Source organism: Kribbella sp. NPDC050241 (assembly GCF_044459685.1).
Taxonomy (GTDB): Bacteria; Actinomycetota; Actinomycetes; order Propionibacteriales; family Kribbellaceae; genus Kribbella.
This window is the reverse complement of sequence record NZ_JBITJE010000009.1, coordinates 55,413-166,610: the sequence shown is the minus strand read 5'-3', so window position 1 is coordinate 166,610 and position 111,198 is coordinate 55,413. Positions and strand designations below refer to the sequence as shown.

Below are 111,198 nucleotides of genomic sequence, written 5' to 3'. Positions count from 1 at the left end.
TGTCGACCCGCTCCGTATGGCGGGACCGTACGACCTGCCGGCCGGCGCGCGTCAGTGACAGCAGCATCGCGCGGCCGTCATTCGGGTCGGGGCGGCGCTGCAGGAGGCCATCCTGCTCGAGCTTCGTGACCAGGCTGGTGAGCGCGGGCTGCTTGAGCTGCTCGGTCGCCAGCAGGTCGGTCAGCCGGAGCGGCCCGTTGCGCGCCAGCGTGTGCAGGACCGACAAGGTCGAGAAGTTGAACCTGCGCACCGAGGGTAACCGGATGAAGATCGGATTGAAGTCCTCGATGACCGTGGTCAGCCGCTCGACGTCCATCTCTGCCGCCATGCCGGAACCGTATCAATAATCGATGTAAGTGCGCACGCGGATTTCTTTGAGTTGCCTGGGGCAACAGTTTGCTCCGCTGTCAGTTGCTGAGGGCAATACCGACGGCGACGGGGGAGTCACCGGACTTGAGGGTGAGGGTCGCGGTCGTCAGGTTGTCCGGCAGGTGGCCCGTGAACGTGATCGTGCCGTGCTCGGTGCCGCCGGACGGGAACTTGCCCGGCCACTGGCTCCGCGAGTCGTCGGCGCGGATCGCGTTGCCCTCCGGGCCGGTGAGGGCGACGTTGCCGTCGAGCGGCAGGGCGACCGACTGATCACCGGCGTTCTTGACCGCGAGTTGCACACGGGTGAAGTGGCTCGTGTACGTCACGTTCTCGACGGTGACGGTCAGGCCGTCGAATGCCTTCCCGACCGGCTTGACCAGGCGGGCCTCGCCGGACTCCTTGCCGGTGAAGTAGCCGGCGGCGTACTGGGCTGCCGCGGTGAGCGCGAACCCGCCGACACCGACGCCGAGCAGTACGACGACGATCGCGACGATCACGGAGACGTTGAAGCGGCCGGGGGAGCGTTCCTGCCCGCTGAGCGCGTCCATCAGGGCGACGACCATGGCGGTGATGAGCGCGATGACCGGCGGTACCAGCCAGCGGAGCGGATCGCCGGGCCCGGTTGAGAAGAAGGTGACGACGAGGTTGATCAGGAGGCCGAGTGCGAGGAGGGCGCCTGCGATCGCGAGTACACGACCAAGCCTTACCTGGCCGACCTCATCGGGGTCCGCGGGCCGTCGCGTCTTGGCCTGCGCGGCGCGTGCGTCCGTCGTACGTGACGCCTGCGCCGTACGTGAGGTCTGCCGGGCGCCCGCTGCTCCACGAGATGTCTGCGCCCCGCCGGCTGGTGGGGCGACGCCTGCTTGCTCCTCGGCCCGACCGGTGTCGGGCCAACTGGCCGACTCGTTCCGGCTGGCCTGCGACCGATCGAACTGAACCGGCACGGTCATCCCACCAGCCCACGGCGACCGAGCCGGCTCCGGATTGTCCGCCGACGGATAGGCCCCCCAATCCCCAGGCCCAACCGCAACCCCACCAAGACCCTCATCGACCCGCTCCCCACCCGACGGCTCATACTCACCGTCGGCGCGAGCGAACTGGCTCACACCCTGCTCAGCCTCACCAGGCGCGAAGGGGTTCCCCCCATGCTCACCCTCGCCCGGCGCGAATCCGCCCAGCTCACCCTCAACCGCAGCGAACGGGCTCCCGCCCTGCGCGCCCTCGGGTGATGCGAATCCGCCGGGCTCGCCCTCGGCGAACGGACTCCCGCCCTGCGCGCTCTCGGGTGGTGTGAATCCGCCGGGGGCACCCTCAGCCGCGGCGAACGGGTTCCCGCGCTGCGCGCTCTCGGGTGGTGCGAAGCCGCTCGGCTCAGGCTCGGCCGGCGCGAATGGGCTCGCGCCTTGCCCGCCTTCGCGTGGTGTGAGGCCGCCGGGCTCACCCTCGGCCCGCGCGAATCCGCCGGGCTCGCCCTCGGCCCGCGCGAAGCCGCCGGGCTCGCCCTCTGCTGGGGCGACGGGGTTTGCGGCTTGCTCGGGCTCGGGTGGGGCGAAGGGGTTCTTGCCCCGGTCGGCCTCGGCCGGCTTGTACGCGCTCGGGTCCGGGCCGGGGTCAGGCGTGACGGTGCTTGGCTGCTGGTTGCGGTTGGCCGGAGTGGCTGGGCTCGGGCCGCGGTCGGCGAGGCTGGGGCCTCGGTCGGCGGGGTCGGGTGGGTTGAACGGGCGCGCGTTCTGGTTTGGCTCGGGTGGTGCGGGTGGGCTCGGCTGCTCGTTGTTGGCTATTGGTGCGTACGGGCTCGGCCCGGGTTCAGCCTCGGTTGGGGCGAAGGGGTTCTCACCTCGGTCCGCGCGGCTGGAGGGAGGAGTCACCGGGGCGTACGCGGCTGGGTCGCCGAGCGCGACTGGCTCGGCAAGAGAGAACCGGTCCACAACCTGCGGCCGCTCGGCGGGCCCGGAAGGTGCCGCCGCAGGAGCTTCCCGTGAGTCGCGGTGGTACGCCGAGGCGTCCTCCTCCCGGTACGACGCCTCGTCGGGCGCGGCGTACGCACCGTCTGCCTGCCCTGAGAACGCGTCCTCCGCAGGTGCGCGAGACGAGTCCTCTGCCGGCGCGGAGTACTGCTCCGCAGGCGCGACATACCGATCGTCCGCAGGCGCGACGTACCGATCGTCCGCGGGCGCGGCGTACCGATCGTCCGCGGGCCGGCGGTACTGCTCGTTCGAGGGCGCGTCCTGCTGGTCCGCGGGCGCGGCGTACTGCTCGTCCGCGGGTGCTGCGTACTGCTCGTTCGCCGGGGCCGGGTAGGCGTCGCCTGCTGGGTAAGGAGCGTCTGCAGGTGGGGGATACGCGGCCGCTGGAGGGGGCTCAGGCGGGGAGAACGACGCGGGTGGAGCTTCCGCGGGTGGGGTGAAGGAGGCGGGTGGGGCTTCCGCGGGTTGGGCAGGCGCCTGGGAGGGGGTTTCGTGGAAGGTCAGGGCCGAGCGGCCGATCTGGATTTGGTCGTTGTCGGTGAGGGGCGTGGGGGCGGCGAGGCGCCGGCCGTTGAGGGCGGTGCCGTTGCGGGACTCGTCGATGAGAGTCCAGGTGCTGCCCGAGCGGGCGAGGCGGGCGTGGATGCGGGAGATCTGGTCGTCCGCCGTCAACCGGATGTCGGCGTTGGAGGCGCGCCCGATGGTGATCGAGTCGCTACCGTCCGACAGATCCCAGCGCTGGTCGCCCAGCGACAGCGCATGTTCCATTTCCACTACGCCCTAACACCCCACGAAGCAGCCGACTCGTCTGCGCGATTCTGCCTGTACCACCCTCATCTGGTCCAGAGCACCCACAACGCACCGAGCCTAATCAACCGCTGGTACGGCGACCCCGCGGGGCCGCCGTACCAGGTGACCCACGGCACTAACCAAGCGTCATCCGGGGCTCACCATTGAGCAGGCCGGTGCCGGAAATGGTGCAAGTGCCGCCGCGGTTCTGTGTGTAGGACTGGCGGACGCAGGAACGGAGCGCGAGCTGGGCCCAATAGTTCGGGTGCAGGCTCTCCTGGATGAAGTAGTTGGACCCGACCGTGGTGACCGTGCGGATCTGGTTGATCCACTCGGTCTTGTCGACCGCCGTCGGCTGGGTCCACGAGCTCAGCCCGACCTCCTCGTAGAGACCGACCGAGCTCTCGCACAACCGCCGGCCGTTGAAGGCTGACTGGAGCTCGAGCAGGCGGACGTTGCCGAGCCCGGACTGCCCGATCGCCGCCCGGACGGTGTTGTTGATGGTGACGAGCGCGGTGTTGTTCGCCCAGTCGGCGTCCGCGTTCCAGAACCCGCAGCCGCCCACGCTCTGCCGCGTGTAGCCGCTCTGCCCGTACCGGAACCCGCTCCCGCCCGGAAGCGGCGACGGGTAGGTCTGCACCAGCAGCGTCCACGCGTTGTCGCCGTACCCGGCGTTCCGCATCGCCGTGCGCACGTTCTGGAAGGCGGTCGCGATCTTCCCGCGTACGGCGGTGACGTTGGCCGAGGTGAAGTTGGCGACGACCGAGGAGTCGTCCTTGCAGTAGTCCGGGAACCAGGACGGCGACAGCAGGAAGTCGGTCACGCACTGGGTGACGATCGACGCGAACTTGAAGTCGTTGCCGCCGATCGAGACGACCACCTGCCGCACGTTGTGGCCGGCCGCGAACTGCTGCAGCATCTTCGCCTGCCCGAGATGGCCGGAGCCGTCGTCGTAGAAGTCGATGCCTGGCTTGAACTCGTCACCAGTGCTGGTCGCGGTGCTGGCTCCGGAGCAGGCCAGGTTCAGTCCGCCGACACCACCACCGATGAACGCCTCGGCGGAGCTGCTGCGGTGGCACCGCGGGATCTGCTCGGCGGTCCCACTCGCGTTGTCGTGGTAGGCGTGCGCACCGAGCGCGTCGGCCGGTGCTTCGGAGTTGTTGGAGCTGCCGGCCCAGCGGCCGGCCTCGCCCGAGATGTAGGAGTCGCCGAGGGTGACGACGTACGGCGTCCCGGAGCCGGGACCGTCGGCCCGGGCGGGGGTGGCGACCAGGCAGAGCCCGGTCATGGAGAGAACGAGGAACGTGGACACTCGACGCACGAGTGAGCGGGACGGAATGTTCACCGGAAGACCTCTCTCGCCGGAGGGCGGCCGCGGGGCGGCGACCGCCGTGGCAAGAAAGGTACTCAGAAGTAACCGCTAGAGACAGACCGAGAGTGCTGGCACGTTTGCGCCCTGTCACCGCCGTGTCAGGGACGTATCGACAGGAGGTGTCGCCATTTCTGGCCGGTTCCCGCCGTCGGCCACGCCTGGCGACCCAGCGACGGCCGGGACACCTCCTGTCGTTACGTACCGGGCAGACTGGCCGGCACGTAGTGCGTCTCCCACCAGTTCTTCCAGCGCGCGTCCAGCGCATCCCGGTCGACGTCGCCGTACAGGCTGAGGATCGCCATCGCGGAGCCGTCCGGCTTGAGCTCGCCCGGCGGGATGTAGCTGAGCACGAGCAGGCCGTTGCCCCAGGCATCGACTGTCAGGCCGACCTGGTGCTCCGAGGTGTACAGGACCTCGCCCTTCACCGCTTCGCCGATCAGATCGAGCTCGTACGACGTACCGGCCGGCCGGATGTCGACACCCAGTTCGCCGGTCAGCGAGGCAGCGCCTGTGCCGACGTAGAACAGCGTCCGCCGCTCGTCGTCCGGGTGCTGCTCCAGCGCGAACTTGAGCTGGTTGAGGAACGTCGTCCAGCCCTCGGTGATGTCGTCGTAGTACGCCTCCCAGTCGGGATTCGCGCCGCGCGGTGAGCGAGTCAGCGTGATCCGCGACCCGCCCTCCACCGGCTCGACCACGAACCGGTCGCCGTCCCCGAGGATCAGCGTCCCGACCTGGCTGTCGTCGACCTTGGTGAAGTAGATCAGGTCGATCTCCTCCTCCAGCCCGCCCTGAGTCCCTTCGTACTCCCAGCCGTGCCAGTGCCGGATCTTGTCCTTGTTCCGCAGCGCGTCCCAGACCGCCTCGGCCGGTGCGGCCACGGTCACCACGATCCGCGGTGTCTCCTCGCTCATCCTTCTTCTCCTTCGGTACGTCGTGATGCCGGGTGGCCGCCGGCGATCAGGCGATAGGGCCGCCCGCTCTCAGTGTCGAACTGTTCGATGGTCCGCCGCACCGCTTCGGTCAGGGCATCGGTGAAGCGATGTACGTCGCCTGGTTCGGCGAACCGCACCTCGGCCTCCAGCGTGAACGTGAGCAGCCGCTTGCCGTCGGCGTCGGCGGCACTCTGCATCCGGGCCACGTCCCGGACCGTGCCGGCGGCGACGTCCACCAGGTGCTCGGCGGCGAACTGGTCCTGGATGTCGGTGAATGCGTGGCCCATCACGGCCGGATCGACCACGAGCGTCGCGGCCTTCGCCCGCAGGATCCGCTCGGTGAAGCCGCGCCGCCGGCGCTCCTCGACGAGCTCGATCAGTCCGGACTTCTCCAGCTCGCGCAGGTGGTAGTTCATCCGCTGCCGGGGGAGCCCCAGGGTGGCGGCGAGCTGGGTCGCCGACGACGGCTCGCGGAGCAGCTCGAGCAGCCGCCGCCGGATCGGCGACAGTGCCACGCGCAGCTTCTCCGGCTCCTCGACGTATCCCAGCATGCGCCCAATCTCTCCTTGACAGAAAAATTTGTCAATAAGGGCTGGTGGCCTGGGCGTTCGGGTGATCTGGTGGTGGGAGAGCATGGGCGCCATGTCAGTCCAGGGGCCGCAGTTGCCGGTGGGGACGCAGGTGGTGATCCGGGTCGCGGCGCCGGACGACCACGGCGGTACGGCGCAACGTGGGGCGACCGGCCGCGTCGCCGGCAGCACCCCGGACGACCGCTACACCGTGCGCCTCGTCGACGGCCGGGAGACAGTCGCTCGCCGCGACCAGTTGAGCCTGCGTACGGCGTACCAGGACGAGGCGATCGAGTTGGATCAGCCGGACGGCGACCGCCTCGTCAGCGAGCACACGATCTACGCCGCGGTCGTCGGTTCGAGGGCGTTCGGGTTGCACACCGAGACGTCGGACACTGATACCCGCGGGGTCTATGTCGCGCCGACCGAGTCGTTCTGGTCGCTGGCCAAGCCGCCGACGCACGTCGACGGACCCGAGGACGAGTGGTTCTCCTGGGAGGTCGAGCGGTTCTGTGAGCTCGCGCTGAAGGCCAACCCGAATCTCCTCGAGGTGCTCCATTCCCCGCTGGTTGTCCGGCAGACGCCGCTCGGGGAGGAGTTGATCGACCTCCGCCGAGCCTTCCTGTCGCAGCTCGTGTACCAGACGTACTCCGGCTACGTGCTCAGTCAGTTCAAGAAGCTGGAAGCGGACTTCCGTCGCGACGGTGCGCCGAAGTGGAAGCACGTCATGCACCTGATCCGCTTGTTGCTCGCGGCCCGCACTCTGTTGCTCGAAGCAAGACTCGTCGTTGATGTCGGCCCGGATCGAGACCGGCTGCTCGCGGTCAAGCAGGGTCAGCTGTCCTGGGACGAGGTCGAGCGGTGGCGCCTCGCCCTGCATGAGGAGCTCGACACAGCCTTGCAGCGTACGGTTCTGCCGGCCACGCCCGATGTAGCCCGCGTCGACGCTTGGCTCCGGTCAGTTCGGAAGAGGAGCCTCGGTGACGCGTGACATGCGACAGCTCGACTACGCCGAGCTGCGGACCATCATGGGAGAACAGCCGTACCGCTTGCTCTTCGCAACGGTCTCCGGCGCACACCTGTACGGCTTCCCGTCCCGCGACTCCGACGTCGACCTCCGCGGCGTCCACGTCCGGCCGGCCACCGAGGTGGTCGGCCTCCGGACCGGTATCAACCTGATGCGGACCGGAATCGTCCAGGCCGATCTCCGAGCCGGGACTGCATGACTTGCTGGTCCGGGCGCGCCTCAACCTCTGACCCGCGCCACCGTCTCGTGGGTGGACCCACGAGACGGTGGGTTGGCTACCCGCCTGCCGCTGGCCAACCCACCCTCTGGTTGGTCAACCCACCAGAGGCGGTGTGATCGCGCCCTCCGGTGGGTCAACCCACCAGAGGTGGTGTGATCGTGCCGTCTGGTGGGTCGGCGGTCTTCCTTCGTTGTAAAGAATCCGGGCTGAGCCCTAGGGTATTTACTTAACTTCGTGAAGCATTGACATCTGGGCTGACGGGGTAAATAGTTCCGTCCTGAAATCAATCAGAAAGCAGAGTGAATCAACAGTGTCGAACATCGAGGTGCTGCAGCTTCGTGCTGCCGGAGTCAGCTTGGTGCTGGACTGCTCGGGTCCCACTCTTCCGTCCGTGCTGCACTGGGGCGCGGATCTGGGTGAGCTGAACGAGCGGGCTCTGCTGGAACTGAGGCGTGGGGCCGGGGCCGTACAGGACGGCAACGGTCTCGACGACAACCTTCCGGTCGCGATCGTCCCGGAGTACTCCGCGGGCTGGTTCGGGCTGCCGGGCCTGAGCGGCCACCGCGACGGGCAGAACTTCTCCGCGAGCTTCAGGCTGGTCAGCGTCGCGCAGACCGACAACACCGTGCAGGTCGATGCCGAGGACGCCGATGCGGCCCTCAAGCTCCGCCTCATCATCGAACTGACCGACTCCGGCCTCGTGCGGGCCAAGGCGGACCTCAGCAACACCGGCGGGACGCCGTACACGGTCGACGGGCTGGTGCTCGCGCTGCCGGTTCCGACCGAGGCGACCGAGTTGCTCGACCTGACCGGCCGGCACATCGGTGAGCGCCACCCCCAGCGGCACGCATTCACGCAGGGCGCGCACATCCGCGACAACCGCCGCGGCCGCACCGGCGCTGACGCGACTCTGCTGCTGATGACCGGCACCAAAGGCTTCGGCTTCCGCGACGGCGAGGTCTGGGCCGTGCACACCGCCTGGAGCGGCAACCACCGTTCGTACGCCGAGCGCGGCATGAGCGGGTACGCCGTGATCGGCGGAGGTGAACTGCTGCTCCCCGGCGAGGGACGCGTGCAACCGCAGGGCACCTACAGCACGCCATGGCTCTACGGCTCGTACGGCGTCGGCCTCGACCAGGTATCGACCCGCTTCCACGAGCACCTGCGGTTCCGGTCGATCCACCCACGGACCGAGCGTCCCGTCGTATTGAACACCTGGGAGGCCGTCTACTTCGACCTCGACCTGGACAAGCTGAAGGCGCTCGCCGACGCCGCCGCCGAGGTCGGGGCGGAGCGGTTCGTGCTGGACGACGGGTGGTTCCGCGGCCGCCGCGACGACCACGCCGGTCTCGGCGACTGGTACGTCGACGAAGGGATCTGGCCGAAGGGACTGCACCCGCTGGTCGACCACGTGAAGGGTCTCGGCCTGCAGTTCGGCCTCTGGGTCGAGCCGGAGATGGTGAACCCGGACTCGGACCTGGCCCGCGAGCACCCGGACTGGATCCTTGCCACCGGCCACCGGATGCCGCCGACCGCGCGTCATCAGCAGGGCCTGAACCTCGGCGTGCCGGCGGCGTACGACTACATCCTCGAGCGGCTCGACTCGCTGCTCACCGAGTACGACATCGCCTATCTGAAGTGGGACCACAACCGCGACTTCGTTGACGGAGGCAACCAGCTGACCGGGACGGCCGGCATCCACGAGCAGACGCTCGCGCTGTACCGGCTGATCGACGAGCTGAAGCGCCGGCACCCGGGCCTCGAGATCGAGTCCTGCTCGTCCGGTGGTGCCCGCGTCGACCTCGGCATCCTGGAGCGCACCGACCGCGTCTGGGGCAGCGACAGCAACGACGCGCTGGAGCGGCAGACGATCCAGCGGTACACGGAACTGCTGCTGCCGCCGGAGCTGATCGGCTGCCACGTCGGCCCGCCGCGGGCGCACACCACCGGCCGCACGCAGACGTTGTCGTTCCGGGCGATCACCGCACTGTTCGGCCACTTCGGCATCGAGTGGGACATCGCGTCCGCCTCGCCGGAGGAGCGTCAGGAACTGTCCGGCTGGGTCGCCTTGCACAAGGAGCTGCGGCCGCTGCTGCACACCGGCAAGGTGGTCCGTGCCGACCGCGGTCCGGACGACTTCCTGCTGCACGGCGTGGTCGCGCAGGACGGTTCGCGCGCCGTGTACGCCGCCGTACAGCTGACGCAATCGGTCACCTCGGCCGTCGGCCGGGTCCGGCTGCCCGGCCTCGACCCGCAGCGGACCTACCGGGTGCGCAAGACCGTGACACCCGGGCCCGAGTCGCGCGCGGCGGCCTGGTCGGCCGACGGTGGACAGGTAGAGCTGAACGGCGCAGCGCTGGCGGCGGTCGGCGTACACCTCCCAGCGCAGTGGCCCGAGAACGCGATCTTGCTGGATGTGACTGCGATCGACTGACCCCCCGGTCGATCGCCGACTGAAAAGGAGATCCCCGTGACCGTGACAACCAAGGCTCCACCTGACAGACAGCACAGTCGCGGGGATACCCAGGCGCCGCCTGCCCGGCGGCGAAGCCTGGGGGACCTGAAGGTCGCGATGATCTTCCTGGCCCCGGCCACCCTGGGCTTCGTCGTGTTCTACATCTGGCCGACCCTGCGCGGTGCGTACCTGAGCTTCACCGAGTACAGCCTGCTGTCCGCGCCGCAGTTCAACGGGCTGGACAACTACCGGCGGATGATCCACGACAGCTTCTTCTGGAACGCGCTCGTGGTCACCGTCGAGTACGTCGTGATCAACATCGGCGTCCAAACCGTCCTGGCGGTCGGCATCGCGATGCTGATGTACCGGCTGACGAAGTCGATCACGGTCCGTGCGGCGATTCTGCTGCCGTACCTGGTCGCGAACGTGGTCGTCGCACTGGTCTGGTACTGGATGCTCGACTTCCAGGTCGGCATCGTGAACCAGGGTCTGACCTGGATCGGGATCGACCCGGTCGCGTTCTTCGGCGACTCGCACTGGGCGATCCCGACCGTCGCCGGCATCAACGTCTGGCGGCACATGGGCTACACCGCGCTGCTGGTGTTCGCCGGGCTGCAGACGATCCCGTCGTACGTCTACGAGGCGGCCGAGGTGGACGGCGCGGGCGAGTGGAAGACGTTCTGGCGGATCACGCTGCCGCTGCTGCGGCCCGTTCTGGTGATGGTCCTGGTGGTCACCATGATCGGGTCGTTCCAGATCTTCGACACCGTCGCGGTGACCACGCAGGGCGGTCCGATCAACGCGACCCGGGTCATCTACTACTACATCTACGAGCGGGCGTTCACCCGGTTCGACTTCGGGTACGCCTCGGCGATGGCGCTGGTGCTGTTCGCCATCCTCGCGGTGGTCTCGTTGCTGCAGCTTCGGTTGCTCCGGGCAAGGGAGAGTGACCTCGCATGAGAAAGCCACTGAATCCGGGCCGGATCGTCGCGTGGGTCTGCCTGGCCGTGCTGCTGATCCTGACGATCTTCCCGTTCTACTGGATGTTGCGTACGGCGTTGTCCAACAACACCCAGCTCGCCGGTCACCCGAACTCGCTGCTCCCGGTGGAGACCACCCTGGGTGCGTTCAAGCGGGTGCTCGGGCTCTCGACCATCGAGGAAGCCCAGGCGCAGGGCGGTTCGGGTGCCTCGGTCAACTTCTGGCTGTACCTGCGCAACTCGTTGGTCGTGGCAACGGTCACGACCACGTGCCAGGTGTTCTTCAGCGCGATGGCGGCGTACGCGTTCGCCCGGCTGCGCTGGCCCGGGCGGGACAAGGTGTTCGCGCTGTTCCTGGCCGCGCTGATGGTGCCGCCGATCTTCACCACGCTGCCGAACTTCGTGCTGATCAAGAACCTCGGGCTGCTGAACAGCTTCGCCGGCATCATCCTGCCGGGGGCGTTCATGACGCCGTTCGCGATCTTCTTCCTGCGCCAGTTCTTCCTCGGAATCAGCCGCGAACTGGAGGAGGCGGCGATGATCGACGGCGCCGGGCACCGCAAGATCTTCTTCGGGATGATCATCCCGATGAGTGCGGCGCCGATCGCGACGCTGGCGATCCTGACCTACATCAACTCCTGGAACGACTACTTCTGGCCGTTGCTGGTGGGTCAGCAGGAGAACGTCCGCGTACTCACGGTCGCGCTCGGCGTGTTCCGGTCGCAGACTCCGCAGGGTGGACCGGACTGGGCCGGGCTGATGGCGGCGACGCTGGTCGCGGCGCTGCCGATGATCGTGCTGTTCCTGGCATTCGCCAAACGGATCACCAACTCCATCGGTTTCTCCGGGATCAAGTGAGGAGGCGGCCATGACATTCTCCAGACGCACCCTGCTGAAGGCAGGGCTGGCCGGGCTCGCCGCGTCGGCGGTGGCCGGCTGCAACAACGGTGCCGCGTCGCGCGGCGAGGGCGAAGTCATCTACTGGCTCTGGGACTCCGCCCAGCTGCCGATGTACACCGAGTGCGCCAAGGTGTTCCACGAGCAGAACCCGCAGTACAGCGTGAAGATCGAGCAGTACGGCTGGAACGACTACTGGTCGAAGCTGGTCACCGGGTTCATCTCAGACACCGCGCCCGACGTGTTCACCGGACACTCGTCGAAATACCCGCTGTTCGCGGACAAGGGCCAGGTGTTGCCGATCGACGATTATGTTGCGAAGGACAACATTGATCTGAGCATCTACCAGAAGGGTCTGGCCGATCGCTGGATCGGTGCCGACGGCAAGCGGTACGGACTGCCGAAGGACTTCGACACCGAGGTCTACTTCTACAACAGTGCCTTCACCGAGGCGGCCGGGATCAGCACCGAGCAGCTGAACTCGATGACCTGGAACCCACAGGACGGCGGCACCTTCGAGCAGATCGTCCGGCGGCTCACCGTGGACTCCAAGGGCCGCCGCGGCGACCAGCCGGGGTTCGACAAGGACAACGTCAAGGTCTACGGCCTCGGGTACGGCGATGCCGGCGGCGCCGACGGGCAGACCAGTTGGAGCTGGTACACCGCGATCAACGGCTGGAAGTACTCCGAGGGCGAACCGTGGGGGACGAAGTTCTTCTACGGCGACCCGAAGTTCACCGAGACGATCGGCTGGTGGCGTGGGCTCATCACGAAGGGGTACATGCCGACGTACGCGCAGGCGAAGTCCGGGGTCGACGTGACCACGAGCTTCGGTGCGGGAAAGTACGGGATGACCCCGAACGGGTCATGGATGCTGGCGACGTACGCCGGGCTCAAGCAGGTGAAGACCAAGCTGGCCCGGCTGCCGATCGGCCCGATCGGGAAGCGGATGTCGATGATGAACGGGCTGGCGGACACCATCTGGGCCGGGACGACCCGGCGGGAGGCGTCCTGGGCCTGGGTGAAGTTCCTCGGCTCGCAAACCGCACAGGACATCGTCGCCAAGGCCGGCGTGGTGTTCCCCGCGGTATCGGCCAGCCTGCCCGCGGCCAAGGCGGCGTACGCCGCCGACGGCTGGGACGTGACACCGTTCCTCGAGACAGTGGAGGCCGGGGACGTCTTCCCCTACCCCGCCAACCCGAACGCCGCGGACGTCACCGCGGTCATGACCCCGGCGATGGACGCGGTGATGTCGTTCGAGGCCGAACCATCGTCCCTGGCGAAGGCGAACGACGACGTCAACCAGATCCTGTCCACCACCACCTGAGTGGTACCGAAGAACGGGTAGTAGCGGCCGCCACCAGGCCGCCTGAGCGTGGATCGGGGCGCAACCCTGGTTCCACCCCGAACTACTACCCGTTCTTCGGTACGCCCGGGGGAGTACGTCGTACTGCGTCGGTGGGCGCAGTGTGCTCCCCCGGGGGTAGGTGAGGTGCCGCCGCTGAGGCGACGCGGTGACAGGGGATTGAAAGACACGCTTGGTGCAATCGCAGAAGTCGAGCACCGAGGAGTGTCATGAACGACGAGAGGCCGGGCGGACCGATCCGTATCGGCGACACCGAACGCGAGGACGCGGTCAGGCGTCTGGGCGAGCACTACGAAGCCGGCCGGCTCAGCGCGGAGGAGCACGCCGAGCGCGTCGGCCAGGCACTGGAAGCGAAGACCGACCGGGAGTTGGCCGCGCTGTTCGCGGATCTGCCGGATGACCACCGGGCCGGCGAGAGCGCGAACGAGGGCTGGACCGGCCCGTGGGGCTGGCAGCGGCCGCCGTGGACCTCGCCGGAGAACGCCGCTGGCGCGACCGGGCCGGGTGGACGCGGGGCTGGCGGTCAAGGCAAGGGACAAGGCAAGGGCGGACGGGGCAAGGGCGGACGCGGGCGGCCGGAGTGGGCTGCTCGGGGACCGCTGGGCAAGATCCCGTTGCCGGTGCTGATCGTGCTCGGCGTTCTCGGGCTGATCGCGTCGATCGGGTGCACCGTGGGCGGCGGCCATCCGCCGATCCTGCTGTTCGGGCTGATCGTGGCCGCGGTGATCGTGATCCGTAAGCGCCGGCAGGAGCGTCGCGCATGAGGGCGACGTACCGGACCTTCGCTCTGCTGATCGCGATCGCGGTGGTGCTGCAGGTGGCAGCGATCGCACTGGCCGGGTTCACTCTCGCCAAGGACGCCGACGATGGAACGACGATCGGGGCGGACTACAGCAACTTCGGGCAGAGCTACCACAGCATCGCCGGCACGGCGATCGGTCTGCTCGCGCTGATCTTCCTGATCGTGTCGTTCCTGACCGACGTCCCGCGCGGCCGGACCCTGGCCGGGATCGTGGTCGGCATGGTCGCATTGCAGTTCGTCCTCGCGGTGGTGTCCTTCGGGCTGCCGGCGCTCGGCGTCCTGCACGGCATCAACGGTCTGGCGATCGCCGGTGTGGCGGGTGCTGCCGCGCGACGGGCCGCCGTACCCAGGCAGACTGTGACCAGTGGCTGAGCCGAAACCGCGCCGCTTGCGGGGCCGGCTGATCGCTCTGGGGATCGCCCTGGCGGTACTCGTACCGCTGGGGTATCTCTGGGCGACCAGCCTGGTCCCCGGCGACTATTCTCCGACCGAGATGGGGTACGCCGACTTCGGCGGCGGCCCGGAGTCCGGCGGGCACGAGCACCACCACGGCATGAACGTCGCCGACCTCACCGGCCCGCAGACCGGTACGCCGGATGTCGCGGTCACGCTGACGGCGCGGAAGCAAACGTTCCAGCTCGCGAGCGGTGAGACGGTCGACGGGTACACCCTCAACGGGACTTCGCCGGGTCCACTGATCCGGGCGAAGGTCGGCGACCTGGTCCAGGTCACCCTGGTCAACGAATCCGTCAAGGACGGCGCCACCCTGCACTGGCACGGGATCGACGTACCCAACGCCGAAGACGGTGTCGCCGGGGTGACGCAGGACGCCGTACCGGTCGGTGGGAAGTACGTGTACCGCTTCCGCGCCGAGCAGGCCGGGATGTATTGGTACCACTCGCACCAGGTCTCTGCCGACGAGGTGAAGGGCGGCCTCTTCGGCACGATCGTGATCGCGCCCAAGGAACCCGGTGAGGTCCTGGCCGCGATCCACACGTACGACGGGAAGCGGACGATCAACGGGCGGACGGGTTCGCAGCACGTCGACCTGCCCGCCGGTACGATGGCCCGGGTGCGGGTGGTGAACACGGACAACTCGATCCTGCGCGTCGGTCTGATCGGTACGCCGTACAAAGTGGTCGCCGTGGACGGTCGTGACGTCCACGGGCCGACGGCGGTGACCGCGGCGTACCCGCTGGCGGCCGGAGCTCGCGTCGACCTCGAGGCCGTGGTGCCGGCGGGTGGGATGCGGCTGGTAGCGGGCGCCGCAATCGTGTCGGTCGGGATCGGTCCGGCAGGCGCCGAGCCGCCGTCGGCCGAGCTGCCGGGGGAGACGGTCGATCTGCTGAAGTACGGCACGCCGGCCGCGCTCGGGTTCGACCCGGGGAAGGCCGACCGGAACTTCGAGTACCGGATCGGGCGGCGGCCCGGGTTCCTCGACGGGGTGCCGGGGCTGTGGTGGACGATCAACGGGCACAAGTACCCCGACGTACCGATGTACATGGTTGCCGAGGGCGACGTTGTACGAATGAAGATCTCCAACAGCAGCGGCCAGGCGCATCCGATGCACCTGCACGGTCATCACGCGGTCGTGCTGTCTCGCAACGGTGTCGCGGCCACGGGCTCACCGTGGTGGATCGACACCCTCGAGGTCGGGAACGACGAGACCTACGAGATCGCCTTCGTCGCCGACAATCCCGGTGTCTGGATGGACCACTGCCACAACCTCCCGCATGCCTCCCAGGGCTTGATGACGCACCTCATGTACGAGGGCGTCACCACGCCGTACCGCATCGGCGGGAAGTCAGCCAACAAGCCCGAGTGACTGCTCGGAGTGCTGAGCCAGATGCATCGCCGCGATCCGCGCACAGGCTGCGTCGATCGCGGCGCGCTGGGAGTCGTAGGAGCCGTACCAGAGCGGGTTGTCCGGCTGTGGGTCCAGTTCGTCCTCGATATCGGCGTACCACTCGCTCGCAGTGCGAAACACCCGCGCGTGCAAGTGGATCTCCGTGCCCAGCTCGTTCACCGCACCACTCCCTGGAGTGAACCGTGTACGTCTCCAGCATGGAACGGGCGAACCGCGGAATCGGCCAGCGACACGCGGAGTGGTCAGGTCACCAGAACGCTGATCCGCTGGGCGGAGTTGTTGGCGAAACCACCGCGGTTCCACGGGGCTTCGATCGGTTGCTCGCGGCCGCTGGCGTCGTACGCGCGGACAGTGAGGACATGCTCGCCGGGTGTGGCCTCCCAGTCATGGGTGAAGGTCCGCCACGCGTACTCGTCGTTGCCGGGGGCATCGAGTTTGGCGGTCTGCCAGGTGACGCCGGCGTCGGTGCTGATCTCGACCCGCTCGATCGGCGCCCAGCCGGACCAGGCCCGGCCCTCCAACGTGACGGTGCCTGCGGCAACGAAGCGGTGCCGGCTCATGAAGTCCGGGAACCCGGGCGGGACCAGCAGCGCGCGCGGCTCGATCCGGGTCACCGGTTGGCCCGCATCGTCCTGTTCGGTGCGGAGCCGGTATGCGACCGCGTTCTGGAATCCCTCGAACGCGTGGTCGATCAGCTCGATCGACCGCAGCCACTTGACGCTCGCCATCCCGTACCACCCGGGTACGACGAGGCGCAGCGGATAACCGTGTTGCGGCAGCAACGGCTGTCCGTTCATCTCCCAGGCGATGATCGCACCGGAGTCGATCGCCTCGGTGACGGTCAGCCCACGCTGGTAGTCCTGTTCGATCCCGCGCTCGACACCATGGTCCGCACCGGTGGAGACCACGTCCACGGCATCGGACCGAATCCCCGCAGCCCGCAACAGATCGGACAGCAGCACCCCGGTCCACTCCGCCGTACCGACGGCTTCGGTCAGCCACGGCTGGCTGATCGGCCGCGGCTGCAACGCCGCCCGTCCGTTGCCCGCGCACTCCAACGTCACCCGGACGGTACGACGACCCATCGCGCGCAACTCGGTCAGGCCGAACGACAACGGCTGCTCGACACAGCCGCCGACGGTGAGCCGCCAGTTGGACGCGTTCGTCATCGGGATGTCGTAGTGCACCAGCACGTAGTGCAGTCCGGCCGGCGTCACGTCGTACCGCAACGCCTCCATGGGCATCCCGTGATTACGTGCCGCGAGCTGCAGCTCGTCACCGGTGATCCCCTCGCCGGTGTCCGCCAACCGCCCCCGCACACTGAATTGCTCGACTGACATGCAGATCCCTCCCCTGGCCCAACCCTAGAGGTCTCGACCTGTTACAACCAGCCGTTGTCCAGGGCGATGCGGGCGGCCTCGGCCCGGGTCCGTGCGCCGGTCTTGCCGATCGCGGCCGAGAGGTGGTTGCGGACGGTGCCCTCGGACAGGTGCAGTTCCCTGGCGATGTCCGCGACTGTGCCTCCCTCGCGGGCGGCCCGCAGTACGTCGGACTCGCGGCCGGTGAGCGGGCTCGTCCCGGCGACGAGCGTCTCGGCGGCGAGTGACGGATCGACGACGCGCAGCCCCTGGTGCACCCGTCGTACGGCGTCCGCGAGTTGCGCGGCGGGCGTGTCCTTGACGACGAAACCGGCCGCACCCGCCTCCATCGCGCGGCGCAGGTACCCCGGCCGGCCGAACGTGGTCACCATGAGCACCCGCACGCCCGGTACGGCGGTCCGCAGCGCGGCGGCGGCCTCGATACCGTCCAGCCCGGGCATCTCGACATCGAGCAGGGCGACGTCCGGCGTGGTCGCCTTCGCGGCCGCGATCACCTCGTCGCCGCGACCGACCTCAGACACCACATCCAGGTCGGGTTCGAGGTCGAGCAGCGCGGCCAGGGCTCCACGGACCAGCGCCTGGTCGTCCGCGATCAGCAGTCGGATACTCACGGGCCAACTCTGACAGCCAGCCGGAATCCGCTTCCAGGCGCCTGGCCGACCTGCACACTCGCACCGGCCTCGTCCGCTCGTTCCCGCAGCCCGACCAGGCCGTGCCCGGACGCACCACCGCCGGGCGTCGGCCCCTTCCCGTCGTCCAGTACTTCGATCTGGTTGGCGCTGATCCGGATCGTGCAACGCTTCGCGCCGGAGTGCCGTACGACGTTCGTCACGCCCTCCCGGACCACCCAGGCGAACAGTTCGCGGTTGTCCTCGGGCACCTCGTCGACGGTGGTCGGCAGGTCCGCCTTGATCTCGGCGGCCTGCAACGCGGCCCGCGCCGACACCAACTCACCGGCGAGGCTGAGCTCCCGATACCCCGCGACGGCCGCTCGTACGTCGGCCAGCGCCGCCCGGGCCAGGCTCTCCACGTCGGCCACCTCGGCCGCGGCCCGGTCCGGGTTCGCTGCGATCAACCGGCCGGCCAGCTCAGCTTTGACCGTGATCACGGTCAGCGAGTGGCCGAGGATGTCGTGCAGGTCCCGGGCGAACCGGTTCCGCTCCTCCTGGACGGCCAGCTTGGCCATGTCCTGGCGGGTCGCGGTCAGCTCGATGCTGCGCTGGATCGCCCGTCGCATCCCGAACACGGCCAGCGCGCCGAGGAAGATCGCGAACCCGTAGCTCCCGTCGTCGGTCCAGCCCGGGACCAGTCGCATCGACAGCTCCGCGCCGCCGAGCAGCACGGCCACGAGCGGCACCGCGACCTTGACGTCGAGCGCCATCATCGCGATCGCCGCGATGTAGACCAGGCAGGTGAGGGCCTTCTGGCCGGCCGTCGGGAGCATCAGGAAGGTCAGCGCCAGCATCGCGGCCAGGTACGCGAGCCGCTGCCACATCGGGATGGCGCCGGTCCCGAGGCCGACTCGGCGCAGCCAGCCGAAGAACCCGAGGTACGCGATCGCGAAGAGGATCACCGTGGCCAGGCCGAACACCCGCATCGCGCCCTGCTGGGTGGACGCGATCTCCTGGAACGGCTGAGCCAGGTAGAACAGCCAGATTCCGGCCGCCAGCCAACCCCACCGGCCGGGGCCGGAGCGGTCTCCGCGCTCGGCCAGCGATTCCAGCAGGGTTGGCGTCCGCGTCATGGTGGTCACGGTATGCCCTGGATCCGGCTCGCGCCGCTCAGGCCCGTGCGGTGTCGGCGCGGTACCGGCGCAGGCCGATGAAGCCCAGGACGACGGTCCAGCCCAGCACCACCAGCAGTGCCTGCATGTCCAGGCCGCTGTCCGTCAACGCGCTCCGGGAGCTCAGACCGGTCCAGTACGCCGGAGTCAACTGGGCGATGTGCTTCATCAGCGACGGCATCGAGTCCACCGGCAGCCACAGTCCGCCGAAGGCCGCGATCAGCATCGTGGCCAGACCGGTGATCGGCTGCACGCTGTCCGGCTTGGCGACGTACCCGATGACCAGGCCGATCGCGGCGAACGGCAGGGCACCCAGCCACGACACCAGCGCGACCGTCACCCACTGCCCGGCGTCCAGGTGCACGTGCCCGACGATCAGGCCGAACAGGAACACGACCAGCAGCGGCGGGATCGCCAGCAGCAGCGACAGGATCACCTTCGTGGTCACGTACGCCTGCGGCTTCAGCGGGGTGAGCCGCAGGGTGCGGTTCCAGCCACCGTCGCGCTCGGCCGCGATCACGCCGCCGCTGCTCATCGCGGCCGACATCGAGCCGAACATCGCCATACTCACCATCACGTAGGCGATCGCAGAGATCCCGCCCTCGTTCGCGTCGTCCGGCAGCGTCAGGCCGAAGATCATGAACAGCACCAACGGCATCAGGATCGAGAAGATCAGCACCCGCCGGTTCCGCAGGGTGCGGCGGATGTCGAACATCAGGTAGTCGCGGTTCATGCCAGGGTCTCCTGCTCTGCGCTGATGGCGAGGACGGCGTCCTCCAGGTCGGCGGAAGTCACTTCGATGTCGTGGGCGGGAGTGTTGTTCAGCAGGTAGCGCAGGGTGTCGTCGGAGTCCGCGCACTGCAGCAGGACGACTTCGCCGCGGGTCTCGACGTTGCGGACACCCGGCAGCGACGCGAGCGCCGCGAGATCGGCGCCCGGGACGGTCGCGCGGATGGTCCGGCCGGAGACGCTCGCCTTGATCTGCGCCGAGGTGCCGTCGGCAACGACCTTGCCGTTGCGCATCAGCACCACGCGGTCGGCGTACGAGTCGGCCTCCTCCAGGTAGTGGGTCGCGAACAGCACGGTCCGGCCGCGTGCGGTCTCGGCGTGCATCGAGGCCCAGAAGTCGCGCCGCGACTCGACGTCCATCCCGGTCGTCGGCTCGTCCAGAACGATCAGCTCCGGCTGCGGCAGGATCGCCATCGCGAACCGCACCCGCTGCTTCTGGCCGCCTGACAGGCCTTTCATCTTCCGGTCGGTCAGGTCCGCGATGCCGGCACTCTCGAGTGCTTCCTGCACCGGCATCGGGTTCGTGTGCAGGCCCGCGACCAGGTTCAGGAGTTCGCCGACCTTGGCGTCCTCGATGATGCCGCCGCTCTGCAGCATCACCCCGACCTGGCCCTTCGTGATCGCGTCGGTCGGTGTGCCGCCGTACACCTGCACGGTGCCCTGGTCCGGCCGTACCAGCCCGAGCAGTATCTCGATCGTCGTGGACTTTCCGGCCCCGTTCGGCCCCAGCAGCGCGACCACTTCGCCGGCCCGGATGCTCAGATCCACCCCGGCGACCGCCTGCACCGCCCCGTACCTTTTGGTCACACCCGTCAGGCTGACCGCAGTCGTTGTCGTCATACCTGAAAGCTTCCGCGAGTACGCCGCTCCGCCCCTGGATCGCTCGTCACGACCCACCCATGACATCCGTCAGCCGGGCCTCAGGGTCTTTCCTCAGGGCCCTCCCTCCCCCCACCCAGATACGCGCTGAGGCGACGTACGTAGGGCTGCCGGTCCTCGGAGGTGGCGGGGTTGGGGAGGTGGCGGGTGTTGTAGAGGTTGTCGCCGGGGTATCGCGGGAAGACATGGACGTGGTAGTGCCAGGCGTCCTGGTAGCCGGCCGGCTCGTTGTGTTGCCTGGTGGAAACGCCTTCGCAGTCGTAGGTGTGGCGGATCGCGATGGCTGTTTCGCGGACGGCGTCGTGTACGGCGTGGCCGTCGGGCGCCGGGAGGTCGTACAGGTTCTCGTGGTGCGCGGTCGGGACGACGAGGACGTGTCCGCGGTTGTTCGGCCACCAGCGGGAGGCTACGAAGGCGAGCGCGCGGTCCGTTCGCAGTACGACGTCGTCCTGGGTGGTGAGGCTGTCTCCGCCTCCGGACGCCAGCCGGCAGAACGGGCAGTCGTAGTCGGTGGGCTCGTGGTTGAACATCCTTCGACTCCAATCGAATGAGTTGACCTGGGGGCGGGGGACTGTGAGGCTCCCGTGCCGTGTCCAAGGTTCGCAAGTTGCACGACGACGAGGTGGATATCGACGCGTCGTTGGTGGCGCGCCTATTGGCAGAGCAGTTCCCGAGCTGGGCCGGCCTTCCGATCCGGGTGGTCGAATCGTCGGGCACGGACAACGTGACGTTCCGCGTCGGTGATGATCTGGCTGTCCGCCTGCCCCGCACCGCGGGGAATCAGGGCCAGGTGGAGAAGGATCTGACCTGGATGCCGCGCCTGGCGCCCCACCTTCCACTCGCCGTACCCGAGCCGCTGGCCATCGGCGTGCCGGCCGCGGACTATCCCTTCACCTGGGGCGTGTACCGGTGGCTGGAGGGCGAGCCATTCCGATTGGATCAGCTCGACCCCGCGGCCGCGGCGAGGGACATGGCCAACTTCATTCACCGCCTGCAGACCGTCGACACGACCGGAGCACCCGTCCCACCGGACGATCCGTTCAGCCGGGGTACGCCGCTGGCGCCGCGGGACGAACTCTTCCGTACGGCGCTGGACGAGTTGCGGGACGAATTCGACACCGGACTCGTGCTCGCGGCGTGGGAGGCGTCGCTGGCGGCGACCTGGGACGGTACGCCGACGTGGATCCATGGAGATCTGATGCCGGGCAACGTATTGGTGGCCGATGGCAAGCTTTCGGCGGTCATCGACTTCGGGACCGCCTGGGTCGCCGACCCGGCCGGCGATCTGCTGGCCGCCTGGTATCTGTTCGACGCCGGATCACGGCAGGCCTTCCGCGACGCGATGGGGGTCGACCAGGACACCTGGGTGCGCGCCCGCGGTTGGGTCCTGTCCCTGGAGCTGATCGCGATCCCGTACTACCGAACCCGCAACCCCGATGCGGTGCGCGACGGGCAGGAGTTCATCGCGGGGCTTCTCGAGGACTTCGCCGCCGATCGCTGATCAGGCCAGGACGAGTGGGAGCCTCTCGGCCAGCTCGCCGGCAGCGTCTCGCTCGACATCGGTCTGGGTACGCCGACCGGGGGCGATCAGGTCGAGGTGGTGCAACGTCCACTCGAGCACGTACGCCGACAGGTAGTCGCCAACGGTCAGCACCTGCTCCTTGGTGCTCACGCGCGCAGCCCGATCAGCGAGTACGGCGGCCCGTCCTGCGGCGGACCCGAGGTCGTCCAGGTGAAACTTCAGCAGCCCTGGATCGCCGTACGCAGCAGCCAGTCGAGGGATCAACGCGTCCAGCGGATCGTCACCGGTCGGCGGTGTGCGCGAGACATCCCAGTACGTCGCAGCGTTGCGCGTCGGCTCGGACTCGGCGGGAGTCACCAGGGCGATCAGCACATCCTGTGCATCGATGACCAGGTGACACACGAGGTCCCGGACCAACCATCCTGCACAACCAGAGGGGAGTCCGGAGTCTCCGCGACCGCCGTACGCAATGCTGCCCATGACTCCGAGAACAGATCCACCGCGGCACGGTACCGCTGGTCAGGTGGTGCTGAGTGTTCGGAGGCCTTGCCAGAGGAGGTCCTGGAGAGTTCGCGCGACCTTCTCCGGAGTGGGTGGGGCGGGGACCCGGCTGCGCCAGATGGCCAGGCGTTCGGTGGCGCCGGAGATGCTTTGGGCAATGATCTCGATCTCGTCGTTGTCGGCAGTGCGGCCGGGTGGGAGGTTCATCCGGACCATCGCGGAGATCAGTTCGATGAAGGCGGCGCGGACCTCGTCGGTGGCGGCCGCTGCGGGTCCGGCGGCGGGGTTGGTGCTGAGCATGCCTTCGTCGATCAGGACGGACCAGGCGTGCGGGTGGTCGTCGAGGAACTGGAACCAGGCGACGAAGCCGGCGTACAGCGCGTCCTCGGCGTCGGTGGCGGCCAGCACCGCGTCGGACACGGTCTCCAGGAGCTGGGCACGAAGGCGGGCGAGACAAGCGAGGAACAGGCCGTCCTTCGAGCCGTAGTACTGGTAGATCAGCGGCTTCGAGACCCCGACCTCGGCCGCGACGTCGTCCATCGACGTGCCCTGGTAGCCGCGCTCGCCGAAGATCCGCTCGGCCGCCTCGAGCATCTCGCGTTCCCGAGCCGCCCGATTCCGCCGCCGCTTCGGCGGCTCGATCCCCTCAACCACCCCGCTCTCCACGCCGGATTCTGCGGCGGTGCTGGGTGGCACTGGGGGTGTTTTGGGCGTGGTGGACATCACTTGCACACTCTAACTGACTCCGAGTAACTTACTGGGAGTAAGTTGTTGTCCGGAGGCTGGAGGGCTCGATGGCGGACGAGGTCGCGCGGGAGACCAGGCATCACCGGATCGTGGTGATCGGGACCGGGTTCGCCGGGATCGGGATGGCCGTCCGGCTCAAGCAGGCCGGGTACGACGACTTCGTCGTTCTGGAGCGTGCGGACGATGTCGGAGGCACCTGGCGGGACAACACGTATCCGGGCTGCCGGTGTGACGTGCCCTCGCATCTGTACTCGTTCTCGTTCGCGCCGAACCCGGACTGGTCGTCGACGTTCTCTCCGCAGCCCGAGATCGAGGACTACCTGCGCAAGGTCACCGACCGGTTCGACGTCCGCCGGCACATCCGCTTCGGTCATGCCGTTGAGGCGGCGTACTGGGAGGACGGGCACTGGCGGATCCGGACCGGCCGGGGTGAATTCACCGCACAGTTGCTGCTGTCCGGGATGGGACCGCTGGCCGAGCCGTCGGTGCCGAAGCTGCCGGGGATCGAGTCGTTCGAGGGGGAGGTCTTCCACTCGGCGCAGTGGGACCACGACCTCGACCTCAGCGGCCGCAAGGTCGCGGTGATCGGGACCGGCGCGTCCGCCATCCAGTTCGTGCCGGCGATCCAGCCGGAGGTCGAGGAACTGCACCTGTTCCAGCGAACGCCGCCGTGGGTACTGCCGCGGCCGGACCGCAGGATCACCGAGGTCGAGAAGGCTGTGTTCCGCCGGTTTCCGCTGGTGCAGAAGGCGGTCCGGGCCGGGATCTACTGGGGCCGCGAGTCGATGGTGCTCGGGTTCGCGAAGCTGCCGTCGATCATGAAGCAGGTGCAGAAGGTCGCCGAGAAGCACCTCGAACGCCAGGTCCGCGACCCGCTCCTCCGCGCGAAGCTGATGCCCGACTTCATCCTCGGCTGCAAGCGTGTGCTGATCTCCGACGACTACTACCCGGCGATCACGAAGCCCAACGTCGACGTCGTCACCGACGGAGTCGTCGAGGTCACCCCGACCGGGATCGTCACCGCGGACGGCGTGAAGCACGAGGTCGACACGATCATCTACGGCACCGGTTTCCGGGTGACGGATCTGCCGGTGATGGACATGGTGCACGGCCGCGACGGCCTGTCGCTGCGCGATGCGTGGTCGGGCGGCATGGCGGCACACCTCGGCACGGCGGTCTTCGGCTTCCCGAACTTCTTCCTGCTGATCGGACCGAACACCGGCCTCGGCCACAGCTCGATGGTGTTCATGATCGAGTCGCAGATCGCCTACATCCTGGACGCGCTGAAGACAATGGACAGCGAAGGGCTGCAGCGGGTCGAGGTGCGGCCGGAGGTGCAGCGCGCCTTCGTCGACGGCGTCCGGTCCTCGATGCGCAACACGGTCTGGACCCGCGGCGGCTGCACCAGTTGGTACCTGGACTCCGAAGGGCGCAACACCACGCTCTGGCCGTCGTTCACCTTCCGGTTCCGCCAGTTGACCCGCCACTTCGACCCCGCCGAGTATCAGACTCTCGCTATGTGACATCGAGCGTGTTACATTCGATCAGTCAGATAGCTGAGGTGATCGGAGGGCGATCCCGTGCTGGTGCTCTTGCTGCCGCTGCACGGGATCGGCGGGCGAGGGGACCTGCCGGTGCCGCTGTGGCTGGCGATCTACTCCGCCGGCGCCGCGGTGGCGGTCTCGTTCTTCGCCCTCGCCGCGTTCTGGTCGCGGCCGCGCTTCGAAGTTACTGCCGGTAAGTCGCTCGAACGCCTGACCCGGCTGGTCGATGCGAGGCCGACGCGACGGCTGCTCAAGCTCGCCGGGCCGGCAGCACTCGCGCTACTGCTCGGCTCCGCCTGGTTCGGCAGCAGCGAGCCGGCTCTGAACCCGGCGCCGACCTGGCTGTACGTGTGGATCTGGGTCGGCATCATCCCGCTCTCGCTGGTCTTCGGCCCGATCTGGCGCCTGGCCAATCCGCTCCGCACGATCGCGGGCCTCGCGCGCAGGACGTCGTACCGGAGGCTGCCCGAAGGGATTGCCTACTGGCCGGCGGTCGCAGGGCTGGCTGGATTCCTCTGGCTCGAGCTTGCGTATCCGGACGGCTCCGAGCCGATCGTCGTCGCGATCTTCGCGACGATGTACGCCGTCGTGAATGTTGCCGCAGGCATCGTCTACGGACCGGCCTGGTTCGGCATCGGCGACAGCTTCGAGGTGTACGCCGAAGTCCTGGCACGACTGAGTCCGCTCGGCCGTGGTGCGGACCGTCGCCTGGAACTGCGGAACCCGCTGGCCGGTCTGGCCACGATGCCCCAACAGCCGGGGATCGTCGGCCTGCTGTGCCTGTTGCTCGGGTCAACCGCCTTCGACGGGATCTCGCGCTGGTCTGCGTGGATGCGGTTGACCGGTGACCTGAGCCGCACGCAGCACATCGTCGTACACACGCTGGGCCTGATGGTCGCGGTGGCGATCGTCACCGGGTTGTTCCTGCTGGCGTCGCGGACGACCGGCGCGGCGCGGATCCGGCCGGGCGTGGTCGGGCGAGCCGGACTGCCGGGAGCATTCGTGCATTCGCTGGTGCCGATCGCGATCGGGTACGCCGTTGCGCACTACTTCTCGTTCGCGATGTTCCAGGGCCAAGAGGGTCTGCTGCTCGCGACGGATCCGTTCGGGCGGGGATGGGACCTGCTCGGGACGAGTGGGATGCGGATCGACTACGCGTTCCTCGGCACCGGGCTGATCGCTGCGGTCCAGATCGGTGCGATCGTGCTCGGACACGTACTTGGGGTCGTGTCCGCGCACGATCGCGCTGCCGAACTGTTCCGCCGCCGGCAGCTACGACGGGCGCAGTACCCGATGCTGGCGGCGATGGTCGCGTTCACCGCGGGCGGGATCGCGCTGGTGACGGCGTCATGATCGCGCTGCATATGGGCGGCATCCCGGAGACCGCGATGGTGCTCGGTCCGGTGCTACTGATCGCCGCGTTCATCCGGATCGCCCGTCGCCACGAGGCCGAGACCCCGGACGACGAGTACGACGACTGGGATCCCGATCTCGGTGATCTTCCAGCAGGACCAGGAGAGCCGGCGGAACCCGCAGAGGTCAGCGAGGGATCGGAGCCGGCTCGAGCTGAAGGCCGCCCAGGGTGACCGAGCGGGTCATCGGCAGGTTCAGGAACGCGTGCGGGAAGCCCAGCTCGATCGCGCTCACAGCCTCCAGCTCCGCCACGTCCTGATCGCTGAACTCGACGTCCAGCGCGCCCAGGTTCTGCTCCAGCTGCGCCGCCGTCCGCGCGCCGATGATCGGCGACGTGACCCCAGGGTTCCGCAGGGTCCAGGCGATCGCGACCTGCGCCGGCAGATAGCCGTTGCGCTCGGCAACCGCCTTGACGACGTCTGCGATCCGCAACCCCCGCTCGGTGAGCGAATTGTTGGCCGCGGCAACGTTCTTCCGTGTCCCCGCTGCGCCCGCCAGACCCCCGCCGTGGTCCAGATCCGCGGTCGTGTACTTGCCGGTGAGTACGCCGCTGGCCAGCGGCGACCACGGTAGGACGCCGAGTCCCATCTCCCGCGCCATCGGGATCAGGTCCCGTTCGACGGTCCGCTCGACCAGGCTGTACTCGATCTGCAGCGCGACCAGCGGAGCCCAACCGCGCAGGTCGGCGATCGCCTGCATCCGCGACACCTGCCACGCCGGCGCGTCCGAGATGCCGGCGTACAGGACCTTGCCCTGGCTGACCAGGTCGTCCATCGCGCGGAGGATCTCCTCGACCGGCGTGGTGAAGTCCCAGGAGTGCAGGTAGAGCAGGTCGATGTAGTCGGTCTGCAGGTTGCGCAGACTGCGCTCGACCGAACGCATCATGCTCTTGCGCTGGTTGCCGCCCGAGTTCGGATCTCCCGGCCGGGTGGACATGGTGTATTTGGTGGCGATGACCAGTTGGTCCCGGCGGTCCTGGGTGAGCTGGCCGAGCAGCTGTTCGGACGTCCCGTTGGTGTACATGTTCGCCGTGTCGACGAAGTTGCCGCCGCGGTCGACGTACGTGTCCAGGATCCGCTGCGCCTCGTCCTTGTCCGCGCCCCAGCCCCAGTCCGGTCCGAACGTCATCGTGCCCAGCGCCAGCGGCGAGACCCGCAGCCCGGAGCGTCCGAGCAGCCGGTAGGTGTCAAGTGTGGTGACCACTGAAGGTGTCCTCTCTCCCTCGTTCGCCACCACTGTCACGCGGCCCACCACACTGCGTAAGGGAAGGCTCTTCCTGGGACTGGCCTTCCTACCCTTGCCGACAGATCTGTCGTCGCCGGCTGATGTCAGGCGGCGAGGGTGAGAGCGCTCAGGCGGGACGGGTTCGGGTGGGCGGCGAGCTCGGCGAGGCGGGTGCAGCCGGCGGCCAGCGCCTCTTGCAGGGTCGGCCACTGGTCGACGCACCAGAACGGGTCGTCGGGCTGACGGTCGAGGTCGTCGTCGATGTCTGCGCACCAACCGCCGGTGAAGGCGTGGTGGACATGCAGTCTGAGCTTCATGATCGTGGACATTTCCGGGCGGGACAGGTGGATCAGAACGGTAGCGGGCGGCCGGACGGCGTACGGAGGTCCAGCGTCGTCGTGGTGGTACGGCGGGTGGTCGTCCGCCGGCTCGGCTTCCGGCGGATCTGGATCTGGATCTGGCGCATCATGCACTCCTGAGGACTGAGGACGTCTGGTAGATACACAGTCCCAACCCAGACGTTCCCGCACATGCGGAGAACTACCGATATCGCCACCCAGACAGCCCTTAGACCGGGCCCGGGGCCGTCTAAGGGAGCGCGCTGGGGTGGAACACCTACTTAGGTGCCGTCGTGGCGGTGGTAGACGTCCGACATCCGGCCCTCAGGGTCCAGGCGAGTAAGGATCGCGTCGGCGATCGCCGTCAGCTGAGTGACCTGCTCGGGGGTGAGCGCGTCGATCACGTGCTCGCGGACGGTGGCGACGTGGCCGGGGGCGGCCTCGCGGATCTTGTCCCAGCCGGCGTTGGTCAGCCGAGCGTTCGTGGCTCGGGCATCGGTCGGACAGGGGAAGCGCTCGATCAGTCCACGGTCCTCGAGCCGCCGTACGACGTGGGACAGGCGGGGGAGGGTGGCACTGGTGTGCTGGGCGAGGGCGGTCATCCGCAGCGTGCGGTCCGGCGCCTCGGACAGCATCGCCAGCACGAAGTACTCGAAGTGGGTGAGTCCGTTGTCGCGGCGCAGTTGGGAGTCGAGGGCGCCCGGCAGCAGCTCGAGCACCGAGGCGAGCCGGATCCAGGCCGCGAGCTCCGGCTGATCGAGCCATTTCGTCGTCACGCAAACATTCTCCCAGCCAATGGTTGTAGGAACAACTGTCATCGGTCTATGGTTGTAGCAACAACTATTGAACACTCATCCAGGAGAAGGTCATGGCACACGTCAGCATCATCGGCACCGGCACCATGGGTCAGGCGATCGCCGGACTGGCGGGCAAGGGCGGGCATGCGGTCCAGCTGCTCGGCCGCAACGACCCGGACAAGGTCGCGGGCGACATCGTCGTCCTCGCGGTTCCGTACCCGGAGGTCCAGCAGGTGCTCGCCGAGCGCGGCGACCAGCTGGCCGGGAAGACGGTCGTCGACATCACCAACCCACTGAACTTCGAGACGTTCGACTCCCTCGTCGTACCGGCGGACTCCTCCGCGGCTGCCGGGATCGCGGCCGCGCTGCCCGAGTCGAAGGTGCTGAAGGCCTTCAACACGAACTTCGCCGCCACCCTCGCATCCGGCAAGGTCGGCGACGGCGCCACCACGGTCCTGATCGCCGGTGACGACGCCGATGCGAAGGCCGAGCTGGCGGGCGTGATCACCGGCGGCGGTCTGCGCGCGGTCGACGCCGGCGCGCTGTCCCGGGCCCGTGAGCTCGAGGCGATCGGCTTCGTCCAGCTCACCCTCGCCGTCGGCGAGAAGGTCGACTGGACCGGCGGATTCACCCTGAACTGAGGTTTCTGCACCCGCGCCCGGGCTGACCGCCGGCTTCGTAGAGTGGGCATATGAGCGTTGACGTTGCCCAGGAGCTGGCGGTCTTCCTGCGCGGGTGCCGGGAGCGGTTGACACCTGGCGAGGTGGGCCTGGCGGAGCGGGGGCGGGCTCGGCGCACGCCCGGGTTGCGGCGAGAAGAGGTGGCCGAGCTCGCCAAGGTCAGCGTGGACTACGTGATCCGGCTGGAGCAGGGGCGAGGGCTGCGGCCTTCGCCGGAGGTCCTGGAGGCGCTCGCGGGGGCGTTGCGGTTGTCGGACGACGAGCATGCGTACGTGTTCGACCTGACGAGGCAATGGACCTCGGTACGACGCCAGCCGGAGTCGAGTTCGCTGGCCGCGCTGGTGCAGGCGATGTCGCCGCTGCCGGCGATGTTGCTCAATCACCGCTTCGACATCTGTGCGTGGAACGCGGAGATGTGCCTGCTGATGCTCAACTTCGCCGACGTCGCGCCCGAGCGGCGGAACGTGATGTGGTTGTGCGCGCTGGAGCCGGCGTTCGAGACGTTCTACACCGACCGCGAACGGGTGATCCGCGAAGGGATCGCGGACCTGCGGGCTGCGTGGGCGGCGCATGCGGACGACCAGGACCTGGGTGAGCTCGTCCGTGCCCTGAGCGAGGAGAGCGAGGAGTTCGCCGAGCTGTGGTCGCGGCGCGACGTGAAGGTGCAGAACAACGGCCGCAAGCTGCTCAACCATCCGGACGTGGGTTCGCTGACCATCGAGTACGACGTACTCACGCCGCTTGGTGACACCGGTCAACGGCTCATCGTCTACCGGGCTGCGGATGCGGCGTCCCAGCGTGGTTTCGACCGTCTCGCGGCGTTGGCCGGCCAGGACAGCAGAGCGCTAGCCGGTTGAGGGGAGGGCCTTCGGGTCGAGGCCGAGCTCCTCGTAGGCGACGATCTCGATCTCGCGCGCCATCGCTTCCCGGAACGCCGCGACCAGGGCCTGCCCTGCCAGTGGGATGATGTTCTCCAGCGTGCGCTGGATCTCCGGCCATCCCTCCGCGGGCAAACCGGCGTCGCTGAACTCGCGCCACACCGTGCCGCGGAACAGCTCGACGTACGTCTTCGCCACCGCGTCGGCCTGGGCGAACAGCTTGGGCAGCATCTCGAAGATCGCCTGCATCGGGACGCCGAGCTTGATCACCTCGAGCCCGGTGCGGAGCAGATCCGGGTTCGGGATCCGGAGCCGGCCGTCGTCCTGCCGCTCGGCGATCCCCAGCTCGACCAGTCGCGTGATCACCGCCGGATCGTGCGGTACGCCGGCCCGCTCGGCCAGCTGGAACTCGTCCAGGATCTCCGGCTCGGACGGGGTCCACGGGTTCACCAGGGTCTCGAAGACGCCGAGCGCCATCGCGCCGTCCGGCAGTTCGCCCATCATCCGCTCGACCGCGGCCAGCGTGTAGCCCTTGCTGAGAAGCTCCTGGACCAGCTTCAGGCGGGCGACGTGGTCGTGACCGTAGTACCCGGTCCGGCCGACCAGTCGTGGCGGCGGGATCAGGCCGCGGCCGGCGTACGCGCGCACGTTGCGGACCGTCATCCCCACCTCGGCGGCGAGTTGATCGACGGTGAGCTCCTCGTCGTGTGCTTCCACGGTTGACAGTCTTCCAGATCCGACGTTACATAGAAGATGTAACATCAGCCATGGCGCATGAGCGATGAAGGAGTCCGTCGAATGGCGATCCCGCTGGCCACCACCGGAACCGCGACGTTCGACCAGATCGCGATCGTCACCGGCCTGGTCGGACTGATGTACGTCGCACTCGCCGTACTCCTGTGGCGGGAACGGACCGGACGCGTCACGCTGGTGGGACGGCTTGCGGACACCATCGGGAGACTGGACGGAGTCCCCCGATGGGCCGCGCTGACGCCGTACCTGCATGCTGTCTCGCTGCTTGCCTGCGCCTTCGGCGTCTGGTGGGACATCGCGGTGCACATCGACCGCGGTCGCGACACCGGCCCGTTCGGTACGCCGGCGCACTACCCGATCTTCTTCGGCATCCTCGGCGTGATCATCTCCGGCGTACTGCCGATCGCCCTCGCCCGCAAGCCGCTGCCGGCTCGCACGATCAAGCTCACCAAGGGCTGGCGAATCCCGTGCAGTGCCGCGCTCGTCACGGTGTGCGGGACGTTCGCGCTGGTCGGCTTCCCGCTGGACGACCTGTGGCACCGCCTGTTCGGTGAGGACGTCACGCTCTGGGGCCCGACCCACCTGCTGATGATCGGCGGCGTGGTGTTCTCGATCTTCGCGCGGCTGCTGGCGCTCGCTGAGGTGGAGCAGTTGCTCGGCATCAACAAGCGCCGCCTGTTCCAGGAGATCGTGTCGGTCGGCGCTCTGTTGATCGCGTGGGATCTGTTCAGCACCGAGTTCAACTACGGCGTCCCGCAGTTTCCCTTGATCCTGCAGCCGATCCTGATCGTCTTCGGTGCTGCGCTCGCGTTCACGGTGCTGCGGGCGCGACGCGGTCCAGGAACGGCGTTCGCCGCGCTGGCTGTGTACCTGGTGATCCGCGGCGGCATCGCCTGGGCGGTCGACCGACCGCTCGGCGAGATCCTCGGTCACTTCCCGCTGCTGATCGTCGAGGCGGTCCTGGTCGAGCTCGTGGCATTTGCCCTCGGCAACAAGAATCGCTTCCGCCTCGGTGCCGTCGCCGGTGCGCTGATCGGGACCGTCGGCGTGGTCGCGGAGTACACCTGGAGCCGCCTCTGGATGCCGATCGCGTGGCCGTCGTCGATGCTCCCGTCGGCCCTCGGGTACGGCGTCGTGACCGGGATCGGAGCCGGACTCGTCGGGGCCTGGCTGGCGACCCGGTACGCCGAGGTCGCGGGAGAGCAGCGCGCGATCGGCATCCGCAATGCGCGGTCGCAGGCGGTCCGCCGTACCCATCAACTGGGCGCGGTCGGACTGGTCGCAGTCACCGCGACGGTGTTCTTCTGCGTGCCACGGTCGGCGGAGGCGGGCGTGACCGGGACGGTGTCGTTGGAGCGGGTGGCCACGGGGGCCGAGCCGACGGCGTACGTCACGGTCAAGTTGCAGCCTGGAGACGCGGCGGACGGTGCGCGGTGGTTCGAGGCGATGGCCTGGCAGGGCGGAGGGCTGGTGACGCACCCGATGGTCAAGGTGGCCGATGGCACCTACCGGTCGGCGGACGCGCTGCCGATGTTCGGCAAGTGGAAGTCGATGATCCGCCTGCACCAGGGTCAGCGCGACCTGGTGGCGATGTGGGTGTACGCGCCGGAGGACCTGGCGATCGAGAAGGCGGCCGTGCAGGTGTCGAACGGGCAGACGGTCGAGTTCGTCAACGAGCAGCAGGTGCTGCGGCGGGAGGAGCGGACCGACGTGCCACGATGGATGTGGAACGGCGGCTACGCCCTGCTCGGCGTGGTCGGTTTGCTCGAGATCGCCGGCATCGCCTGGCTGGTCGGGCGCGGTGCCCGCGGTGGACGCCTGCGCGCCGCCCATCTGGCCGCCGGTGAACGGGAACGGGAGACTGCGTGACGATCCAGGCGGAACGGTCCGGTGTGACCACGACCGACGGCGTACGGCTGAACGTCGAGACGACCGGATCCCCGGATGCGCCGGTGACCGTCCTGCTCGTGCACGGCTGGACCTGTTCGACACGGTCGTGGCACAACCAGGTCGAGGAGCTGCCGAGGATCCTCGGGCAGAACGGCGTCCGCGTAGTCACGTACGACCATCGCGGCCACGGCCGGTCGGACGCCGCGCCGGCAGGGTCGATGCGAATCGAGCAGTTGGCCGACGACCTCGAGACCGTGCTGGACACGGTCGTCGGCGACGAACCTGTTGTGTACGCCGGTCACTCGATGGGCGGGATGACGCTGATGGCGCTCGCGGACCAGCGGCCGGAGCTGTTCGGCTCGCGGATTGCGGCGGCGGCGCTGGTCAGTACGTCGTCCGGTCACATCGCGGAGGGCGCCTTCGGCATCCCCAGGCGGTTCGACTCGACGGCAGCGGCGTTCGCTCCGCGCGCTATGAACATGCTCAGCACTCGGCTCGAACGACGTGCGCACCGGGGACCGCGGCCGCTGGACATGTCGGTCCGAGTACGCCGGCCCGCCCTGCGGCAACTGGTGTTCGGGAAGAAGACCGACCCGGCCGAGGTGGACCTGTTCCTCGCGGACCTCGCGAGCCTGCCGGGTCCGTCGTACGGCGGGTTCTTCGAGGCGATCCTCAAGCACGAGCGCCATCACGCCCTGAAGGTCCTCGAGCAACTCCCGGTCGAGATCATGCACGGCACCCGCGACCGGCTGCTGCCGCCCCGCCACGCCAACCGGATGGCCGCCGAGCTTCCGACTGCGCGGCTGTGGATGTATCCCGGTGCCGGCCACATGCTCATGCAGGAACGTCCCCGCGACGTCACCCACCGCCTGGCGTCGCTGGCCCGGAGAGTCACCGCCTAGGGTGACGGGGTGCAGAACCTTCTGTCTGATGTTGTTGTCGTCGATCTCACCAGGGCGTTGGCCGGGCCGCATGCGGCGATGATGCTGGGAGATCTCGGCGCCCGCGTGATCAAGGTCGAGGCGCCCGGCGGCGGGGACGACAGCCGGGGCTGGGGACCGCCGTTCGTCGAGGGCGAATCGACGTACTTCCTGTCCGCGAACCGGAACAAGGAATCGGTGACGGCGGACCTCAAGTCCGAGGACGGTCGCGACTTCCTGACCAAGCTGGTCCGGCGGGCCGACGTACTGATCGAGAACTTCCGGCCGGGAGTGCTGGACCGGCTCGGGTTCTCGGTCGAGCGGCTGCACGAGCTCAACCCGGGCCTGGTGATCCTGTCGATCACCGGCTTCGGGCACGACGGGCCTGACGGCGGACGGGCCGGGTACGACCAGATCGCGCAGGGCGAGGGCGGCCTGATGAGCATCACCGGTGCGGTCGAGCCGACGAAGACCGGCGTACCGATCGCGGACCTGCTGGCCGGGATGTACGGCGCCTATGGTGCGGTGGCGGCTCTGCACGAGCGATCGATCACCGGCAAGGGGCGCGTGGTGCGGACGAGCCTGCTGGCATCGGTGATCGGCGTGCACGCGTTCCACGGGACGAAGTGGACGGTCGCCGGCGAACTGCCCGAGCGTGTCGGCAACCACCATGCGCAGATCGCGCCGTACGGGATGTACTCGACCGCGGACGACATCGTCCAGGTCGCCGTCGGTAGTCAGGGGCAGTGGCGGACGTTCGCACCGATCGTCGGGCTGGATCCGGACGACGAGCGGTTCGCGGTCAACGCGCAACGGGTTGCCCACCGCAACGAACTGACCGCGGCGATCGAGGCGGCGTTCGCGCACGAGTCGGCGGACGTGTGGCTGGAACGCCTTGCGGAGAAGGGGATTCCGGCCGGCAAGGTCCGCGACTTCCAGCAGGTGTACGAGTGGGAGCAGACGCTGTCACAGGGCCTGCTGATCGATGTCGAGCACCCGACGCTCGGCCGGATCCAGCTCCCCGGGCCGCCGCTGCGGTTCGACGACCAGCCCTACGCCGGCGCCCGCGAAACCAACCTCCCGCCGCCACGACTCGGCGAGCACAACGAGTCGGTCAGAGCTTGGCTGGAGTCGCAGTAGAAGCGCGTACGACGAGCTCGGGACGGATCAGTGTCTTCCTCGGGCGCTCGCTCCCGCCGCTCTTGAGCCGCTGCATGAGCAGGTCGACAGCCGTCGTACCGACTTCGGCGGCGGGGAGGCGGACTGTGGTGAGGGGCGTCTGCAAGTACGCCGCGTAGGGGTGGTCGCCGTACCCGGTGATCGCGACGTCGTCGGGAACTGCCAGACCCAGCTCGGCAAGCACGCGCAGCAGACCCAGGGCGAAGTAGTCGTTCCCGGTCACGATGGCATCCGGATGACGGTCGCTCAGGAGCGTCTGCGCGAACCGATAGGCCTCCTCCGGCTGCCACGGCAGGGCGAGGGAGTCGTAGCGCTTGGTCGGTACGGCGCGGATCGTGTCGTCCTTGACCTTCAGGCCGGCGTCGGACATCGCCCGGCGGAAGCCGGCGACACGGTCGGCGGTCGTCGTGATCGGCAGGTCCTCTTCCAGCACCAGCAGGCGGCGTGCACCGCCGGCGATCAGGTGGCTGGTCGCTTCGTAGGTGCCGCGCTCGTTGTCGACCCCGACCATGTCGCAGTCGAGCTCGGGCACATCACGGTTGACGAACACCAACGGGATGCCTGCGTCACGGACGCGGCGCCAGTGGTCCCACTCGGCCTGGACCGGCACGACCACGGCGCCGTCGACCGCGGACCGTAGCAGCGCCTCGGTGGCGCGCTGCTCGTTCTCCGCGCTCTCGTCGGTGACCAGCAGCAGCAACGAGTACCCCTGGGCGCGGACGCGGAGCTCGATGCTGCTGATCAACTGAGCGTAGAAGGGGTTGGACGGGTTGGTGATGACGAGGCCCAGCGTCATCGCCGAGCCGAGCACGAGCGACCGCGCCAGCGTGTTGGGCACGTAGCCGATCCGGGCCGCCTCGGCCTGCACGGCCGCGCGCGTCTTCGGGCTGACGCTGTCCTTGTCGCCGAGCGCACGCGACACGGTGTTCACCGACAGCCCGAGAGCTGCCGCGATGTCCCGCAACGTCGGGCGCCGTGCCTCCGTCATCTTCACCCCCTGGGGCAGCTTAAGCCTTCACAGCCAGGTGGATCCGCACCTGGACCGAACCGTCGACCTTGGCGCGCAGCCGCAGCCAGTGGCCGAACCCGCTGACCGGCCAGCTGATCAGCTGCCCCGGCCGGACGCGGTGCTCTCCTGCGTCGAGATCGCACCAGGTGATGCCGTCGGGCGAGACCTGCGTGAGGTACGTCGCGGTGCCGTCGCCGCCGACGTGGTGGACGAACCAGCGCGCCTCACCCGCCCAGGCGACCTCGTACGGCTCGGTGGCGAAGCGGGTGTCGAACGTGGTGTCGCGTTCCAGCACCGCCGTCATGGACTGTCGCATGGGCCTACCAATCAACCGAGATGAGGACAGAGTCGAGGAAAAGAAAGTTCCTGACGCTGCTGTGAGTGCGGACCGAGAAGTAGAAGTTCAGCAGGTTCTCCAGCGTCTCGTAGCGTTCCTCGTACGGCGGGACCGGTACGTCGCTCATGTCCATCACCCGGTCGTTGACCTGGAGCTCGACGTTGCGGCGCTTGTCGGTGTCGATCAGCCAGCGCAGATAGTGCCAGTTCACCTTGGTCGGCACCTCGTTGTAGCAGAGCTCCTGCGGTTCGCCGAACTGCTGCCAGTCCTCCGGGTTGGGCGCGGTGAAATCGGCGGCGTACTCCAGCTTCACCTTGCCCTCGAAGTGCTCGCGCGGCGTCGGCTCGGGGACCGTCGGGGCCATCCAGCGCCGGGTGAAGTGGTTGTCCAGATCGGTGTTCTGGTAGCGCGCGACCGTGTGGTAGCGCAGTCCGCCGTCACCGCACAGATCCGTGGCGACCGTGAACGCACCGAACTGCGCCTCGGACGGGTGAGTGTTGCCGTCCCACTGCACGTCGCCGAAGGTGTCGAGCTCCGAGCCTCCGCCGAGGGTCGCCTCGGACTTGAAGGCGAAGTACGTCTCCAGTTGCACCAGCCCGCGGCCGCTCATGGTGAGCCGGCGGATCGCGACCGCGGTGTGGCCCTTGTGCGGCCGGGTGGCGAGCTTGAGCGCGTAGGTCCCGCTGAGCGCACCGTGGGTGCCGATGTCGAAGAAGTTGCAGGCCGACAACTGCGGCGGCCGGAAGTCCCGCATGTGGTCGTCGACCGTGCTCAGGTCGCCGCGGCCGTTGTAGTTGCCGAGCAGCTCGCACCAGCCGTGCGTCCCGCTGTCGAACTCGTCGAAGGCCAGGATGCGCGGCAACGGCGAGAACTTGGACAGGCGGGGATCGGCGGCCAGCAGCGCGCTCCGGACATCGGATGTCGTCACGCAGTGCCTCCCAAAGCATGAATCAGGTGGATGGTCAGTGAAGTTAACGTTCACGGGAATCGACCGTCAACGGGCCGTTCCGCCCTGAGCAACGGTGGTCTATTGACACGTAAATACCACGCTTCTACGGTGCATTAACGCTACCGTTAACGTTCACGGAATCGAGACACCATGCAGTCGCTGAGCCGCGCCCTGACCGTGCTGGCGGAGCTGAACCGCGAGGACCGGCCGTACGGCGTGACCGAACTGGCCGGCACCGTCGGCCTGCACAAGAGCACCGTGCACCGGATTCTGGTCACGTTCTGCGAGCACGGTCTGGCGAGCCGGGTCGACGACCACCGGTACACCGCTCGGGACGGGTTGGCGGCGCTCCGTTGTGCGACGCAAGGGCAGGCGGGACCGGAGCGGGCGCTGGCCGACCTCGGTGACCGTCTCGGCCGGCTGGTCGTGCTGGCGAAACCGCTGCCGAAGATGGCCGGCCGGGTGTTGCAGGTGTCCGCGGTGGCGGGCAGTGCGAGTGCCGCGCCGGTCGAGCCGGGACATGCGGTGTCGCTGCACCGGAGTGCGCTCGGCCGCGCGTATCTGTCCGCGCTTCCCGCCGATCAGGTGACGGGTACGCCGGATCTGCTCGTCACGCTGCAGCGCATCCGGGTGTCCGGGTTCGCGCACAACTCCCGGCCGGTCGCCTCGCTTCCGCGGATGGTCGCCGTACCGGTGCGGGACAACGACGGGCAGTGCGCGGGGGCGCTGGGTGCCGAACTGATCCAGGCCGGCTCGATCGAGGAGGTACGGCGCGTGGTGTCGGTACTGCGGAGCGGCGTCTGATGGGGGCGTACGTCGTCCGGCGGGTGGCGTTCTCGCTGTTCGTGCTGTGGGGCGCGGTGACCATCATCTTCGTCGTCCTGCGGCTCGTTCCCGGCGATCCGGCGTACCTGATTCTCGGACCTGACGCGACCCAGGCGCAGGTGAACGCGATGCACCAGCAGCTCGGCCTCGACCAGCCAATGATCCAGCAGTACGCGACGTACCTGGCGAACGTCGTACATCTGGACTTCGGGCAGTCGTTCCGGCTGAACGCGGACTCTATGAGCCTCGTGCTGCAACGGCTTCCGGCGACGATCCAACTGGCCACAACAGCCTTGTTGCTGTCGTTGCTGATCGGGTTGCCGCTCGGGGTGATCGCGGCGTTGCGGGCGCACAGCTGGGTGGATCGGGCGATCTCGGTCTTCTCGCTGATGGGGCAGTCGACGCCGTCGTTCTGGCTCGGGATCGTCCTGATCCTGGTGTTCGCGCGCGGTCTGAAGGTGTTGCCGAGCGCGGGTTCGGGGACGTGGTCGCATCTTGTGCTGCCGACGATCACGCTCGCGCTGCCTTTCCTGGCGATCCTGGTGCGGTTGACGCGCAGTGGTCTGCTCGAGGTGGTGCACGAAGGCTACGTGCAGACGGCGCGGGCGAAGGGGCTCGGCGAGGGGATCGTGATCCTCGTGCACGCGCTTCGGAACGCGCTGATCCCGATCGTGACCGTGGTCGGCCTGCAGTTCGGCGCTTTGCTCGGCGGCACCGTGATCGTCGAGACCGTGTTCGCCTGGCCCGGCGTCGGCCGGCTGCTGATCGACTCGATCGGGCGCCGCGACTACGGCGTCGTCCAGGCCTCGATCTTGATCGTGGCAACGATCTTCGTGGTGATCAATCTGCTTGTCGACCTCCTCTACGGCTTCCTGGACCCGCGGGTCCGTCTGGCTGGTGACTGACGTGACCTCGACCGAACTCGACCTCACCACCGCGACCGTGCCGCTGGTGACCAGCAAGCGGCGCGGGCGGGCCGGATCGGCCCGGATCCGCTTCGGCCTCATCGTGATCGCGATCTATGTGGTGGCCGCGATCTTCGGGCCGTGGCTGGTCCGGTACAACCCGGTCGACACGCGGACCGCGGACCGGCTGCGGCCGCCGTTCAGCCGGTTGTCCGACGGGTCGTACGCGATCTTCGGCACGGACCAGGTCGGGCAGGATCTGTTCGCGCAGATGTTGCAGGGGGCAAGGATCTCGATCGCGGTCGGGTTGGCGACGCTGGTTCTCGCGGGGACGATCGGGGTGACGATCGGGCTGTCCGCCGGGTACTTCGGTGGCTGGCTGGACGGCGTACTGATGCGGTTGGCCGACATTCAACTCGCGTTTCCCTCGATCTTGCTGGCGATCTTCATCGCGGCGCTGCTCGGGCCGTCGGTGGTGAACGTCGTCATCGTGCTGGCGGTGTCGAACTGGGTGACGTTCGCTCGCGTGGCCCGTGGGCAGGCGCTGGCGACGCGGCGGCGCGAGTTCGTCGATGCGTCGCGGACGCTGGGTGCCGGGACGTGGCGGCTGGTTTCGCGGTCGGTGTTGCCGGCCTGCGTTGCGCCTGTGCTGGTGGTGGCGACGGTTGAGATCGGGCACGTGATTCTGGCGGAGGCGTCGCTCAGCTTCCTCGGTCTCGGTACGCCGGCCAGTACGCCGAGTTGGGGTGTGACGATCGCGAACGGGCGCAACTATCTGGCCGATGCGTGGTGGATCTCGACGATTCCGGGGATCGCGCTGGCCTTCCTGGTGGTCTCGCTCGGCGTACTCGGCGATGCGCTGCGGGACCGGTACGACCCGCGGCTGAGGAGTCTGTGATGAAGGCCTTGTTGAGTGTGCGTGAGTTGCGCGTCGAGTTCGGCACCTCTGGTGGTGTGGTGACTGCTGTCGACGGTGCGTCGTTCGAGGTCGCTGCTGGGGAGACGGTTGCACTGCTGGGTGAATCCGGCAGCGGGAAGAGCGTTACCGCGCAAGCCGTGATGGGGATCGTGCCGAAGCCGGCCGGGCGGATCACCAGTGGGTCGATCACGTACGACGGTCGCGATCTGCTGACGCCTGGTGCTGCGAAGGGCTTGCGCGGGCGTGAGATCGCGATGGTGTTCCAGGATCCGTTGAGCTCGCTGAACCCGGTCTTCCGGGTGGGTGCCCAGATCGGGGAGATGTTCCGGCGGCATCGCGGTGCCTCGCGTCGTGAGGCCCGCGCGGCCGCGTTGGACCTGATGAAGCGGGTCGGGATCCCGGCGGCGTCGAAGCGGCTGGACGACTATCCGCATCAGTTCTCGGGCGGGATGCGGCAGCGCGTGATGATCGCGATGGCGCTCGCGTTGTCGCCGCGGCTGCTGATCGCCGACGAACCGACCACCGCGCTCGACGTCACTGTGCAGGCGCAGATCATGGACCTGCTCGCCCGGCTGCAGTCCGAGGAGGGCATGTCGCTCGTCCTCATCACCCACGACCTCGGAGTCGTCGCCGACGTCGCCGACCGCGTCGTGCTGATGTACGCCGGCCGTGTCGTGGAGACGGGTCCGATCCGCGAGGTCTACGAACACAGCGGACACCCGTACACCGCCGGCCTGATGGGCTCGGTCCCCGTCCTCGACGGGCCCCGAGACCGCCTCACCCCCATCCAAGGCTCCCCGCCAGACCTCCTGTCCCTCCCCACCGGCTGCTCCTTCCACCCCCGCTGCCACTACGCCGACCACCTCTGCACCACTGACCAACCCGACCTCCGCCCCCTCCCCACCCGCCCAGCCCTGCACCAAGCCGCCTGCCACCACCCGGAAGGAGTCCTCAGCAATGCCCACTAACCCGACTCCCACCCCGGCCCCCACCACCCCGGGTCCTTCGAGCACCCCGGGCTCGTCCACTTCCTCATACATCCCGCCGGCCGGCGCCGCGCCCTTGTTGTCTGTGCGGGAGTTGCATACTTCCTTCCCGCTGCGGTCGGCTTTGTTGCGGCGGGTGGTGGGGGAGATTCAGGCGGTGGCGGGGGTGTCGTTCGACATTCCGGCTGGGGGGACGCTGGGGCTGGTGGGGGAGTCCGGGTCGGGGAAGTCGACGGTGGCGCGGACGATCACCGGGCTGGAGAAGGCGCGGTCCGGCAGCATCGTGTTCGAGGGCGAGGAGCTCACCTCGTTGCCCAAGGCATCCATGCGCCGGGTTCGCCGGCAGCTGCAGATGATCTTCCAGGACCCGTACGCCTCCCTCAACCCGCGCGCCACCGTCGAACAGATCATCAGCGAGGCCTGGGAGATCCACCCCGACGTCGTACCCCGCAACCGTCACCGCGCCGAGGTCCGCGACCTGCTCGAACGCGTCGGCCTCAACCCGGATCACGCCAAGCGCTACCCGCACCAGTTCTCCGGAGGTCAGCGGCAGCGGATCGGCATCGCTCGCGCGCTCGCGTTACGTCCGAAGCTGGTCATCTGCGACGAGGCGGTCTCGGCACTGGACGTTTCCGTGCAAGCCCAGGTGCTCAACCTGCTGGCCGACCTCCGCCGGGACCTCGGGCTCGCGTACCTGTTCATCGCCCACGACTTGTCCGTCGTACGTCATATCTCTGATCAAGTCGCGGTGATGTACCTCGGGCGAGTGGTGGAGACCGCGACGCAGGACGAGTTGTTCCAGCGGCCGCTGCATCCGTACACCCAGGCGTTGCTGTCCGCGGTCCCGGATCCGAAACCGTGGACCAAGCCGGAACGCGAACCGATCATCATCGGCGGCGACGTACCCTCACCCGCCGATCCACCGTCCGGCTGCCGCTTCCGCACCCGCTGCTGGAAAGCCGAGGACATCTGCGCCCAGGAAGAGCCCGCGCTCGAGACCCGACTCGACCGCCACCCCACCGCCTGCCACTTCGCCACCGAACTAGCCGGAGCCACCAGATGAGCCGTACTGAACTTGTCCTGCTTCGCCATGGCGAGTCGCTCTGGAACGCCGAGGACCGCTACCAGGGCCAGCAAGGCACCGGCCTCAGCGCGCTCGGTCACCAGCAGGCGAAGCTGGCCGCCGAGTACCTGCGATCAGATGTCTTTGATCAAATCGTCGCCAGCGATCTCCAGCGCGTGACCGAGACCCTCCAGCCCTACCTCGACAGCCTGCCCCTGGCGGACACGGTAGGCACGGTGGACGCCGTGGACGCGGCGGGTGGGCGGGGGGCGGGTTGCTCGGAGTGGGGCGGTCGGTCTGTGGTGCGGGTCGATCGGCGGTGGCGGGAGATTGATGTGGGGAGTTGGGGTGGGCGGACGTTTGCGGACGTGTACGCCGACGAACCCACGGTGGTCGAGGCGTTTCGTCGGGGGGAGGACGTTGCGCGGGGTGGTGGGGAGACGTTCGCTCAGTTGAGGGAACGGGTTTGGGACGCGATCCGGGAGATCGCCGGCTCGGGTGCGCGTCGGGTTCTTGTGGTGACGCATGGCGGGCCGATCAGAGTCGCGACGGCGTCGACGTTGCGGCTGCCACCGGGCGGCGAGGTTTTGCTGGATCCGCCGGTGAACTGCTCGCTGACCACGATCCAGGTCGACGACTTACTCGCAGTAACAACGCTGACGGCGTACAACGTCCCGACCTCGGGAATCGCCTCCACCGAGGAGCAGCCGGCATGACGCTTGCCTTGAGCAACTTCAGTTTCGTGACCATGACCTACAACCTGTGGGCGGACTTCCACCTCGAGCAGCGGCAGGACGCGTTGACCGCGCTGTTCACGACCCGTCCGCCGGACCTGCTCGCCGTACAAGAGCTCCGCCCGTCCACCCGCAAGCTCGTAGACGACGTGCTGCCCGGACATGAACGCGTCGACGGCGGAGCCGGCTGGGAGACCCAGAGCAACCTCTGGTGGCGCCGCGACCTCTTCACCGCCGTTGAGCACGGGGCCGAGGACGTCGGCATCCTGTCGCCGGACGCGCGCCTGTTCTGGGTTCGGCTGCGCCCGGCAGACGGTTCCGAGTTGGTCTTCAGTACGGCGCACCTGACCTGGCCCGGGCACCCGGACGAGCGGACCGACCACCGCAACCGCCGCGTCACCCAGGCCCGAGCGATCGCGGAAGCACTGGAGCGGCTGGCCGGCGACGGCGCCTGCCTGTTCACCGTAGACATCAACGACATCGGCCCACCGCAGTGGGAACTCGGGAACGCCGGGTTCCTGGACAGCTTCACCGCACTCGGCCGGCACTCACCGGTGACCCACCCGGTCGTGCCGACGGTGGCCACCGGTCCGATCGGGACCCGGCTGTCACCGCTCGCCTCACCACCCAAGGCGATCGACTGGATCTTCGCCCGCGGCCCGCTCGCGGCCCGCACCAGCGAGGTCGTCGACTTCTTCCACGACGGCCGCGCGCCCTCCGACCACTACCCGGTCGTCGCCACCTACACCTTCACGCGGCCTCCCAGCGACACCGCCTCGTGACCCCTGCCCTGCAAAGGAGAACCCCGTGTTGAGGAAGCGAATCGTGGCGGCGGTCGCCGTCGCCGCCCTGGCCGCGCTGAGTGCGTGTTCGCCGGCCAGCGAGCCGAGCGCCGACGGCGGCGGCGAGCAGATCCTGCGCTACGCGCCGGCCATGTTCCCGGTATCGCTGGACACCCACAAGTTCGCCGGTGAGGAGGCCGTACAGACCGCGATCCAGCAGATCATGGAGCCGCTGGTCCGGGTCGAGGACGGCAAGATCGTCCCGGTACTGGCGACCTCCTGGGAGAACCCGGACCCGGACACCTGGGTGTTCAAGCTCCGGTCCGGCGTGAAGTTCTCCGACGGTACGCCGTTCACGGCCAAGGACGTGGTGGCGTCGTACGAGCGGCACAAGAAGCTCGACGGCCCACTGGTTCCGCTGTACGAGACGGTGACGTCGTTCGCGGCGACCGACGAGCAGACGGTGACCGTGAAGACGAGCAAGCCGCTGGGCACATTGCTGAGTTCGCTCACGCTGCTGTTCATCGGGCCGGCGGACAAGATCAACACCGACGGGTTCTTCAACAAGCCGATCGGGACCGGGCCGTTCTCGGTCACCGCGTTCCAGCCCGACGAGAAGCTCGAGCTGGCAGCCAACCCGACGTACTGGGACGGCGTGCCGAAGCTGAGCAAGCTGGAGTTCGTCAACATCCCGGAGGTCGCCGGCCGGATCACCGCGTTGGAGAACGGCGAGGCCGACGTACTGACGCAGATCCCGCCGGACCAGGTCGGTTCTCTCAAGGGCAGTGACGGGATCAGCTACGAGACGACGCCCAGCTGGACGTACTACTTCGACTGGTTCAACTCGAACCGGAAGCCGTTCAACGACAAGCGGGTCCGGCAGGCGATGTGGTACGGGCTGAACCTCGAGGGCACGGTCAAGGACCTGTTCGGTGATCTGGCGTCGGTGGCGCAGGCGCCGCTGGCGCAAGGCGTCATCGGTGCGCCGAAGCTGGCGCCGTACAAGTACGACCCGGCGAAGGCGAAGCAGTTGCTGGCCGAGGCGGGCTACCCGAACGGGTTCAGTACGTCGATGCAGTGGCCGCTGGAAGGTGGTCCGAACATCCGGGCGCTGGCGCAGGCGATGATCTCGGACTGGGCCAAGATCGGCGTCACGGTGAAGCCCCTGGAGAAGGAACGCGCCCAGTGGCTGGAGGACTTCGGCAAGCTCAACTGGGACATGAACCTGCAGACGAACGTCACCGGCACCGGCGACGCGGACTACACCCTGGCCCGGCTCTACGTCTGCTCCGCGAAGCGCAACGGCTACTGCAACCCCGCGGTCGACAAGCTGCTGCTCGACGCCCGCTCGTCCGTTGACCAGGCGGAACGCCCGAAGCTCTACGAGCAGGCCGGCCAGATGCTGTGGACCGACGCGGTCGGCATCTTCCCCGCCGACCTCGCCTCCAATTCGGCCCACCGCTCCCGGGTCCAGAACTTCGTGATGCCCCCGAGCGGCCGGCCGCTCTTCACGAAGGTGTCTGTGTCGGGGAGCTGAGGTCCGGACCGCCAGGCCATCACAACTGCCGCCGCCCGCGCGAGTTCACGCTCGCGCGGGCGGTCTCGCGCCCGCGCGCTGCGAATGTGATGGCGTGGCGGTCCGCGCCCACCTTTCGACTCTGGTGGAAAGGGTGCCGTGCGGGATGAAGCTGGGTTACGGATTGGTGCGGAGAGTTGGTGAGGGGTTGACGGGCTGGGAGGGCGCGGTCTAGCGTCCGGGAAATCGATTACTCACCGGGTCGCGGAGGTGTCATGGCCGACGGCGCTGCCCTGGTCCGGATGGTCCGGATCGGGAAGCGGTACGGCGGTGTGCAGGCCTGCCGCGAGGTCGACTTCACCCTGGGCGCGGGCGAGGTGCACGCGCTGCTCGGTGAGAACGGCGCCGGCAAGAGCACGTTGATGAAGATCCTGTCCGGCGACGTCACCGACTACGACGGCACGATCGAGATCAAGGGCCAGCAGGTCAGTTTCGGCGGACCCACCGACGCTCAGTCGGCCGGGATCGCGATGATCCACCAGGAGCTCGATCTCGTCCCCGGCCTGTCCGTCGCCGACAACATCTTCCTCGGCCGCGAACTCCGCACCGCGCTGAAGACGGTCGACCGCCGACGGATGGAGCGCGAAGCCCGCGCCCTGCTGGAACGCAGCGGCGTCAGGCTCGACCCGCGTCGCCCGGTCGGCGAGTTGCGCGTCGGTGAGCAGCAACTCGTCACGATCGCGAAGGCGATCTCGCTCGACGCCCGCGTCCTGATCATGGACGAGCCGACCTCGGCTCTGACCACCGCCGAGGTCGAGCGCCTCTTCGAGGTCATCCGCGAACTCCGCAGGTCCGGCGTCGGCATCGTCTACATCTCGCACCGGATGGAGGAGATCGCCCAGGTCGCCGACCGCGCAACCATCCTCCGCAACGGCCAGATCGTCAGCAGCTTCGACCCCCGCAAGCTGAGCACCGCCGAGGTCGTCGAGGCGATGGTTGGCCGCCCGGTGCAGACCATGTTCACCACTCCCGACACCGACACCGGTGACGAACTCCTCCGCGTCGACAACCTCGCTCTGAAAGCCCGCCGGCCGAGACCCGGCCGCCGGGACCCCGACGGCATCTCCCTGACCGTTCGCTCCGGCGAGATCGTCGGCCTGGCCGGCCTGCTCGGCGCCGGCCGCACCGAACTGCTCGAGACCCTGTACGGCGTCGCCCCGGCGGGCACGCGGACCGGCCGGATCCTCCTGCACGGCCAGGAGATCCATCCCCGCCGACCACGCCAGGCACTTGCCCAGGGCATCGGGTTCGTCCCCGAGGACCGGCGTGCGTCCGGGCTTGTCCTTTTCCACTCGATCCTCGCGAACACGGTCGTCTCGAGCCTCCCGTCGTACGGCCGGCTGGGGGTGATCGCGCGGCGGATGGAGCGGGCTGCGTCGGTGCGGATGGCGGACCGGCTGCGGCTGAAGTTCGGCCGCCTGCAGGACGAGGTCGGCACGCTGTCCGGCGGCAATCAGCAGAAGGTCGTGTTCGGCCGGATGCTGCTGACCGAGCCGAAGTTGCTGCTGCTCGACGAACCCACCCGCGGCGTCGACGTCGGCGCGAAGTCCGAGATCTACCGCCTGCTCGGTGAGCTCGCCGGCCAGGGCATCGGCGTCCTGCTGGCCTCGTCCGAGCTGCCGGAGTTGGTCGGCGTCTGCGATCGGGTCGTCGTACTGCGGGATGGGCGCGACGTCGCGTCCTTCAGTACGGCGGACTCCGGCGAAGGCGACCTGCTCGCCGCAGCCATGGGAGAGGGCGAAGTGTTCGAAGAGGTGGGAGGAGCCCAGTGACCGTACAGGACGAGAGAGCCGCGGCGACGCCGGTGGAGCAGTCCGCCGGCGGAGTGGTCGCCACGCTGTTCCGGTTCCAGAGTGTCTTCGGGCTACTGGCCGTGTTCATCGCGGCGATCATCTTCTCGCCCCGCAAGGACGGCGAGATCCTGTTCATCAGCGCGGACAACCTGGCGAACGTGGTCCGCGCGGTGTCCGAGATCGGCATCATCGCGATCGGGATGACGTTCGTGATCCTGATCGGCGGCATCGATCTGTCCGTCGGCGCGGTGCTCGGGCTGGCCACGGTCGGGTCCGCGGTCCTGATGGTCGAGAACGACTGGGGCTTCCTGCCGTCCGTCGTACTCGTGCTCGCGATCGGCCTGGTCTTCGGTGCGTTGCAGGGCGTCGCGACCGCGATGATCGGGATCCAGTCCTTCATCGTCACACTCGCCGGGCTGCAGATAGCCCGCGGCCTGGCCCGGATCTGGTCCGGCGGGCAGGGCGTCGCGATCGCGTACGGCGATGGTCCGCACGAGGCGCCGGACTCGTTCGCGATCCTCGGCGAGCGGACGTTCGGCGGCCTGGTGCCGATCCCGGTGCTGATCTTCGCGGTGGTCGCGATCGCCGCCGTCGTGTTCCTGCGGGTCAGCGCGTTCTCCCGCCATCTGTACGCCGTCGGCGGCAACGAGAAGGCCGCGCGGCTGTCCGGCGTACCGGTCGTGCGGGTGAAGATCGCGGTGTTCGCGATCTGCGGACTGCTCGCCTCGCTGGCCGGCATCGTGCACGCGGTCCAGCTGAACCAGGGCAGCCCGAACGACGGGATCGGCTACGAGCTGGACGCGATCGCCGCGGTGGTGATCGGCGGGACCAGTCTGGCCGGTGGCCGTGGTTCGGTCGCCGGAACGGTCGCCGGCGCGCTGCTGCTCGGCGTACTGAACAACATCCTTGCCCTGAACAACATCGACTCCAACATCCAGCTCCTGATCAAGGGACTCGTCATCGTGGCCGCCGCCGCGCTGCAACGACTCCGCCCCACCTCGTGAGGAAGGTTCCCATGCGCTCTGTGAAGATTCCGCTGGCCGCCGCGGCGATCGCCGCCCTGGTACTGGCCGGCTGTGGCACGACCAACGAACGGACGTCGGACAGCCCGCAGGCGGGTGCGTCGAAGTCCTGCAAGGGGGCCGACGGCAAGTACACGATCGGGATGAGCCAGGCGAACGTGGCCGAGCCGTACCGGCAGCGGATGGACGACGACATCAAGGCGGCCGCGGCGACGGTGCCGCAGTTCGAGGTGAAGTTCGCCGACGCGGCGCAGGACAACGCCAAGCAGGTCGCCGACGTGGAGAACTACATCACCCAGCAGATCGACCTGCTGATCATCAGCCCGAACGAGGCCAAGCCGCTGACCGCGGTCGTGAAGAAGGCCTACGACAAGGGCATCCCGGTGGTCGTGCTGGACCGCAAGGTCGAGGGTGATGCGTACACCGGCTTCATCGGTGGCGACAACGTGCAGATCGGTACCGAGGCCGGCAAGTACATCGCCGAGAAGCTGCTGCCGGATGGTGGCAATGTGGTCGAGCTGAAAGGGCTGGCCGGCGCCACCCCGCAGGCCGAGCGGCACGAGGGCTTCCTGGCCGGCATCAAGGGCAACCCGAAGGTCAAGGTGATCGCCGCCGCGAGTGGCGACTGGCTGCGGGAGAAGGGCCAGGCCCAGATGGACGCGCTGTTGAAGGCGAACCCGAAGATCGACGTGGTCTACTCCCACAACGACCCGATGGCCGAGGGTGCGTACCTGGCCGCGAAGGCGGTCGGCCGGGAGAAGGAGATGAAGTTCACCGGCATCGACGCGCTGCCGATCCCGTCCGGTGGGATCAAGGCGGTCCAGCAGGGCCGGCTGAGCGCCACCTTCACGTACCCGACCAACGGCAAGGAAGCGATCGCCGCGGCGAAGAAGATCCTGGTCGACTGCGGCACCATCGAGAAGTCCCAGACGCTGCCCACCCGCCTGATCGACGCCTCCAACGCAGCCAAGATCTACGCCGAGGAGAACCCCACCGGCTGACGTGTGCAGCTCGACAGGAGGTGTCCGGCTCCAGCGAGCCGATCGACGACCGCCCACGCGGGGAACGGTCGGCGCGGCCGGCCTACCTCCTGTCGAGCTGTACGCTGCTCGCCCGCTCGATCAGCCGGGCGCCGAGCGTGGTGGTCGTGGGTGGCCGGCTGCTGTCGGCGATCCGGGCGAGTAGCAGGCGGGCTGCCACGGCGCCGATCTCATACGCCGGTTGGGCTACGACCGACAGTGGTGGATCGACGAGCTCCGCCCAGGGGGCGTCGTCGAAGGAGACGATGCCGACGTCGCGGCCGGGGCGGATGCCGCGTTCCTGCAGGGCTTGCAGTACGCCCACGGCCATCGCGCTGTTGGCGACCAGCAGCGCATCGGGTGGTTCGGGCTGGGACATCACGTCGAGGGCGGCGCGATGGGCGCCTGCCGCCTTGTACTCGGTGCGGCGAACGAGTTTGGGAGTACTGCGGCGCTTCGCGGACCTGAGGGCGTCGCGGTAGCCGGCCAGGCGGTCGTCGGCGGTGCGGACGCCTGCGGGTCCGGTGATGCAGCCGATCAGTTCGTAGCCTTGGGCAACCAAATGCGCGGTCGCCTGCTTCGCTGCCTGCCGGGTGTCCACGAGCACCGCGTCGCTGTCCTGCTCGGGCAGCGGGCGGTCCACAGCGACGTACGCCGTACCCCGGCTTGCCAGCTTCGCGACGCTGGTCGCCGTACCGCTGGGGGACAGGATGACGCCTGCGACCCGCTCCTGGATCGCGATGTCGATGTAGCGGTTCTCCTTGTCGGCGTTCTCGTCGGAGTTGCACAGCACGACCGAGTAGCCGACCTGGTGCGCGACGTCCTCGACGCCGCGAGCGAGCGCGGTGAAGAACGGGTTCTCGACGTCGGAGATGATCAGCGCGACGACGGCCGCCTCCTGGCGGCGCAGCGCCCGGGCCGGGCCGTTCGGCTGGTACCCGAGCTCGGTGGCGGCCGTCCGGACCCGCGCGGCCAGGTCCGGGTCGACCGTGGCCTTGCCGTTCAGCGCCCGGGACACGGTGGCCGTGGACACCCCGGCCCGAGCCGCCACATCACTGATCGTCGGCACCGATCCTCCCTTCGCTGAGGGGAAGACTAGCCGCCCGAGTAAAGGATTACCCAGCGTCCTGCCGTGCACGTAAAGTACGGAACCTCGGAGCCTTACCAGTGACGTGAGAGGATCACCGGCGTGACTGCCTTGCCGAGTGTTTCGTATTCCATCACCGTTCGCCTCGAGGTGCCCGCGGGTGGCTCGACGGTGAGCAAGCTGACGACCGCGGTCGAGCAGGCCGGCGGTCTGGTCACCGCGCTCGACGTGACGGCCTCCGGGCACGAGCGGCTGCGGATCGACGTCACCTGTGCCGCCGCTGATACCGAGCACGCCGGCCGTCTGGTCGAGGCGATGCGCGCCGTACCCGGCGTCGAGATCGCCCGGGTGTCGGACCGGACGTTCCTGATGCACCTCGGCGGCAAGATCTCGATGGAGGCCAAGCACCCGATCCGCAACCGTGACGACTTGTCGATGATCTACACGCCGGGTGTTGCGCGGGTCTGCCTGGCGATCGCGGCCAACCCCGAGGACGCGCGCCGGCTGACGATCAAGCGCAACAGCGTCGCGGTCGTCACCGACGGATCGGCCGTCCTCGGCCTGGGCAACATCGGGCCAAAGGCCGCCCTGCCGGTGATGGAGGGCAAGGCGGCGTTGTTCAAGCGGTTCGCCGGGATCGACGCCTGGCCGCTGTGCCTGGACACCCAGGACCCGGACGAGATCGTGTCGATCGTGAAGGCGATCGCGCCGGGCTTCGCCGGGATCAACCTGGAGGACATCTCCGCGCCGCGCTGCTTCGAGATCGAGGCCCGGCTGCGCGAGGAGCTCGACATCCCGGTCTTCCACGACGACCAGCACGGTACGGCGGTCGTCGTACTGGGCGCGCTGTACAACGCGCTGCGGGTGGTGAGCAAGGACATCAGCAACGTGCGCGTGGTGCTGTCCGGGGCGGGCGCGGCCGGTACGGCGATCCTGAAGCTGCTGCTCGCGGCCGGGGTGAAGGACACGATCGTCGCCGACGTCGGTGGCGTGATCCACCCGGAGCGCGACGGCCTGTCACCGGAGCTGCGCTGGATCGCGGAGAACACCAACGCGGCCAAGTACAGCGGCGACCTGAAGGGCGCGCTGGCCGGGGCCGATGTGTTCATCGGGGTGTCGGCGCCGAACATCATCACCGGCGCGGACATCGCCACGATGAACAACGACGCGATCGTGTTCGCGCTGGCGAACCCGGTGCCGGAGGTCGACCCTGCGGACGCGGGTGAGCACGCGGCGGTGGTGGCCACCGGACGAAGCGACTTCCCGAACCAGATCAACAACGTGCTGGTGTTCCCGGGCGTCTTCCGCGGCCTGCTCGACGCGCAGTCGTCGAAGGTCTCGATCGAGATGGAACTGGCCGCCGCGAAGGCGCTGGCCGGTGTCGTCACCGACGAGGAGCTGAACGCGACGTACATCGTGCCGAGCGTCTTCCACCCGGAGGTGCACAACAGGGTGGCGCACGCCGTCCGCGACGCGGCCGGCGGCAAGGCCCCGGCGCACGAGAACTTCCCGGACGACTCCCCGGTTCTGTAAATGACGGCAACGGTGACCGGGGACACCAGTTCGCGAGTGGCGGTGTGGGCGTGGCGGGTCGCGTTCGTGGCGGCCTGCCTGCTGCAGCTGTACGGCGTCTATGCGCCGCGGGAGGCGGGTCCGCACGTCGGGATCCCGATGGCGGACAAGTTCGCGCACATGTTCCTGTTCGGGTCGGTCGCGTTCCTCGGGCTCAAGCTGCGGATCTCGGCGCGCTGGTTGCTGGGGGCATTGGTGGCGAACGCGATCGTCAGCGAACTGGCGCAGTACTTCCTGCTGCCCCAGCGTGACGGCGATCCGTTCGACGTACTCGCGGATCTGATCGGCGTGGCGCTCGGCGCCTGGCTCGGGTTCCGGGTGTTCCGTGGTCCACGGGCGTCGCGCACGACATGATGGGGGTATGACGGCCTCGACTCTGACCGGTTCGCTGCTCGTGGCGACCCCGTTGCTCGACGAGCCGCCCTTCCGCCGGTCGGTGATCCTGCTGCTGGATCACGACGACGACGGCGCACTCGGGGTGGTGGTGAACCGTGCCGCCGACCTGGCCGTGGACCGGGTGCTGCCGGACTGGTCCACCACGGTGAACGAACCCGGGGTGCTGTTCATGGGCGGCCCGGTCGGCACCGACAGCGCGCTGGCCGTCGCCGAGGTGATCGAGACGGCCGACCCGCCCGGGTGGCGTGAGTGCTTCGGCCGGATCGGGTTGATCGACCTCGACGTACCGCCGGCGCTGCTGGAGGGGGCGATCCAGCGGATGCGCATCTTCGCCGGGTACGCCGGCTGGTCCAGCGGGCAACTCGAGGGCGAGATCACCGAGGGCGCCTGGTACGTCGTCGATTCCGAACCCGACGACGTGTTCAGCCTGCACCCGGACACGCTGTGGCGCCGGGTCCTGCGCCGCCAGAACGATCAGATGGCGTACCTGGCGACGTACCCGGACGACCCCACCCAGAACTGACGCCCGCGCACCTCGGGTCGAGGCCGCGCGGCTCGGCGCGGCCTCTCGCCTGGGCGGGCTCTACTCGCCGCCCTCGTCGTCACCTGGGTTCAGCGAGTCCCAGATCTCCTTGCACTCCGGGCAGACCGGGAAGCGCTGCGGGTCCCGGCTCGGCACCCACACCTTGCCGCACAGGGCGACGACCGGCGTCCCCATCACCATCGCCTCGGTCAGCTTGTCCTTCGGCACGTAGTGCGAGAACCGCTCGTGATCGCCGGGCTCTGCCGGCGCCGGCTGCGTCCGCTCGTCGACGACCGTCTCGGCCCCCGGGCTCAGCTGAGTACTCATGCCCCCGAGTGTAGGCCGACACACCAGTCGACCCGGGAACTTTCTCCACAGACCGCTCGTACTGCGACACGCGGGTCGGGGTTTGTCGGCGAAGTCAGGTAACGTTCCTGCACGGCCGACAGTCGACTAACGGGGGAGTATGCCGTCCGTGGATTCGAGCGTGCCAGCTGGACCAGCCGTGCTTCCGCCGGCGTATCCGGATCGCGCCGCGTGGGGTACCGCCAGCAAGCTGCGGGCCTGGCAGGCGGAGGCACTCAAGCTGTACTTCGACAGCCAGCCGCGGGACTTCCTCGCCGTGGCGACACCCGGAGCGGGTAAGACCACCTTCGCTCTCACCGTGGCCGCCGAGCTGTTGCACCGGCGGCTGATCGAGCGGGTGACGGTGGTGACGCCGACCGAGCACCTCAAGGTCCAGTGGGCCGAGGCCGCCGACAAGGCCGGGATCGCGATCGACCCGGCGTTCGCCGGCCGGCGTGGCAAGACCAACAAGGACTTCCAGGGCGTCGCGGTCACGTACGCCGGGGTCGCGGTGAACCCGCTGGCCTTCCGGGTCCGGACCGAACGGTTCAAGACGCTGGTGATCCTGGACGAGGTGCACCACGGCGGCGACGCGCTCAGCTGGGGCGAGGGCGTGCGGGAGGCGTTCGAGCCCGCGGCCCGCCGGCTCTGCCTGACCGGTACGCCGTTCCGCAGCGACGACAACCCGATCCCGTTCGTGACCTACGAGACCGCCCACGACGGGGTCGCCCGGAGCAAGGCGGACTACACCTACGGCTACGGGCACGCGCTGCAGGATCACGTCGTACGCCCGGTGATCTTCATGTCGTACTCCGGTGAGATGCGGTGGCGCACGAAGGCCGGTGACGAGGTCGCGGCGCGACTGGGTGAGCCGCTCACGAAGGACCTGACCGCCCAGGCTCTGCGTACGGCGCTCGACCCGGCCGGCGAGTGGATGCCGGCGGTGCTGGCGGCCGCGGACAAGCGGCTGACCGAGGTCCGCCGGCACATGCCGGACGCGGGTGGTCTGGTCATCTCCGGCGATCAGAACACGGCCCGTGCGTACGCGAAAACGCTGCGCGAGATCACTGGCCAGGCGCCGACCGTGGTGCTGTCGGACGAGAAGTCGGCGAGCAAGAAGATCGCGAAGTTCTCCGCCGACGAGTCGCGGTGGATGGTCGCGGTCCGGATGGTGTCGGAGGGTGTCGACGTACCGCGGCTGGCAGTCGGGGTGTACGCGACGCCGACGTCGACGCCGCTGTTCTTCGCGCAGGCGGTCGGACGGTTCGTCCGGGCCCGCAAGCGGGGTGAGACGGCGTCGGTGTTCGTGCCGTCGGTGACGCGGCTGCTCAGCTTCGCCGCCGAGATGGAGGTCGAGCGGGACCACGTACTCGGCCGGAAGAACACGAACGAGGATGGCGACATCTTCGCGCTCGAGGACGATCTGCTGGCGAAGGCGAACCAGGCTGAGGGTGCCAGCGACGACCTGGAGGCGAAGTTCGAGGCGCTCGGGTCGGATGCGAGCTTCGACCGGGTGGTGTTCGACGGCGGTGACTACGGGACCGGTGGGGACCAGGCCTCCGACGAGGAGCTGGACTTCCTCGGGTTGCCTGGGTTGCTCGAGCCGGATCAGGTGCGGGAGTTGCTGCGCAAGCGCCAGGCGAAGTCGATCGCTGCGCAGAAGCGGTCGCAGCGGCCGGGGTCGTCCGAGCGTGAGGACCCGACCCCGACCGAGCTGGCGACGCACGAGCAGGTTGCGCTGCTGCGCCGCGAGCTGAACGGTTTGGTCGCCGCGTGGCACCACCGGACCGGTCAACCGCACGGCGTCATTCACAACGACCTGCGCCGCAAGCTCGGCGGCCCAGCCGCGGCCCACGCCTCCTCCATCCAGCTGAAGGAGCGCATCGAGTTGATCCGCGACTGGGCCACCCAGCGCCGGGCTTAGGGGGCGGAGCAGGCGGACCAGAGGATTGCGCGGCTGAAGCCGTAGTCGCGGTCGCCGGCTGCGTCGTAGATCTGGCCACGGTCGAACAGGTAGCGAACCGAGTTGTACCCCTCGGCGTCGATCGCGTACTTCGTCCCGTCCGGGCGAGCCACCTCCGCCTTGCCGTCGTCGGTGGCGTACGCGACGGGGCTCAGCCGTGGGACAGTGTCTGGGTGCCGATCACGTCGAGCAGGCGTAGCGCGTGGTCCGACGGTGAGCCGGGCTCAGCGGTGTAGATGACCACCCGCTGGTCGCGTTCGGGGATGACCAGGACCTCGCAGATCACGTCGATCCGGCCGACCTCGGGGTGGAGGATCGTCTGGCACAGGCTCTGCTGCCGGGCGACCTCGTGCCGGGCCCAGATCTCGGCGAACTCAGAGCTCCCGGCGAGCAGATCGGACACCAGTTGTGCGATCGCCGGGTCGTCAGGGTAGGTCCCGGTCGCCGCCCGCAGATCCGCCGCCGCCTCGCGCGCGAACGCCTGGGTCGCGTCCATCCCGTACCGCTCCGCCTGCCGATCGCCGTGCAGGAACCGCAGCCGCAGCAGGTTCCGCTCCTTCACGGGCAGGGCGGAGAAGTCCGTCATCAGGGCCGCCGCCTGCCGGTTCCACGCGAGTACGTCGTACTTCGCGTCCAGCACGATCCCCGGTACGTCGAGCCGCCCGAGCATCCGCAGTACGCCGTCCCGCACGTCCGAAGGCGGACCTGGGGGAGGACCCGGCTGCTCACCGGCCAGCCGGAACAGGTGGTCGCGCTCGTCGTCGTTCAACCGCAGGGCCCGCGCCAGACCGGTCAGCACCGGACGCGACGGTCGCGGCCCGCGCCCCTGCTCGAGCCGGGTGTAGTAGTCGGTCGACATGGTCGCGAGGCTGGCGACCTCCTCGCGCCGGAGTCCGGGCGTACGTCGACGGAGTCCGGCCGGAAGCCCGACGTCGGCAGGTGTCAGCCGCTCCCGCCGTACTCGCAGGAACTCCGCCAGCTGACCCCGATCCACCAGTCCAGCATCGCAGCAGGCCGGTGGCGCCAACCAGGGACTGCCGATCCCAGGCTGAGCTCGCTCTGCCTCGCGACGCCGCCGTTCATCAGGCTGGAGGACATGACGGAGAAGAAGATCGCGCTCGTCACGGGCGCCAACAAGGGCATCGGCAAGGAGATCGCACGGCAGCTCGGAGAGGCGGGATTCGTCGTGTTGGTCGGGTCGCGGGATCTGGCGCGTGGCGAGGTCGCTGCGAAGGAACTGGTTGCCGAGGGCCTCGATGCGGCCGCGGTCCAGGTGGAGGTGACCGACGATCGGTCGGTCGGGGCCGCGGCGGACCTGATCGACCGTGAGTACGGTCGGCTGGACGTGCTCGTCAACAATGCGGCGATCATCCCGGTCGGCGACGACGCGGTGTCGCGGGTGGACAGCGACGTACTGCGGCAGGCGTTCGAGACGAATGTGATCGGGCTCGTCGGGACGACTCGGGCCGTGCTGCCTCTGCTGCGGAAGGCGGGGCGGGCGCGGATCGTGAACCTGTCGACGTCACTGGCCTCGTTCACGCAGGTGGGCGATCCGGAGTCGCGGATGTCGACCGTGCTGACCCTGGGCTACAACTCGTCGAAGGCGGCGGTGAACATGGTCACCGTGATGCTCGCCAACGAACTGCGCGGCACCGGGATCCTGGTGAACGCCGCCGACCCGGGCAACTGCGCGACGGACATGGGTGGCTGGGACGCGGCCCGCACGCCTGCGCAGGGCGCGGCCGTCGCGGTCCGGTTGGCAACGCTCGGCGCCGACGGTCCGACCGGCGAGGTCCATGCCGAGGCGGGCCGCCTACCCTGGTGAGCCCGCGCCGACCGGCTCGGCCGGCCGGAGACGTCAGACGAGGGCGCCGGACCAGGCGAGGGCCTGCTTGATCAGATGCCCACGGCCACCTTCGAGGTCGGTCAGAAGGGCCGGCTCGAGTGCTTCCTTCGGCGTCAGCCAGGTGAGCTCGAGCGCGTCCTGCCGCGGATTGCAGTCGCCGGTCACCGGTACGACGTACACCAGCGCGACCGCGTGCTGACGCGGGTCGTGCAGCGGCGTGACACCGGGCAGCGGGAAGTACTCCGCGACCGTGAACGGCACCGGGCTCATCGGCAGCCGCGGGAACGCGGCCGGGCCGAGGTCCTTCTCGATGTTGCGCTGCAGGGCGTCGCGGATCGACTCGCCGTGCATGACCCGGCCGGAGACCAGGGTCCGGATGATCTGCCCGGTCTCGGCCGCCCCGCGCAGCAGAACCCCGACGTGCTCGATCTGGCCGGCGGCGTCGACACGGGCCGGCACGGCCTCGACGTACAGGATCGGCACCCGGGAGCGGGTCTCTTGCAGCGCGAAGTCGGAGAGCCAGCCGGGGTTCGGGTCAGGCGTACGCACAGACGTCATGGAGACATCTTTGCTTACGGTCTGAAAGCGGCTCGGTACCGGGAGGGACTGAGGCCGAAGCAGGCCCGGAAGCGGCGGCTGGCGTGGCTCGGGTCGTGCCAGCCGACCATCGCGCCGACGGTCGCGACCGGCAGGTCGGTCTCGATCAGCAGCCCGGCCGCTCGCTCGGCCCGGAGCCGGTTCAGGTAGGCCATCGGAGAGACGCCGGCCGACCGCCCGAACAGCCGGACCAGGTAGCCGGGGGCGAGGTTCACCGCGGCGGCCAGCCGGTCCAGTGTCCACGGCTCGTCGATGCTTGCCTCCAGCAAGCGCATCGCGTGCTGCACGGCCGGGTGCGCCAGGGTCGGCGGTCCGTCACTCGGGATCAGCGCGGCGGACAGCAGGCTGAAGATGTCGGCGCCCAGATAGGCGTTGCGGACCACGAGCCCATCGCAGCCGGTGTATCCGTGCCAGTCGCCCGGCCGGAGGACGACGACCGAGTCCCGCTGCAGCGGGACCTCACCGGCGGCCGAGACGTGGGTCCCCCGCCCGGCGAGCACGACGGCGATCTCGAAGAACGCGTGGCTGTGCGGTGCGACGTCGGCCACCAGTTCGAGCCGCTCACCGGCGACCGGAAGCCGCTGGTCCGGGAACACCTCACTGCTCAGGATCTGGTGCACCGAACGCCTCCCGGAGGTCAAGATCAGTCAAGCATCGGTCAATGGTTGCCTGTCGCCGCGCACAGATCCAGGCGAGGCTGGAAAGACCTTCCCGCCAACGGATTTCAAGGAGTGGCCCGATGACCACGATCGACCCTACGGCACCCGCCGTACTCGATGAAGAGACCATTTCCGCCTATCGCCGCGACGGGGTGGTCCGGATCCGGAACATCATCGGCGCCGATGAGGCGGCCCGGTTCCGCGACGCCGCGGTCGCCGCCACCGCGGCGGCCGACGACTACTCGAAGGGGTCGGCGATCTTCAACCAGTACGTCAACGTCTGGCGGCAGGACGACGTAATGCGTGAGCTCACGCTCGATCCACGACTGGCCGCCGCGGCAACGGCGCTGGCCGGGGTGCCGTTGCGGATCTGGCACGACCAGGTTTTGATCAAACCGCCGCACAACGGCGCGGCCACCGAGTTCCACCAGGACGCGCCGTACTGGCCGCATGCCGGGTCGCGGCACTCGCTGTCCGCCTGGGTCGCGCTGGTCGACGTCCCGGTGGAGCGCGGGTGTATGACGTTCATCCCCGGCTCGCACGATCACCAGGACCTGCGCCGGCAGGACCTGGCCGATCGGGACGACATGTTCCGGGCCGCCCCCGACCTGCGCTGGCAGGAGCGGCTGACCATCCCGTTGCGGGCCGGCGACTGCACCTTCCACAACGCCTACCTGGCCCACTCCGCGACCCCGAACCTGACCGACGATCCGCGGATCGCCCACGTCGCGATCTACGTCGACGCCGAGGCGACGTACTCCGGTGCCGGGCACGTGGTCACCGACGGGCTCGGGCTGACGGTCGGTGAACCGCTTGACCACGAACTGTTCCCGCGCGTCTGAGCCTTCACGTCGTGACATAAGTTGTCACCGTGCCGCTGCTGACTGACATCCGCCCCCTGAAGGAATCGCCGGACTTCCGCCGGTTGTGGGTCGGGTCGACGGTGTCGCAGCTCGGGACGCAGATGACCGCGGTGACGGTCTCGATCCAGGTGTACGCGCTGACCCGGTCGACGTTCGCGGTCGGGCTGGTCGGGTTGTGCGCGCTGGTGCCGTTGGTCGTGTTCGGGCTGTACGGCGGGGCGATGGCCGACGCGATCGACCGGCGGATGCTCGCGCTCGTCTCGTCGACCGGGCTCTGGGTGCTCTCGATGATCCTGGTGCTGCAGTCGCAGCTGAACTGGGGCCAGGTGTGGATCCTGTACGCCGTCGTCGCCTGCCAGTCGGCGTGCTTCGCGGTGAACGGCCCGGCCCGATCCGCGATCATCCCGCGGCTGATCCGGCCCGAGCTGCTGCCGGCCGCGAACACGCTCAGCCAGGCCGCGTTCAACCTGGGCTTCACCGTCGGGCCGTTGCTCGGCGCGGCGGTGATCGCCTGGCACGGGTTCGCGGCGGCGTACCTGGTCGACGTGATCACGTTCACCGCGGCGCTCTACGCGCTGTTCCGGCTACCGGCCGTACCGCCGACCGGGCTGGTCCGGCGGGCCGGTCTGCGGTCGGTGCTCGAGGGGTTCACGTTCCTCCGGGCCGCGCCGGCACTGCTGGCGACGTTCCTGGCGGACATCCTCGCGATGGTGTTCGCCCAGCCTCGTGCGCTGTTCCCAGCCGTGGCGGGCGCGTTCTTCGGCGGTGGCGTCCGTACTGTCGGCCTGCTGCAGGCGGCGCCGGCGATCGGCGCGCTGATCGGCGTGGTGTTCTCCGGCTGGGTGAGCCGGGTCCGAAGACAGGGAGTGGCGATCGTCGTCGCGATCACGGTCTACGCGGCGGCGGTCGGCCTGTTCGGGTTGTCCCGCACGATCTGGCTGGGCGTGGCGTTGCTCGCGTTGTCGGGGGCGGCCGACATGGTGAGCTCGGCGTACCGGAACACCGTGCTGCAGTCCGCCGCGCCGGATGCCATGCGTGGCCGGCTGCAGGGTGTGTTCACCGTGGTCGTGGCCGGCGGACCGCGCCTGGGCGACTTCGTCGTGGGTACGTCGGCCTCCCTGACGACCCCGACCATCGCGCTGCTCGGTGGTGCGGCCGTCTGCATCGTCGGCCTGCTGATCCTGCTCGCCCGCAACCGCCCGTTCCGCGAGTACGACTCCAAGACCCGGGCGCTGAGCTGATCAGCCCCCGGTGACCAGCTTCTTCAGCACCGTCGGCCAGGAGTCGGCGTCAGGATTGATCTCGCGCATCGGCTTGTCGTCGACGGTGACGACCTGGCGGTCGCCCAGTGGCTTCTTCAGCTTCACCGAACTCAGCGAGATGGCGTCCTCCGGCGGGCACGGCGTGTCCGAGTCGAGCAGGACCATCACCTTGTCCTCCTCCTCGACGACCTTCAGGTCCAGTGAGCAGCTGCTGCCCGAGCCGATCAGCAGATCCACGTCGTCGTAGCTGGGGCCGTTCTGCATCCACTTCAGGTACTTCGGGTGCTTCTTGTGGATCAGTTGGTAGGTCTCGATCGGCTGCGGCTTCGCCTCGAGCGGCTTGAAGCCGGTGGGGTCGCCGAAGAAGCTGCCGAAGATCTTGTTGATGCACGGGTCGCGGTCGGCTTTCCCGGGGATCGCGCCCCAGGCCTCGGCGGCCTTGTAGCAGCCGTTCCGCTCCCGGTTCAGCGAGATGTTGAACCCGATCAGAGCGACCACCCCGGCCACCAGCAGGACGGCGAGCATGCGCCGCGACCTGATCTGCTGCGGGCCGAGGATCCCGGCCGCGCGCCGCGCCTCGGCCGGCTGCAGCGCTGGGTCCTGAGCCGGGTCCAGCGCCGGATCCGGCTGCTCCGGGACCTGCCGGAACAGCGCCAGTACCGAGCTCGTCCACTGCGGATTGATCAGCGTCGGGATGGCGTAGAGCAGCGTCAGCCCGATCACGATGGCGATGGCGGGGAGGAGCGCCCAGTAATTTCGCACGGCAGCAAGATACGGGGCCATCGGGCCGCGCCCGAAAAACGGATACTCTTCGAACGTGCCCGCAGAGACCTCGCAGACGCTGGACCGGGGACTCACTGTCCTCGAACTGCTCGCGGACGCCCCGGACGGTCTCTCGATCACCGAGCTGGCCGGCGCATTGGGGGTCAGCCGGACCGTCGTCTACCGGTTGGTGAACACCCTCGAGCTGCATCGGCTCGTACGGCGCGACTCCGAAGGACGAGCCCGGCTCGGCCTGGCCGTGCTGCACTACAGCCGTCGCGTTCAGCCCACACTGCGTGACGCCGCGCTTCCGGTACTGCGCTCACTCGCCGAGGACACCGGCGCGACAGCGCACCTGACCGTCGCGGATGGCGACGAGGCGCTCGCGATCGCGGTGATCGAGCCGAGCTGGACCGACTACCACGTCTCCTACCGGATGGGGTCGCGGCACGCGCTCGATCAGGGTGCCGCCGGCAAGGCGATCCTGGCCGGTCGCCGGAAGCCGGATCCGGCCGGGCGGCCGTTCGTGGTCACCTCCGGCGAGCTGCAGGCCGGTGCCCAGGGTGTGTCGTCGCCGGTCCTCGGCGTACCCGGAGTGGAGGCCTCCATCGGGGTCGTCGTCCTCGGCAAGCTCGACCGCGAATTCGTCGGCCCGCGCGTTGCGCGGGCCGCAGTCGAAGTAGCCAAGCGTTTGGCCTAGCTCTTGGTCGCCGCCTCGACCAGGGGCAGCACGCGGTGCGGGATCTGCTCGGCGAGGGCGATCACCGTGGATGCACGCTGGATGCCCTGGACGATCACCACCTGATCGATCACCCGCTGCAGGTCGGCGTTCGAGCGCGCGACGATCCGGCACCACAGGTCCTCGGCGCCGGTGATCGTGTGGACCTCGAGTACCTCCGGGATCCGCGCCAGTGCCGCCGCGACCGTCGTGTGCCCCGACCCCTGCTCGATCTGCAGTGTCGCGAACGCCGTGACCGGATAGCCGATCGCGGTCGTGTCGATGTCCGGGCCCCAGCCGCGGACGACGCCGTCGCGCTGCAACCGGTCGAGCCGCGCCTGCACCGTCCCGCGTGCGACTCCCAGCCGCCGCGACGCCTCGAGGACGCCGACCCGTGGTTCGGCCGCGAACAGGCCGAGGATCCGGGCGTCCAGCGCATCGACCGACATACCGCGCCTCCCGTAGTGGTCAGACTGACCAAATGGTCCAGCAGTGATGCCAGCATACTGAACAACCTGCGCAGCGAAACAAGGATGTGTTGCGCAACCTGTGTCCTCACCACCAGGCTCGGGCCACGAACCCAACCTGGGAGGATCACGATGACCAGCACCGACCTCACCCCCGCAGAGCTCGACGCCGATCTCGACCTCGACCAGCTCAAGCAGCTCGTCGGCCTGGTGCCGTACGACCAGAGCACCGACCCGTTCCCGGTCACCGCGATGGACGCCGTGGTGTTCGTGGTCGGCAACGCGACCCAGACCGCGAAGTACTACCAGCTCGTCTTCGGGATGGACCTGGTCGCGTACTCCGGCCCCGAGACGGGCAACAAGGACAACAAGGAGTTCGTGCTCAAGGCCGGCTCGGCCCGCTTCGTCGTCAGCGGCGGCGTCAGCCCGAAGAGCACGCTGCTCGACCACCACCGCAAGCACGGCGACGGCGTGGCCGACATCGCGCTCGAGGTGCCCGACGTGGACAAGTGCATCGAGCACGCCCGCGCCCAGGGCGCCGTCGTACTCGAGGAACCGAACGACGTCACCGACGAGCACGGCACGATCCGCCGCGGTGCGATCGCGGCGTACGGCGACACCCGGCACACGCTGATCGACCGGAGCCGGTACGACGGTCCGTACCTGCCCGGGTTCGTCGCGGCGAGCACCCAGGTGACCCGGCCCGAGGGTCACCCGAAGCGGCTGTTCCAGGCGGTCGACCACGTCGTCGGCAACGTCGAGCTCGGCAAGATGGACGAGTGGGTCGGGTTCTACAACAAGGTGATGGGCTTCGTGAACATGGCGGAGTTCGTCGGCGACGACATCGCTACCGACTACTCCGCGCTGATGAGCAAGGTGGTCGCCAACGGCAACCACCGGGTCAAGTTCCCGCTGAACGAGCCGGCCGTCGCGAAGAGGAAGTCGCAGATCGACGAGTTCCTGGAGTTCTACGACGGTGCGGGCACACAGCACATCGCGCTGGCCACCAACGACATCCTGCGCACCGTGGACATCATGCGGGCCAACGGCGTGGAGTTCCTCAACACCCCGGACTCGTACTACTCCGACCCGGAGCTGCGGGCCCGGATCGGCGAGGTCCGGGTGCCGATCGAGGACCTGCAGTCGCGCGGCATCCTGGTCGACCGCGACGAGGACGGCTACCTGCTGCAGATCTTCACCGCACCGATCGGCGACCGGCCGACGGTGTTCTACGAACTGATCGAGCGGCACGGTTCGCTCGGCTTCGGCAAGGGCAACTTCAAGGCACTGTTCGAGGCGATCGAGCGCGAACAAGAGCGACGCGGCAACCTCTGATCGACGGCGGGGTAAGGGGATGCGCGGCGTCGGCCGGGCATCCCCTTCGCTGTCCGGTGCCGGTACATCGGTGACCCGGAGGGGTAAAGCTTGCCGGGAGCAACTGGATACGGTGTGTCGCCGTCCGATTACCGGAATGACTGTCGGGGCAGGGGCTGTTCGCGTAGTGTGCCCGGTGAATGGGCGTCGGGGCGTTCGTTCAGGAAGGGTTTCGTCATGAAGACACTGAGCATTCTGCTCAGCACCGCGGGCCTGGCCGGAGTGGGTGCGATCGCCCTCGCCGCGACCCCGGCCCAGGCGGCCGAAGCCGCCACTTGCTCGGGTGCGAGGTCCATCTCGTCGGCACCGATGTTGCGTGATCACAAGCCGCCCAGTTGGGGCACGGTCCGCCTGGTCCGCGACAGTTGTTACCAGTACTGGGCCGAGGTCACCATGGTGTCCAGGATGCCGGCCAACGCGAAGGCCAACGCCTACCTGGTCCAGTACGGCGGAGCCAACAGCGGCCGGGTGCTCAGCTGTGACAGCAGCGGCGGCAACGGCTCGGTGATCCAGGGCCAGCGCACCTGCCGCACACCCAAGGTCAAGGCCACCGCCGGCAGCATCACCTTCACCGCCATCGGCCGCGAGTACCACAACTACGGCGGCGGCTACGAAGAAATCTCCGAGAACGCCACCTCCCGCACCCGCTGACTCACGCTCGTCCAGGACTGGACACAGTTACTGGAGCGTCACGTCGGGGGGTGCTACTAGGCTCGCTGTATGAGTGACGTGGTGGAGTTGCTTGCGCAGGTGTTGCCGCGTGAGGCGTTGGTGACTGATCCGGATCGGATGGAGAGTTACCGGTACGACCGGGCGATGTTCTGCCCGGCGGGGATGCCGCTTGCCGTGGTGCTGGCGCGGGAGACGGCACATGTGCAGGCGGCGGTGAAGATCGCGGCCGAGGCCGGGGTGCCGGTGGTGCCGCAGGGCGCGCGCTCCGGGCTGTCCGGGGCGGCGAACGCGCTGGACGGCTGCATCGTCATCTCGCTGGAGAAGATGGACAAGGTGCTGGCGATCGAGCCGATCGACCGGTACGTCGTCACCCAGCCCGGCGTGTACAACGCCGTACTGTCCCGTGCGGTCGCCGAGCACGGGCTGTTCTACCCGCCGGACCCGTCCAGCTGGGAGTTCTGCTCGATCGGCGGGAACCTGTCCACGAACTCGGGCGGCCTGTGCTGCGTGAAGTACGGCGTGACCACGGACTACGTGCTCGGCCTGGAGGTCGTGCTCGCGGACGGCCGGGTGCTGCGGACCGGCCGGAAGACCGTGAAGGGCGTGGCCGGGTACGACCTGGCCAAGCTGATCGTGGGCAGCGAGGGGACGCTCGGCATCATCACCGAGGCGACCCTGGCGCTGCGTCCGCAGGCGGCACAGCCGCGGACCATGGCCGCGTTGTTCGACTCCGGGCCCGCGGCGGGCGAGGCGATCCTCGAGATCATCCGCAGCGGCGTGTCGCTCAGCCTGCTGGAGATCATGGACCAGACCACGATCCGCGCGGTGAACGCGTACAAGCGGATGGACCTGCCCGAAGAGGCTGCGGCGATGCTGATCGCCCAGTCCGACGCGGGCGGTGAGGCCGGCGCGGCCGACGTCGCGATGGTGGCGAAGCTGTGCCGGGACAACGGTGCGATCGAGTGCATCGAGGCGGACGACCCGGCCGAGGGCGAGCTGCTGCTGGAGGCCCGGCGGGCGGCACTGATCGCGCTCGACGAGCTCGGTACGACGATGATCGACGACGTCGCCGTCCCGCGGTCGCGACTGGCCGAGTTCATCGGCCTGTGCGAGGACATCGCCAAGGACCTCGACATCACGATCGGCGTCCTCGGGCATGCCGGTGACGGCAACATGCACCCGACCGTGGTCTTCGACCAGACCGATCCGGCGCAGGCCGAGCGGGCGCAGCAGGCGTTCGACAAGGTCATGGAGGTCGGGCTCCAGCTCGGCGGCACGATCACCGGCGAGCACGGCGTCGGCGTACTGAAGCGGGCCTGGCTGGCCGAGGAGATCGGCCCGGTCGCGCTCGACGTACACCGGGCGATCAAGCAGGCGCTGGACCCGAAGAACATCCTGAACCCGGGCAAGGTCGTCGCCGGGTAGGGAACCGTTGCCGGTGCAGCGAACCGTGGGCTGTGACTGAACCGCAATGGAACTGGTGGGGCCATTCGACGTCCATGGCCGTCGAATGTGACGTCCGGCCAGCACTATGGAAGGTAGTTGACTGAATCTCCCGGGGGAATCGATGAGGCAGGGTAGGAGGCGCCCTATGCGCATGTGGCGAACCGGGCGCTCCGCCTCCACGCCGCTCGGCCTGCTCCGCCGTACCGTGCTGCCTGCCGTCGCGGCCGTCGTCGCCCTGACCGCCCTGTCCGCCTGTGCGAACGGCAGCGGCCTGCGGGTCGAGGGAGCCGAGCCACCCCCGCCGAGCCCGACCCCGACTGTCGCCTTCGGCACCACCGGGCCGGCCCCGCGGAGCACCCCCGCAGCGGCCGTCGATCTGCGTCAGGTGCGGGTGAAACTGCTCGCGGACAAGGCCCTGCCGGCGTACTCGCGGAAGGTGCTCGCGAATTGCACCAAGATTGAGCGTTGCCTCAGCCTGGGTACGACCGTTGATGTTATGCACAGCGGTACGCCTCAGCAGATCGTCTTGATCCACACCGTGGACAAGTTCGTCTTCGGCTACTTCCTGATCGCGGTCGAGCCCACGGGCCCGCGGCCGATCTGGAGCCAGAAGGTGGATCAGCCGACGATCACGGCCAGTCCGAAGGGTGACCTGGTGGTGGAGTCCGAGATCTTCACGATCGAAGACCCGCCCTGTTGCCCGTCCGGACGGCGGGTCGAGGTTTACCGTTGGGCCGGTCGGCAGATGACCAAGGTGAGCTCGACGGACCAGTAGGGAGACTGAACTTCGGTGGTACCGGAAGAACCGGCAGCGCGCATTCTCATGGTCGAGGACGACGCGGTGATCCGTGAGGCGACCCAACTGACCCTCGAACGCCACGGGTACGACGTGACTACGGCCGAGGACGGACTGGAGGCGATCGAGCGCTTCGAGAAGATCCATCCGGACGTCGTGATGCTCGACATCATGCTGCCCGGCCTGGACGGGATCTCGGTGTGCCGCCGGGTCCGGGAGAGCAGCACGGTCCCGATCGTGATGGTGTCCGCCCGTGGCGACGCACTCGACGTCGTACTCGGGCTGGAGGCCGGCGCGGACGACTACGTGACGAAGCCCTTCGACACCCAGGTCCTGGTGGCCCGGCTGCGGGCGGTGATGCGGCGGGCGGTGTCCGACCCGGAGCGCCCGGCGCCGTCGGCCGGCTCCGGCGTTGAGTCGTTCGGCGACCTGGAGCTGGACCGGGAGGCGCTCGAGGTACGGCGGGGTGGGAGCACCGTCCAGCTCACGCCGACCGAGCTCAAGCTGCTGATCGAGTTCGCGAACAACCCGGGTGTGGTGCTCAGCCGATCGACGCTGCTGCAGCGGGTCTGGGACTACGAGTGGGGTGGGGACGGCCGCCTGGTCGACGTCCACCTGCAGCGGTTGCGGACCAAGATCGGCGCGGACCGGATCGAGACGGTCCGCGGATTCGGGTACAAGCTGCGGGCCTGACGTGGGACTGCGCGGCAAGCTCGGTCTCATCTTCCTGCTGGTCTCCTCGCTCGCGATCCTGGTCCTCTGCGTCGCGGTCTACACCCAGGCGCAGTCGGCCCGGCTGGACCGGACCCGCAGCTTCGCGGACGAGCGGATCCAGCTGGCGGCGCAGAGCTACGACCGCGACGAGGTCCCGGTGTTCGGGTCCAAGCTGGACGATCCCGAGCTGCCGCCGCAGTTGCGGGAGGCGGTGCTGGAAGGCAAGCGGGCCACCTTCAAGACCGGTTCGCCGAACGCGAGGATGTGGGCCGCGGTCGGAGTCAAGGACGGCAAGATCCTCTCGATCGTGCAGGACTACGACACCAGCGACGACTCGATGGAGGCGTTGCAGCAGGCGCTGGTCTTCGGCGGGATCGGAACGGTCGCGCTGGTCGCCCTGGTCAGCGTGATCCTGGCCGGCAGCCTGTCGAAGCGGATCGTCGCCGTCGCGGGGACGGCGCGCCGGATCGCGGCCGGCGATCTGGACGCGTCGGCGGCCGACACCGTTGGCAAAGGCAAGGACGAGGTGCAGTCGCTGGCCACCGCGCTGGACACGATGGCGACGTCGCTGCGTGGCCAGCTGGAGGCCGAGCGCCGGTTCACCGCGGATGTCGCGCATGACCTGCGGACGCCGGTCACCGGCCTGACCACCGCAGCCGAGCTGCTGCCTCCCGGCCGGCCGAGTGAGCTGGTCCGGGACCGGGCCAAGGTGCTGCGCCGGCTGGTCGAGGACCTGCTCGAGATCGCGCGGTTCGACTCCGGGGTGGAGCAGGCCGACCTCGAGCTGGTCGGGCTCGGGGCGTTCGTCGGCTCCGCGGTCGGCCGGCTGCGGATGCAGCAGGCGCTCGCGCCGGACAGCGTGATCGTCCACCAGGTCGGACCGGACGAGACAGTCTCGACCGACTCACGCCGGATCGAGCGGATCCTGGCCAACCTGATCGTCAACGGGCTGCGGCACGGCCACCCGCCGGTCGAGGTCACAGTCAGCGGCCGGACCGTCGAGGTGGTTGACCACGGCAACGGTTACCCGGAGGAATTGATTGCCGAGGGCCCGCGCCGGTTCCGGTCCGGGATGGCCGAGCGTGGCGTCGGGCACGGCCTCGGCCTGACCATCGCGGCCGGTCACGCGAAGGTGCTCGGCGCCGAACTGACCTTCGGGGCAGCGCCGGGTGGCGGTGCCCTTGCCCGACTGGTCCTCCCTGCGACTGAGACGCAGTCTTAACACAACAATTCCTGCTGTCACCGCGTCTCCTCTTGCCCTGCAGGCGAACGCGGTCGGCACGCACACCACCGCCGCGAGCGCCGCAGTTGCGGCGAAGTCGATCACGAGGAAGTCGGACAAGGCCACAGCGAAGGCGTGGACCAAGGTCTCGTTCACCGGCAAGACCAGCGGGATCGCGCGCAACACCGTGGTCCAGGTGCAGCGATTCGAGAACGGCAAGTGGGTCAACTTCCCGGCAACCACCAAGGTCACCAGCAAGGCGACGTACCCGGTGTGGGTGAAGAGCGGCCGGGTCGGCGTGAACAAGTTCCGGGTCCTGTCGGCGAAGACGGCCAGCGCCTCGGTGAACGTGAACATCACCAAGTAGCAGGACCCGAGCGGCGCCACTTCCGACAGGGAAGTGGCGCCGCTGATGTCTAGCGCGTGCCGTAGACGTTGAGCTCCGCGGCCGATCCGAAGACCGCGCCGTTGAGCGAACTGGTCCCGACGAACTTCACGAACCGTCCCGGCGTCGCGGTGAAGTTCACCCGCTGCGCCGCGATCGAGTTCGGGAACTCCCCGGTCGCGACCGGCGTACCCCACGTCTGCCCGTCGGTGCTGACATAGATCTCGTAACCCTTGAACATCCCGTTCGTCCCACTCTGCCGAGGCAGGTAGCTGAACCCGTCCACCTGGTACGTCGTTTCGAGGTCGAGCGTGATGTGATGCGGGTACGTCGCCGGCGTAGGCACCTCCGACCAGGCGGAATGCCAGATGGTGCTGGGGTTTCCGTCCAGCGCCTCGGTGGCCGCGCCACCGGTGCCGACGTCCTCACTGCTGACCTCCGCCACCTTGATCCGCGACTGCGGCACGATGCCCGGCGGCAGCACAGTTGCCTCCGTCGCGCTCGTTGCACGGCCGCCCGTTGCCGTCAGCACATACTTTCCTTCCGGCGTCCCGGCCGGCGGAGTGACGTCCCAGCTGGTCGTCACACTGGCCCCCGGGGCAACGGTCGCCTGGGTTGCCGGAGTCGCCGCGGTCACGGTCCAGCCGTCCGGTCCGGTCAGCCCGAGCGTGATGTTGTTGGCGGCAACGACATCGTTGTTGGTGAACGTGGTCACGACCGTGTTCGCCTCGCCGGAGACGAGACCCGTCACGCCCGACACCGCGATCGACGTACAGTCGGCCGGCTCAGACGTCGTACCGAGATCGGTGACGGCGAAGTTGTCCATGATGAAGTCGGCCTGGTCGCCACCCTCGGACAGCTTGCGCAGGCCGACCCAGTAGTCGCCGCCGCAACCGGCGACGAACTCCTGGCTGAACGACGCCTTCGTCCGCTGCTCACCGATCGGCGTCGACTTGACCTCGACCGAGTCGGGCCGGTCGACTCCCTGCACCCACGCGTACTGACCGGCGCGGCCGCTGGCGTAGTCGAAGCTGACCTCGTACTTGTGCCCGGGCTGGAAGCTCACCGTCGAAGGCGTGGTCCGGTAGACGACGCCCTCGTTCTCCTCGTGCGACTTGAGCGACCACTCGCCGTCCAGGACGTCGTCGACGAGCTTGCCGTTCCAGCCGGCCTGCGTGTACGGCGCGTGCTTGCGAGCCAGGCTGGTCCGCGGGTCGGTGACGCCACCGGAATCGCCCTTCACGAACGGGCCCCAGCCTTGGTCGACGTGCTCGAAGTCGTCGACCAGGCCGGCACCCGGTCGCTTCGTCTCGACCACCCGGACGTCGTCGATCCGGACCTTGGCCGCTCCAACGGCCGCACTGATGCCCAGCTCGGCACTGTTGCCCTTGGCATCGAATACGACGCGGACGCGTTGGTAGTAGGCGCCGTGCTTGTCATCCGAGGCGACCATGTTCTGCGCAGTGGATCGAGTGATCGTGTTCTGCACGCCGTCGACCGCCAGGGTGGTCGGACGCGACTTGCCCGGTTCGATCTCGATCCAGCCCGACGCGCTGTAGGTACGGCCGGGGGTGAGGCCGGTGATGCGCTGCCTCATAGTCGACGACTTGGTGCCGAGGGACGCGACCTGCTGGCCGTTCTCGAGCGTGTCGATCGTCGCCCCGCCGGTGGCGTTCCAGGCAGCGAGGTCGCCGGCGTTGAAGCCCGGGTCCTTCAGGTGGGTGCCTTCACCCCAGCTCGCCGGGTGTGGCAAGGGTGCGCTGATCGGATACAGCACGTACGGCTGGCCCGCGACCGCGTCGAGCGTGACGGCTCCCTGTCGTACCGGGATGGTCGCGACCTTCACGCGTCCGGTGTCGGTCAGTTTGTAGACCGCGAAGGTTCCAGCTGAGAACGCCGAGGGAACCTTCCACGTGGTGCGGCCGCCGGCCGGGTTGTAGTGGTAGAGCTTCTTGTTGCCGTCCCAGGGGAGCAGGTACTTGTCGCCGTCGAGCACCTGGGCGTCGCCGACGTACACGGTCCGCTTGTCGTTCTCCACCGCGCCGCGGACGCCGCCGGTGAAGGCGATGTCATTGCTGTTCCAGTCGATGATCTTCTGCTGCTGGAGGAACTTGGCCGGCAGGTTCTTCTGCCAGATGTTGCGGTAGAACGCGTTCCAGTCGGTCTCGCCGGTCCAGCCCTCGAACTCGACCAGGCTGGCCTGACCGAGGATCGGGTCGTTGTTCCAGACATCCTTTTCGTCGTTGCGGACGAACCGGATGATCTGGGAGTTCAGCCCCTTGTTGGTCGGGCCGCCGTAGTCGAGGTCGTTGGCCCAGTGCGACCACAGTGAGGTGCGCTCGTGCCGGTCGGCCCACTCGGTGGCGATCTGCCAGCCTTGGTCGGCGAGCTGCCGAGTCAGGCCGTCGGCGAGCCAGCCGGACTGGTAGTAGACGTCGATGTACAACTCCTGCAGGTTCTTGTCGGTCTCGTCCCGCAGTTGCTGGAACCGCTTCACGATGTTGCTGGAGGCAAGATCAGGGCGCTGCTTGATGTAGTAGCTCTGGTTCAGCCAGTTCCAGCCCTTGGAACTCTTGTCCACCAGGTCCTCGTTGAACGCGTTCGCCTCCGGATAGGACTCGGTCGCGTTCACGTGGACGCCGAACGCCGCGTTCCAGTCCTTGCCCTTCTTCAGCAGGGCGTTCAGGTCGGCCAGACCGCCGGCGCGGGTGTTGTAGTTGCCGCCGTAGTCCGGGTGGGCCGAGTCGTGGCCCTCGGCGCCGTAGCCCTTGAGCAGGGCCAGTTGGCCGAGGCCGTCGGTGGACAGCGAGATCCGCTTGACGTCGTCCAGGGTGCGCAGGAACGGATGCGTCGCCTGGCTGGCGAAGTTGAACGGGATGTGCGTGACGACGCGGTCCTTGACCAGGTCGGCGCCCTTCGGCTCGGTCATGATCGAGCGGAACGCGATCGCGCCGTCCTGCCAGTCGACGGTCTTGTCCTTGTTCGCGTCCGGGGTGACCACGATCTTGGCCCACGGCAACGGTTCGGTGTACGGCGAGGTGTCGGCGCGGTAGGTCCACTGGCCGCTCCACACGCCGACGCGGGTGCTGCCGTCGGTGGCCTTGCGGGCGCGATGCCAGAACCGGGCGCCGTCGTCGACGGACTGGCCGGACGGCTTGTCGTAGACGGAGTTCGACTCGATCCCGGCGGCCAGGGCGCTGGTGTTCACGAACGCGTACGTCGCGCCGGTCGCGGACGGCTCGGCCGGGGTCGCGGCGGTGATCGGAGTGATCCTGTCCGCGGTCCGGGTGGAGTCCGGGTCGAGTGTGGTGAACGCGGTGCTCGCGCCGGCATCCGTGCTCGCGACGGAGATCAGGTCGTGGTCCGGGATGTCGATCGTGTGCACCCGGGTCGCCTCGGTGTCGCGGATGGCGTCGATCGCGAAGGTGGTGACGCGGCCGGTGAGGCTGAGGCTCGCGTCCAGCTCCACGCCGGGGAGTGCGTCGAAGGCGAGCTTGTACGACGCTCGGCCGCCGTCGACTGTGGGCGGCGCGGAGAGGTGCGCCGTACGGGCGACTCCGTCGATGGTGACGGTCGAGACGGCGTCCGGTTGGCCGCCGAGGGTTTGGCCGGAGGCGTTGTCGACGTACTTGATCACCCGCGGGAAGTCGGCCCCGACGGTGACCGTCAACTCGCTCGATCGGAGGGTCGGATCGCCGGCGGCCTGCGCGCCCGCGGGCACGCTCAGGACGCCGGCGGCCATGGTGACGGCCAGCACACAGATCCCCACTGAACGTTTCATGCGGAGAAAGTTCGCACGCAACCGCTAGCTAGTCAAGAGAAACGAACAGTTATGAACAGGATTAACCGGAGGTGATTGTGCCCGTCACTTCGCCTAGGCCGATGGTGGTGCCGGTGGAGGTGGTGGCTTGGGCGGTGATGGTTACCTGGTCGCCGTTCTCGAGGAAGGTGCGTTCCTTGCCGTCCACGAGGAAGGGCTCGCGGCTGCCCCAGCTCAGCTCGATGAAGGAGCCGCGCTGGTTCTTCTCGGGGCCGCTGACGGTGCCCGACCCGAACAGGTCGCCCGTGCGTAGGGAGGCGCCGTTCGCGGTCAGGTGGGCGAGCATCTGAGCCGGCGACCAGTAGACGTCTTTGTACGGCGGACTGCTCACCAGTTGCCCGTTCAGGAACACCTGGAAGGTGATGTCGTAGTTCTTCAGGTTGTCGCCGGCCAGGTAGGGCAACACCGGCGGATCCTGCGGCGGCAGCGGTACGGCGGCGGACTCGAGCGCGTCGAGCGACACGACCCACGGCGAGATCGAGGTGGCGAACGACTTACCCAGGAACGGCCCGAGCGGGACGTACTCCCACGCCTGCAGGTCCCGCGCGGACCAGTCGTTCACGAGTACGACGCCGTACACATGCTCCTCGAACGCGTCCACGGACACCGGCCGGCCCAGCTGAGAAGGCGCCCCGACGACGTACCCGAGCTCCACCTCGATGTCGAGCCGCTGTGACGGTCCGTACGTCGGCGCGGCCGCGTCCGGCGCCTTCCGCTGACCTGACGGCCGGATGATGTCGGTGCCGCTCGGTACGACGGTCCCGGCGCGGCCGTGGTAGCCGACGGGGAGGTGCTTCCAGTTCGGCAGCAGCGGTTCGGAGTCCGGCCGGAACAGCCGGCCGAGGTTGGTCGCGTGCTGCTCGGAGACATAGAAGTCGACGTAGTCCGCGACCTCGAACGGCAGGTGCATGGTGACCGCCGACCGCGGGATCAGATGCGGTTCTACGGTGTCGCGATCATTGGCGTTGCGCACGAGTTCGAGCAGCCAGCCGCGCGTCGCGCGCCAGGCCGGGCGGCCGAGCGCGAGGAAGTCGTTCAGCGACGGCTGAGCGAACAGTTGTGAGCCGTCCAGCATCTGCGCCGACGCGACCGGCGCGAGGTCGATGATCTGGTCGCCGATCGCGGCGCCCACCCGCGGCTCCTCGTCACCGAGCCGGAACACGCCGAGCGGCAGGTTGTCCGGCCCGAACGGCGAATCCGCGGGGATGTCGATCCAGCTCACAGGCCCTCCCGCAGGCTCAGGGCGGTCAGGTCGCGGCGGGGCTCCTCGATGCTGCACGAGCCGAACGAGGTGAACCACCGGCGGGTCCCGGCCGCCTGCTGCTCGGACAACTCCCGCACCCGGGCGGCGAGGTGGCCGCCGTCACGAGAAGCCAGGACGGCGGCCACCTCGTCCAGCGAGGCCCCGTCCAGCGACGCGCGGGTGGCGAGCAGCACGTTCAGGAAGCCGTGATGCTCGAACCCGGTGTCCACAGCGGTATGCCGGACCGCGTTGTGCAGCCCGGCCGTGCACTTGAACGCGACCTCGCGATCCAGGCAGGCAGTGATGAACGCCGCGATCTGACCCTCTGACGGGAACAACGAGGCCTCGAGCCCGCCGGTCCGGAGCTTCGCCGCGTACCCCGCGTCGGCGACCACGTCGAGAGCGCGCTCCCACGCTCCGTCCAGGCCGATCTCGACGTACGCCGTCTCCTCGTCGAGGCAGTCGTCACAGGCCCGGACGACGCGCAGTGCGTTCCGGGACAGGTCGTCCTCGTTGCGCAGCCGGACCTCGATGGCGGTGACCTCGATGGCGGTGGACCGGTCGCCGTACCGGACCGCGGGCTCGATCCCACCGGCGCCGCCGGTGATCACCACCGCGAGCCGCAGCGGATCGGGGCCGGTGCGGGCGGCCTCGGCGGCCACCTTCATCAGATCCTCAGCGGTGCACACGAAGGGCCCGACCAGGTCGGCGTACGGCGCGGTGCGGTGGGCCCGGTGCGCCTCGACAGCCTCGGTCAGCGGCAGGTCCCCGGGCGGGAACATCGCGGCGTCGTCGACCAGGTGCCGGAACAGGGCAGGGACGGTTGACATGGCTCGAAGCCTAACGGATGCTTTCGGTAAGCGGACGCATGCGTTCGATTAACGTACACGGGAGCGGGAGAGATGGCGTTCTACCGGCAGGTCGGGCAGGTTCCGCCGAAGCGGCACACGCAGTTCCGGAAACCGGACGGTGGGCTGTACTACGAGGAGCTGATGGGGGAGGAGGGGTTCTCGTCGGACTCGTCGCTGCTGTACCACGCCGGCGTACCGTCCGCGATCGTGGACTCGCAGGTGTGGGACCTGCCCGACCAGACCACCGTCGCGAACCACCCGCTCACGCCCCGGCACCTGAAACTGCACGACCTCTTCGCCGAAACCTCCAAGTCCAACGCGGTCGAGGATCGCCGGCTCGTGCTCGGCAACGGTGACGTCCGGATCTCGTACGTCGTCGCCGAGCAGCCGTCGCCGTACTACCGCAACGCCATCGGCGACGAGTGCGTGTACGTCGAGAAGGGCTCGGCGACCGTGGAGACGGTGTTCGGCGTGCTGAACGCGGTCGAGGGCGACTACGTGATCATCCCGCGGGCGACCACGCACCGCTGGCTGCCCGGGCCGGACGGGGTGCACGCGTACTGCATCGAGGCGAACAGCCACATCGCGCCGCCGAAGCGCTACCTGTCGCGGTACGGGCAGTTCCTCGAGCACTCGCCGTACTGCGAACGCGATCTGCACGCGGCGGGCGAGCCGCTCGTGGTCGAGGACACGGACGTCGAGGTGCTGGTGAAGCACCGCGGCAGCGGCCCGGGTGGGATCGTCGGCAGCCGGATGACGTACGCGACGCATCCGTTCGACGTGGTCGGCTGGGACGGCTGCCTGTACCCGTACACGTTCAATGTCAGCGACTACGAGCCGATCACCGGGCGGATCCATCAGCCGCCACCGGTGCACCAGGTGTTCGAGGGCAACAACTTCGTGGTCTGCAACTTCGTGCCCCGCAAGGTCGACTACCACCCGCTGTCGGTGCCGGTGCCGTACTACCACTCGAACGTCGACTCCGACGAGGTGATGTTCTACTGCGGCGGCGACTACGAGGCCCGGAAGGGGTCAGGCATCGGCCTCGGCTCGATCTCGCTGCACCCCGGTGGGTACGCGCACGGGCCGCAGCCGTCCGCGATCGAGGCGTCGCTCGGCGCGGAGCGGTTCGAGGAGCTCGCGGTGATGGTCGACACCTTCCGTCCGCTCGAGCTCGGCGAGGGCGGTACGGCGGTGGACGACGGCGTCTACGCCTGGAGCTGGGCCGGCCGGCGCAAGTCCTGAGACCCGTGTCGGCGGCGGCCCGCCGAGATGGGAGTGTTGGGGCATGAGCCAGCACGGGGAGGATGCGCAGGCGTTCGTCGTCGGCATCGATCGGGAGGCGGTGCGGGAACGGCGTGAGCGGGTCCGGAAGGTCCAGCGCCGGGGTGCCTGGGTGACGCTGGCGATCGGTGCCCTCGGCATCCTGGTCGCGCTGGTCGCGCTGATCGCGTTCCGTGGCTCGGGTCTGTGGCCGTTCGCGCTGCTGTTGATCCTGGCCATGATCCCGCTGGTGCTGAGTACCGTCCTCGCGCTCCGGCTGATCGCCGAACGGCAACGCTGGTACGCCGCCAACGATGTGCAGCCGATCGCGATGCGGATGACTCCTCGCGCGCTCGAGCTGGCCTGCGAAGGAGCGGCGTACCCGGTGGTGCTGCCGTGGGCGACGGTGCGTGGCTTCCGGCAGGAGAAGTTGTTCGGGCAGTACACGCTCGAGCTCGACCTGGCGCCGGGTGTGGGTGCCACGACGGCCGGCGTCCGCGGGCTGGACCAGCCGTCGGTGCGGACCGTGGTCAAGCCGAACCCGCTGCTCCGGCCGACCGGTCTGTTCCTGGTCAAGGCACTGGACCAGCCGGTGCACGTCATCGACCAGGCCCTCCAGCACTTCTCCGGCGGCACCACCAGAGTCAGCCGCTCCAACTAGCAGGGCAACGAGCGGTAGGTGTAGCCCTGCTTGGTCAGCTTGGTGAGGGCCTGGTCCAGGGCGGTGACGGTTTCGGAGCGGTTGCCGCCGCCGTCGTGCATCAGGATGATCGCGCCCGGCCGCGCACCGGCCAGCAGCGCATGCTCGATCCTCGCGACGCCCGGCTTGGTCCAGTCCTTGGTGTCCACGTCCCACAGCACCTGGCGCTGGTGCACCGCCGCCGCGGTCGCCTCGATCTTGGCGTTCGTGGCGCCGGTCGGCGGGCGGAGGCACCTCGACTTCACCCCGGACGTGATCTCCTGCCGCATCTTCGCGTCCGGCAGCAGGGTCAGGGTCTTGTGGTCCCAGGTGTGGTTGCCGACGTGATGACCGGCCGCGCGTTCGAGGGTGACCAGCTCGGGAAACTGCGCGACCTGGATGCCGAGCACGAAGAAGGTCGCCTTCGCCTTGTGCTTGCGCAGTACCTGCAGGACCTTCGGCGTCCACTCGGGCTGCGGGCCGTCGTCGAAGGTCAGGTAGAGCACCTTGCCGTGACCGGTCAGGTTCCAGTCGTCGGCCGGCACCGTGGTCCGCTGCTGCTGCCGCGACTGGTGCTTCTTCGGCCCGGGCTGGCTCGGCGGATGCGTCGGCCGCGCCTTGACCGGGACGTTCAGCGGTGCGTGCGCGGCCGTCTGGACGGCAGGCGCGGCACTGGTGACCGATTGGTCGGACGGTTTGGCGGCTTGGGCGAGGACGGCACCGCAGAGGAGGGCGGCGACCAACGGCAGGAGCTTGCCGGGCGGCTTGGTCATGTCCGGCATCTTCTCGTGCCGCCAGGTCAGCCCGAAATCGGGTCGCGGCGTGTCGCCGTATCGTGTGCCCCGGGCCGGAGACCCCGGCGGCGGCGAGACTGCCGGCACAACCTACGCGTGAGGCGGACGATGACGGACAGCGGCGAGCGGACGACGATGACGAGGCGAACGGTGATCGGAGGCGCGGCGGCGCTGGCGGCGGCCGGGTTCCAGGCGGTACCGGCGTACGCGGGTCACGATGCCGGGCACAGTTCCACGACGGTCCGGCTGACCGTGATGGGCACCACCGACCTGCACGGCAACGTCTTCAACTGGGACTACTTCAAGAACGCCGAGTACGACGACGCCGCGCACAACGACATCGGCCTGGCCAAGATCTCCACCCTCGTCACCGCTGTCCGGGACCGCGTCGCCGCGGAGCGCCGGGCACCGCAGCCGCTGCTGCTGGACGCCGGTGACACCATCCAGGGCACCCCGCTGGCCTACTACTTCGCCAAGATCGAGCCCATCACCGGTGGGCACACCCACCCGATGGCCGCCGCGATGAACAAGATCGGGTACGACGCCGCCGCGCTGGGCAATCACGAGTTCAACTACGGCCTCGACATCCTGCGCAAGTTCCAGCGGCAGCTGGGGTTCCCGCTGCTCGGGGCGAACGCCCAGGACTGGACCACGGGCCTGCCGGTGTTCCCGCCGTACGTGCTGAAGCGGGTGCAGGTGCCGGGCGACAAGCCGATCACAGTCGGCATCCTCGGCCTGACCAACCCGGGCATCGCGATCTGGGACAAGGCGAACGTCGAGAACAAGGTCAAGTTCGGCGGCATCGTCGAGCTGGCGAAGGTCTGGGTGCCGCGCGTCCGCAAGGCCGGCGCCGACGTGGTGATCGTGTCCGCGCACTCCGGCATGGACCTGTCCTCGTCGTACGGCGACGCCCTGCCGGTGCCGGAGAACGCGTCGGCCCTGATGGCGGAGACGGTTCCGGGCATCGACGCCGTACTGGTCGGCCACGCGCATCTGGAGATCCCCGAGCGGATGGTGACCAACAAGACCACCGGCGAGCAGGTCGTGCTGAGCGAGCCGCTGAAGTGGGGCATGCGGCTGTCGCTGTTCGACCTGGACCTGCAGAAGGTGCGCGGCCGCTGGACGGTCGTCGGCCGGCACAGCCAGGTGCTGAACGCGAACACCGTGGACGCAGACCCGACGGTGGTCGCCGTACTGCAGAAGGACCACGACAAGGTCATCGAGTACGTGAACTCGAAGATCGAGACCTGCAAGGAGGCGATGTCTGCCGCGACCGCGCCGTGGGAGGACACCGCAGCCCTGGACTTCGTGAACTTCATCCAGGCCGACGCGGTGTCGAAGGCGCTCGTCGGTACGCCGCAGGCCGGCCTGCCGGTGCTGGCGATCGCGGCACCGTTCAACCGGGAGGCCGCCATCCCGGCCGGTGACGTGTCGGTGCGGGACGTGGCCGGGCTCTACATCTTCGACAACACGCTGCTCGCGGTGACGATGACCGGTGCCCAGGTCCAGGCCTATCTCGAGTTCTCCGCGCAGTACTTCAAGCAGGTGACCGGCGCCGGTCCGTTCCCGTCCGACCAGGTCACCAACGCGCCCACGCCGACCGCGCCGGGCGGGACTCCGGACTACAACTACGACGTGATGGGCGGCCTGACGAAGCCGCTCACGTACAAGATCGACATCGCGAAGCCGGTCGGCTCCCGGATCACCGACCTCGCGTACGACGGCACCGCGGTGACCGCGGACCAGGAGTTCGTTGTCGCGGTCAACAACTACCGGCAGTCCGGCGGCGGCAACTTCCCGCACGTCTCGACCGCGCCGGTCGTCTACAACCGCCAGGTCGAGATCCGCCAGTTGATGATCGACTACGTGACGTCGACCGGCGCCGTCGACCCGGCCACCTTCCACACCACCGACTGGTCCCTGACCTCGAACGGCGCCCCGATCGTGGTCACCGCCTGACGTCCGGTTTCCGGGGAACACGGTTGCAGGACCCGCAGAGCGACGGCGCGGGGGTCTTGACCGAGATAAAGGCTAAGTGATTTAGTCAGTTTGTGACTTACTCAGCGTCCGAGGCGCCACCCAGCCTGTCCGATCGGTTGACCGAGTCGATTCTCGGCATCATCCGCGACGGCGGGCTGGGCCCGGGCGACGCGATCCCGTCGGCTCGTGAGCTGGCCAAGCGGTTCGCGATCACCACGCCGACGGTCCGGGAGGCGCTGCGGAAGCTCGAGGCGACCGGTGCGGTCGAGTTCCGGCACGGTTCGGGCACGTACGTCGGTCCGACGATCAACAACGTCGTACTGGCGAATCCGCACCGCCCGCCGATCACCAAGGAGTCGGTGCTGCAGCTGATCAGCGCCCGCCTGGTGATCGAGCCGGCCGTCGCCGCGCAGTCCGCGGCCGCCCGGCAGCCGGAGAACCTGGAGCGGCTCGAGGCCGCGGTCACCAATGCGCTCATCCCACCGGGCGGTCCGGCGTTCGCGCTGAACTTCCACGTGGAGCTCGCCGCCGCCTCCGGGAATCCGTTGCTGCAGGAGGTTCTGGCCTCCCTGCTGAAGGTGCGGGTCCGCGAGCAGCAGCAGATTCGTGCGCTCTACGACAACCGCGAGCGCGACCACGAAGAGCATCAGGCGATCCTGGAGGCCGTCCGGGCACAGGACGTCGAAGCGGCCGAACGACTCACCCGCGAGCACCTCGACAACATCCGCGTGGCCGTCGAGTCGGCCTCGGAACTGTCATGAACGGCCGTTCTCCGGAAGAAAAGCGCCACCAGGCGGCGAAAAGTCTCCGGAGACTCGCGGAGATGACGACCGACGAGGCCGCAGCTGCGGTACGGCGGTCGCCGCTGGTGATCATCCCGGTCGGGGCGCAGGAGCAGCATGGCGGCGGGATGGCGATGGCCACGGACACCGTGCGCGCTGTCGGTGTCGCCGACCGAGTGGCCGAACGACTGGCCGGTCGCGCCGTGATCGCTCCGGTCGTCCCATACGGCATCTCGCCGCACCACATGGCCTTCGCCGGGACCATGTCGTTGTCCCCGGCAACCTTCATGCAGGTGCTGCGGGATGTGATCGCCAGTCTGCGGGACCACGGCTGGCGGCAGTTTCTCGTGATCACCGGGCACGGTGGGAACAACGCCGCGCTGTCCGTCCTGGCGCAGGAGTACGTCCGCCAGGACCTCACCTTCACGTGGACACCGATCACCTCCGTGGTGTCCGACCTGATCGTCGATGTCAGCGAGGTCCACGGTCACTCCGGTGAGGCCGAGACCGCGCAGATGCTGTACCTCGCACCCGACCTCGTCCAGGCCGACCGCCTGGAGCCGGGTGCCACCACGCTCGACGAGTTGACCACCCCGGCCCGGCTGTCCCGGCAGGCGCGCGGACCGCGCCTGTCCGTCGGGTTCGACGTGTACCACAAGCGTGGCGTGCTGGGAGATCCCCGCCGCGCCACTGCCGAGGACGGCCGTCTCCTGGTCGAGGCGGCCGCCGACCGCATAGCCGCCTTCGCCGACGAACTGCTCTCGGCCTGACCCCAAGACGCCCGCTCACTGGACCCCGGCTCAGGCGGTCCAGGCGCGAGCCTGCCCGCTCGCATGCCCGAGGAGGCACCCCTGATGAACCTCGCACGCCCCAAAGCGCTCGGCGCGCTCCTGATCACCGCCGGCCTGCTGACGATCGGGTTGCCATCGGCAACTGCCGCCCCAGATTCCCGGAGTACCGGTTGCGGCAAGCAAGCAGTCTCCACCGGCGACTACGAGGTCGTCAGCGGTGGACACACCCGGACCTACCGCCTGCACGTCCCGGAGAGGTACAACTCCACCAAGGCGTCACCGTTGATCGTCGTGTACCACGGCCGCGGCAAGACCGGTGCGCAGACGGAGGCGTTCTCCGACCTGTCGAAGCTCGACGCGATCGTTGCCTACCCCAACGGGGTGATCGGTGACGAGGACAAGCAGGCCTGGCAGGGAGCGCCGTACTCTGCCAAGGGTGTCGACGACGTCAAGTTCACCGCTGATCTGCTGGACAAGCTGGAAGGCGAGCTCTGCGTCGACACCGACGCCGTCTACGCGACCGGCAAGTCGAACGGTGCCGGCTTCACCGGCATCCTGGCCTGCCAGCTGGCCGACCGGATCGCCGCGATCGCCCCGGTCTCCGGCGCCTTCTACATCGAGGGCAAGCGGTGCGCGCCCAGCCGCCCGGTCCCGGTGCTCGACATCCACGGCACCGGCGACACCACGATCCCGTACGGCGGTGACGGGCAGCGCGACCTGCCCAGTGTCGAGACCTGGGTCCGCGACTGGGCTGTCCGCGACCACTGCGACCAGGAACCGCGGATGTCCCAGCAGGGCGACGACGTACTGAAGTTCACCTACAAGGGATGCACGGCTGATGTCGTCCATGTCGCCGTCACGGACGGCGGGCACAGCTGGCCGGGATCGGACGCCTCGTCGGGGCCGGGCTATGTGACCCAGACGTTCGAAGCGCACGAGTTGATCGGCGCGTTCTTCGAGTCGCACAAGCTGAGGCACTGACATGAGTACGACGACCGGCACGAGGGAGCAGTTGCCACGCCTGGTCCGGGCGATGGCCGTGATCGAGCGGGCCGGCAACGCGCTGCCGCATCCGTTCTGGTTGTTCTGGATCCTGTCCGGACTCCTCGCGGTGGTGAGCGCGGTCCTGGCCGGGTTCGACATCTCGGTGGTGTCGCCGAAGGACGGCAAGACCGTCGCGGTGCAGAACCTGCTGTCCGGCGACGGCCTGCAGATGGCGGTGTCGACGGCGATCTCGAACTTCGCCGAGTTCCCGCCGATGGCGACCATCGTGGTCGTGATCATGGGCGTCGCGCTGGCCGAGCGGACCGGATTCCTGCAGGCCCTGATGCGGGTCAGCGTCTCCCGGGTGCCGCAGTCGATGGTGGTGTTCGCGGTGGCGTTCGCCGGCACGATGGCGCATGTGGCGTCGGCCGCGGCGTACATCATCCTGGTGCCGCTCGGCGGGCTCGCGTTCCGCGCGGTCGGCCGGTCGCCGATCCTCGGCATCGTGGTCGCGTACACCGCGATCGCCTCCGGGTACGACGCCAGCCCGATCCCGACCCCGAACGACGCGATCTTCGCCGGCATCACCACGGCGGCGGCAAAGACGGTGGACCCGGATGCCTATATCTCGCCGCTGTCCAACTGGTTCTTCAACATCGTGTCGTCCGTGCTGCTGGCGTTGGTGATCACGTTGGTCACCCGGCTGGTGCTGAACAAGCGGACCGACCTCGAGGCCGACCCGGACGCGCCTGGTGACGATCCGGACCAGCTCAAAGTATCCGTTGCCGAGCGCACCGGTCTGCGCCGGGCCGGGATCGTCTTCCTGCTCGCGGCCGTCGCGATCGTCGCCGTACTGGCACCGCACAACTCGCCGCTCCGAGGTGAGAACGGAAGCATCGTCGAGTCGCCGTTCCTGGACGGCATCGCGATGGTCGTCGCGGTCCTCTTCGGCATCGTCGGCATCACCTACGGCGTGACGGTAGGGCGGTGTCGTGCGGCCGACGTACCCAGACTGATGGCCGAGGGCATCAAACAGATGGCGCCTGTCTTGGTGCTGTTCTTCGCGATCGCACAGTTCCTGGCGTACTTCGACTGGAGCAACATCGGCGATCTGCTGTCGGCGGAGTCGGCGCGGGTGCTGGGGGACCTCGGCGCACCGAAGGTGGTGATCTTCCTCGGCATCCTGGTGCTGCTGACGGTGATCAACGTGCTGGTGACGAGCGGTTCGGCGATGTGGTCGCTGACCGCGCCGATCCTGGTGCCGATGATGCTGCTGCTGAGCGTGCCGGCCGAGACCACACAGGCGCTGTTCCGGATCGCCGACTCGGGGTCGACTGCCATCACGCCGATGAGCCCGTACTTCGTGATGGCGCTCGGGTTCCTGCAGCGGTACCGCAAGGACGCCGGCGTCGGCACGCTGGCGTCGTACACGGTGCCGTTGGCGATCGCGATGACGGTCGCCTGGACGTTGTTGTTCCTGGCCTGGTGGGCGATCGGCATCCCGCTCGGCCCGGGCGCCCCAGTCAGGTGAGGGTGACGCCGGCGGCGCGGAGGTCGGTCAAGGCCTGCTCCGTGCTGCCCGGCGCGACCCCTGCGGTCAGCGCGGTGAGGACCGTCGTACGGAAGCCCTCGTTGCGGGCGTCGAGGGCGGTCGCCCGGACACAGTAGTCGGTGGCGATCCCGCACACGTCGACGTCCGTGACGCCCTTGGTCCGCAACCAGTCGGCGAGCGCGTGGCCGCCTTCATGGGACTTGCCCTCGAAGCCCGAGTAGGCGGCGGCGTACTCGCCCTTGTCGAAGATCGCGTCGAACGGCTGGGGGTCGAGGTTCGGGTGGAAGCTGACGCCGTCGGTGCCGGCCACACAGTGCCGGGGCCAGGAGTGGACGAAGTCGGGGTCGTCGGAGAAGTGGCCGCCCGGGTCGATGTGGTGGTCCCGGGTGGCCACGACGTACGCGTACTGCCGGTCGCCGGGGTCGGTCTCGTGCCACTTGTGCAGCAGTTCGCCGATCCGGAAGGCGACGTCGGCTCCACCGCTCACGGCCAGGCTCCCGCCCTCGCAGAAGTCGTTCTGCACATCCACCACGATCAGTGCCCGGGCCATCGCGACGCTCCTTTTCCAGGTGTCCCTGAGGCCACGGTACAAGCGTGACCGCCGCTCGGCCCCCAGCGCGCGCCGCGCCGTGCTACTCCGGCAACAGCGAACCGCCGGTGACGCGCAGGATCTCGCCCTGGATCGCCCTGGTCCGCGGCGAGGTGAGGAACACGATCGCGTCGGCCAGGTCGGTGGTCTCGGGCAGCCGCCGGGCGCTGAACCTGGTGGCGAGCTGATCCACCGCGGGCTTCGGCAGGACCCGGTGCTCGCCGTTCTCCAAGGTGATGCCGGGCATCACGACATTGACCAGGACGCCGTCCTGCCCGAGATCGTGCTGCAGGCTGGCGACCAGTCCGTGCAGACCGGCCTTCGCCGCGCTGTACGGCCAGGCGCCGGCCAGGCCGCGCTCGGCCAGGTCCGTGGAGATCAGCACGAGTCGCCCGTGCGCCGACCGCCGCAACGCCGGCGCGACCTGCTGAACCAGGTGGAAGTTCCCCTCGAGATTCGCCCGCATGACCGGGATCCACCACTCGGGCCTGGCGTCCTCGATCTTCGTCGGCCGATCGTGAAACCCCGCGTTACCCCAGTCGACCGCGTTCCCCACCACGGCATCGAGCCCACCCCACTGACCGACCGTCGCCTCGACCGCGGCCGCGATCGTCTCCGGCTCGTTCAGATCCATCGGTACGACGTACGCCGTACCTCCGGCCGCCTCGATCTCCTCCGCAACCCCTTCCGCAGCGTCCTTCCGCGAGTTGTAGGTGATCGCAACCCGGGCACCCTCCCGCCCGTACGCCACCGCGGTCGCCCGCCCGATCCCCGAAGACCCACCGGTCACCAACACCGCCGCGTCGTTCAGCCCCAGTTCCATGACCCGCTCCTCCTGTAATAGTTAGTCGGCTAATCACAAAACTTAGCCAACTAACTATCGGAACGCAACCCGCCGTCAGGCCGAGGCGCTGTCGGGATGGCCTGAGCTGACAGTTATCGTGTCGTGGCAGAAAGTCACGGGCTGAGCTGGCCCGTCGGTTCAGGGGGCTGAGGGCGTCGATGAAGAAGGCAGTTCTGGCAGTTGTCGCGGGCGCGGCTGTGGTCGCCGCGGCGCTGGTTCCGTCGGGTCCGCCGGTTGCGGCGGCGATGCCGGGGTTCGGGTCGGCCGTGTCCGCGGTCGGGAAGGTGACGTGGCAGACCAACGACAGCGTGAACGCGCTCGCCGTCGCGGGCGACACGGTGTACGCCGGCGGACTGTTCACCCGCATCCGGCAGCCCGGCAAGGTGGAGGGGCAGGGGGAAGCGGCCCGCACCTACCTGGCCGCCTTCGATCGAACCACAGGTACGCCGACCGCCTTCGCCCCGAAGCTCAACGGAGCGGTCTGGAGCATCGCCACCTCCCCGGACGGCAAATGGCTAGTGGTCGGTGGAGACTTCACCACCGTCGACGGCGTGGCCAGGCAGCACATCGCGATGTTCAGCGTTGCCACCGGCAAGCTTGTGGCCGGGTGGGATCCGGCGGTGAGCTACCGGGTCGCGGCGCTGGCGATCCACGGCACGTCCGTCTACCTGGGCGGCTCGTTCCAGCGGGTCGACAAGGCAGTGCGCAACCGGGTGGCAGCGGTCGCGCTGAGCACCGGTGCGCTGCTGCCGTGGGATCCGGACGCGGACAACGACGTGTACGCGCTCAAGCCGTCCGACGACGGCTCCCGCGTCTTCGTCGGCGGTGGCTTCAGTGAGCTGAACGGCGAGGACCACTGGGCCCTGGCGATGGTGAACCCGACGACCGGTGCGGTCCTCGACCTGCCGGCTGCGGACGCCATTCCCGAACCGTCGCCGGACTGCATGAGCCGGGTGAGGGACATCGACACGGCCGACGGCCGGGTGTTCGTCGCCAACGCCGGCAGCGGGATCGGCTGCTACGACGGCGTCCTGGCCGCTGACGAGACGACCGGCAAGTTGCTCTGGCAGAGCCAGTGCCTGGGTGCGACCGAGGCGATCAAGGTGATCGGCAACTGGCTCTACAAGGGCTCGCACGCGCACGACTGCAGCAAGGATGGCGGCTTCCCGGACAAGACCGGCATGCACCACCTGCTGGTGGAGAGCGCGATCAACGGCAAGCTCGGCCCTTGGTACCCGAACACCGACGCGGGCGGCGAGACCCTGGTCGGACCGCTGGCGTTCGCGTCCGGCGGCAACGACCTGTGGGTCGGTGGTGACTTCACCACCGTGAACGGCAAGCCACAGCAGGGCCTCACGCGGTTCGACAACGCACCCGGCGGTGCCAAGCCGGCCGTGCCCGCGGCGCCGAAGGTCTCCAGTACGCGGGCCAACCAGACGACGGTCAGCTTCACGACGGTCGTCGACACGGACAACATCGCGCTGAGCTACGTGCTGTACCGCGGCACCACGAAGGTCGCCAGCTGGTCGCGCAGCTCCTACTCCTGGACCACGCCATCCGTCCAGACCTTCACCGATACCGCTGTCCGGAGTGGCCAGACCGTCAGCTACCACGTCGAGGTAGGCGACGGCCGCAACCTCAGCAAGAGCGCAGCGGCCGCCGTAAAAGTCCGCTGACGTCCGCGGCGGGCCGGGGTAAGCTCGCGTCCGACCTCGAGGAGTTGGGACATGGTCGGCAGATCGCGCACGCGTTGACCTCAGCCGTCATCGCGTGCTGCTTCCACTGAGCGGCACAGCGAGCTTTCGCCTGCCCGGGTATCGCCGTACCCGGGTGTCTCAAGGGACTCCTTCTCGTGCCGCTGTCTTTTTGTGCGCCCACGCTGTGGGCCGATCGTGACTTCCTCCGGCTCTGGCTCGGCCAGACCGCCTCACAGTTCGGTGCCTACGCCAGTCAGGTGACGCTGCCGCTGGTGGCGGTGACCTCGCTCGGCGCGAGCGCCGCGCACCTCGGCGCGCTCCGGGCCGTGCAACAGGTGCCGATCCTGCTGTGCTCACTGTTCGTCGGCGTTCTGGTCGACCGCTGGCGATCCCGCGCCATGATGGTGTACGCCGACCTCGGCCGCGCGCTCGTACTCGCGGCGGTCCCGATCGGGTGGATGCTCGGGATGCCGTTCCTGTACGTCGTGGCGTTCACGGCCGGCGTGTTCACGGTGTGCTTCGACGTGGCGTACCAGGCGTCGCTCCCGCGGCTCGTCGACCGCGATCAACTTGCTCAGGGCAACAGCATGGTGGAGACCACCCGATCGGCCGCGCAGATCTGCGGACCGGCGCTGGGCGGCGGGCTGGTCTCGTTGCTCACCGCCCCGATCGCCGTCCTTGCGAGCGCGGCCTTCTTCGCGGTCTCCAGCCTGTCGATCGGACGCATCCGCCGGCTGACGAGCACACCCCCGAGCGCGACGACCGGTCTCGGCCGGCAGATCAGGGAAGGGCTGCGGATCGTCATCCGCGACGGGTCACTGCGGGCAGTGGCGATTGCGACCTGCATCTACCAGTTCTCCTTCACCGCGCTGACCACCGTCTACCTGCTCTTCCTGGCTCGCGCCCTGGACCTGCCGAGTGCCGTCCTCGGTCTGGTCCTCGCCGCGTTCGGTCCGGGCGTCCTGATCGGATCAGTGCTTTCCAGCTGGATGCCCAGGCGGTTCGGCTACGGCCGGGTGGTGGTGTTCGCCGCCCTCATCTCCGATGTCGTCATGCTGTCCACCTCCGGCCTGCACGGTTCCGGCCCGGCGACCGTCGCCGCGCTGATCGCGATCAACGTCCTGTACGGCGCCTTCAGCCAAACCGTCGATGTCGCGGTGACGGCGATCCGCCAGGCGATCACCCCGCTGCCGGTTCAGGGCCGGGTCGTCGCCACGATCAACTTCCTCGGCATGGGGCTGACCCCGCTCGGCGCACTCTTGGGCGGAGTTGTGGCTGGTGCGTTCGGCATCCGGATCGCACTTCTCCTGGCCACCGCAGGAATGTTCCTGTCGCCGTTGTTCCTGAGCCTGTCTCCGCTGGCTCGCCTGGGCACTAGCCTGGCGCGATGAAGCGGATCTTGGTGACCGGAGTGTCCGGCGTCGGGAAGTCCACGGTGGTGGAGCGCCTGGCCGAACTGGGTCACCGCGCCGTGGATCTCGACTCGCCGGAGTGGTCGGAGTGGGTCGACAGCCCGGACGGTTCCGGCCCCACGCCATCGCAGCCGGGGAAGGACTGGCAGTGGCGAGAGGACCGGGTCCGGGAGCTGCTGGCGGACGACTGTGACGGAGTTCTCATCGTCAGTGGGTGCGCGCGGAACCTGGGCGTGTTCCGTGACCGCTTCACCGTCGTCGTACTGCTGAGCGTCCCTGCCGAGGTGATGGCCGAACGGCTCACCCATCGGACCACCAACAGGTACGGAAAGGATCCGGAGGAACTCGCCCGCAGCCTCGAGTTCAAGGTGTCGGTAGAACCGTTGCTGCGGGCAACCGCTGACCTGGAGCTGGACGGAACCACACCGCTCGCGCAGCTCGTCACCCGGATCGAGCGGTTCGCCGCTGAGTCCTGACGAGCGGGCCGAGCAGCTCGATCCGTAGCGGGCGGTTCACCCACCGTAGTCTGCTCTGCGATGGGATCATCCGGCGATCGATTGTCTCAACGGCTGACCAGGCGACGCGCGGCCACGTGATACTCGTCTCGGCGCCGCCCCACGGTGAGATTCTGGCGGGCTGAACGCAGCGATCGTGATTGGCTGGCGAGTGATGGACGAGATGACGGCGAGCGCGTGACCGGCCCGGAGCACCTCGCGGTGGTGGCCGCGGGACTCGGCGCGGGGATGCTGACCTCGACGGTCGGCGTCGCTTCGCTGATCAGCTTCCCGGTCCTGATCGCGCTCGGGATCCCGCCCGTCGTCGCCAACGCGTCGAACACGGTCGGCCTGCTGCCGGGCGCGCTGAGCGGATCGTTCGGCTATCGCCGCGAGCTCCGTGAGGTGCCGCGACCACAGACGATCGCCGTCGTCCTGACCTGCGCGATCGGGGCGATCGGTGGTGCCGCGCTGCTCTTGGCTTTGCCGGCGGACGTGTTCGCCGCGGCCGCGCCGTGGCTGATCCTCTTCACCTGCTTGATCGTCGGCGTACAGCCGTGGATCTCGACCTGGCTCCGCTCGCGGCGAGAACACCCGCACGGGACGCAGGCGACGATGTCACCGGCGACGACCTTCTTCACCGCACTCACGGGTGTGTACGGCGGCTACTTCGGCGCCGGCGCCGGCGTGATGATGATGGCCGTGCTCGGCCTGGGCCTCGACCTGGAACTGCGGATCGTCAACGCCCTCAAGACCCTGGCGTTGCTGGCCGCGAACCTCGTCGCGAGCGTGATCTTTGTCTTCGTCGCCGACCTCGACCTGACCGCCGCCGCCCTCCTGGCCGCAGGCTCCGTCGTCGGTGGGTACGTCGGCTCCCACATCGGCCGCCGCCTCCCCAGCGGCCTCCTCCGTGTACTGATCGTCCTGGCTGGAATCATTGCCGCAGTCCTGATGCTGCGCTGACAACGGAGGTGCCCTATCACCGAGCTGCCGAAGGATCTGCCGATCCTCGAGAGGGACGCGGTCCGCGTCGTCGTCCGTGACAGCAAGGACCGGATCCTGCTCTTCCACACACGTGAGGTGACCGCGCCCGAGCTGGGCGAGTGGTGGGAGCTGCCGGGCGGGGGCATCGACGAGGGCGAGACCTCGCTGGACGCCGCGCTCCGCGAGCTGCGCGAGGAGACCGGGATCAAGGTGACCCCGGAGCAGGTGAGTACGCCGACCTGGCGGCGTACGGCGTCGTTCCGCCATCGCGCCGTACGGCACCTCCAGCACGAGGTGGTATGCGAGGTGAGGCTCGACGGGCCGGGACCGGATGTCGACGAGACCGAGCGGTTCGACTACGAGAAAGAGGACTACTTCGGCTTCCGCTGGTGGCCGATCGCCGACGTGGTGGCGAGTCAGGACGTGTTCTATCCGCGCAACCTGCCCGGATTGCTGACGTCGTTCCTGGCCGGGGACCAGATCGACGAGCCGTTCGAACTGTGGTCCTAGACGTGCTGCAGGATCGCGCCGGCTGTGATCAGCAGGCAGATGCCGCCGTTGACGTACTTGTGTGAGTAGAGGATCGCGACGAACTCGCGGATCGTTGCCGTCGGCCAGTAGTACGCCGCGGTCGGGGAGCCGACGACCTGGCCGTTGACCCTGACCTTGCGGGCGGTCAGTGCGGCCCGGAAGGCGTGGAAGTTGTTCGTCACGATCAGGCACCGGTACGCCGGCACCCGGCTGACCATCAGTTCCCGGCTGAAGGTCAGGTTCTCCGTCGTACTGGTCGACCGGTCCTCACGCAGGATCCGGTCCTCCGGCACACCACGCTCGATCAGGTACGACGCCATCGCGTGCGACTCGGGGACATCCTCGTCGGGGCCCTGGCCGCCGGACGTGATGATCATCGGCGACCGACCCTTGCGGACAGCCCGCAGGTAGACCTGCTGGGCCCGATCGAGCCGGCTCGCCAGCAGCGGCGGGACGCGCGAGCCGCGCAGCCCGGAGCCGAGGACGACGACGAAGTCGACCTTCCGCGACGAGCGCACCCGGCTGTAGACGAACGCGTAGGCGAGGAAACACACGAACAGGAACGAGATGTAGGTGAGCACCCCGACCAGGATCGAGCGCACCGCATCGAGCGGTTCCCAGCTGAGCCGCTGGACCGCGATGCCGAAGATGACGAGCCCGATGATGCCGAGCCCTGCGAGCAGCGACAGCAGGTTCGCCGGCCGGCGGCCCTCCCGGCGCAGCATCGTCACGCCGTTGATCACGAGGAAGATCGCGAGCACCACGATCGCCACCGGGATGGCGACCACGATCGCCAGCACCAGCCAGCGCGCGGCGGTGCCGCTGACGGAGTCGAGCGCGAAGATCACGCCGATCCCGGCGAACATCAGCGTCAGGACGAGGAAGATCCCGTTGCGGAACAGCCGCCGGTCGTGCAGGAAGCTGAGCGCGAAGACGAGGAACCAGAACCCGGCGATTCCGAACGAGATGAGCATCGGGCGCCATCAAACCATCTGATGGCGCCCGATCGCTCACGCCAGGCTGGTCAGTGACGAGATCGATGCCTTGTGCAGGTGGGTGATCACGTTCTTCGTCTTCGGGTCGGACCGGTACAGGTACGACCCGGACTCGAACACCTCGTACACGCGGCCGCCGTACTCGGTCAGCCCCTCGGACATGCTCGGCGCCCGGAAGCAGCTCAGCTTCGCCTTGTCCAGGTCCGGCTGCCCGCGGCGGACGACGTACAGGTTGCTCAGCTTGTCCCGCCCGTACGACGTGCTGTAGATGAAGTGCGACTTGGTCACCAGCAGGCCCTGGGTCTTGGTCGGGATCTCCCAGGCCTTGTTGATCGTGGTCAGCGTGCCGTTGCTGCTGATCTTGTACTCGTGCATCTTGTCGCGGCCCTTGTCGTTGAACTTCCCGGCGAACAGGGAGTCCCCGTAGCTGGTCAGGAACGACGCGCCGTACACCTTGCGCTCGGAGCCGGTCGCCTTCACGTACGGCGTGCCGGCCTTCTTCATCGCGGCGCGCAGCGTGGCCAGGCTGTACTTGCGGATGCCGTTGGTGCTGCCCTGGACGAAGGCCCAGCCGTAGACCGTGGTGATGCCGCCGCCGTGGGTCGCCGCGATCGCGACGTCGCCGACGACCTTGTTGGTGGCCGGGTCGATGCCGACGATGACCGAGTTCGAGCCCTTGCGGTACATGGTGACCAGCAGCAGGTTCTTGCTGCCGTCCCAGTTCCACCAGGTGCCGATGCCCTGCGGGGTGTACGACGCCAGCCGCGGCAGCGCCGCGCTCACGCTGAACCGGGCGTCGTACTTCGCCGACGCCGACGGGCCGTCGTAGAAGTGCTTGCCGCCGGCCTTGGCGTCACAACTGATGGCGCGCGTAGCCGTGACCGCGGTCGTGGTGGCGGCCGTGGCCGGCTGCGATGGGCCTTTGACCGCGACGGTGATCGCGGTGCCGGTGGCCAGGACACCCGCCAGGCCGAGGGCGGTGAAAGCCCGGCGGCGGGACAGTTTGGGGCGCAACTTAGTTCCTCTCCAATGGGTAAGACCGTCAACCTCCAACCCTTGGTGATGTGCGAGAGTCGTGCCGGGACCGGCGCGCGAGGAAGGTGTACTTCATGACAAATGTCACGAACTGGGCGGGGAACGTCAGCTTCGCGAGCGCACTGCAGCGGCCGGGGTCGGTGGGGGAACTGCAGGAGATCGTGGCGTCGAGCGAGAAGGTGCGCGTGCTCGGCACCGGGCACTCGTTCAACCGGATCGCCGACAGCACCGGCACGCTGGTCAGCGTCGCGGACCTGCCCCAGGTGATCGAGGTCGGCGAGCGTGAGGTCACGGTCTCGGCCGGGCTTCGGTACGGCGAGATCACGGCGGCCCTGCAGGCCCAAGGACTCGCGTTGCACAACCTCGGTTCGCTGCCGCACATCTCGGTCGCCGGTGCCTGCTCCACCGGCACCCACGGCTCCGGCGACACCAACGGTCCACTCGCGGACGCCGTCAACGCGATCACGTTCGTGGACGCGTCCGGCGAGCTCGTCACGCTGACTCGTGCCGACCCGGACTTCGCCGGCTCGGTGGTCTCCCTCGGTGCGCTCGGTGTCACTGTCAGCCTCACGCTCGACGTCCAGCCGTCGTACCAGATCAGCCAGGTCGTGTACGACGGCCTGCCGGTGGAGCGGCTGGGGTCGGACTTCGCCGCGGTGATGGGCAGTGCATATAGCGTCAGCGCCTTCACCGACTGGGTCGATCCGGACGTGATGGTGTGGCGCAAGCAGCGTGGTGAGGTGCCGATCGAGGCGGAGTGGCTGGGCGCGAAGGTTGCTGACGGCCCCCGTCATCCGATCAAGGTGATGCCGGCCGGCTACGCCACTCAACAGGGTGGCGTACCGGGTCCGTGGAACGAGCGGCTGCCGCACTTCCGGCTCGAGTTCACGCCGAGCAACGGCGACGAACTGCAGTCCGAGTACTTCGTGCCGCGCGAGCGGGCGGCCGAGGCGTTCGACGTACTGCGGGCCCTGGGCAACCAGTTCACGCCGGTCATCCAGGTGTCCGAGATACGCACCATCGCCGCCGACGAGCTGTGGCTGAGCCCGAGCCAGGGCCGGGACACGGTCGCGCTGCATTTCACCTGGATTCAGGACGAGTCCGCCGTACGGCCTGTCGTGACCGCGCTCGAGGAGGCCCTGGACCCGCTGGACGTGCGGCCGCACTGGGGCAAGGTCTTCGCCGCCGACGCGGCGTTGCTCCGCGCGCGTTATCCCAAGGTGCCCGACTTCATCGCGCTCGCGGCGAAGTACGACCCGGCCGGCAAGTTCCGCAACCCCTACCTGGACACGTATCTGCCTAGCTGAGCTCGACCACCGACAGCGGCAGATCCTCGATCCGGTACGACGGTGACGGTGCGCGCAGCAGCGTCCCGCTCACGTGGTGGGCGCTGTTGCTCAGCACGACCCGGCCCTGGTCGTTGACGATGGCAACTTTCCGGTGGGTTGCCCGCAGGCAGGGCAGGATCGCCTTCTCGAAGGTGAACACCCGGACGTCCGCGCCGGCCACGCCGACGAACCGGTCGTCCACCACGACGGGCACGGTGAAGGTCAGGGTGTAGTCGTCGGTACACAGGTAGTCGACGTACGGCCCGGTGATGTGGCGGCGGCCGGTGGTCCGCGGTACGTCGTACCAGGGCAGGGAACCGTAGTCGTAGAAGTTCTCGCCGCGTGGATCGGTGTCGACGATCAGGCGCTCGGCCGAACCGTTGCTCAGCATGAACCACTCCAGCCACCAGCGGGAGTCGGCCAGCGTGTCGACGGCCGCGACGAATCCCGCGCCCTGGATCAGGCCGTCCGGATCCTCGAGCGCCGGACCCACCAGCGTCGTGACCGCGCCGAGGTCGCCGCGCCGGACCGTCGGCTGCTCGGTGAACACGGCACCGACGTCCGCGGCGATCCGGTCCGCGAGCCCGAAGGCCTCGCCGACCACGCCGCCGACCTGCTCCAGGACGGCGTCGACTCCGGCATCTGACGCAAGGTGAGTACTCATCAGTCCTCCAGGGCCAGTCTGAGGTCGATCAGTCGTGCCGTCGAGTCTGCGACGCGTTCCTCCGCGGCCGCCCGGGCGGCGTCGCCGTCGGTTCGCTCGATCGCCGCGACGACATCCCGGCAGCTCTGCACGGTCCGGCGGTGGCTCTCGTCGTCGCCGAACGCCAGCCAGAGCAGCGTGCCGACCTCTGCCTGGAGGCTCACCTCGGCGCGGTACAGCCGGGTGGACTGCGCGGTCGCGGCCACCTCGATGTGGAACTGTGCATCCGCCCGGCGACGGGAGCCGAGACCTTCGGCGTTCTCCAGACTGTCGCAGACCCCGCCGAGGCGCTGCACGTCGTCCGGCGTCGCCCGCTCGGCCGCGAGTCTGGCCGCCGTACCCGCAATGGCGCTGTAGTGGTCGCCGAGATCGCGAAGTTGCGCGAGGCTCAACTCCTCCAGCCGGTCCCGGACGATAGCGGCGGACATCTCCTCCTGGGCCTGGACGAAGCTGCCGCCGCCCCGCCCACGCCGGGTATGGATCAGGCCGCGCAACCGCAGTGACGACAGGGCTTCGCGCACCGTGGTGGTGGAGACGCCGAAGATGCCGGCCAGGTCGGATTCGCCCGGCAGTTGCTCCGAGTCCGGGAGCAGGCCCAGCGCGATCGCGTCGGTCAGGCGGCGCTCCACCAGTTCCGAGCGGCTCAGCGTCTCCAGCGGTGCGAACACTGCCGCCGCGCCACTGCCGTAGAACCGCAGCGCCATCCCGCCCCTACCTCTCTCGGTCACCCGGACACAACTCCGGAACATTCTCACCGATCTCTTGAACTTTAACATCTGATTTCATATGTTTACGGCCACCAGAGACAGTCCCCGGCCACGGGAGCGTGCGCGATGCGAACTGTGCGGAATCTGATCAACGGAACACCGCGAGACGCCCTCAGCGGCGCTACCAGCGAGCTCGTCGATCCGGCCACCGGCAAGGTCTTCGGTACAGCGCCACTGTCCGGCGACGACGACGTGGACGCGGCGTACCGGGCGGCAGACGCCGCTGCGCCAGGCTGGGCCGGGACCACACCGAGCGAGCGGCAACGCGCGCTGCTGCGGTTCGCCGACCGGGTCGAGGCGGAGGCAGACGCCCTGGTCGCCGCCGAGTCAGAGAACACCGGCAAGCTGCTCGAGCTGACCCGGACCGAGGAACTGGACGTCATGGTCGACCAGTTGCGGTTCTTCGCAGGCGCCGCACGGCTGCTCGAAGGCAAGTCCGCGGGTGAGTACCTGGCCGGTCACACGTCCTGGGTGCGCCGCGAGCCGATCGGTGTCGTCGGCCAGATCACGCCGTGGAACTACCCGATGATGATGGCGGTCTGGAAGTTCGGTCCGGCGCTTGCCGCCGGTAACACCGTGGTCCTGAAGCCGGCCGAGACCACACCGGTGACGACGGTGATGCTCGCCGAGCTCGCGGCCGAAGTACTGCCGCCCGGCGTGTTCAACGTCGTCTGCGGTGACCGTGCGACCGGGCAGGCCGTGGTTGCGCATCCGGTCCCCGGCCAGGTCAGCATCACCGGCTCGACCCGCGCCGGTTCCGAGGTCGCCAGTACGGCGGCGCTCGACCTCAAGCGCACGCACCTCGAACTCGGCGGCAAAGCACCGGCCGTCGTCTTCGCGGACGCGGATCTCGCGGCGGCGGCCGAGGCGATCGGGGTCGGCGGCTACTTCAACGCCGGCCAGGACTGTACGGCGGCCTGCCGGGTGATCGTCGACGCCTCGGTGCACGACGAGTTCGTGCAGACCCTGGTCGACTGGGCGCGATCGAACGCCCGCCCAGGACTCGCGAACGACGGCGACGCTCTGTTCGGGCCTCTGAACAGCAGTCTGCAGCTGGACCGGGTCCACGGCTTCCTGGCCCGGATGCCCGAGCACGGCTCGATCGCACTGGGTGGTGAGCGGTCCGGCGGAGCCCTTGCCGACGGCTACTTCCTGGACGCGACCGTCGTCACCGGGCTGCGGCAGGACGACGAGATGATCCAGGACGAGGTGTTCGGTCCGGTCATCACCGTGCAGTCGTTCACCGACGAGGACGAAGCACTGCGGATGGCCAACGGCGTGCGCTTCGGTCTCGCGTCGAGCGTGTTCACCACTGACCACTCGCGGGCACTGCGGATGTCCGCGGCTCTCGACTTCGGCTGCGTCTGGATCAACACCCACATCCCGCTGGTGGCCGAGATGCCGCACGGCGGCTTCAAGCACTCCGGGCACGGCAAGGACCTGTCCCTGTACGGCGTCGAGGACTACACCCGGGTCAAGCACGTGATGTCAGCGATCGGATGACGAGCTTGGGTGAGCAGGTGACGACCGAGACGCCGCCGGACACGGTGGCGGCGGTCAGCCTGCGCGGCCTGCGGAAGACGTTCGGTGAGGTGGCCGCGGTGGACGGTGTCGACCTCGACCTGGCCGAGGGCGAGTTCTTCTCGATGCTCGGCCCGTCGGGCTCCGGTAAGACCACGGTGCTGCGGATGATCGCCGGCTTCGAGGTGCCGACCGCGGGCCGGATCCTGCTCGGGGGCGTCGACGTCACCGAGCGGCCGCCGTACGCGCGCGATGTGAACACGGTCTTCCAGGACTACGCGCTGTTCCCGCATATGAGTGTGTTGCAGAACGTCGAGTACGGGTTGCGGGTGAAGGGTGTCGACCGGCGGTCGCGCCGTACCAGGGCTCTCGAGGCGCTGGAAACGGTCCGGCTGGAGGGGTTCGGGGACCGCCGGCCGAGCCAACTGTCCGGTGGCCAGCGGCAACGCGTTGCGCTGGCCCGGGCACTGGTGAACCGCCCGAAGCTGCTGTTGCTGGACGAGCCGCTCGGAGCCCTCGACCTGAAGCTGCGCCGGGAGATGCAGCTCGAGCTCAAGGCGCTGCAGCGTGATGTCGGCATCACCTTCGTGTTCGTCACCCACGACCAGGAGGAGGCGCTGACGATGAGCGACCGGATCGCCGTGTTCAACGGCGGCCGGATCGAGCAGCTGGCCGGTCCGGCCGAGCTGTACGAGCACCCGGCGAGCGCGTTCGTCGCCGGGTTCGTCGGTACCTCCAATCTGCTCGAGGGCGACGTCGCATCCGCCGTCCTCGGTACGCCGGGAGTGTTCACCGTCCGGCCCGAGAAGATCGAGATGCAATCCCGGGAAGCCGCCGCCGGCCCGGGGAGCTGTACCGCCACCGGTGTGGTCCGCGAAGTGGTGTATCTGGGCTCGGCCACGCAGACCGTGGTCGACCTGGACGCCGGTGGCTCGCTCATCGTCCTGCAGCAGAACCAGCAGGGTTCGGTGCAGGACAAGCTCGCGCTTCGGGGTGCCCAGGTCCGCCTCACCTGGCGCCGCGAACACACCGTCGAGATCGGCGGTTCCGCCTAGCAAGTCCCACCGCCCCACCCCTTTGGCAAGGAGCTTTCGATGAAGAGACTCAGTGCGGCGGCGAGCCTGGCAGTGCTCGCTCTGATCCTGGCAGCGTGCGGCACGTCCGGTGGTTCCGACGACAGCTCCGGTGACGGGGCGGCCGGGACGAGCGGGTTCACCCCGCCGGACCTGAAGGAACTCGACACGCTCGGAGCCGGGGAGGGCAAGCTCAGTGTGCTGGCCTGGCCCGGGTACGCCGAGGACGGCTCGAACGACCCGAAGGTCGACTGGGTCTCGTCGTTCGAGAAGGAGACCGGCTGCCAGGTCACGGTGAAGACGTTCGGTACGTCGGACGAGGCCGTCAGCCTGATGAAGACCGGGCAGTACGACGTGGTGTCGGCCTCCGGCGACGCGTCGCTGCGGCTGATCGCGGGCGGACAGGTGGAGCCTGTGAACACCGACCTGATCCCGAACTACGCCGACGTCTACCCGTTCCTCAAGGACCGGCCGTGGAACTCGGTGAAGGGCCAGATGTACGGCGTACCGCACGGGTACGGCGCGAACCTGCTGATGTGGCGGACCGACAAGGTGACGCCGGCGCCGACGTCGTGGGGCGTGGTCTTCGACGCGAACTCGCCGTACAAGGGTGCGGTCACGGCGTACGACTCACCGATCTACATCGCCGACGCCGCGATGTACCTGATGGCGACGAAGCCTGATCTGGGCATCAAGAACCCGTACGCGCTGGACGACAAGCAGTTCACCGCGACCGTCGATCTGCTCAAGCAGCAGAAGACGCTGGTGTCGGAGTACTGGTCGGACTACCTCAAGGAGGTGCAGGCGTTCACCAGCGGCAACTCGGTGGTCGGCACCACCTGGCAGGTGATCGCGAACGTGGCGACCGGCGAGAAGGTCCCGGTGCAGGTCACCGTCCCGACCGAGGGCGTCACCGGCTGGTCCGACACCTGGATGCTGAGCGCTACGTCGAAGAACAAGAACTGCGGCTACCTCTGGATGAACCACATCGTCAGCCCGACGGCGAACGCGGCGGTGGCCGAGTACTTCGGTGAGTCGCCGGCCAACGCGAAGGCGTGTGCACAGACCGCGGACAAGAACCACTGCACCACGTTCCACGCGGGTGACGAGGCCTACTCCGAGAAGATCTGGTACTGGACCACCCCGATCGAGCAGTGCCTCGACGGCCGCACCGACGTCAAGTGCACCGACTACAGCCGCTGGACCCAAGCCTGGACCCAGATCAAAGGATGAGCGGTCTTCACCGGCACCCGCGGGTTCGGTTGGGGTTGTTGTTGGGGCCGCCGATCTTGTGGCTCGGGGTTGCGTACCTGGGGGCGTTGGCGGCGTTGTTCGTCACCGCCCTCTGGTCGCAGGACAGCTTCACCGGGCTGATCGAGCGGGAGTGGACGCTGGACAGCTTCCGGACGCTGTTCACCGTCGAGGTGTACCGGACCATAGCCCTGCGCACGATCGGGGTCGCCCTCCTGGTGACCGTGATCGATGCGGTGGTCGCGTTCCCGATCGCGCTGTACATGTCGAAGGTGGCGCGCCCGGGGCTGCGCCGGTTCCTGCTGGTGGCGGTGCTGATGCCCTTGTGGGCCAGCTATCTGGTCAAGGCGTACGCGTGGCGCGGGATGTTCGCCGAGGGCGGGCTGGTGTCCTCGATGTTCGAGGCGGTCGGGCTGCAGTCGCCCGGGTTCGGCCTGACCGCCACGGTGGTGACGCTGGCCTACCTGTGGCTGCCGTACATGATCCTGCCGATCTACGCCGGCCTGGAACGGCTGCCGGATTCGTTGCTGGAGGCATCGGCCGATCTCGGTGCGAAGACCACCCAGACGATCCGGCGGGTGGTCGTGCCGGTGGTGGTGCCGGCCATGGTGGCCGGGTCGATCTTCACCTTCAGCCTGACGCTGGGGGACTACATCGCCGTACGGATCGTCGGCGGTACCAACCAGTTGCTGGGCAACGTTGTGTACGACAACGTGGGCGCGGCCAACAACCTGCCCTTCGCGGCGGCGGTCGCCACCATCCCGGTCGTGGTGATGCTGGGGTACCTGGCCGCGGTACGCCGTACCGGAGCGATGGAGAGCCTGTGATGACGATCTCCGGACTGACCAGGATGGTGTTGCGGATCCTCACCATCGTGATCCTTGCGATCATCTACATCCCGTTGCTGCTGGTGCTGGTGAACTCGTTCAACGTGAACAAGACGTTCGCCTGGCCGCCGCGGGACTTCACGCTGGAGTGGTGGCGGCGCGCGGCCGAGAGCCAAGGCGCGCTGGATGCGCTCTGGGTGAGTGTTCGGGTCGGGCTCGTGGCGACAGTGATCGCGCTGGTGCTGGGGACGATGATCGCGTTCGCGCTGCAGCGGTTCAGCTTCTACGGCCGCGACTCGGTGTCGCTGCTGGTGATCCTGCCGATCGCGCTGCCGGGCATCGTTACCGGGATCGCGCTGAACAACGCGTTCCGGACCATCTTCGGCTTCGAACTCGGGTTCGGCACGATCGTCATCGCGCACGCGACGTTCTGCATCGTGACGGTGTTCAACAACGTGATCGCCCGGCTGCGGCGGACCGGCGTACATCTCGAGCAGGCGTCGGCGGATCTCGGTGCGTCCGGGTTCACCACCTTCCGGCTGGTGACGTTCCCGCTGATCCGGTCGGCGCTGCTGGCCGGAGGGCTGCTCGCGTTCGCGCTCTCGTTCGACGAGATCATCGTGACCACGTTCACCGCCGGCGCGAACCAGCAGACGCTGCCGATCTGGATCTTCAACAACCTGTTCCGGCCGAACCAGGCGCCGATCGTCAACGTGGTCGCGGCCGCGCTGATCGTGTTCTCGGTCATCCCGGTCTGGCTGGCACAACGACTCTCAGGCGACGCCGAGTCATTAGGAGCTGGACGATGACAGTCACGCAGGAACGCAAGCTGGTCACGGAGATTCCGGGGCCTCGGTCGATCGAGTTGATGGCGCGGGTACGGCGCTCGGTCGCGCGCGGGATCGGGATCACGCTGCCGGTGTTCGTCACCGAGGCCGGCGGCGGGATCGTGGTGGATGCCGACGGCAACCAGCTGATCGATCTCGGGTCCGGGATCGCGGTCACGAACGTCGGCAACGCGGCCCCACGGGTGGTGAGCGCCGTCCAGGAACAGGTGGCCCGGTTCACCCACACCTGCTTCATGGTCACGCCGTACGCCGGCTACCTCGAGGTGTGCGAGGCGCTGAACCGGATCACGCCCGGGGACCACGAGAAACGGTCCGTGCTGCTGAACTCCGGTGCCGAGGCGGTCGAGAACGCGGTGAAGATCGCCCGCTCCCACACCCGGCGGAACGCGGTGGTGGTGTTCGACCACGGGTACCACGGGCGGACCAACCTGACCATGGCGATGACGGCGAAGAACGCGCCGTACAAGGACGGGTTCGGGCCGTTCGCGCCGGAGGTGTACAGAGTGCCGACGTCGTACCCGTATCGGGACGGGCTGAGCGGACCGGAGGCCGCGGCCAGGGCGGTGGCGTCGATCGAGAAGTACGTCGGTGCGTCGAACGTGGCTTGTGTGGTGATCGAACCGATCCACGGCGAGGGCGGGTTCGTCGTACCTGCTCCCGGGTTCTTGCCTGCGGTGGCCGAGTGGTGCCGTTCTGCCGGGGTGGTGTTCGTCGCGGATGAGATCCAGACCGGGTTCGGGCGGACCGGCGACCTTTTCGCGTGCACGCACGAGGGCGTCGTACCGGATGTGATCACACTGGCGAAGGGCATCGCGGGCGGCCTGCCGCTGGCGGCCGTGACGGGCCGGGCGGAGATCATGGACGCGCCGCACGTGAGTGGTCTCGGCGGCACGTACGGCGGGAACCCAGTGGCGTGCGCGGCTTCGCTGGCGGCGATCTCGGTGATCGAGGGCGAGGACCTGCCGGCGCGGGCGCGGGAGATCGGCGAGGTCATGCTGGCCGCGCTGCATGACCTGGCCAAGCGGCACCCCATCATCGGCGACGTCCGCGGCCGCGGCGCGATGATCGCCGTCGAGCTGGTCGACAGTTCCGGCGAGCCCGATCCGATCGCGACCGGGGAGATCGCGCGAGCGTGTCACGCGGAGGGGATGGTCGTACTGACCGCGGGGACCTACGGCAACGTACTGCGGTTCCTGCCGCCGCTCGTGATGCCGCCGGAGCTCCTGCGCGAGGCTCTGAGTCTGCTCGCGAAGGTCTTCGACGCGCGCTAGGGACGGCCCTCGACGCGTGTCGCGCGCATCACACCAACGGGACACAGCCTCAACCCCTGTCGAGCGCATCATTGACCTGTGGGGATCCTCGACAAAACAGTCACAACCATCTTCGTTCTCCTGGGCGGCGTTGCCCTGGTCGGTGTCGCTACCGACCTCGGCACTGTGGTGGCGCCGGACAACGACCGCGAGATACACGCCTACGAGACTGCGCCGCGCTGCTCGACCGCTCCGCAGACACCAGCCGAATGCCGGTGGACGGAGGAGTTCACCGCGTCCGACATCCACGTCGTCCCGGAGTACAAGACGGGCGACCGCAGCGCGGTCCTGATCGGCGCGTCCGGCGCCAGGTGGAACACGGGGTTCCCCAACAGCGGCCCCATCCTCGATCAACTCGACGAGGGCGACCGCGTGACCGGCACGATCTGGCGCGGCCGGCTGACCGAGATCACGGCCAACGGCGCCGCCCAGGAGACCGGAGCGGCTCCGGCCGACGGGAGCTGGCCTGACATCGTGTCGCTGGTCCTGGCCTCCACCGGCCTGCTCGTGGTCGTCACCTGCGCTTGGCGGCTGCGACACCGCCGCGCGACCCCGGCCATGGACGCCACCATCGTCCTGAGCATAGGACTGCTCTTCGTCGGGCTCTTCTCCGCGATCGCGCTCTTCGTCCTCGCCGATCTCCTGTCGCCGAGCGTGGCCTACAACTTCTGGCTGTTCGCGGCCATCTTCTGCGCCGGCGCTGCCTGGGTGACTGTCCTGGTACGCCGGGACCTCAAGTCACCGCGCACCCCCGGCCTTCCGGGCATTCCGATCTAGGATCCTGGCTCGAGGGTGGTGGTGATGGTCCAGAGGAGGTTGCGGAGCACGCGGCGGTCCTCTGGGCCGAGCTGGGCGAGGGCCCGGCGGCCGGCTCGGTCGTAGACCTCCTGGACCGTGTGGGCCAGCTCGGCGCCGCGGTCGGTGAGTTCTATCGCGACCTGGCGGGCGTCCGTGCTGTTCCTGACCCGGCGGACGAGGCCGGCAGCTTCCATCCGCTGGGTGGTTTTCGTTGCTGTCGGCACCTCGACGTCCAGGACCTTCGCCAGTTGGGCCACCTGGAGCGAGCCGTGGTGCAGGAGCTTGGCGAGAACCAGTTCCTGGCCGGTGTGCAGGCCGGTACCGGCCAGCTCGTCAGCGACCGCCTTCCGGGCCGCCCGATCGGCGAACCGCAGCGCGACCAAGACGTCTGCTTCGCTCGCCGGTGCTTCTGGAGGCCATTCAGCCCGTTCGGTGCTCACATGTGACTCCGGGCCAGGAATGGGTTGCGGGCGTCGTACTCGCCGCTGTACTCGGTCGGGATCGCGGGCTCGCCACGGCTCAGCTGGCTGGCGTAGCGGGGCAGTTCGTCGCGCACCTTGAGGTGGTGCGCCTGGGACTCCTCCGGGGTGGTGCGGCCGACGATCTTGCCGGCCTCGACCAGCCGCTTGAGCAGCTCCCGGTCGTCACCGTCGTCGACCGGCGGCTCGCCGACGCCGATCAGCTCGACCTCCGCAACGCCGCTGGCCGAGCGGCGCCGCAGCGCATACTTCCGGCCGCCGATGGAGATCTTGTCCGGGCTCTTCTTCGCCACCGGGACCAGCGCCCCGTCCGCGTTCTCCCGGGCGACCAGTTTGTACACGAACCCGCAGGTCGGGTGGCCGCTGCCGGTGACGAGCGACGTACCCACGCCGTACCCGTCGACCGGGGCGGGGGCGAGGGCGGCGATCTGGTACTCGTCGAGGTCGCTGGTGACGATGATCCGGGTCTTGGTCGCCCCGAGAGCGTCCAGCTGCTCGCGGACCTGCCCGGCCAGGGACGGCAGGTCGCCGGAGTCGAGCCGGACCGCGCCGAGCTCGGGGCCGGTGATGGCGATCGCGGTCCGGACCGCCTCGGCCACGTCGTACGTGTCCACCAGCAGGGTCGTCCCCTTGCCGAGGGCATCGACCTGGGAGACGAACGCGTCCCGCTCGGTGTCGTGCAGCAGCGTGAACGAGTGCGCCGCCGTACCGGCGCTCGGGATGCCGTACCGGTGCGCGGCCTCCAGGTTCGAGGTGGTGGCGAAGCCCGCGATGTACGCCGACAGCGCGGCGGCGACCGCGGACTCCTCGTGGGTCCGGCGCGAGCCCATCTCGATACACGGCCGGCCACCGGCCCACCAGGTCATCCTGGACGCCGCCGAGGCGACCGCGGAATCGTGGTTCAGGATCGACAGGAACACGGTTTCCAGCAGCACCGCCTCGGCGAAACTGGCCTCCACCACCAGCACCGGCGAGCCGGGGAAGAAGATCTCGCCGTCGGCGTAGCCGGAGATGTCGCCGGTGAACCGGTAGTCCGCCAGCCAGTCCCGGGTAGCCTGGTCGACGACACCCCGGTCGGCCAGGAATCCGATCGCCCGCTCGTCGAAGCGGAACCGCTCCAGCGCGTCCAGCAGCCGGTTCACGCCGGCGACCACGCCGTAGCGGCGCCCGTCGGGCAGCCGGCGGGCGAACAGTTCGAAGACCGAGCGGCGCTGCGCCGTGCCGTCGGCCAGGCTGGCCTGCAGCATGGTGAGCTCGTAGTGGTCCGTGAGGAGCGCGGTCGAGTGCGTCACAGCGTGAGTCACAAGGGCAGCCTATTGCGAACCTGGAACCGATGATGGAGAGAATGGACCGGTGAGCACCGCACCAAGCGAACTCGAGAGCCCCGAGGTCGACGAGGCGATCGAGCTGAGCCCACCGTGGGTGACGATCGTCTGGAACGATCCGGTCAACCTGATGGACTACGTCACCTTCGTGTTCCAGACCTACTTCGGCTACTCCAAACACAAGGCGGAGAAGCTGATGCTGCAGGTGCACCAGGACGGCAAGTCGGCGGTTTCGAACGGCAACCGCGAGGCGATGGAACGCGACGTGGAAGCGATGCACTCCTACGGCCTGTGGGCCACCTGCGAGAAGTCGTGACCCGGTTCCGCAAGCGCCGCAAGACCGTCGTCGTCAGTTTCGCCGAGCACGAGGCGGACATCCTGGCGAACCTGCTCCGCAACCTGGTCGAACTCCTGTACGACGGCCTGCCGCCGCGCGCCACCCAATCCTCGGATCCGCTGGCGGCGCTCCTGGACAGCGACGGGCCGACCTCGCCGCCGGAGGACGTCGTACTCCAGCGGTTGCTGCCGGACGCCTACAAGGAGGACGACCAGGCGGCGGGTGAGTTCCGGCGGTTCACGGAGCGCGGCCTGCGCGACGGCAAGATCGGTGACGCCAAGCGGGTGCTGTCCGCGCTCGAGGAATCCGGCGCGGACGAGATCGCGCTGGAGCCCGACGAACAACTGTCCTGGCTGCGCGCCCTGAACGACCTCCGCCTGGCCATCGGCACCCGCCTGGACATCAAGGAAGAAGACGACTACTCCACCTGGGAGAAGCTCCCCGACGACGACCCCCGCCGCCTGACGTACGACCTGTACGACTGGCTGGGCTATCTCCAGTCCGCCCTCCTCCACAACATGCGCTAGCACCTCCGGCCCGCGAAAGGACACCGCCTTCGGCGGCGGCTGACTTTTGGCGCCTCCGGCGCGCCGCGGCACCTGATCACGTCCGAGGCACTCGGCGGAGCGGATGCGTTCCGGGAGTGCGGTTGGTAGGTGCAGAGGGCGACCGAGCGTGGCCGCCGGCCACGCGGTCGGCCGGTGGAGGCCGGCGCTGCCGGTCCGGCGACTTTGAGCACGGGACAGTCAAGTTGGTGGGCGAGTCGTGGTTGATCGGTGCTCAAGGCCGCGCGACCACGGATTGCGGTGGGAGTGATGAGGCGGCGCATCTAGGATCGGCGGGTGAGCTACCCGAAGAGCGGTGACGCCGAGCTGAGTGCTAGTCCTGACTTTCCGCGGATCGAGCGGGAGGTGCTCGAGTACTGGGACAAGGACGGGACGTTCCTGGCCTCGGTGGAGCAGCGGGCGGCTGGTGTGGACGGGGCCAACGAGTTCGTGTTCTACGACGGGCCGCCGTTCGCGAACGGGCTGCCGCATTACGGGCATCTGCTGACGGGCTATGTGAAGGACGTCGTGCCGCGGTACCAGACCATGCGTGGGCATCGGGTGGAGCGGCGGTTCGGGTGGGACACGCACGGGTTGCCGGCCGAGCTGGAGGCTCAGCGGGTGCTCGGGCTGAAGACGAAGGCGGACATCCTCGAGCTCGGTATCGAGAAGTTCAACGAGGCGTGCCGGGCGTCGGTGCTGAAGTACACCGGTGAGTGGCGCAGTTACGTCACCCGCCAGGCGCGCTGGGTCGACTTCGACCACGATTACAAAACGCTCAATCGCGACTACATGGAGTCGGTGATCTGGGCGTTCAAGACGCTGTACGACAAGGGCCTGGTGTACGAGGGCCTGCGGGTGCTGCCGTACTGCTGGAACGACGAGACCCCGCTGTCCAACCACGAGCTGCGGATGGACGACGACGTCTACCAGCAGCGCCAGGACCCGTCGGTGACGATCGCGGTCGAGCTGGAGACCGGTGAGCGCCTGCTCGCCTGGACCACCACGCCCTGGACCCTGCCGAGCAACCTGGCCATGGCCGTCGGCCCGGACGTCGACTACGTGGTGGTGAACGACGCCGAGGGCCGCCCGACGATTCTCGCCGAGGCGCGGTTGGCGGCGTACGCCGGGACACACGGCGACTTCGCCGGCCTCGGTGACGAGGTGCTCCGGCGGCTCAAGGGCTCCGAGCTGATCGGCCTGCGCTACGCCCCGCTGTTCCCGTTCCTCGCGAACGCCGAAGTCTTCGGGACCGCCAACGCCTTCCAGGTCATCTCGGCCGAGCACGTCACCACCGACGAGGGCACCGGCGTCGTACACATGGCTCCGGCGTACGGCGAGGAGGACCAGGTCGCCTGTGGAGCGGCCGGGATCCCCGCCGTGCTGACCGTTGACGAAGGAGCCCGGTTCACGTCCGTGGTCCCGCCGTACCAGGGGATGCACGTTTTCGAGGCGAACCGGCCGATCATCCGGGACCTACGGGCGGCCGGGGCGCTGGTGCGCGAGGACAGCTACGTGCACAGCTACCCGCACTGCTGGCGGTGCCGGAACCCGCTGATCTACAAGGCGGTGTCGAGCTGGTTCGTCGAGGTGACCCGGATCCGGGACCGGATGGTCGAGCTGAACGAGCAGATCACCTGGGTGCCGGAGCATGTGAAGCACGGGCAGTTCGGGAAGTGGCTGTCGAACGCGCGGGACTGGTCGATCAGCCGGAACCGGTTCTGGGGCAGTCCGATCCCGGTCTGGCGTTCGGACGATCCGGCGTACCCGCGGATCGACGTCTACGGTTCGATCGAGGAGCTGGAGCGCGACTTCGGTGTCGCGGTCCCGGACCTGCACCGCCCGTACGTCGACCAGTTGACCCGGCCGAATCCGGACGACCCGACCGGGCGGTCCACGATGCGCCGGGTGCCCGACGTACTCGACGTGTGGTTCGACTCGGGGTCGATGAGCTTCGCGCAGGTGCACTACCCGTTCGAGAACACCGAGTGGTTCGAGCACCATTTCCCGGGCGACTTCATCGTCGAGTACATCGGCCAGACCCGCGGTTGGTTCTACACCCTGCACATCCTGTCCACGGCGCTGTTCGACCGGCCGGCGTTCTCGTCCTGCCTGAGTCACGGGATCGTGCTCGGCAACGACGGCCAGAAGATGAGCAAGTCGCTGCGGAACTACCCGGACGTGTCCGAGGTGTTCGACCGCGACGGCGCCGACGCGATGCGCTGGTTCCTGATGTCGAGCCCGATCCTGCGCGGTGGGAACCTGGTTGTCACCGAGGAAGGCATCCGGGACGGCGTCCGCCAGGTGATGATCCCGTTGTGGAACGCCTGGTACTTCTTCGCGCTCTACGCGAACGCCGCCGGGGCGACCGCGACGTGGTCGACCGACTCCGAGGTGCTGCTGGACCGGTACGTGCTGGCCCGGTTGCGGGTGTTCGTGGCGGACGTCGAGGAGAAGCTGGATCGGTACGACGTCGCCTCGGCCTGCGATGCGGTGCTCAGCTACCTGGAGGTGCTGACGAACTGGTACATCCGCCGGTCCCGGGATCGCTTCTGGGACGAGTCGGGGGAGACGTTCCAGGACGCGGTGAACACGCTCTACACCGCGCTCGAGGTGGTCTGCCGGACGGCCGCGCCGCTGCTGCCGCTCACGGTCGAGCAGGTCTGGCGTGGTCTGACCGGGGAGCGGTCGGTGCATCTGACCGACTGGCCGGCGGTTGACGAGCTGCCGGACGACCCGGAGCTGGTCACGCGGATGGAGCGGGTGCGCGAGGTGTGTTCGGTCTCGTCGTCGATCCGGAAGGCGGCAGGCATCCGCGGCCGGCAACCATTGCAGTCGCTGACGGTTGCGACGGCCGACGCGGAGGCGCTGCGGGCTCTGGTGCCGTTGATCGAGGATGAGGTCAACGTCCGCGAGGTCGTGCTGACGTCGGCGGATGCGGTGGACGCGCCGGTGTCGCAGCGGTTGACGGTCAACGCGCGGGCGGCCGGGCCGCGGCTGGGGCGTGACGTTCAGACGGTGATCAAGGCGTCGAAGAGTGGTGACTGGTCGGTCTCAGCGGACGGCGCTGTCGTTGCCGGGGGCATCGAGTTGGCCGAGGGCGAGTACACCCTGGAGACCACGCTGGCCGAGGGTGGTACGGCGAGCGGCCTGCTCTCCGGCGGCGGATTCGTCGTACTGGACACGACGATCACGCCTGAGCTGGAGGCCGAGGGGACGGCTCGCGACGTGATCCGCTCGGTGCAGCAGGCGCGGCGGGACGCGGGCCTCGACGTGACCGATCGGATGCGGCTGTCGGTGACGGCTGACGCTCGGACCATGCAGGCCGTCGAGGCGCATCGCGACCTGATCATGGCCGAGACTCTCGCGACAGACCTGGACGTCGCGGAGGGTCCCGACCTGCAGGTAGCGGTCACTGCCTAAGGTTGGCAGCATGGAGACGCGCAGGCTTGGTCGGACTGGTCGGGACGTGGGTGTGGTCGGGCTCGGTGCCTGGCAGCTGGGCGCCGACTGGGGCTCGGTCGACGAGGGCGATGCGCTCGCGGTGTTGCGGGCGGCGATCGAGGGCGGTGTCACGTTCATCGACACCGCGGATGTGTACGGCGACGGTCGCAGCGAGCGGCTGGTCGGTCAGGTCTTCAAAAAGTACGACGGCCTGACCGTGGCGACCAAGATGGGACGCCGGGTCGAGCAGGTCCCGGAGAACTACACGCTGGAGAACTTCCGGGCCTGGAACGACCGGTCCCGGCAGAACCTCGGTGTCGACACGATCGACCTGGTCCAGCTGCACTGCCCGCCGACGCCGGTGTACTCGACCGACGCGGTGTTCGACGCACTCGACTCGATGGTGGACGAGGGCAGGATGACGTCGTACGGCGTGAGCGTCGAGACCTGCGCGGAAGCGCTCACCGCGATCGCGCGGCCGAACGTGGCGTCGGTGCAGATCATCCTGAACGCGTTCCGGCTGAAGCCGCTCGACGAGGTGCTGCCCGCGGCGCAAGCGGCCGGCGTCGGCATCATCGCCCGCGTCCCGCTGGCGAGCGGGCTGTTGTCCGGCAAGTACGACGAGAACACCACGTTCTCGGTCGACGACCACCGTACCTACAACCGCCACGGCGAGGCCTTCGACGTCGGTGAGACCTTCTCCGGCGTCGACTTCGGCACCGGGCTGGAGGCCGTCCGCCGCCTGATGCCCTGGCTGCCCGCCGGCGTCACCATGGCCCAGTTCGCCCTCCGCTGGATCCTCGACCAGCCGGGTGTGAGCGTGGTCATCCCGGGCGCGCGCAACCCGGCCCAGGTCGCCGGCAACCTGGCGGCGGCAAGCCTCTCCCCGCTCAGCGCCGACCAGTCGGCCGCCGTCCAGGCGACGTACGACGAATTGATCCGGCCACAGATCCACGATCGCTGGTAGCGCTCTGTCCGCATAATGGACCGACTCCCGGGTTGGCAGGACGGGTCCGGCGGTCGCCGTACCGTGGTCTCGTGTTGATCATCGAGAAGGCCACGTACGACGCGATCGTCGCGCATGCCCGCCGGGACCACCCGGACGAGGCCTGTGGCGTGGTCGCGGGACCGGCCGGGTCGGACCGGGCGGTGCGGTTCGTGCCGATGCTCAACGCGGCGATGTCGCCGACGTTCTACGAGTTCGACTCCGGCGACCTGCTCCGGCTCTACCAGGAGATGGACGAGCGGGACGAGGAGCCGGTGGTGATCTACCACTCGCACACCGCCACCGACGCATATCCGTCACGCACCGACATCACCCTCGCCCAGGAGCCCGGCGCCCACTACGTGCTGGTGTCGACCCGGGACGGCGCCGACTCCCCGGCGTACGACGGTCCCGTCGAGTTCCGGTCGTACCGGATCATCGACGCCGAGGTCGTGGAAGAAGAAGTGCGCGTGGTGGGTTCTTATGAGGAAACAAGAGGAGACAACTGATATGGCGATCGAGTTGCGCGTGCCGACGATCTTGCGCACGTACACCGGCGGCGAGAAGGCGGTGAACGGGGACGGCGCCACGCTGGCCGAGTTCATCGACGACGTGAACGGGGCCCACCCGGGTCTGAAGGAGCGCATCGTCGAGGGCGAGCCGGAGGAGCTGCGCCGGTTCGTGAACGTCTACGTCAACGACGAGGACGTCCGGTTCACCGGCGGCCTGAAGACCGGCGTGAAGGACGGCGACGTGGTCGTCGTACTGCCCGCGGTGGCCGGCGGCTGAGCATGCGTTTCGACAGTCTGCTCGACTCGGTCGGAGGCACGCCGCTGGTCGGTCTGCCCCGGCTGTCGCCGTCGGCGGACGTCCGGTTGTGGGCGAAGCTGGAGGACCACAACCCGACCGGTTCGATCAAGGACCGGGCGGCGCTGCGGATGCTCCTCGACGCCGAGAAGGACGGCCGGCTGCGGCCCGGCACCACGATCCTCGAACCGACGTCAGGCAACACCGGCATCTCGCTGGCGATGGCGGCCAAGTTGCGCGGCTACCGGATGGTCTGCGTGATGCCGGAGAACACCTCCGAGGAACGCCGCCAGATCCTGCGGATGTGGGGGGTCGAGATCATCTCCTCCCCGGCCGCGGGTGGCTCGAACGAGGCGGTCCGGGTGGCCAAGCAGGTCGCCGAGGAGCACCCGGACTGGGTGATGCTCTACCAGTACGGCAACCCGTCCAACGCGGCCGCGCACTACGACGGCACCGCGCGCGAGATCCTCGCCGATCTGCCGTCCGTCACCCACTTCGTGGCCGGCCTCGGCACCACCGGCACGCTGATGGGCGCCGGCCGGTTCTTCCGCGAACACAAGCCCGAGGTGCGCATCGTCGCGGCCGAGCCGCGGTACGGCGAACTCGTCTACGGACTGCGCAATCTGGACGAGGGGTTCGTGCCCGAGTTGTACGACGAGACCCTGATCGACGCCCGGTTCTCGGTCGGCCCACGCGACGCCGTACGCCGGGTCCGTGAGCTGCTGGACAACGAGGGGATCTTCGCGGGGATCTCCACCGGCGCGATCCTGCACGCGGCGCTCGGCCAGGCAGCGAATTGCGTCCGCGATGGCGAGACCGCGGATATCGCGTTCGTGGTCGCGGACGGTGGCTGGAAGTACCTGTCCACCGGTGCCTACGAGGGCACGATCGACGAGGCGGAGGATCGCCTCGAGGGTCAGCTCTGGGCCTGAGGTGGAGCTGAGCGCCGGCGGGCGGAGGGCCGGGACTCAGGACTGTGCCGGTTGTTGTTGCTGCCGGCACCTGATCGTGACTAGGTCATGTCCGTCTACGGTTGCTTGAAGAGGACCTTGCGTCCCAGTCGGGGGTGAACGCCGCGGCCCTTGCAACTGCTGCAGGGGCGTTGGGCGTAGCT

113 protein-coding genes (2 of these 113 running past the window's edge) are annotated in these 111,198 nt (G+C 68.6%); 71 read left to right on the top strand and 42 right to left on the bottom strand.

The genetic code is table 11. From position 1 onward, the window contains the following. The 5 genes from ACIBG5_RS33520 to ACIBG5_RS33500 form a co-directional block, all read right to left on the bottom strand. Window positions 1-328, bottom strand: the 5' portion of a protein-coding gene (locus ACIBG5_RS33520) for a MarR family winged helix-turn-helix transcriptional regulator (RefSeq protein WP_396395536.1). Its footprint begins 110 nt before the window's first position; 328 of the gene's 438 nt are visible here — the first part of the coding sequence; it begins with the start codon at window positions 326-328; the stop codon falls past the left edge of the window. 79 nt (window positions 329-407) lie between these two features. Next, complete coding sequence (locus ACIBG5_RS33515; RefSeq protein WP_396395535.1) at window positions 408-3,104, bottom strand: FHA domain-containing protein; 2,697 nt, start codon at window positions 3,102-3,104, stop codon at window positions 408-410. Between the two features lie 157 nt (window positions 3,105-3,261). Next, window positions 3,262-4,470 (bottom strand): hypothetical protein, encoded by a 1,209-nt coding sequence (locus ACIBG5_RS33510; protein WP_396395534.1) that lies wholly within the window; start codon window positions 4,468-4,470, stop codon window positions 3,262-3,264. Between the two features lie 221 nt (window positions 4,471-4,691). Further along, window positions 4,692-5,408 carry an SRPBCC domain-containing protein gene (locus tag ACIBG5_RS33505; protein WP_396395533.1) on the bottom strand — a complete coding sequence of 239 codons (717 nt, stop codon included), beginning with the start codon at window positions 5,406-5,408 and terminating at the stop codon, window positions 4,692-4,694. Continuing rightward, window positions 5,405-5,980 (bottom strand): helix-turn-helix domain-containing protein, encoded by a 576-nt coding sequence (locus ACIBG5_RS33500; RefSeq protein WP_396395532.1) that lies wholly within the window; start codon window positions 5,978-5,980, stop codon window positions 5,405-5,407. The genes ACIBG5_RS33505 and ACIBG5_RS33500 overlap by 4 nt, the downstream gene beginning before the upstream one ends. Window positions 5,981-6,071: 91 nt before the next feature. Between ACIBG5_RS33500 and ACIBG5_RS33495 the strand changes: the two genes are divergently transcribed. The 9 genes from ACIBG5_RS33495 (at window position 6,072) to ACIBG5_RS33455 (ending at window position 15,570) form a co-directional block, all read left to right on the top strand. Further along, window positions 6,072-6,989 carry a DNA polymerase beta superfamily protein gene (locus tag ACIBG5_RS33495; protein ID WP_396395531.1) on the top strand — a complete coding sequence of 306 codons (918 nt, stop codon included), beginning with the start codon at window positions 6,072-6,074 and terminating at the stop codon, window positions 6,987-6,989. After that, window positions 6,979-7,224 (top strand): DNA polymerase beta superfamily protein, encoded by a 246-nt coding sequence (locus ACIBG5_RS33490; RefSeq protein ID WP_396395530.1) that lies wholly within the window; start codon window positions 6,979-6,981, stop codon window positions 7,222-7,224. The genes ACIBG5_RS33495 and ACIBG5_RS33490 overlap by 11 nt, the downstream gene beginning before the upstream one ends. Window positions 7,225-7,555: 331 nt before the next feature. After that, window positions 7,556-9,679 (top strand): alpha-galactosidase, encoded by a 2,124-nt coding sequence (locus ACIBG5_RS33485; protein ID WP_396395529.1) that lies wholly within the window; start codon window positions 7,556-7,558, stop codon window positions 9,677-9,679. A 36-nt stretch (window positions 9,680-9,715) separates the two neighbouring features. Beyond that, window positions 9,716-10,660, top strand: a complete 945-nt coding sequence (locus tag ACIBG5_RS33480) for a carbohydrate ABC transporter permease (RefSeq protein ID WP_396395528.1) — start codon at window positions 9,716-9,718, stop codon at window positions 10,658-10,660. Then, complete coding sequence (locus ACIBG5_RS33475; protein WP_396395527.1) at window positions 10,657-11,538, top strand: carbohydrate ABC transporter permease; 882 nt, start codon at window positions 10,657-10,659, stop codon at window positions 11,536-11,538. Before ACIBG5_RS33480 ends, ACIBG5_RS33475 begins: the two co-directional genes overlap by 4 nt. Window positions 11,539-11,548: 10 nt before the next feature. Next, the gene (locus ACIBG5_RS33470) at window positions 11,549-12,904 is read left to right on the top strand and encodes an ABC transporter substrate-binding protein (protein ID WP_396395526.1); all 1,356 of its coding nucleotides are present in this window, start codon (window positions 11,549-11,551) and stop codon (window positions 12,902-12,904) included. Window positions 12,905-13,152: 248 nt separating this feature from the next. Next, window positions 13,153-13,707: a DUF1707 domain-containing protein gene (locus ACIBG5_RS33465; RefSeq protein WP_396395525.1), complete on the top strand. Its 555-nt coding sequence runs from the start codon at window positions 13,153-13,155 to the stop codon at window positions 13,705-13,707. Continuing rightward, window positions 13,704-14,117 (top strand): hypothetical protein, encoded by a 414-nt coding sequence (locus ACIBG5_RS33460; RefSeq protein ID WP_396395524.1) that lies wholly within the window; start codon window positions 13,704-13,706, stop codon window positions 14,115-14,117. The genes ACIBG5_RS33465 and ACIBG5_RS33460 overlap by 4 nt, the downstream gene beginning before the upstream one ends. Then, window positions 14,110-15,570 (top strand): multicopper oxidase family protein, encoded by a 1,461-nt coding sequence (locus tag ACIBG5_RS33455; protein WP_396395523.1) that lies wholly within the window; start codon window positions 14,110-14,112, stop codon window positions 15,568-15,570. The genes ACIBG5_RS33460 and ACIBG5_RS33455 overlap by 8 nt, the downstream gene beginning before the upstream one ends. On the opposite strand, the gene ACIBG5_RS33450 is transcribed toward ACIBG5_RS33455, so the two are convergent. The 7 genes from ACIBG5_RS33450 to ACIBG5_RS33420 all read right to left on the bottom strand — a co-directional run bounded on the left by ACIBG5_RS33450 (window position 15,550) and on the right by ACIBG5_RS33420 (window position 20,972). Next, window positions 15,550-15,771 carry a hypothetical protein gene (locus tag ACIBG5_RS33450; RefSeq protein ID WP_396395522.1) on the bottom strand — a complete coding sequence of 74 codons (222 nt, stop codon included), beginning with the start codon at window positions 15,769-15,771 and terminating at the stop codon, window positions 15,550-15,552. The genes ACIBG5_RS33455 and ACIBG5_RS33450 overlap by 21 nt on opposite strands. 83 nt (window positions 15,772-15,854) lie before the next feature. Further along, window positions 15,855-16,952 carry a sulfite oxidase gene (locus ACIBG5_RS33445; protein WP_396395521.1) on the bottom strand — a complete coding sequence of 366 codons (1,098 nt, stop codon included), beginning with the start codon at window positions 16,950-16,952 and terminating at the stop codon, window positions 15,855-15,857. A 41-nt stretch (window positions 16,953-16,993) separates the two neighbouring features. Further along, window positions 16,994-17,602 (bottom strand): response regulator transcription factor, encoded by a 609-nt coding sequence (locus ACIBG5_RS33440; RefSeq protein WP_393387339.1) that lies wholly within the window; start codon window positions 17,600-17,602, stop codon window positions 16,994-16,996. Continuing rightward, window positions 17,599-18,735 carry a sensor histidine kinase gene (locus ACIBG5_RS33435; RefSeq protein ID WP_396395520.1) on the bottom strand — a complete coding sequence of 379 codons (1,137 nt, stop codon included), beginning with the start codon at window positions 18,733-18,735 and terminating at the stop codon, window positions 17,599-17,601. Before ACIBG5_RS33435 ends, ACIBG5_RS33440 begins: the two co-directional genes overlap by 4 nt. 37 nt (window positions 18,736-18,772) lie before the next feature. Further along, window positions 18,773-19,507: an ABC transporter permease gene (locus tag ACIBG5_RS33430; protein WP_393387345.1), complete on the bottom strand. Its 735-nt coding sequence runs from the start codon at window positions 19,505-19,507 to the stop codon at window positions 18,773-18,775. Beyond that, on the bottom strand, window positions 19,504-20,403 hold the full coding sequence (locus ACIBG5_RS33425; RefSeq protein WP_396395519.1) for an ABC transporter ATP-binding protein: 900 nt from the start codon (window positions 20,401-20,403) through the stop codon (window positions 19,504-19,506). The genes ACIBG5_RS33430 and ACIBG5_RS33425 overlap by 4 nt, the downstream gene beginning before the upstream one ends. Before the next feature lie 80 nt (window positions 20,404-20,483). Next, window positions 20,484-20,972, bottom strand: a complete 489-nt coding sequence (locus tag ACIBG5_RS33420; protein WP_396395518.1) for an HIT family protein — start codon at window positions 20,970-20,972, stop codon at window positions 20,484-20,486. Between the two features lie 59 nt (window positions 20,973-21,031). On the opposite strand from ACIBG5_RS33420, the gene ACIBG5_RS33415 reads away from it, so the two are divergent. Beyond that, the gene (locus tag ACIBG5_RS33415; RefSeq protein WP_396395517.1) at window positions 21,032-21,943 is read left to right on the top strand and encodes an aminoglycoside phosphotransferase family protein; all 912 of its coding nucleotides are present in this window, start codon (window positions 21,032-21,034) and stop codon (window positions 21,941-21,943) included. Here ACIBG5_RS33415 and ACIBG5_RS33410 read toward each other — a convergent pair whose 3' ends face one another. Further along, a complete protein-coding gene (locus ACIBG5_RS33410; RefSeq protein WP_396395516.1) occupies window positions 21,944-22,381 on the bottom strand; it encodes a maleylpyruvate isomerase N-terminal domain-containing protein in 438 nt (145 codons plus the stop codon). It abuts the gene before it with no gap. A 102-nt stretch (window positions 22,382-22,483) separates the two neighbouring features. Beyond that, window positions 22,484-23,119: a TetR/AcrR family transcriptional regulator gene (locus ACIBG5_RS33405; protein WP_396395515.1), complete on the bottom strand. Its 636-nt coding sequence runs from the start codon at window positions 23,117-23,119 to the stop codon at window positions 22,484-22,486. 140 nt (window positions 23,120-23,259) lie between these two features. Here ACIBG5_RS33405 and ACIBG5_RS33400 point away from each other — a divergent pair, with 140 nt between their 5' ends. Genes ACIBG5_RS33400 through ACIBG5_RS33390 form a run of 3 tightly spaced genes read left to right on the top strand, consistent with a single transcriptional unit; the run spans window position 23,260 to window position 26,342 of the window. Then, window positions 23,260-24,735 (top strand): flavin-containing monooxygenase, encoded by a 1,476-nt coding sequence (locus ACIBG5_RS33400; RefSeq protein ID WP_396395514.1) that lies wholly within the window; start codon window positions 23,260-23,262, stop codon window positions 24,733-24,735. Between the two features lie 57 nt (window positions 24,736-24,792). Then, entirely contained in the window at window positions 24,793-26,109 is a 1,317-nt protein-coding gene (locus tag ACIBG5_RS33395; RefSeq protein ID WP_396395513.1) for a hypothetical protein, read from the top strand. Further along, entirely contained in the window at window positions 26,106-26,342 is a 237-nt protein-coding gene (locus ACIBG5_RS33390; RefSeq protein WP_396395512.1) for a hypothetical protein, read from the top strand. Before ACIBG5_RS33395 ends, ACIBG5_RS33390 begins: the two co-directional genes overlap by 4 nt. Here ACIBG5_RS33390 and ACIBG5_RS33385 read toward each other — a convergent pair. The 3 genes from ACIBG5_RS33385 to ACIBG5_RS33375 form a co-directional block, all read right to left on the bottom strand. Next, the gene (locus ACIBG5_RS33385) at window positions 26,296-27,372 is read right to left on the bottom strand and encodes an aldo/keto reductase (protein WP_396395511.1); all 1,077 of its coding nucleotides are present in this window, start codon (window positions 27,370-27,372) and stop codon (window positions 26,296-26,298) included. The genes ACIBG5_RS33390 and ACIBG5_RS33385 overlap by 47 nt on opposite strands. A 125-nt stretch (window positions 27,373-27,497) precedes the next feature. Then, entirely contained in the window at window positions 27,498-27,710 is a 213-nt protein-coding gene (locus tag ACIBG5_RS33380; protein ID WP_396395510.1) for a hypothetical protein, read from the bottom strand. A gap of 302 nt (window positions 27,711-28,012) precedes the next feature. Next, entirely contained in the window at window positions 28,013-28,507 is a 495-nt protein-coding gene (locus ACIBG5_RS33375) for a MarR family winged helix-turn-helix transcriptional regulator (protein WP_396395509.1), read from the bottom strand. Between the two features lie 92 nt (window positions 28,508-28,599). Here ACIBG5_RS33375 and ACIBG5_RS33370 point away from each other — a divergent pair, with 92 nt between their 5' ends. Together ACIBG5_RS33370 and ACIBG5_RS33365 are read left to right on the top strand one after the other, a co-directional pair. Next, the gene (locus tag ACIBG5_RS33370) at window positions 28,600-29,169 is read left to right on the top strand and encodes an NADPH-dependent F420 reductase (protein WP_396395508.1); all 570 of its coding nucleotides are present in this window, start codon (window positions 28,600-28,602) and stop codon (window positions 29,167-29,169) included. Between the two features lie 50 nt (window positions 29,170-29,219). Next, window positions 29,220-30,065: a helix-turn-helix domain-containing protein gene (locus tag ACIBG5_RS33365; RefSeq protein WP_396395507.1), complete on the top strand. Its 846-nt coding sequence runs from the start codon at window positions 29,220-29,222 to the stop codon at window positions 30,063-30,065. On the opposite strand, the gene ACIBG5_RS33360 is transcribed toward ACIBG5_RS33365, so the two are convergent. Further along, window positions 30,054-30,803 (bottom strand): MerR family transcriptional regulator, encoded by a 750-nt coding sequence (locus ACIBG5_RS33360; protein WP_396395506.1) that lies wholly within the window; start codon window positions 30,801-30,803, stop codon window positions 30,054-30,056. The genes ACIBG5_RS33365 and ACIBG5_RS33360 overlap by 12 nt on opposite strands. A gap of 81 nt (window positions 30,804-30,884) precedes the next feature. Between ACIBG5_RS33360 and ACIBG5_RS33355 the strand changes: the two genes are divergently transcribed. Genes ACIBG5_RS33355 through ACIBG5_RS33345 form a run of 3 tightly spaced genes read left to right on the top strand, consistent with a single transcriptional unit; the run spans window position 30,885 to window position 34,789 of the window. Next, entirely contained in the window at window positions 30,885-32,708 is a 1,824-nt protein-coding gene (locus ACIBG5_RS33355; RefSeq protein ID WP_396395505.1) for a hypothetical protein, read from the top strand. Beyond that, window positions 32,705-33,631, top strand: a complete 927-nt coding sequence (locus ACIBG5_RS33350) for an alpha/beta fold hydrolase (RefSeq protein WP_396395504.1) — start codon at window positions 32,705-32,707, stop codon at window positions 33,629-33,631. Before ACIBG5_RS33355 ends, ACIBG5_RS33350 begins: the two co-directional genes overlap by 4 nt. A gap of 9 nt (window positions 33,632-33,640) precedes the next feature. Next, window positions 33,641-34,789 carry a CaiB/BaiF CoA transferase family protein gene (locus tag ACIBG5_RS33345; protein WP_396395503.1) on the top strand — a complete coding sequence of 383 codons (1,149 nt, stop codon included), beginning with the start codon at window positions 33,641-33,643 and terminating at the stop codon, window positions 34,787-34,789. On the opposite strand, the gene ACIBG5_RS33340 is transcribed toward ACIBG5_RS33345, so the two are convergent. From ACIBG5_RS33340 to ACIBG5_RS33330, 3 genes are read right to left on the bottom strand one after another with little or no spacing between them, the layout of a single operon-like run. Further along, window positions 34,764-35,816 carry a LacI family DNA-binding transcriptional regulator gene (locus ACIBG5_RS33340; protein ID WP_396395502.1) on the bottom strand — a complete coding sequence of 351 codons (1,053 nt, stop codon included), beginning with the start codon at window positions 35,814-35,816 and terminating at the stop codon, window positions 34,764-34,766. The two genes, ACIBG5_RS33345 and ACIBG5_RS33340, sit on opposite strands and share 26 nt — an antisense overlap. Window positions 35,817-35,835: 19 nt before the next feature. After that, complete coding sequence (locus ACIBG5_RS33335) at window positions 35,836-36,153, bottom strand: hypothetical protein (RefSeq protein ID WP_396395501.1); 318 nt, start codon at window positions 36,151-36,153, stop codon at window positions 35,836-35,838. A 4-nt stretch (window positions 36,154-36,157) separates the two neighbouring features. Then, a complete protein-coding gene (locus ACIBG5_RS33330; protein WP_360445181.1) occupies window positions 36,158-37,102 on the bottom strand; it encodes a DUF6772 family protein in 945 nt (314 codons plus the stop codon). Window positions 37,103-37,273: 171 nt separating this feature from the next. Here ACIBG5_RS33330 and ACIBG5_RS33325 point away from each other — a divergent pair, with 171 nt between their 5' ends. The 11 genes from ACIBG5_RS33325 (at window position 37,274) to ACIBG5_RS33275 (ending at window position 48,729) form a co-directional block, all read left to right on the top strand. Beyond that, window positions 37,274-37,927, top strand: coding sequence for a helix-turn-helix domain-containing protein (locus ACIBG5_RS33325; protein WP_396395499.1), 654 nt, complete (start codon window positions 37,274-37,276; stop codon window positions 37,925-37,927). Next, on the top strand, window positions 37,927-38,853 hold the full coding sequence (gene nikB, locus ACIBG5_RS33320; protein WP_396395498.1) for a nickel ABC transporter permease: 927 nt from the start codon (window positions 37,927-37,929) through the stop codon (window positions 38,851-38,853). Before ACIBG5_RS33325 ends, nikB begins: the two co-directional genes overlap by 1 nt. Then, window positions 38,846-39,751: an ABC transporter permease gene (locus tag ACIBG5_RS33315; protein WP_396395497.1), complete on the top strand. Its 906-nt coding sequence runs from the start codon at window positions 38,846-38,848 to the stop codon at window positions 39,749-39,751. Before nikB ends, ACIBG5_RS33315 begins: the two co-directional genes overlap by 8 nt. Continuing rightward, window positions 39,751-40,740: an ABC transporter ATP-binding protein gene (locus ACIBG5_RS33310; RefSeq protein WP_396395496.1), complete on the top strand. Its 990-nt coding sequence runs from the start codon at window positions 39,751-39,753 to the stop codon at window positions 40,738-40,740. The genes ACIBG5_RS33315 and ACIBG5_RS33310 overlap by 1 nt, the downstream gene beginning before the upstream one ends. Further along, window positions 40,730-41,821, top strand: a complete 1,092-nt coding sequence (locus ACIBG5_RS33305; protein ID WP_396395495.1) for an ABC transporter ATP-binding protein — start codon at window positions 40,730-40,732, stop codon at window positions 41,819-41,821. The genes ACIBG5_RS33310 and ACIBG5_RS33305 overlap by 11 nt, the downstream gene beginning before the upstream one ends. Then, window positions 41,818-42,537 (top strand): histidine phosphatase family protein, encoded by a 720-nt coding sequence (locus ACIBG5_RS33300; RefSeq protein ID WP_396395494.1) that lies wholly within the window; start codon window positions 41,818-41,820, stop codon window positions 42,535-42,537. Before ACIBG5_RS33305 ends, ACIBG5_RS33300 begins: the two co-directional genes overlap by 4 nt. After that, window positions 42,534-43,337, top strand: coding sequence for an endonuclease/exonuclease/phosphatase family protein (locus ACIBG5_RS33295; RefSeq protein WP_396395493.1), 804 nt, complete (start codon window positions 42,534-42,536; stop codon window positions 43,335-43,337). The genes ACIBG5_RS33300 and ACIBG5_RS33295 overlap by 4 nt, the downstream gene beginning before the upstream one ends. A gap of 25 nt (window positions 43,338-43,362) precedes the next feature. After that, a complete protein-coding gene (locus ACIBG5_RS33290) occupies window positions 43,363-44,874 on the top strand; it encodes an ABC transporter substrate-binding protein (RefSeq protein ID WP_396395492.1) in 1,512 nt (503 codons plus the stop codon). Window positions 44,875-45,128: 254 nt separating this feature from the next. After that, entirely contained in the window at window positions 45,129-46,685 is a 1,557-nt protein-coding gene (locus tag ACIBG5_RS33285; protein ID WP_396395491.1) for a sugar ABC transporter ATP-binding protein, read from the top strand. Next, on the top strand, window positions 46,682-47,710 hold the full coding sequence (locus ACIBG5_RS33280) for an ABC transporter permease (protein ID WP_396395490.1): 1,029 nt from the start codon (window positions 46,682-46,684) through the stop codon (window positions 47,708-47,710). Before ACIBG5_RS33285 ends, ACIBG5_RS33280 begins: the two co-directional genes overlap by 4 nt. Before the next feature lie 11 nt (window positions 47,711-47,721). Next, window positions 47,722-48,729: a substrate-binding domain-containing protein gene (locus tag ACIBG5_RS33275; protein ID WP_396395489.1), complete on the top strand. Its 1,008-nt coding sequence runs from the start codon at window positions 47,722-47,724 to the stop codon at window positions 48,727-48,729. Between the two features lie 82 nt (window positions 48,730-48,811). Here ACIBG5_RS33275 and ACIBG5_RS33270 read toward each other — a convergent pair whose 3' ends face one another. Next, window positions 48,812-49,816 (bottom strand): LacI family DNA-binding transcriptional regulator, encoded by a 1,005-nt coding sequence (locus tag ACIBG5_RS33270; protein WP_396395488.1) that lies wholly within the window; start codon window positions 49,814-49,816, stop codon window positions 48,812-48,814. A 120-nt stretch (window positions 49,817-49,936) separates the two neighbouring features. On the opposite strand from ACIBG5_RS33270, the gene ACIBG5_RS33265 reads away from it, so the two are divergent. From ACIBG5_RS33265 to ACIBG5_RS33255, 3 genes are read left to right on the top strand one after another with little or no spacing between them, the layout of a single operon-like run. Then, window positions 49,937-51,367: an NAD-dependent malic enzyme gene (locus tag ACIBG5_RS33265; RefSeq protein WP_396395487.1), complete on the top strand. Its 1,431-nt coding sequence runs from the start codon at window positions 49,937-49,939 to the stop codon at window positions 51,365-51,367. Further along, window positions 51,368-51,760, top strand: coding sequence for a VanZ family protein (locus ACIBG5_RS33260; protein ID WP_396395486.1), 393 nt, complete (start codon window positions 51,368-51,370; stop codon window positions 51,758-51,760). Between the two features lie 7 nt (window positions 51,761-51,767). Next, the gene (locus ACIBG5_RS33255) at window positions 51,768-52,325 is read left to right on the top strand and encodes a YqgE/AlgH family protein (protein ID WP_396395485.1); all 558 of its coding nucleotides are present in this window, start codon (window positions 51,768-51,770) and stop codon (window positions 52,323-52,325) included. A gap of 60 nt (window positions 52,326-52,385) precedes the next feature. Here ACIBG5_RS33255 and ACIBG5_RS33250 read toward each other — a convergent pair whose 3' ends face one another. Further along, window positions 52,386-52,652 carry a DUF3039 domain-containing protein gene (locus tag ACIBG5_RS33250; RefSeq protein WP_131517534.1) on the bottom strand — a complete coding sequence of 89 codons (267 nt, stop codon included), beginning with the start codon at window positions 52,650-52,652 and terminating at the stop codon, window positions 52,386-52,388. Between the two features lie 139 nt (window positions 52,653-52,791). On the opposite strand from ACIBG5_RS33250, the gene ACIBG5_RS33245 reads away from it, so the two are divergent. After that, window positions 52,792-54,594, top strand: a complete 1,803-nt coding sequence (locus ACIBG5_RS33245; protein ID WP_360445151.1) for a DEAD/DEAH box helicase — start codon at window positions 52,792-52,794, stop codon at window positions 54,592-54,594. Here the strand turns inward: ACIBG5_RS33245 and ACIBG5_RS33240 are convergent. Next, window positions 54,591-54,746 (bottom strand): hypothetical protein, encoded by a 156-nt coding sequence (locus ACIBG5_RS33240; RefSeq protein ID WP_396395484.1) that lies wholly within the window; start codon window positions 54,744-54,746, stop codon window positions 54,591-54,593. The two genes, ACIBG5_RS33245 and ACIBG5_RS33240, sit on opposite strands and share 4 nt — an antisense overlap. 38 nt (window positions 54,747-54,784) lie before the next feature. Beyond that, a complete protein-coding gene (locus ACIBG5_RS33235) occupies window positions 54,785-55,627 on the bottom strand; it encodes a helix-turn-helix transcriptional regulator (protein ID WP_396395483.1) in 843 nt (280 codons plus the stop codon). Window positions 55,628-55,729: 102 nt separating this feature from the next. Between ACIBG5_RS33235 and ACIBG5_RS33230 the strand changes: the two genes are divergently transcribed. Further along, window positions 55,730-56,458 (top strand): SDR family oxidoreductase, encoded by a 729-nt coding sequence (locus ACIBG5_RS33230; protein ID WP_396395482.1) that lies wholly within the window; start codon window positions 55,730-55,732, stop codon window positions 56,456-56,458. A gap of 33 nt (window positions 56,459-56,491) precedes the next feature. Here ACIBG5_RS33230 and ACIBG5_RS33225 read toward each other — a convergent pair whose 3' ends face one another. After that, window positions 56,492-57,037, bottom strand: a complete 546-nt coding sequence (locus tag ACIBG5_RS33225) for an NUDIX hydrolase family protein (protein WP_360453422.1) — start codon at window positions 57,035-57,037, stop codon at window positions 56,492-56,494. Between the two features lie 14 nt (window positions 57,038-57,051). Next, window positions 57,052-57,696: a helix-turn-helix domain-containing protein gene (locus ACIBG5_RS33220; protein WP_396395481.1), complete on the bottom strand. Its 645-nt coding sequence runs from the start codon at window positions 57,694-57,696 to the stop codon at window positions 57,052-57,054. Between the two features lie 119 nt (window positions 57,697-57,815). Here ACIBG5_RS33220 and ACIBG5_RS33215 point away from each other — a divergent pair, with 119 nt between their 5' ends. Together ACIBG5_RS33215 and ACIBG5_RS33210 are read left to right on the top strand one after the other, a co-directional pair. Next, window positions 57,816-58,577, top strand: coding sequence for a phytanoyl-CoA dioxygenase family protein (locus tag ACIBG5_RS33215; protein WP_396395480.1), 762 nt, complete (start codon window positions 57,816-57,818; stop codon window positions 58,575-58,577). A 29-nt stretch (window positions 58,578-58,606) separates the two neighbouring features. Further along, window positions 58,607-59,839 carry an MFS transporter gene (locus ACIBG5_RS33210; RefSeq protein ID WP_396395479.1) on the top strand — a complete coding sequence of 411 codons (1,233 nt, stop codon included), beginning with the start codon at window positions 58,607-58,609 and terminating at the stop codon, window positions 59,837-59,839. Here ACIBG5_RS33210 and ACIBG5_RS33205 read toward each other — a convergent pair whose 3' ends face one another. After that, window positions 59,840-60,622, bottom strand: a complete 783-nt coding sequence (locus tag ACIBG5_RS33205; RefSeq protein WP_396395478.1) for a hypothetical protein — start codon at window positions 60,620-60,622, stop codon at window positions 59,840-59,842. 55 nt (window positions 60,623-60,677) lie between these two features. Between ACIBG5_RS33205 and ACIBG5_RS33200 the strand changes: the two genes are divergently transcribed. Further along, complete coding sequence (locus ACIBG5_RS33200) at window positions 60,678-61,322, top strand: IclR family transcriptional regulator (protein WP_396395477.1); 645 nt, start codon at window positions 60,678-60,680, stop codon at window positions 61,320-61,322. On the opposite strand, the gene ACIBG5_RS33195 is transcribed toward ACIBG5_RS33200, so the two are convergent. Beyond that, window positions 61,319-61,789 (bottom strand): Lrp/AsnC family transcriptional regulator, encoded by a 471-nt coding sequence (locus ACIBG5_RS33195; protein WP_360453405.1) that lies wholly within the window; start codon window positions 61,787-61,789, stop codon window positions 61,319-61,321. The genes ACIBG5_RS33200 and ACIBG5_RS33195 overlap by 4 nt on opposite strands. Window positions 61,790-61,939: 150 nt before the next feature. Between ACIBG5_RS33195 and hppD the strand changes: the two genes are divergently transcribed. The 7 genes from hppD (at window position 61,940) to ACIBG5_RS33160 (ending at window position 68,398) form a co-directional block, all read left to right on the top strand. Then, window positions 61,940-63,142, top strand: coding sequence for a 4-hydroxyphenylpyruvate dioxygenase (gene hppD, locus ACIBG5_RS33190; RefSeq protein ID WP_396395476.1), 1,203 nt, complete (start codon window positions 61,940-61,942; stop codon window positions 63,140-63,142). Window positions 63,143-63,358: 216 nt separating this feature from the next. Continuing rightward, window positions 63,359-63,832, top strand: coding sequence for a hypothetical protein (locus ACIBG5_RS33185; RefSeq protein WP_360453399.1), 474 nt, complete (start codon window positions 63,359-63,361; stop codon window positions 63,830-63,832). A 69-nt stretch (window positions 63,833-63,901) separates the two neighbouring features. Then, on the top strand, window positions 63,902-65,278 hold the full coding sequence (locus ACIBG5_RS33180) for an FAD-binding oxidoreductase (protein WP_396395475.1): 1,377 nt from the start codon (window positions 63,902-63,904) through the stop codon (window positions 65,276-65,278). Window positions 65,279-65,444: 166 nt separating this feature from the next. After that, entirely contained in the window at window positions 65,445-66,074 is a 630-nt protein-coding gene (locus ACIBG5_RS33175) for a hypothetical protein (RefSeq protein ID WP_396395474.1), read from the top strand. A 15-nt stretch (window positions 66,075-66,089) separates the two neighbouring features. Further along, window positions 66,090-66,788 carry a two-component system response regulator CseB gene (cseB, locus tag ACIBG5_RS33170; protein WP_396395473.1) on the top strand — a complete coding sequence of 233 codons (699 nt, stop codon included), beginning with the start codon at window positions 66,090-66,092 and terminating at the stop codon, window positions 66,786-66,788. Between the two features lies 1 nt (window position 66,789). Further along, window positions 66,790-68,031 carry an ATP-binding protein gene (locus ACIBG5_RS33165; RefSeq protein ID WP_396395472.1) on the top strand — a complete coding sequence of 414 codons (1,242 nt, stop codon included), beginning with the start codon at window positions 66,790-66,792 and terminating at the stop codon, window positions 68,029-68,031. Continuing rightward, window positions 67,979-68,398 carry a hypothetical protein gene (locus ACIBG5_RS33160; protein ID WP_396395471.1) on the top strand — a complete coding sequence of 140 codons (420 nt, stop codon included), beginning with the start codon at window positions 67,979-67,981 and terminating at the stop codon, window positions 68,396-68,398. Before ACIBG5_RS33165 ends, ACIBG5_RS33160 begins: the two co-directional genes overlap by 53 nt. Before the next feature lie 49 nt (window positions 68,399-68,447). Here ACIBG5_RS33160 and ACIBG5_RS33155 read toward each other — a convergent pair whose 3' ends face one another. From ACIBG5_RS33155 to ACIBG5_RS33145, 3 genes are all read right to left on the bottom strand, one after another. Beyond that, entirely contained in the window at window positions 68,448-72,197 is a 3,750-nt protein-coding gene (locus ACIBG5_RS33155; RefSeq protein ID WP_396395470.1) for an endo-alpha-N-acetylgalactosaminidase family protein, read from the bottom strand. Between the two features lie 61 nt (window positions 72,198-72,258). Continuing rightward, entirely contained in the window at window positions 72,259-73,458 is a 1,200-nt protein-coding gene (gene fahA / locus ACIBG5_RS33150) for a fumarylacetoacetase (protein ID WP_396395469.1), read from the bottom strand. Continuing rightward, window positions 73,455-74,309, bottom strand: coding sequence for a hypothetical protein (locus ACIBG5_RS33145; protein ID WP_396395468.1), 855 nt, complete (start codon window positions 74,307-74,309; stop codon window positions 73,455-73,457). Before ACIBG5_RS33145 ends, fahA begins: the two co-directional genes overlap by 4 nt. A gap of 72 nt (window positions 74,310-74,381) precedes the next feature. Between ACIBG5_RS33145 and ACIBG5_RS33140 the strand changes: the two genes are divergently transcribed. After that, window positions 74,382-75,575: a homogentisate 1,2-dioxygenase gene (locus ACIBG5_RS33140; protein ID WP_396395467.1), complete on the top strand. Its 1,194-nt coding sequence runs from the start codon at window positions 74,382-74,384 to the stop codon at window positions 75,573-75,575. A gap of 43 nt (window positions 75,576-75,618) precedes the next feature. Further along, entirely contained in the window at window positions 75,619-76,254 is a 636-nt protein-coding gene (locus ACIBG5_RS33135; RefSeq protein ID WP_396395466.1) for a hypothetical protein, read from the top strand. On the opposite strand, the gene ACIBG5_RS33130 is transcribed toward ACIBG5_RS33135, so the two are convergent. Next, window positions 76,251-77,045, bottom strand: a complete 795-nt coding sequence (locus tag ACIBG5_RS33130) for a polysaccharide deacetylase family protein (protein WP_396395465.1) — start codon at window positions 77,043-77,045, stop codon at window positions 76,251-76,253. The two genes, ACIBG5_RS33135 and ACIBG5_RS33130, sit on opposite strands and share 4 nt — an antisense overlap. A gap of 117 nt (window positions 77,046-77,162) precedes the next feature. On the opposite strand from ACIBG5_RS33130, the gene ACIBG5_RS33125 reads away from it, so the two are divergent. The 5 genes from ACIBG5_RS33125 (at window position 77,163) to ACIBG5_RS33105 (ending at window position 83,134) form a co-directional block, all read left to right on the top strand. Next, the gene (locus ACIBG5_RS33125; RefSeq protein WP_396395463.1) at window positions 77,163-79,025 is read left to right on the top strand and encodes a bifunctional metallophosphatase/5'-nucleotidase; all 1,863 of its coding nucleotides are present in this window, start codon (window positions 77,163-77,165) and stop codon (window positions 79,023-79,025) included. A gap of 92 nt (window positions 79,026-79,117) precedes the next feature. Further along, complete coding sequence (locus ACIBG5_RS33120; RefSeq protein ID WP_396395462.1) at window positions 79,118-79,807, top strand: FadR/GntR family transcriptional regulator; 690 nt, start codon at window positions 79,118-79,120, stop codon at window positions 79,805-79,807. 62 nt (window positions 79,808-79,869) lie between these two features. Further along, window positions 79,870-80,598, top strand: coding sequence for a creatininase family protein (locus ACIBG5_RS33115; RefSeq protein WP_396395461.1), 729 nt, complete (start codon window positions 79,870-79,872; stop codon window positions 80,596-80,598). A gap of 84 nt (window positions 80,599-80,682) precedes the next feature. Further along, window positions 80,683-81,600: an alpha/beta hydrolase family esterase gene (locus ACIBG5_RS33110; protein WP_396395460.1), complete on the top strand. Its 918-nt coding sequence runs from the start codon at window positions 80,683-80,685 to the stop codon at window positions 81,598-81,600. A gap of 1 nt (window position 81,601) precedes the next feature. Continuing rightward, the gene (locus ACIBG5_RS33105) at window positions 81,602-83,134 is read left to right on the top strand and encodes an AbgT family transporter (RefSeq protein WP_396395459.1); all 1,533 of its coding nucleotides are present in this window, start codon (window positions 81,602-81,604) and stop codon (window positions 83,132-83,134) included. Here ACIBG5_RS33105 and ACIBG5_RS33100 read toward each other — a convergent pair. Together ACIBG5_RS33100 and ACIBG5_RS33095 are read right to left on the bottom strand one after the other, a co-directional pair. Then, complete coding sequence (locus tag ACIBG5_RS33100; protein WP_396395458.1) at window positions 83,127-83,705, bottom strand: nicotinamidase; 579 nt, start codon at window positions 83,703-83,705, stop codon at window positions 83,127-83,129. The two genes, ACIBG5_RS33105 and ACIBG5_RS33100, sit on opposite strands and share 8 nt — an antisense overlap. 82 nt (window positions 83,706-83,787) lie before the next feature. Next, window positions 83,788-84,567, bottom strand: a complete 780-nt coding sequence (locus tag ACIBG5_RS33095) for an SDR family NAD(P)-dependent oxidoreductase (RefSeq protein ID WP_396395457.1) — start codon at window positions 84,565-84,567, stop codon at window positions 83,788-83,790. 179 nt (window positions 84,568-84,746) lie between these two features. On the opposite strand from ACIBG5_RS33095, the gene ACIBG5_RS33090 reads away from it, so the two are divergent. The 5 genes from ACIBG5_RS33090 to ACIBG5_RS33070 all read left to right on the top strand — a co-directional run bounded on the left by ACIBG5_RS33090 (window position 84,747) and on the right by ACIBG5_RS33070 (window position 89,685). Beyond that, window positions 84,747-86,264 carry a fibronectin type III domain-containing protein gene (locus ACIBG5_RS33090; protein WP_396395456.1) on the top strand — a complete coding sequence of 506 codons (1,518 nt, stop codon included), beginning with the start codon at window positions 84,747-84,749 and terminating at the stop codon, window positions 86,262-86,264. A gap of 176 nt (window positions 86,265-86,440) precedes the next feature. Beyond that, a complete protein-coding gene (locus ACIBG5_RS33085) occupies window positions 86,441-87,676 on the top strand; it encodes an MFS transporter (RefSeq protein WP_396395455.1) in 1,236 nt (411 codons plus the stop codon). Further along, on the top strand, window positions 87,673-88,173 hold the full coding sequence (locus tag ACIBG5_RS33080) for an AAA family ATPase (protein ID WP_396395454.1): 501 nt from the start codon (window positions 87,673-87,675) through the stop codon (window positions 88,171-88,173). The genes ACIBG5_RS33085 and ACIBG5_RS33080 overlap by 4 nt, the downstream gene beginning before the upstream one ends. Window positions 88,174-88,389: 216 nt before the next feature. Next, on the top strand, window positions 88,390-89,154 hold the full coding sequence (locus ACIBG5_RS33075) for a sulfite exporter TauE/SafE family protein (RefSeq protein WP_396395453.1): 765 nt from the start codon (window positions 88,390-88,392) through the stop codon (window positions 89,152-89,154). Between the two features lie 15 nt (window positions 89,155-89,169). Further along, window positions 89,170-89,685: an NUDIX hydrolase gene (locus ACIBG5_RS33070; RefSeq protein ID WP_396395673.1), complete on the top strand. Its 516-nt coding sequence runs from the start codon at window positions 89,170-89,172 to the stop codon at window positions 89,683-89,685. Here ACIBG5_RS33070 and ACIBG5_RS33065 read toward each other — a convergent pair. Further along, window positions 89,682-90,680 (bottom strand): YdcF family protein, encoded by a 999-nt coding sequence (locus ACIBG5_RS33065; RefSeq protein ID WP_396395452.1) that lies wholly within the window; start codon window positions 90,678-90,680, stop codon window positions 89,682-89,684. The two genes, ACIBG5_RS33070 and ACIBG5_RS33065, sit on opposite strands and share 4 nt — an antisense overlap. Window positions 90,681-90,716: 36 nt before the next feature. Further along, on the bottom strand, window positions 90,717-91,715 hold the full coding sequence (locus ACIBG5_RS33060; protein ID WP_396395451.1) for a hypothetical protein: 999 nt from the start codon (window positions 91,713-91,715) through the stop codon (window positions 90,717-90,719). A 95-nt stretch (window positions 91,716-91,810) separates the two neighbouring features. On the opposite strand from ACIBG5_RS33060, the gene ACIBG5_RS33055 reads away from it, so the two are divergent. Beyond that, window positions 91,811-93,043, top strand: a complete 1,233-nt coding sequence (locus ACIBG5_RS33055) for a D-arabinono-1,4-lactone oxidase (protein WP_396395450.1) — start codon at window positions 91,811-91,813, stop codon at window positions 93,041-93,043. Here ACIBG5_RS33055 and ACIBG5_RS33050 read toward each other — a convergent pair. Continuing rightward, a complete protein-coding gene (locus tag ACIBG5_RS33050) occupies window positions 93,036-93,728 on the bottom strand; it encodes a cache domain-containing protein (protein WP_396395449.1) in 693 nt (230 codons plus the stop codon). The genes ACIBG5_RS33055 and ACIBG5_RS33050 overlap by 8 nt on opposite strands. Further along, window positions 93,728-94,495 carry a FadR/GntR family transcriptional regulator gene (locus ACIBG5_RS33045; protein WP_396395448.1) on the bottom strand — a complete coding sequence of 256 codons (768 nt, stop codon included), beginning with the start codon at window positions 94,493-94,495 and terminating at the stop codon, window positions 93,728-93,730. Before ACIBG5_RS33045 ends, ACIBG5_RS33050 begins: the two co-directional genes overlap by 1 nt. A gap of 105 nt (window positions 94,496-94,600) precedes the next feature. On the opposite strand from ACIBG5_RS33045, the gene ACIBG5_RS33040 reads away from it, so the two are divergent. From ACIBG5_RS33040 to ACIBG5_RS33010, 7 genes are all read left to right on the top strand, one after another. Then, window positions 94,601-96,037 carry a gamma-aminobutyraldehyde dehydrogenase gene (locus ACIBG5_RS33040; protein WP_396395447.1) on the top strand — a complete coding sequence of 479 codons (1,437 nt, stop codon included), beginning with the start codon at window positions 94,601-94,603 and terminating at the stop codon, window positions 96,035-96,037. A 17-nt stretch (window positions 96,038-96,054) separates the two neighbouring features. After that, a complete protein-coding gene (locus ACIBG5_RS33035; protein WP_396395446.1) occupies window positions 96,055-97,110 on the top strand; it encodes an ABC transporter ATP-binding protein in 1,056 nt (351 codons plus the stop codon). A gap of 39 nt (window positions 97,111-97,149) precedes the next feature. Next, entirely contained in the window at window positions 97,150-98,361 is a 1,212-nt protein-coding gene (locus tag ACIBG5_RS33030; protein WP_396395445.1) for an ABC transporter substrate-binding protein, read from the top strand. A 41-nt stretch (window positions 98,362-98,402) separates the two neighbouring features. Beyond that, window positions 98,403-99,206 carry an ABC transporter permease gene (locus ACIBG5_RS33025; RefSeq protein ID WP_396395444.1) on the top strand — a complete coding sequence of 268 codons (804 nt, stop codon included), beginning with the start codon at window positions 98,403-98,405 and terminating at the stop codon, window positions 99,204-99,206. Continuing rightward, a complete protein-coding gene (locus ACIBG5_RS33020) occupies window positions 99,206-100,015 on the top strand; it encodes an ABC transporter permease (protein ID WP_396395443.1) in 810 nt (269 codons plus the stop codon). The genes ACIBG5_RS33025 and ACIBG5_RS33020 overlap by 1 nt, the downstream gene beginning before the upstream one ends. Beyond that, the gene (gene gabT, locus ACIBG5_RS33015) at window positions 100,012-101,325 is read left to right on the top strand and encodes a 4-aminobutyrate--2-oxoglutarate transaminase (RefSeq protein WP_396395442.1); all 1,314 of its coding nucleotides are present in this window, start codon (window positions 100,012-100,014) and stop codon (window positions 101,323-101,325) included. The genes ACIBG5_RS33020 and gabT overlap by 4 nt, the downstream gene beginning before the upstream one ends. Before the next feature lie 78 nt (window positions 101,326-101,403). Next, on the top strand, window positions 101,404-102,141 hold the full coding sequence (locus ACIBG5_RS33010) for a hypothetical protein (protein WP_396395441.1): 738 nt from the start codon (window positions 101,404-101,406) through the stop codon (window positions 102,139-102,141). Here ACIBG5_RS33010 and ACIBG5_RS33005 read toward each other — a convergent pair. Further along, complete coding sequence (locus ACIBG5_RS33005) at window positions 102,138-102,602, bottom strand: MarR family winged helix-turn-helix transcriptional regulator (protein WP_396395440.1); 465 nt, start codon at window positions 102,600-102,602, stop codon at window positions 102,138-102,140. The two genes, ACIBG5_RS33010 and ACIBG5_RS33005, sit on opposite strands and share 4 nt — an antisense overlap. After that, the gene (locus ACIBG5_RS33000; protein WP_396395672.1) at window positions 102,599-103,888 is read right to left on the bottom strand and encodes a nicotinate phosphoribosyltransferase; all 1,290 of its coding nucleotides are present in this window, start codon (window positions 103,886-103,888) and stop codon (window positions 102,599-102,601) included. Before ACIBG5_RS33000 ends, ACIBG5_RS33005 begins: the two co-directional genes overlap by 4 nt. Before the next feature lie 106 nt (window positions 103,889-103,994). Here ACIBG5_RS33000 and clpS point away from each other — a divergent pair, with 106 nt between their 5' ends. The 7 genes from clpS to ACIBG5_RS32965 all read left to right on the top strand — a co-directional run bounded on the left by clpS (window position 103,995) and on the right by ACIBG5_RS32965 (window position 111,016). Continuing rightward, window positions 103,995-104,282: an ATP-dependent Clp protease adapter ClpS gene (gene clpS, locus ACIBG5_RS32995; protein ID WP_396395438.1), complete on the top strand. Its 288-nt coding sequence runs from the start codon at window positions 103,995-103,997 to the stop codon at window positions 104,280-104,282. Further along, a complete protein-coding gene (locus ACIBG5_RS32990) occupies window positions 104,279-104,830 on the top strand; it encodes a DUF2017 domain-containing protein (protein ID WP_396395437.1) in 552 nt (183 codons plus the stop codon). The genes clpS and ACIBG5_RS32990 overlap by 4 nt, the downstream gene beginning before the upstream one ends. 315 nt (window positions 104,831-105,145) lie before the next feature. Continuing rightward, complete coding sequence (gene ileS / locus ACIBG5_RS32985) at window positions 105,146-108,271, top strand: isoleucine--tRNA ligase (protein ID WP_396395436.1); 3,126 nt, start codon at window positions 105,146-105,148, stop codon at window positions 108,269-108,271. 10 nt (window positions 108,272-108,281) lie between these two features. Continuing rightward, window positions 108,282-109,259, top strand: a complete 978-nt coding sequence (locus tag ACIBG5_RS32980) for an aldo/keto reductase (RefSeq protein ID WP_396395435.1) — start codon at window positions 108,282-108,284, stop codon at window positions 109,257-109,259. 71 nt (window positions 109,260-109,330) lie between these two features. Then, a complete protein-coding gene (locus ACIBG5_RS32975; RefSeq protein WP_396395434.1) occupies window positions 109,331-109,786 on the top strand; it encodes a Mov34/MPN/PAD-1 family protein in 456 nt (151 codons plus the stop codon). A gap of 1 nt (window position 109,787) precedes the next feature. Next, window positions 109,788-110,066 carry a MoaD/ThiS family protein gene (locus tag ACIBG5_RS32970; RefSeq protein WP_360453268.1) on the top strand — a complete coding sequence of 93 codons (279 nt, stop codon included), beginning with the start codon at window positions 109,788-109,790 and terminating at the stop codon, window positions 110,064-110,066. Between the two features lie 2 nt (window positions 110,067-110,068). Further along, window positions 110,069-111,016 carry a PLP-dependent cysteine synthase family protein gene (locus ACIBG5_RS32965; RefSeq protein WP_396395432.1) on the top strand — a complete coding sequence of 316 codons (948 nt, stop codon included), beginning with the start codon at window positions 110,069-110,071 and terminating at the stop codon, window positions 111,014-111,016. 95 nt (window positions 111,017-111,111) lie between these two features. Here the strand turns inward: ACIBG5_RS32965 and ACIBG5_RS32960 are convergent, their stop codons facing one another. Further along, on the bottom strand, window positions 111,112-111,198 hold the 3' portion of the coding sequence (locus ACIBG5_RS32960; RefSeq protein ID WP_396395431.1) for a hypothetical protein. 261 nt of this gene lie beyond the right edge of the window; the window shows 87 of its 348 coding nt (coding positions 262-348); the start codon falls outside the window, past its right edge; the stop codon is at window positions 111,112-111,114.

What these genes read in the sequence shown, in the direction of transcription:
- ACIBG5_RS33515 (WP_396395535.1), bottom strand. Translation starts at nt 3,104, where the DNA reads ATGGAACATGCGCTGTCGCTGGGCGACCAGCGCTGGGATCTGTCGGAC.
- ACIBG5_RS33505 (WP_396395533.1), bottom strand. Translation starts at nt 5,408, where the DNA reads ATGAGCGAGGAGACACCGCGGATCGTGGTGACCGTGGCCGCACCGGCC.
- ACIBG5_RS33500 (WP_396395532.1), bottom strand. Translation starts at nt 5,980, where the DNA reads ATGCTGGGATACGTCGAGGAGCCGGAGAAGCTGCGCGTGGCACTGTCG.
- ACIBG5_RS33495 (WP_396395531.1), top strand. Translation starts at nt 6,072, where the DNA reads ATGTCAGTCCAGGGGCCGCAGTTGCCGGTGGGGACGCAGGTGGTGATC.
- ACIBG5_RS33475 (WP_396395527.1), top strand. Translation starts at nt 10,657, where the DNA reads ATGAGAAAGCCACTGAATCCGGGCCGGATCGTCGCGTGGGTCTGCCTG.
- ACIBG5_RS33470 (WP_396395526.1), top strand. Translation starts at nt 11,549, where the DNA reads ATGACATTCTCCAGACGCACCCTGCTGAAGGCAGGGCTGGCCGGGCTC.
- ACIBG5_RS33465 (WP_396395525.1), top strand. Translation starts at nt 13,153, where the DNA reads ATGAACGACGAGAGGCCGGGCGGACCGATCCGTATCGGCGACACCGAA.
- ACIBG5_RS33460 (WP_396395524.1), top strand. Translation starts at nt 13,704, where the DNA reads ATGAGGGCGACGTACCGGACCTTCGCTCTGCTGATCGCGATCGCGGTG.
- ACIBG5_RS33445 (WP_396395521.1), bottom strand. Translation starts at nt 16,952, where the DNA reads ATGTCAGTCGAGCAATTCAGTGTGCGGGGGCGGTTGGCGGACACCGGC.
- ACIBG5_RS33435 (WP_396395520.1), bottom strand. Translation starts at nt 18,735, where the DNA reads ATGACGCGGACGCCAACCCTGCTGGAATCGCTGGCCGAGCGCGGAGAC.
- ACIBG5_RS33430 (WP_393387345.1), bottom strand. Translation starts at nt 19,507, where the DNA reads ATGAACCGCGACTACCTGATGTTCGACATCCGCCGCACCCTGCGGAAC.
- ACIBG5_RS33425 (WP_396395519.1), bottom strand. Translation starts at nt 20,403, where the DNA reads ATGACGACAACGACTGCGGTCAGCCTGACGGGTGTGACCAAAAGGTAC.
- ACIBG5_RS33420 (WP_396395518.1), bottom strand. Translation starts at nt 20,972, where the DNA reads ATGTTCAACCACGAGCCCACCGACTACGACTGCCCGTTCTGCCGGCTG.
- ACIBG5_RS33400 (WP_396395514.1), top strand. Translation starts at nt 23,260, where the DNA reads ATGGCGGACGAGGTCGCGCGGGAGACCAGGCATCACCGGATCGTGGTG.
- ACIBG5_RS33390 (WP_396395512.1), top strand. Translation starts at nt 26,106, where the DNA reads ATGATCGCGCTGCATATGGGCGGCATCCCGGAGACCGCGATGGTGCTC.
- ACIBG5_RS33380 (WP_396395510.1), bottom strand. Translation starts at nt 27,710, where the DNA reads ATGAAGCTCAGACTGCATGTCCACCACGCCTTCACCGGCGGTTGGTGC.
- ACIBG5_RS33370 (WP_396395508.1), top strand. Translation starts at nt 28,600, where the DNA reads ATGGCACACGTCAGCATCATCGGCACCGGCACCATGGGTCAGGCGATC.
- ACIBG5_RS33365 (WP_396395507.1), top strand. Translation starts at nt 29,220, where the DNA reads ATGAGCGTTGACGTTGCCCAGGAGCTGGCGGTCTTCCTGCGCGGGTGC.
- ACIBG5_RS33355 (WP_396395505.1), top strand. Translation starts at nt 30,885, where the DNA reads ATGGCGATCCCGCTGGCCACCACCGGAACCGCGACGTTCGACCAGATC.
- ACIBG5_RS33340 (WP_396395502.1), bottom strand. Translation starts at nt 35,816, where the DNA reads ATGACGGAGGCACGGCGCCCGACGTTGCGGGACATCGCGGCAGCTCTC.
- ACIBG5_RS33335 (WP_396395501.1), bottom strand. Translation starts at nt 36,153, where the DNA reads ATGCGACAGTCCATGACGGCGGTGCTGGAACGCGACACCACGTTCGAC.
- ACIBG5_RS33325 (WP_396395499.1), top strand. Translation starts at nt 37,274, where the DNA reads ATGCAGTCGCTGAGCCGCGCCCTGACCGTGCTGGCGGAGCTGAACCGC.
- nikB (WP_396395498.1), top strand. Translation starts at nt 37,927, where the DNA reads ATGGGGGCGTACGTCGTCCGGCGGGTGGCGTTCTCGCTGTTCGTGCTG.
- ACIBG5_RS33310 (WP_396395496.1), top strand. Translation starts at nt 39,751, where the DNA reads ATGAAGGCCTTGTTGAGTGTGCGTGAGTTGCGCGTCGAGTTCGGCACC.
- ACIBG5_RS33305 (WP_396395495.1), top strand. Translation starts at nt 40,730, where the DNA reads ATGCCCACTAACCCGACTCCCACCCCGGCCCCCACCACCCCGGGTCCT.
- ACIBG5_RS33300 (WP_396395494.1), top strand. Translation starts at nt 41,818, where the DNA reads ATGAGCCGTACTGAACTTGTCCTGCTTCGCCATGGCGAGTCGCTCTGG.
- ACIBG5_RS33295 (WP_396395493.1), top strand. Translation starts at nt 42,534, where the DNA reads ATGACGCTTGCCTTGAGCAACTTCAGTTTCGTGACCATGACCTACAAC.
- ACIBG5_RS33285 (WP_396395491.1), top strand. Translation starts at nt 45,129, where the DNA reads ATGGCCGACGGCGCTGCCCTGGTCCGGATGGTCCGGATCGGGAAGCGG.
- ACIBG5_RS33275 (WP_396395489.1), top strand. Translation starts at nt 47,722, where the DNA reads ATGCGCTCTGTGAAGATTCCGCTGGCCGCCGCGGCGATCGCCGCCCTG.
- ACIBG5_RS33260 (WP_396395486.1), top strand. Translation starts at nt 51,368, where the DNA reads ATGACGGCAACGGTGACCGGGGACACCAGTTCGCGAGTGGCGGTGTGG.
- ACIBG5_RS33255 (WP_396395485.1), top strand. Translation starts at nt 51,768, where the DNA reads ATGACGGCCTCGACTCTGACCGGTTCGCTGCTCGTGGCGACCCCGTTG.
- ACIBG5_RS33250 (WP_131517534.1), bottom strand. Translation starts at nt 52,652, where the DNA reads ATGAGTACTCAGCTGAGCCCGGGGGCCGAGACGGTCGTCGACGAGCGG.
- ACIBG5_RS33245 (WP_360445151.1), top strand. Translation starts at nt 52,792, where the DNA reads ATGCCGTCCGTGGATTCGAGCGTGCCAGCTGGACCAGCCGTGCTTCCG.
- ACIBG5_RS33230 (WP_396395482.1), top strand. Translation starts at nt 55,730, where the DNA reads ATGACGGAGAAGAAGATCGCGCTCGTCACGGGCGCCAACAAGGGCATC.
- ACIBG5_RS33225 (WP_360453422.1), bottom strand. Translation starts at nt 57,037, where the DNA reads ATGACGTCTGTGCGTACGCCTGACCCGAACCCCGGCTGGCTCTCCGAC.
- ACIBG5_RS33215 (WP_396395480.1), top strand. Translation starts at nt 57,816, where the DNA reads ATGACCACGATCGACCCTACGGCACCCGCCGTACTCGATGAAGAGACC.
- ACIBG5_RS33195 (WP_360453405.1), bottom strand. Translation starts at nt 61,789, where the DNA reads ATGTCGGTCGATGCGCTGGACGCCCGGATCCTCGGCCTGTTCGCGGCC.
- hppD (WP_396395476.1), top strand. Translation starts at nt 61,940, where the DNA reads ATGACCAGCACCGACCTCACCCCCGCAGAGCTCGACGCCGATCTCGAC.
- ACIBG5_RS33185 (WP_360453399.1), top strand. Translation starts at nt 63,359, where the DNA reads ATGAAGACACTGAGCATTCTGCTCAGCACCGCGGGCCTGGCCGGAGTG.
- ACIBG5_RS33180 (WP_396395475.1), top strand. Translation starts at nt 63,902, where the DNA reads ATGAGTGACGTGGTGGAGTTGCTTGCGCAGGTGTTGCCGCGTGAGGCG.
- ACIBG5_RS33175 (WP_396395474.1), top strand. Translation starts at nt 65,445, where the DNA reads ATGCGCATGTGGCGAACCGGGCGCTCCGCCTCCACGCCGCTCGGCCTG.
- ACIBG5_RS33155 (WP_396395470.1), bottom strand. Translation starts at nt 72,197, where the DNA reads ATGAAACGTTCAGTGGGGATCTGTGTGCTGGCCGTCACCATGGCCGCC.
- ACIBG5_RS33145 (WP_396395468.1), bottom strand. Translation starts at nt 74,309, where the DNA reads ATGTCAACCGTCCCTGCCCTGTTCCGGCACCTGGTCGACGACGCCGCG.
- ACIBG5_RS33140 (WP_396395467.1), top strand. Translation starts at nt 74,382, where the DNA reads ATGGCGTTCTACCGGCAGGTCGGGCAGGTTCCGCCGAAGCGGCACACG.
- ACIBG5_RS33135 (WP_396395466.1), top strand. Translation starts at nt 75,619, where the DNA reads ATGAGCCAGCACGGGGAGGATGCGCAGGCGTTCGTCGTCGGCATCGAT.
- ACIBG5_RS33130 (WP_396395465.1), bottom strand. Translation starts at nt 77,045, where the DNA reads ATGACCAAGCCGCCCGGCAAGCTCCTGCCGTTGGTCGCCGCCCTCCTC.
- ACIBG5_RS33115 (WP_396395461.1), top strand. Translation starts at nt 79,870, where the DNA reads ATGACGACCGACGAGGCCGCAGCTGCGGTACGGCGGTCGCCGCTGGTG.
- ACIBG5_RS33110 (WP_396395460.1), top strand. Translation starts at nt 80,683, where the DNA reads ATGAACCTCGCACGCCCCAAAGCGCTCGGCGCGCTCCTGATCACCGCC.
- ACIBG5_RS33105 (WP_396395459.1), top strand. Translation starts at nt 81,602, where the DNA reads ATGAGTACGACGACCGGCACGAGGGAGCAGTTGCCACGCCTGGTCCGG.
- ACIBG5_RS33100 (WP_396395458.1), bottom strand. Translation starts at nt 83,705, where the DNA reads ATGGCCCGGGCACTGATCGTGGTGGATGTGCAGAACGACTTCTGCGAG.
- ACIBG5_RS33095 (WP_396395457.1), bottom strand. Translation starts at nt 84,567, where the DNA reads ATGGAACTGGGGCTGAACGACGCGGCGGTGTTGGTGACCGGTGGGTCT.
- ACIBG5_RS33090 (WP_396395456.1), top strand. Translation starts at nt 84,747, where the DNA reads ATGAAGAAGGCAGTTCTGGCAGTTGTCGCGGGCGCGGCTGTGGTCGCC.
- ACIBG5_RS33080 (WP_396395454.1), top strand. Translation starts at nt 87,673, where the DNA reads ATGAAGCGGATCTTGGTGACCGGAGTGTCCGGCGTCGGGAAGTCCACG.
- ACIBG5_RS33065 (WP_396395452.1), bottom strand. Translation starts at nt 90,680, where the DNA reads ATGCTCATCTCGTTCGGAATCGCCGGGTTCTGGTTCCTCGTCTTCGCG.
- ACIBG5_RS33055 (WP_396395450.1), top strand. Translation starts at nt 91,811, where the DNA reads ATGACAAATGTCACGAACTGGGCGGGGAACGTCAGCTTCGCGAGCGCA.
- ACIBG5_RS33050 (WP_396395449.1), bottom strand. Translation starts at nt 93,728, where the DNA reads ATGAGTACTCACCTTGCGTCAGATGCCGGAGTCGACGCCGTCCTGGAG.
- ACIBG5_RS33040 (WP_396395447.1), top strand. Translation starts at nt 94,601, where the DNA reads ATGCGAACTGTGCGGAATCTGATCAACGGAACACCGCGAGACGCCCTC.
- ACIBG5_RS33030 (WP_396395445.1), top strand. Translation starts at nt 97,150, where the DNA reads ATGAAGAGACTCAGTGCGGCGGCGAGCCTGGCAGTGCTCGCTCTGATC.
- ACIBG5_RS33020 (WP_396395443.1), top strand. Translation starts at nt 99,206, where the DNA reads ATGACGATCTCCGGACTGACCAGGATGGTGTTGCGGATCCTCACCATC.
- gabT (WP_396395442.1), top strand. Translation starts at nt 100,012, where the DNA reads ATGACAGTCACGCAGGAACGCAAGCTGGTCACGGAGATTCCGGGGCCT.
- ACIBG5_RS33000 (WP_396395672.1), bottom strand. Translation starts at nt 103,888, where the DNA reads ATGCTGCAGGCCAGCCTGGCCGACGGCACGGCGCAGCGCCGCTCGGTC.
- ACIBG5_RS32980 (WP_396395435.1), top strand. Translation starts at nt 108,282, where the DNA reads ATGGAGACGCGCAGGCTTGGTCGGACTGGTCGGGACGTGGGTGTGGTC.
- ACIBG5_RS32970 (WP_360453268.1), top strand. Translation starts at nt 109,788, where the DNA reads ATGGCGATCGAGTTGCGCGTGCCGACGATCTTGCGCACGTACACCGGC.
- ACIBG5_RS32965 (WP_396395432.1), top strand. Translation starts at nt 110,069, where the DNA reads ATGCGTTTCGACAGTCTGCTCGACTCGGTCGGAGGCACGCCGCTGGTC.